The organism is Verrucomicrobiia bacterium (assembly GCA_035577545.1).
Taxonomy (GTDB): domain Bacteria; phylum Verrucomicrobiota; class Verrucomicrobiia; order Palsa-1439; family Palsa-1439; genus Palsa-1439.
This window is the reverse complement of record DATLVI010000004.1, coordinates 115,344-230,686: the sequence shown is the minus strand read 5'-3', so window position 1 is coordinate 230,686 and position 115,343 is coordinate 115,344. Positions and strand designations below refer to the sequence as shown.

The following is a 115,343-nucleotide window of genomic DNA, read 5'->3' as shown; positions in this document are numbered from 1 at the left end:
CGCGGTGCGGCGCAATGCGGATTGCCGGTGACCAACTGATAACGGCCAGTTTGTTGCGCCAGGAATACCGCGAACACCGGTCGCCGTGTCGCCCGCACCGTGGAGATCTGCAACGGCTGGCTGTCGGCATTATCGATCAGTACCAACAACTCGCGCCCTTCGACCGGCAAATCGAGCGGTAAGTCCAGTCGCTCCGCGCGTTTGAAACCTTCGATGTCCACCCGGTAAACCGTGTCATGCCCCGACACGCGCTCGGTGATGGCGTTCTCCGCCACTTGCCGCGCCGCCAGGGTGACGGAACGCGTGAACAACGGCTCAGTCGTCTCAAAGTGCAACGATGCCAGGGTGAGATGTGCCGCGCCAAGATCCAGCGTCAACCGCGTCTGGCCATCGCTTTCGGTCCGATCCATGATCGTGACGGGCAGGGATTCACTGGGCGCGGCCCCCGCGGTCACGGCGTGCAGCTTTGCTCCCGTGAACGGAATGGCTTCCGCCCGGCGATCGTCCACCGTCACGCGCAGGAAGGGCCACGTACCTTCCGGAAACTCCACCCGCAACTGGTTGGCGCCATTCGGTTGCCGAAAAATCGGCTGTCCGCTGGCCAGCGGCCGCCACGTGTGCTGATCGTTCGAGCCTTCCACCGTCACCGCTTTGATGAACCCAAAGGCGGGAGATTCGAGAACCAGGGCATCGAGCGTCTGCGCCGAACCGGTCTCCAGCGTGATGACCGTAGCCTGTCCGCTGAGGCTGACACTGAATTTCTTGGGGCTGAATACCGGTGCCGTGCTCCGAACCGGGCGTTCGATGAGGTATGGCACCTCCCGGCCCGCGCTGTCGAAAATGCGCAAGTCCTCCAGCCCTGGCCGCGCTGCGTCAACGGTTTCGGCCGGTAGACTTAATTTGATCAATCCGGTGCGCGCTACGTCGAATTGTTGCGCGTTCTTCCAATCGGCCGGCAACTCGCCGAGAACCGTGAGTGTGGTCAGGAAATAGATGAGGAGCGGTCTCATTCAGCCTTCGCTTCTGCCGTCACGAATCGTTGATACAAGAACGACGAGACCAGCAGGACCACCGCCACGCCGACAAACGCGCCGATGCGTTGCAATTGGCCCAACTGACCGAGGTCATGAAAGAAGAGTTTTAGCAAGGTGACACCGATCAACGCCAGGCTGGCGTACCGCACCACCGGCAGTTTCTTCGCGATGCCGAAGACAAGCAGGACCAATCCATACAGTGCCCAGGCAATCGAGTAGGTCATGTCGCGGGTGAAGTTGCCGGAAAATTCGAATGTCAGCGCATGAGAGCCGGGAGCCGTGAAGTAGTCGGCGATTTCGATGTTCAACAGCAGAAACGCCAACACGGTACCCAACGTCGCCAGAACCACCTGGGCATTGCCACCCAGCACCTCCTGCCGTGGCGGCGCGAGCAACCGCGAGCCTACGAACAGGCAGATTGCCGTGAGCCCATAGGCGTAGAGGAACCAGTTCAGGATTGGTGTCGCGCTACGCGCGTGGTACTCCAGCACCGCGGGGTTCAATGCCAATCGCCCAAACGCCGCGCACAACAATCCCACGCCCACCAACCGCAGCCCGGGATGCGGCACCCGATGGAAGAGCCAAAGCAACGCCGTCCCTTCCAGCGCCCAGCCGATGGTGATCCATTGGCGCTCGAACTGGATTGGAAAAATCAGCGTGATGAAAAACAGCGTGGCCCCGCCGAACCACGCCAGCAGCGCCAGGCGTTGCGGCCCCTGAATGCGCAAGAGCACCAGCAACCCGATCAACGGCGGCAGGGCGAATGCCGCCGGCAACAATCCCATCATCGGGTTCGGCCAGACCGCTTTCACGAGCCGGTATACCAACGTGAAATGCGCCGGCCCGGCCAGCGCCGACACCGCCCACGGCACGACAGAGTTCTCCAATTCTTTCCGAAAAATGAACGGGAAAATGGTGAACACGGCCGTGAACGCCAGATACCAAATCAGCGGCACCACGGCGGCATCCACCTTAAACCGTTGTTCATACCACGCATGTTCCAGCGCGACGCTGCACACGAGGCTGATCGCCGTCAGCCATTCCGCCGCCGTCCACCGCGCCACGCCGAGGAGCAACACTACCAACAGCATCGCCAATCCGAACACCGGAGACGGATTCGTCATCGGCATCCGCAATACCACCATAATCAGCAGCAGAAACGGCAGAATCGCAGAGAGCGCCGGGACCTGCGCCTGCACATTATCCGATAGGAATGGGAGCGACGGGAACTCTGGCAGGCTCACCCCGCCTCCCGCCGGTTTGAGCGCCATCCGTCGAGCCGCAAAGACCCCGACCACGAAGAACACCAACGCAAATCCGCCGATCACGACCAGCAGGTCCGGCACTCCGCTCATTTCGGCCGGTATCTTGAACAGCCATACCATTGTCGCCCCGAGCGTCAGCACCAACGCTCCGATGATCGCCAACACCGACGACGTCACGAGCGCCAGCGCGAACACGACGACATCCAGCGCCAGGACGCACAACCAAACCAGCCAACCCAGTTCGGGCAGTTTCATTACGGGGATCATGACGAGCACCAACGCCAGCAACGGGAACAAATGGCCCCACCACACCGGCATGGCACCGGGCCGCAGACGTTGCAGAACGATTGGGAAAGCGGTGTGCAGGATGGCAAAGAGCAGGTAGAACCCGAGCGCCCAGTTCAGCAACGCGCCCGACACGTAGCTGACCGTCCAGATCGACAGCAGAAAGAACGCGGCGAGGCCTGCCGCCAGATGCGCGGGCGCCAGCGCGCTACGCAGAATGGTCAGCGTCAGCAACCCGAGATCCGCCACGAGCACGAAGGTAAAGATAATCCACGGCTTGGCGCCAAGCTCGCCAAACGACAGCAGATACAGCGTGAACGCCAGCGGTGCGAATGCCATGCCGACGGTCGAGGCGCTGACCCATGGATCCTCACGGTCGGTCACCACGAACGCCAGCAGGAAGAGCGCCTCAAATCCCAGGAAGACACCCATGGCAATGAACACTTTTGTCAGCGCAAAGAACGTGGCCGTCCACGCAATCTGCATCAAGAGCGTGCCCGCCGCGGCGAGCAGGACAAGATAGTTCCAGCGTTTGCGCGCGACCACGGCGATGAGGCCGGCGTCGAGCAGCGCGAGATAACTGAAAAGGCCGAGCGGGTTGTCCTTGCCGGTCGAGAGCAGGACCGGGGTCAGGAACCCACCCAGCAAGCCAAGAATCGCCACCACCTGCGCATCGAGCCGGACCGCCAACAGAAAGGCCACCGCTGTTACCAATACCATCAGGCCGAATGCAGGGAGGACACCAATAAGATGGTAATAGGCGTGCGAGGCGAAGATGTTTGCGTACAACGCCAGTACGCCCGTCGCACACAAGGTCTGCCCCAGGACGGAATACTCGCGCTTCGTCAAAACCAAGCCGCCGACCAGAAGGCCCGCCCCAATCAAATACCCCAGAGCTACGCGAAGTTCCGGGCTCACCCAATTGTTATCGAAGGAATATTTCACGAAGAACGCGAGACCGAGGAACAGCGCCAACCCGCCGATCCACGCGAACAACTTCACCCCCATGAATTGTTCCCAGTTGATTGACGGCAAGCTCACCTTTGGTGGAGATGCCGCTGGTGGAGATGCCGCGGGCCGCTCGCTGGCCGGAGCAAAATCCTCCCAGGGTGATGACGCAGGTTGGGATACCGGCGGTTCAATTGGTGGAGGGACGGTCGTCGCCTCTTCCGTTTCCGGCACGTTTACCGGCACGATTTGTGGCGGACGCTGCCCAATGGGCGGCGGCAACGGTGTTACCCGAACCAGCGGGGCGAATGGCGTTGTAACCGGTTTCGGTGGTGGAGCGGCGGCCGCAGGCGAGCCGGTACTGACGCCCTCATAGCTGCGGAGCACATCCCGCAAGGTGCGCACCTCAACTTGGAGGGAGTCAACACGCGTTTCGAGAGTGCGCACGCCGCGGTCCGCCCGCGACGCTTTGGTCCCGAGCCAGACAAACAGGGCGATGGGTCCTCCAACGACCACCAGTAGCAGCAGCAACAGCAAGAGAAAGATACTCGGATCCATGCTGACCTCCTATGCTGACCAATAGATGAAAATGGAGCGAGCGAAGGGATTTGAACCCTCGACATTCACGTTGGCAACGTGACGCTCTACCAGACTGAGCTACGCTCGCTTCCGTTGGAGACAGGTACGAAAATAGCAAATCCCCGACCGACTGCAAGACCCAAAATCGGGCGGGTAATCGCCTTCGCGAAACGTCGTGTCGAAATTTGAAAGATGTCGCTGAGAAAGCAATGGATCCGCTTCGCTGTTGCCCCAAAGGCGAAGAAGAGTGCGGACGGAGGGACTCGAACCCACACGGATTTCTCCACAGGCTCCTAAGACCTGCGCGTCTGCCAATTCCGCCACGTCCGCGTCGTTGAGAATTATTAGCAGTGGCTGGGGTCGCAAACAAGTCCCGTCTGCGAATCGCCTGATCGGTCCCGCGCACGCGACCGGGGCAATTTGCACTACTACGGCGACTTAACCTGGTTGGCTCACTGGCCCGCCTGCGCTTTCCTTCTCCTGGCCCATTCTTTCATGGACTTGGACAGGTTTTGCCGGTGTTTCGTAGACATCGGTCGGCGAGTGGACGAATTGAAGGATGTGCTCGAGGAGCCGATAATATTCGGCACATCGGCAGTGGTCTGCTTCCCTCTCTCCGCCTGGGGATGAATGTTACGCTTTCCTGCCATCGGGGTATTGTTGTTGGCGTACGCCTTGTTGACCATAATCACTTATGTTCCGCGTCTCTCAAAACGGTTCGATGTCCGTCGTGGGAACAACGATTAAGTCGCGGCTACAATGCCCTCCTGGGCGAGCCGCCCAGTTCTTACAGCGTCCCCCCAGCCTGGTATAACAAAGTGCTCTCTTGCGATACGCGCAAACTTACTGGCAGTTCGGCGTCTGACGGACGCGGTAGTAGACGTTCGTCTTGGAAGTCACACTGTTATCGATTTGTGTGAAAATCCCACCCGTGCCGGGGGTAAAGCCCGAGAGCGGTGTCCAAGCCGCGTTGTTGGTCGAATAGTTACCCGTCGCGCGCTCCACCCGGTACAACAGGTTCGCATTGGCTTCCGTTTGATAGGTGACGGTCGCGTTGTTATTGAGAACCGTCACGCTCTTAACGGCCATCTCCGGACCGACCAGGAAGAAATGCTGCCCGGGGAAGTTGGTAAGGTTGATGGTGCTGGTGGCGCCAACAGTACCCAGGTTGCTCTGCCCCTGACACGCATTCGTGGTAGGGCCGACGGGCCCGAGGATCTGGTTCGACAGGAAGGTGTGACCCGGATTGTTGATGAACGCGCAAACAGCGATCGGCCCCGTCGGATTTCCGAGAGCCGCAAGAGGTATGGCCAGTTCAACACCAGACCTGACCAATGCCGCGGCCACCGACTGCAACGCGCCTGCTCCATTCGTAACGCAGGAAGTGCCGTCAACACCGTTCGTATTGGTATCGTTGATGGTTGCCTGGATAAGAAATGGATTCGTGCCCCCGGACAGCGTGCCATTGGTCGTGGTGGTCGAGCCCAGGAAGTACCCATTCGTCGCCACGCCGACGTTGTTTGTGCCGCCCGGCCACATCTGGGCATAGTTACCATACAAATGGTAAGGAACCTGCCCACCGTTCACGTTGATGTAGTAACTGGCCGCAAAGCCGGCGTCGAACGTCAGACCGGGCGTAGAGCCATTCGTTGCCCCGCCCATGGCATTCAGGCCGTTAAAATCAACGTTGGGGTTAACATTGGTAAGCGTGTTTTGTCCGGGTGCACCGGTCGAGAAGAAAATATCCAGCTTGTTATTGTTGTTCTCCAGATTCCCCGCGAATACCAGGAACAACACGCCGTCCTTAACGAGTCCATACGCCGCATCGAGTTCGGAACCGCCGCTATTCGACATGAGGTTCGTGCCGACACTATTGCCAAATCCCGTGCCCTGGATTTGCACGGCAATCGGGCATCCATAGGCCGATTCCGCGATACCATCGACGATGATGCTGCTCAATGGAGGCAGGAATTTGCCGTCTTCAGTAATCGTCGCGCTCGCCGTCACAAACTGCCCGGAAACGATAATGCTCGCCGTGCGCGCGTCGATCGTCGTGTTGGTTGCCACGGAATAAGTAATGGTGCCATTGCCCACACCGCTCGCACCGCCTGTAATCGTGAGCCACGGTTGGCTGCTGGACGCTGTCCAAGAGCAGGCGCCTTGATCGACGACACCCACGGTACCCACGCCGCCATTGACAGCAAAGTTAGTCGTGGCAGGACTCAGCAAGAAGGCGTTACACGGCGGAACCGCAAACGTAAATGTATGCGTCCCCGGAAGCGCGCTGAAATTGACCGCACTTGCACTGCCGAAGCTACCCTGGCAGAACGTCGGCGTGCCATCCCAGATCGGGCCGAGAACCTGATTGTACATACTGGCAAACCCATCGTCTGTCATAAATATGCAGATGGAAACCTGTCCGGTCGGATTGCCGATGGCACTGAGCGGGATGGCCAGTTCAAGGCCCTTGGTGACGTTTTGTGGATTAAATGGCGCGCCATTGACTTCGCAACCCGAAAGGTCCCCTTGGACGCCATTGGTATTGCTGTTATTGATGGCGGCCCGAATGCCGAACGTGCCGTCCACGAAAATGTTGGCAGGAGGCGCGTTGCTTGGAAGAACCGAGCCGAGGAATTCGCCATCGCATCCGGCGCAAACCACTTCACGATTCAGGTACATTGTCGGCCCGACACCAGCGCCCCCAACGGTCACGCCGATCCAGTAATTTGCCGCGAAACCGGTATCGAAGGTCAACCCGGGATCACCGTTTTGCTGGGGGCCACCGTTAACGCCCAGGTTGTTAAGGCGACCAAAATCAGCGGCGCCATTGTAATTGGTCCCCAGTGTGTGATCACCGCCAGGCCCGGTCATGAAAAAGATCTGGAGCTTGTCGAAAGGATTGCCACTTGAATCAGCCCCGCCCGAGTCTATGTTTCCCGCGATAAACATGTACAGCACGCCGTTGGAAATCGTTCCGTACGCTGCATCGAGTTCGGAGCCGCTGGAGGCGTCGACGTTCGTCTCGTTGTTCTTGAAAGTCGATGTGCCGAGCTTCTGGGTGACAATGGCTGATCCGTACTGCGCGTCCAATGAGCCATCGATGACGATCTGTGCTTTCGTGATGGTGGGGATTGCCAACAAGGCCGCAACGAACACTGCAAAGGTAGATTTCATAACACTAAGGCTCCTATTCTCTATCTCTCGCCGGTTTTGCACTCAACGCTGCCAAATCAGTCGAAACGCTTTACCACTTACCCCTACCATGTCCGCCGATCCGTTGTCAACTACTAAATGCCTTAAAAAGGCTTGCTGCCATGGTCATTGATTGATCCGCCTCGGTTTGACGCGAATTTGCCCATTTGGCAACAAATTCGACGAACCAAAGAATGTATCGGGCTAAAAACAACGAGCCCCGCAACTCTGCGGGGCTCGTCGGCATGCTCGATGATTGAGCGAATTGTATGGTTAGGCTTTGCGACGGCGAATCGTCAACGCACCGAGCAGTCCGACCACTACGAGACCGATCGATGAGGGTTCGGGAACCGCCACGGTGAAAAACTGACCGGCAGTTCCACTGAAATCAAACCGCCCGCTATTTCCCAAGTTGCCCGTTCCGGAAGGCAAACCTGGAAGGAACTGGTTCGAGAGGAAGCTGTCGCCGCCGCCGTTAACATCGGCCAGCACGGAGATTGAGCCACCCGTCCATCCGATTGAGGCGAGAGGGATCTGCAATTCCAAACCGGTCCCAACCGAAAGCGCCTGGGCCGAGGTGGCCGAACTGCCGGTGATGCCACCAGCGTTTTTGTTGTTGTCCCCAATCGTGCTTACGCCGGGGGTGCCGGTTCCAATCCCGCCCGAGAGAGGGATCGAGCCCACAAAACCGCCCGCAGGGACGCCCGTCAAAGTATACTCTTCGACGTAGTTGGTGCCCGTAAAGTCGTTCACGTCCAACGCGAACGTGGCTTGGAAGCCGGGGCTAAACTTCGACCCGTTCATCTGTTGCATCGTGGCAGTGGTGGGTACAGCAAGGGTGCTTTGACCCGCGGCGCCGCCAGAAATAAACACATTTACGTGGTTGCCGTTGCTCTCATGGTTGCCCGCAAGAAACAAATAGAGGTTCCCGCCGCTAATCGTGCCGTAACCGGCATCCAATTCCGAACCGCCGCCTGACGTGCCGTCTCCAACGGTGCTGTCCCCGAAACCAGTGGGATTCCCCTGGATCGCCAGCGCGCTGCCGTAGCCCGCATCCAGCGTCCCATCGACAGTAATCGCTCGCGCTTGTATAGTGGACAAAAGAAATGCAGCAGCCGCCATGGTGCTGTAAAGACAGATTGACCGATAAGACATTTTCATACTCACCATCTCCCTCGCTTAGATGTTAACCTCGCCTCGTCGCTTGACGTCTCGTTTCACCGTACTGGTAAAACGCTCCAAACGTCAGTATCCCGTATAACGGTTTCGCATCCGGGTGTCAACACTTTTTAGCAACTTTCTTGCAAGAAGGATGGTTGGAGGGCAGATTAACACTGGCCCTCAACGTGATACCTCTTATTCCATGCCATATGCGGGGGGATCGACTACAGCCGTGCGAGCCCGCCTTGCGCCGATGCGGCGCGTTCGTTGTTGACAGGCCAGTGACAAAAACCTTCAGACTTCCAGCCTGTGGCGTTTGCCCGAACCCTCGCCAGTCTCAGTACGGAGCAGGCATCTTCCAGTTGAAGCCGTTATGGCCGGACTGGAGTTGAATTAGGATACTGGAACCCACTGCAATCATAGTCCCGCCCGCATCGGTATTGCCAGTACCGCTTTGCTTCCAGCCAGCCGTAAGCGACTTCGTGGCCGTTGTATAGAAATACGTGTTGTAAACTCCAGCCGTATCGTCATGGATCAGCACATAATCCGAACCAAAGACAAAGCTATCGGTCGAAACACCGTCCGTGTACAACCCGCTATTCGATAGGGTGATGGCCGCCGCATAGACGTTAGCGGGTATTTGATTCCCAGGTCCGAACAACGGTACAATTGTCGGTCCGAGCTTCACTGCGCCAACCGACTTGAATGTGAGGTTCGTACCCGGTTGGCGGTTAATGAGAATGCCTTGATTGTTGTAGAGCGGCGTTTGCGCAGCATCCGCGTTTCCGGAGCCCGCAGACTTCCAGCCAGCAGTTAATGCCTTCGTGGCGGTCGTGTAGTAGTACGTCGAGAAGGTCTGTGTTACCGGATTTTGAACCAGAATTTGGTCGCCCGAAGCTCCTTGATCGAGGCCGACCTGGTCGGTTGTCCCGAAAACGCTGGCGATGGTCCAGTGCGGATACAATTTGTAGGTTGACCCGTTGGCGATTACGGACGAATCGTCGTTGGCGGTGAACACATTCACCGCGTCATTGCTCACGACATCATCGGTAAACCCCGCCGACGTTCCGCTTGTGACCTCGATATAATACAAAGGGCCATTGGAAACGCTGTTGTACTGGCCGGGTGATAGTGGGCTGTCCAGCGGAACTTGCGTGCCGGAAACCGTGCCGACGACCCCGCGGAGCGCCGGAATCTGCGTCAAGCCCAGGCCCAAAAATGAGTACGCCGGGCTACCGGGGGCGTTTGTCCCTTCGGCCGTCAGTGTGACGAATCCCACCGGATCCGAGTACGCGTCGGCGGAGCAGGCGAACACATCAACACGGTAGAATCGTTGCGTGTTGACCGCGCCGCCGTAGTCGATCAACGTGAGGGGGCCGCCGATGCTGTTGCTGACCGAGGCGCCGACAACATCGGACCATGACCCGTCCGTCATTGAGTTGCGGTACTGCAGTTGGTAGTGCTCGCCGAAGATGGACGGAACCGTGATGACTACATTGGAACCCACAATCTGGATGGCGCTGACCTGATTCGGTGGTGGATTGAGAGAATTAAAGGGAACGATGAGCTTGAAGATAACACCGTGACCGGGCCCGCCGCCTTCTATTGTCGTCCCGTAGAAATTGCCGTCGCAACCCTGCGTAAGCCTGGCATTTGGATATCGTCCATCACCATCACCCCCTCCGAATTCGTAAAGATTCGTGTAGTCCCCGCTTGGGCTGATCCGGAATATCTCCCCGTAGGCACCGCCGTAGACGTCCAAGTTTGATCCTCCAACCATAGTGACCCCGTAGAAATTGCCGTCGCTGCCTTGCGTCAGCCAAGCGTCAGCAGACGCATTGTCACTTCCGCTAAAGTCGTAAAGATCCGTAAAGCTTCCGCTTGGAGTGATTCTGAAAATGTTGCCCTGACTCTCGACGTCAGGATCGGGACTATTCCAATTTGGGCCCCCGGATTCTGTGATGCCGTAAAAATTACCGTCGACGCCCCGCACGAGCCCGAGTGGACCGGCTCCGTCAGTGCCATCGAATTGGTGTAGGGTGGCAAAGGTGCCGCTCGGAGTAATTCTGAACAGCGTGCCAACGTAGTTTTCCCCGCTGGAATGGGCCACACCGTAGAAGTTGCTATCACTGCCCTGCACTAGCGCGCCAATTGGTCCGGCACCCTCCGAACCGTCTGAGGAGAAACAGTGGAGAGTCGTCAGACTACCGCTCGTACTGATACTAAATACTGACCCTGCCCCGCACATGGACGAATCACTATCCCAAGCCGTCGTGCCGTAGAAATTGCCATCGCTGCCTTGCACTAACCAAGCCTCTGGATAGCCGTCCACCGAGCAAAGAGTCGTAAAGCTACCGTTCGGACTGACTTTGAACACGGTACCATCGGAACACGCCCAGCCGGAGGTTGTGCCGTAGAAATTACCGTCACTGCCCTGGACAAGTGCACCACCGGCATAGGGACCGCGACTATCGCTGCTGGGAAACGAGCAAAGAGTCGTAAAGGTGCCACCACTCGGACTGATTTTGAACACTGTTCCAACAGTACCGGTCCCGCAATCCGCGTTGGTGCCACCGTAGGCTGTCGTGCCGTAAAGATTGCCGTCGCTGCCCTGAACAACTCCATTGGGATCGTACCCATCATTACCGGCCGTAAACACGTAAATATTCGTTAGCGTCGCAGCTGAAGCGCTGTCGCAATAGCTGCTGAACAGAAAAAGAAAAGCAAGGCTTCCGACGATGGTGGTTCGTTTCATGGCATGGCTCCTCCTTGTGGGTTAACTGGAATTATTGTGGCGCGACCGGCGAAAAGGGCCACGCGGATTTCAAACTTGATTTCAGGAGTGGGCTCCGTAGTCGCCCCGAAAGTCTTCGAGGCGCACTCTACAATGTCATACGAAGGTAGACACGACAGTAGTGTGTGCAGAAACACTCAACCCCCTCCAACGCGGGAAGCGAACGGAACATAACGCAAAAGGGACACCCTGCCTCTTTGCCTGTACAGCGGTGGCACTACTACGAGGTCTGACAGACAAAGTCAACGCGTTTATTGACGTATCTCCTGGGGAGTGACGGAAATTCTCGGAGAGCGAGAATCGTGAAGATCTACCGGCTACCTTCACGGCCGATGGTCTCGCGCGATTCTAAGTGCCATCGTGCTGGCCGATAGTCTGAGGCGATTGCAAAGGTGGATCGGGATTGTTGTAGTAGCCCCAATCATCTTGGATTAATTTGTAAAGGTCATCGACTGAAGGGCCGTTAATCCAATCCACATGATTGTCCGTGAAAAGGACATTGCGCCCGTCGGTGCCGTGCGCAGAGTCTGGCGTCATGGGGGGGGTAGTCTGTGCCGATGTGGTTGATCGGTCCGCGCATAGCATGTAAATACCGCCTGTGCTGGAACCCTTCAAAGGCAGCTTAACGCCCATCTTTGCGATGTAGAAGTAGCTGAGATTCCACCATCTTACTAATTTCCAGTCTGATGGTATACCACCCTTCCCCGGGCTGCGGCTGCCCGTGAACCTGTCGCTGGGGCAGACAAACACTCCCGTGCTGCCAATGTAGTGTTTCTTCACGAGGAACCGGGCGAAGCAGGTGAAGCCTCCCACATTTTGGCCGGCACCCCCACCTATGCCGACTTCGCTGTTCAGCATGTTCGCAGTCGATATGTCCCCAGCATTACCGACGTTATTCGGGAACCAACCATCGTAGTCATCCGAGTACATGATCATTCCCTGCCCAATCTGCCGGAGGTTGCTCAAACAAAGGGCGCGTCTTCCCTTTTCACGGGCCTTGTTGAGCGCGGGCAGGAGCATCGCAGCGAGAATGCCGATGATGGCGATGACGACAAGGAGTTCGATCAAAGTGAAAGCGGCATGTCTTGCCGTTTTTCCGTGAGTAACGACGTCAGGGGTTTTTTGCATACCGTCTGTTAGACCTCCGTCCAAATGCCACTGTTCGTATTGAACCACAAACCAATCAGGAAGTAAAGAAAAAACGCTTTACCTTGAATTCGTAACTGGCATACCGCGCCATTGTCTCCTGGAAATCTTACGATCCAAACCCGTTGCTGAATTCAGCCGGACACGGACACTTCGCCGTGTCACCAGCTTCCCTGATACAAAACTTGGGGGGACGTGTCAATCACGAATCGCTCGTTTTTCGGCCTACTGGTTTCCATTTTCGGCCTTTTGATTTTCAGGCAGATACCGTGACCTGGTGAATTCGGGCAGCCGAAGCCGCGCCTTTCTATCGGTATTCGATATTTTTTGCTGGACGCCTTACAGTAGGGTGAGTATAGTCCTGGAAACAAATGAACATTCAGTGTTCAACAGGCGGGTCGTCCAGCTTCCATGGGGACGCAGACCCGCCGTCGCCAAAACCATGGCGAGGCTGCATGCCGCGCGCGGCCTAGGACCCCCCTATATACGTTTCTGCGAAACGAACCCAATTTATTTTCGCGCATTTTTCTATACATCATGTTTATTTATAGAATCTTACACAGTTTGCAGCAGCGTTTGCAAATGGGTTCGTTTCCCGAAAACGAACCCATTTGCCGCACACGACAGCGGCGTCTCGTCCGACTCGGCTTCGAGGGGCTTTTTGTGGGGTTAATTGCCGCATTTGGCTTCGTTTCCCGCAGACGACAGCGGCGCCGTGTAGCACTCGGCTTCGGAAAACGGAGCCGTGGGAGAGTCGCGGCGGTAACGTCCCTCCCACGTTCAAGCCCCGAAAGGAATTCGGGGCGGGCGGGAGCGGAGGTGGCGACGGATTCGACGTCGACCAATGGCGCGGGCGCGCAGCCGGTACCGCGCTTCGGCTCCGGCAGACCCGCTTTTCATCTTGCATTCTGGCAGAATCTGTTGCATTGTCAGCTGTGTACGGGGATTTCAGCAGACCCCACCGTGTTGTGGGGGAAGCAATTGCGGGGGACGTGATCCCATACGATAATTATTTGGTAGTTGGCTGAATGGGTACACTTATGAATTATCGCTGCGGGAAAATCTCCCGATTGTTTGTTGTCTGTCTGTTTTTTTTCACCGCAATTGGTAAACCGCTTTCCTCTCTCGCCGCGGGAGTATCCTCACAATCGGGCATGGGCTCGATTCCTTACGTCGGCATCTGGACCAATACCAGCACCGCCGGTACCGGCTTTGGTCAGTGGCAATTCAGTCCCACCACCAACAACGGTAACGTGTTCTACTACATCCAGACTTCCACCCTGAACGACAACGGCGGATCCGCTGGAAATGGCGGCAACGACATCAATAACGGCGGAGTCGCCTGGGGCATGACGGCGCTCAACAGCACGCTGGCCAATGCCACCCGAACGTTCAACAGCGCACTGACCACGAACCAGACTTTCCAGATCGACATGGACAACGGAAACATAACCGCGGGCGGCAGCGTTGGGTTTGCCCTGCAAAACAGTTCCACCCAGAATGTCTGGCAGTACTTTTTCACGGGCGGCTCCAACACGTACGCGATCGACGCGGCAAGCGTTAGCGGCCCGGCGTTACCCAGCTTCACCCGCGACGGCATGCGGTTGACGTTTTCGCTGACCTCCCCCAGTACGTATTCGGTCACGGTCCTCACGTATGCCGCCGGCGGATTGGCGGGCGCGGGAACCACGACCACCTACACCGGCAGTCTCAATAACCCGGGTGGCGGCCAGGTGATCACCAGTGTGCGGCTTTTCAATTTCAACGCCGGCAGCGGCACCAACAACAACGCCTATTTCAACAACATGATCATTTCCCCCGGCGTTGCCACCGACAACGCCGCCAATTCCGGCTACAGTACGGCGGGCACCACGTTCCGCGTCTGGGCGCCGAGCGCGACGGCGATGCATGTTTCGGGCACGTGGAACGGCTTCAACACATCCGCGACGCCGCTGTTCTCCGAGGGCAACGGTAATTGGTCCGCCGACGTGGCCGGGGCCCTCAACGGCCACCAATACCAGTACTACATTTCCAATTCCACGGTCGGCACGAACGTCACCAAACAGGATCCCCGGGCCCGTCGTGTGGTCAACTCCGCCAGCAACAGCTATATTTACAACCCGACCAACTTCAACTGGGCGGGCGACAACTTCACCGCTCCCGGCCTGAGCAACGCGGTGATCTACGAAATGTGCATCGGATCGTTTAACGATCCGAACGCGCCGAATAATGCCGGCACCTTTTATGACGCGACGAACCGGTTGGCCTTCCTGAAACAGCTCGGAATCACCGCCGTCGAAGTTATGCCGATCAACGAGTTTCCCGGCGATTTCAGTTGGGGCTACAATCCCGCCGGCATTTTCGCCGCGGAAAGCGCCTATGGCGGTCCGGATGGTTTCAAGACCTTCGTAAAGGTCGCCCATCAACTCGGCATCGCGGTGCTCCTCGACGTGGTCCACAACCACTGGGGCGGCAACAGCGCCGGCAACGGCTATGGGGATCTGTACCATAGCGTGTGGCAGTTTGACGGCACGTCCTCAGGCGGGTTCGGCGGGATTTATTTCTACCAGGATTCCTGCAGGGGCTTCGCCCAGACATGGGGACCGCGACCCAATTTTGATACGTCCCAAGTCTATCAGTTCATTAAGGACAATATCACGATGTGGATGAGTGAATGCCATGTCGACGGATTCCGCTGGGACTCGGTCGGGGAAATCGAGGGAGATTATCCGTGCGGGGATACGCTCACTTCCGGCATCAACCTGATTGCGGACGTTAGCGGGATGATCCACTCCCAAGCGGGGGGTAAGATCAATATCGGCGAGGATAATCCGAATAACCAGACCGGGGCCAACGGGTTCGACGGGACCTGGGACAACAACGCCTTCTTCGGCAACGTCCAGCCTCAATTGTCCGCTTCGAGTGACTCCGCGCGCAACATGGGATCGATCAGTTTTGCCGTCAATATCAATCACAACGGTGGCGGCATGGGGAACTGGGGAAACGTTGTCTTCACGGAGGACCACGATCAGTGCGGGGACGGGAACGGCTCGGGGGCCCAGCGTATACCGGTGAGGATTGACAACAACAACCCGACGAGCTATTTCGCACGCAAGCGTTCTTCGCTTGGAGCGGCCCTCACATTGACCACCGCCGGGATGCCCATGCTCCTGCAGGGCCAGGAAATGCTGACCACCAGTCAGTTCGGCGCGGTCATCCCCATCAATTGGGGATTGACGAACACCTGGAGCACCATCGTTTCCCTCTACACGGATCTCATCCGTCTTCGGCGGAACCTCGACGGGCGGTCCGCAGGTCTTACGGGCGTGAACACCAGCACCATCTGGCAGGACAACCTCAGCAAGATGATCGCCTACCGTCGGTGGAATACGGGCAATGTGGGAGACGACGTCATCGTCATTTGCAACTTCGCGAACACCAATTGGCCGGCGTACAACATCACCGGTTTCCCCCATACAGGCATTTGGTACACGCAACTCAACAGCGACTTCACCAAGTACGGTTCCGACTATGGCAACTTCGGGAGCCTTTCCACCACGGTGTCTGTCAATACCGCCACAATTTCCATCGCTCCGTATAGCGTCCTGATTATGTCGCAGAATGTGCCCGGCGCACCCCCCACCCCGCAGGGCGTCACGGCCACCACGATTGGCACCAACCAAATCAACGTCTCCTGGGGCGCTTCCGGCGGCGCCACCGGGTATATCGTCAAACGGGGCGGCTCTCCCATTGCCACCACCGCCGCGACCACCTATTCCGATACCGGTTTGTCCGTGGGCGCGACCTACTGTTACTCGGTCGCCGCGACCAACAATCTCGGGGGAACTTCTGCGGATTCCGTATCCGCTTGCGCAGCGACGCTGCCCGCGACCAGCGCGACCAACCTCCTGGCTTATTGGACGCTCGACGAAGGAACCGGGTCCACGGCGTTCGATTCCTCCGGGAACACCAACACCGGTGCCGTGACCCTGGGTGGCGGCGGATGGACCGGCGGCATGGTCAATGGCGCCCTGTCTTTCGACGGCGAATCGACCCAGGTGCTGGTTTCCAACGCCGCGTCGCTGAATCCGGTGCAGACAATCACAATCTCCGCGTGGGTCAACGCGCAGTATTGGTTCAACACTCCCCGGATCGTGGAGAAGGGCAAGACGGACAATCAATACGCACTCTTCGTGAACGGGTCGGGTTCACTCGAATTTCTCCTGACCGGCGTGACCGGCGGGAATTTGTCAATCACTCCGCCGTCCGCGGGGGTCTGGCATCACGTGGCCGGCACGTACGACGGATCGTCAATCAGCCTGTATGTCGACGGGCAACTGGCCGCGCAACACCCGGCCAGCGGCCCGCTCGCGATCACCACGGACCCGCTCGCCATTGGCGACAAACCGTCCGGCAGCGTGCTCACGTCCTTCGCCGGCATCATCGATGATGTTCGGATTTATGGCAGCGGCCTGCCCGCGAACCAGGTCGCCCAGCTCTACGGCACGGACAGCGTTGGCGATGGGATCGCGAACTGGTGGCGTCTGCAGTATTTTGGAAGTAGCTCCACAACCAATTCCAGTACCTGCGGCGCCTGTGATTATGATGGCACCGGCCAAAATAACCTCTTCAAGTACGTGGCCGGATTGGATCCAACCGATATCACATCGGTCTTCTATCTCCAGATCGCCACGGTGACCAACCAGGATGCGCAGCAAAACCTGCTCTTCAACCCACTGGCCTCTGGCCGCACGTACGTGCCCCAGTACAGCACCGATCTCGCCAGCGGGGTCTGGTTCCCGCTCCTGGATTATTTGGGACCGTCGACAAACGGCAATCAGGTGACGATCACGGACACGATCGCGGCGCCGCCCCAGAAGTTCTACCGCATCGACATCTCGGTGCCGTAAGGAAAGCTTGGCGTACCTCGGACCCGGTGAACGGAGCCGTTAGGTGTTCTCAGCGGAGTGGAAGATCATCTGGCGAGGTGCGCCACGGTGGTTGTGAGGACCGGGGCCGGTGCCGGGTCGATTTCATACCCGAGCTCCGTCAGTCGCTTCCCGGCCAGTTTGTAAAACAGTGCCAGCTCTTCCCGGTTCAACTCGTCACGCCAGCGTTCGATCGCCTGGGTGGTGAGGGGCGCCGTGGCGGCTTCGTTTGAAATAAAATTGGCTGCGTCCCGTGATGGCCCCGTTTGCTTGTGGTATTCGAGCATAACCGGGTCCCACGGTTCGTCGATGAACTCGCAGAGCTGCCGCAGTTGCGGTCCGGGCGCATTCACCAGGTTCTCGTAATGGATTTCGAAATAGTTTGGGTGTCGTTGCCACCTCAAGGCCGTCGCCGTTTCACGCAGCCACGCCTGGATACAGGGTTCCAGTGGTTTTCGAATTCCCGTGGCCACTTTTTTTCCATCAACGATCCGATGCTTGGGATGCGTACGAATCGAACACACCACGTCCCGCCCATCGCGAATCACATGGATGAACTTCGCCTTGGGAAAATGGCGGAAAATGTAATCGAGGAACCGCGCATGATGCGGCGTTTTCTCCGCCCATCGTTTCCGGCCGCGGTCGGCTGCGTACCGGGTCAAAAACATTTCGACGAAATGCGCATGATCGCTTGCCATCCGGCGCAGCCGCCAAATCTCGTCGATGGGAATACCGAACCGCTTCGTCAGTTTGTGGGGAAGAAAACTTCCCGCCAGCAGACTGCTCTCGGGACCGCAGGCGATGTGTGGATGCGAGTCCAGCATGACTCGCAGCAAGGTCGTACCACTGCGCTGACAACCGCCAATAATGATCGGGGAGTCTTCCGACACGTATCGGGATATGGTTCGGCGTAACCATCGGGCGAAGGACGAATTGTTGGTCGAAAGCTTCTCGAACATGTTACCTGCCTGTGTTCATGATCACAATTCTATGCCCACATTACACGAATGCAATGATTCTGTCACCAAAAAGACATCGTGGAAGAACACATCAAGCCCCTAGGAGGGAGCAGTCGGAAAACCTACGTCTGGTAAGGCGGGGCTACTCTGCCCGCTAACGGGGATTGGATGGAGGCCCGTCGTTCACACCGGCGATATGTTCCTGGAGAATGGCTTGCTGCAGTTGGGCCAGGGCGTCCTGACATAGCAGCATGACCTTGCGTTTCTGGTTCAGGGAAATCGCCAGGGAGCGAACATTGGTGTTCTCACGGGAAAACGCGAGGATTTGCGTCCGTATCTTGCTGAACTTGGTGTACTCTGACGTGGCCATTTCGAGGTCGGTGTCCCCGCGAAACATCGGTAGGACGGCCAGTCCATCCAGGTCTTTGCGGACCTCCTGGTCCTGCTTGGTCATCCTCAATTCAAGCTCGTCCATCTTTGAATCGCTTTCTTCCGCGATGTGCGGCGCGAGCAGGGCCTGCAAGCGGAGCGCCGCGGTCTGCGCGCCGAAAGCCAACACCGCGACGTTCCTTGCTTCTGGAGCGGCGGCACTCTTCGTCACGACACGGGAAAGCGCGATGTCCATTTCCTGAAGCGCATCCGTGGCCGGGCCAAAGGCCAAACTGTAAGCCTTGAGGTTGGTATTCTTGACCGCCAGAGACAGCAGGTCGCTATCGATATGCTGGAACTCGGCAAAGACCTTGGAGAATTGGGCCAGCAGGTCCTTCTCGTTCGCAGCGCCGCCTGTCTGCAGAAGTTCCCCCAGTTCCCTGGCCCCTTGATCCACCTCCGCTGTGGCCGCGCGGGCCTGGTCGGCGTATTTCTGCGAATCCACGTCGGTCACGGCCAGGACCGCGCTCTTTTCAGCCTCGGAGGCCGAAGCCAGGGACAGGCGCATCCGTTCCACCAGATCGACCCTCCGGGCTTTGAATGCAACTTGTTCGGCCGGGCTCTGGCCCCTTTGGACATGCAACACGACCAGCATCAACACGAGCAGCGCTGCCGCGCCAACGGCCATCCAAAAAAACTCCTTGCTGCCGGGCTTCATCGTCATAAGACTATCCTCTCTATAACGGAATCATACCTCCCCCGCAACGCTTCTTACCGCGCGGCGATCCGATCTCGTTGCCGATACAAAACCAGAGCGATGAGAATGCCGGCCACGAAGCCGCCGACGTGGGCCAGGTTATCCACTTGCGGTTCGAGTCCGCCAATGGTGAAGTCCGTGGCGACCATCAACGCCAACACCACCAGCAACCGCCTTCGCAAACCGTGATACATGGGCGAACGCAATCGCCACACCGCGACAGCAAAGGCGCCGATCACACCAAAAATCCCGCCGCTCGCGCCGATAGCCACGTCGTAATGCGCCACGAACGCGCTGGCCAGGTTCCCCAACGCGCCAGCCACCAGGAACACGACGAGAAAGCGCCAGCGCCCCATCGTCTTCTCGACTGCCGTCCCAAAAATCCACAACCCGGCGCCGTTCATTATTAAGTGCAGCCAATTCGCGTGCAGGAAAAGCGCCGTGAAAATGCGCCACCATTCACCTTGCTGAATCGTGGCGGAGCTATTGCCGGCCCACAACAGGAACTTCTCCTGCATCTCGCCGCTTAAAAACACATCCCCGATCAAATACGCCACCGCCAGGATCACCAGCAGAGCCAGCGTCACGGGCTCGGGTCGCCCCATGTACATCAACGCGCGCCACGCGGCCGTGTCCTTCTCCGCGCGTTGCAGCAGGTCCTGCCCGTGTGCGTACGCCGGGTCCTGCGCGGCCCACTGCGCCGGTAACTCCTCCGTTTGCGCCCGCTGCAAATGTTGCGAGATGGCATCGGGCCATAAGTGGTTCTGCGGCCGTGTCAGCGCCAACGCGCGCGTGAGCCCTTGCGCCGCCGTCTCGCGTTCGCCGCGTGCCAGCGCGCATCGGCCCCGCCAGTAGGCCGCGAATCGTGCGAACTTGCGGGATCGGCGGGCGTACTCACGTTGCCGTAGCAGAGATTCGACGGATGCCGTGTCACCCGCCAGTGCCGCTACGCAGACACGCGCTCCCCACAGTTGCGTTTGTTTCGCGCCCAGTGTGCGCGGTGACAGCGCGACGAACTGCAGGTTGCGCAGGGCGCGTCCGATCTGGCCGATCTCCGCCAGTGCGCGCGCGGCGAGCAACCGCGCCTGTGTCGCCTGTCCCAGCGTGCCCCAGTCGTAAGTGCTCTCGTAAAACGCCACAGCCCGCTCCCACTGCCGCAGCGTCACCAGCAGCGACAGTTTCCACGTTCGGACAACGCCACTGATCATCAGTGGCATCGGCTGCATGGCGAGTTGATCGAGCGCCAACAACGCCTCCTCCGTTTGCCCGCGCGCGACCCGCCCCAGTGCCGCGGCATAACGCCGATACAATCGGCCGGTTTGCCCCCAGGCAACCCGTCCCGCCAACTGACGGAACATGGCGGCGCCACGCCAATCGCCGCTTACTTCCTTCCCCGCCGCCACGGAAGTCAGCACGGACGGCGCGACGACGAACGCGGCGAAGAGTGCCCACGAGATCGGAACCCATACGGGATCCCTGCTGAAATAGATCGCCCCACAACAGGCCAGGAGCGTGACGGACAACTGGGAGATTTGTGCCGCGTACCAACGCCGCTCGCCCCCCAGCAGCAGCGGGATCAGTTGCGTAATCGCAAGAAACAGGATCGGGTAAACAAGGAAACGTTGACTCATGGGGCGTGAAGGAACACTTACGGCAGGATCGTCACCTCATCCCCGATATCCAGGAGATCGTAGAGCCGTCCGATTTGCTCGACGTCCATCGCCACGCAACCATGCGTCCAGGTAATGTTCGGACAAGGCCCGTGCAAGCCGACCTCACCGCCGAGGGCAGTTTTCCACGGCGGACATTTTTTCCCGGCGATCGCGTCGCGGATTTGCTGATATTCGGCCCGGGAAATGAGCTTGTCACGCAGGCCGCGCTCGGCGTCTTCGACATTGGGGTAACTCAAACCCAGGAATCGGTAATAGTTACTCTTGGGATTCTTGTAACAAATATAAAACTCGCCTTCAGGCGTTGCCAGGTCGCCCTCGCGCTGTTTGTCGGCGGAATTCTTGCCCGTGACGACCGGAATGCGCAACACTTCCTCCTCGCCATCGAAAACGATCAGCGTCTTGGAGTGCTTGGTGATGACGAGTCGCCGCGCGCTCACGCCTGCCCGGCTCCAGCCGGGGCCAGCGCGTCGATCTTGGACGCAAGGTCAAAATCCTTCTGCGTAATGCCACCGGCATCGTGGGTCGTGAGCATGATTTTGACACGCTTGTACCGGTAAAGCTGAAGATCGGGATGATGATCCATGGCGTCAGCAATTGGCGCGATTCGGCCGATGAACTGCGCCGCCTCAGTGAACCCGCCCAGCACGAATTCCTTCGCAATCACATCGCCGTCGCGCCGCCAACCGCTCAGCGTCGTGAGCCGTTGCGCGATCTCCCCTTCGGAAAGTTTTGCCGATGTCGCCATTGGTTCCTACGCTGCACTGTAGCAGACTTTTCGTCCCTTTCCGCAAGAATTTCGCGGCTGTGGACGTTGACTTTTTTGGAGGCGCTCCCTATATTGACTTCGGAAACAGGACAAACTTACTCCGATTTAATCATGCAAGTCACTCGAGCAGGCGAATACGCGGTGATTGGGCTACTGTACCTGGCCAAACAGCCTGCCCAGCGCATGGTCATGATCGATGAAATCAGCGAGGCGGAGGATATCCCGAAAAGTTTCCTCGCGAAGATTTTCCAGTCGCTGGCGAAGACCGGCTTTGTCAGTTCGCACCGCGGTGCCGGCGGCGGATTCAGCCTGGCCAAACCGGCGGCGGAAATCACGCTGTTGCAGGTGTTGCAATGCGTCGAGGGCGTTTTTGCGCTGCAGAAATGCGTGTCGGACGAACCCGAGTGTGTGGTCTCGAATACCCGGATGAGCACCTGCACGCTGTGCGCCGTGTTCAGTGAAGCCCAGAACCGCGTCAATGAGGTGTTTGCCCGCACGACAATGGCCGACCTTCTCCAACCCAAATCCCACCCCGCTCTGCCCGTCAAATCGACGGCAGCGCTGAATTGAGGCGTCATGTTCGGCAAAGTCCAACATCCCCTCACCGAGGAGCAGGTTCGCGAAGTCCTTAAGCAGGTAAAATTCCCCGGCTTCAGCCGCGATATCCTCAGTTTCGGCATCGTCAAATCGATCAGCATCACCGAAACGAACGACGTGGCTCTCGCGCTTCACGTGATGACGCGCGACCCCGCTGTTCCCCAACAGATCCAGCGCGATGTGGAAGCCGCACTGAAGCAATGCGATGGCATCGGTCGCGTGTCGATCGAGATGACCGCGCAGCAGCCGCCGCAACAAGGCCAGATTCCCATGGCTGGCGCGGGTGCCACACCCGCCCGACCCCAAATCGTAGGTGTGAAACATATCGTCGCCGTCGGCAGCGGTAAGGGCGGTGTCGGCAAATCCACAGTGGCGGTGAACCTCGCGTGCGCACTCACCCAGCTCGGGCATAAGATCGGCGTCATGGACGCGGATATTTACGGGCCTAGCGTCCCGAAGATGATGGGGGCGATGCAGCGCCCAACGATGTCCGGTGACAAACTCGATCCTGTCGAGAATTTCGGTCTCAAGATGATGAGCATGGCGTTCCTGCTGGACGGCAATTCCCCCGTGATCTGGCGCGGCCCGATGATCATGAAGGCGATCCAACAGTTCAGCCACGCCGTCAACTGGGGCGAACTGGACGTCTTGGTGGTGGATCTGCCGCCGGGCACAGGGGACGCGCAGCTTTCGCTCGCACAAACCATCGCGCTGGACGGTGGCGTGATTGTCACCACGCCGCAGGACGTGGCGCTCGAGGTCGCGCGGCGCGGCATCGCGATGTTCGAGAAAGTTAATGTGAAGATTCTCGGCATCATTGAGAACATGAGCTATTACGTCTGCCCGCATTGCGGCGAGCACGACGACATCTTTGGACACGGCGGCGGCAAGAGGGAGGCCGAACAAATGGGAGTGCCATTTCTGGGCGAAGTTCCTCTGTTCTCCGACATCCGTATTTGCGGTGACAAGGGGGTCCCTATCGTGGTTGCCGAACCGAAAAGCAAACCGGCTCAGGCATTTGTGAGTTGCGCTGAGTCGGTAATGGACCAACTCGCGAAAGCGTCATGAGCCTCACCGAACAGCAGGTTTTTACGAAGCTCAGGGAATGCTACGACCCCGAACTCCCCTGCAACATCGTTGACCTCGGCCTCGTGTACGACGTTCGCCTCGAACCCATTCCGGAGACCAGCGATGCGCGCATCGACGTGAAAATGACGCTGACATCGCAGAGTTGTCCCCTCTCCGCCCAAATCTCCGCCCAGGTCCAGCGCAAGCTCCTCGAATTACCCGGCGTTGGCGAAGCCAATGTCGAGGTCGTCTTCGATCCCCCGTGGAGCTTCGCGAAGATTTCATCTGACGGCAAAAAACTTCTCAGCCTGCCGTAAGCGGCGCGACCAAAGCGCAACTGAAATTAGTTGGACAGTGATGCAATCGGCGAGATACTTTGGCCGCGACGATGAAACGCCCGGCCGAAGAAATCTCTCCGTTCAAACGCCTCCGGTTTCGTGCCGAAGCAGGCGCACTGCGCGCGCTTGCCTGGCTCGTCCCAAAGTTCTCGTGCCACACAGTGCTCCGTTTCAGCCATGGGCTTGGCTGGCTGGCCTATCATATTCTGCAGCAGGAGCGCCGTATCGCCCGAGCCAATCTCGACACCGCGTTTGGCGATGGCAAGACTGCTGCGGAAAAAAAACGCATCGCGAGGGTTTCGTTACAAAATTTCGTGGCCACATTGCTTGGCTTGTTCTGGTCACCAAGGCTGACGCGTACCATCGTCGATGAGGTTGTGGAGTTCGATCCGGAAAGTCTGCGTTGGTTGCGCGATATCCAGGCGCGTGGCAAAGGCATCATCGGCATCACCATGCACTACGGCGACTGGGAGTTGCTCGGGTTGGCCATGGGATTCTACGGAATCCCGATGACCGTGGTGCAGGATGCGACGAACAACGCGGCACTCGGGGAAATCCTGGGTGGACTGCGCGCGGTGTCGGGCAACAGGATCATTCCCAATCATCGGGCTGCCGCGAAACTGATAAAGGCCCTGAAGCGTGGCGAATTCATCGCGTTGTTAATCGATCAATACGTCGCCCGCCATCACGGAGGTGAGTGGCTCACCTTCTTTGGGCTCTCGGTTTCCAATACCCCGGCCATCGGGTGGTTGGCCCTGCGAACGGGTGCGCCTATCGTGCCCTTCGTGGCCCATCCCCTGCCCGGTGGACGCATGCGAATCGCCTGCGGACCCGAGGTCGTCTATGCCGCTGCCGCCGACCCGGAAACTGGCGCGCACGCGATCAACCAGAAATGCCTCGAGGGTTGCGAGAAAGTCATCCGCGAGCAGCCAGAGTATTGGTTGTGGAGCTATAAACGCTGGAAAGCGCGACCTACCCGGGAACAGGGTCGTTATCCGGACTACTCTCGGTACGTCCCCCATTAGAGCCGGATCCGCGTAATCATCTCGGTTTCCAAGACTGCAAATCACGTCCCAGTATTCGCTCCAGCTTCTCGACCTCACCGACAAAATACCGACGCAATTCGTCTTCGAACTGTGGCGAAATAGTGCTTTCGGGCCGAGGCTTGCGGAATCCGAAAGCGGACAGGATTCCCCCTTGAGAGTTTCTTCGCTTATTATGAACCTCGAAATCTTGCCGCCCGTCATCGGAGAGCCCAAGAAACTCCAGCGTCCGCAGATAGACACTCCGGGGATCATGGCGCAGGTCGTCCATAAAAATGGTGTGAACTTGTTCCCCCGGACAAATCTCCAACAGACGCTCGACCTGCGTGCCCAGCCTCGCCACCTGCGAATACTGCAAGGCATCCGTGGCCTTCAGTCGCGGGGGTAAATTCTCCCCGCGTCGTCGTGATTCTTCCAGCCGCCACGCCTTTTCCAAATCACCTTCGACTTCCTGCCTTTCATGCAGCTTTTGCGCATGCCAGGACGGAACCATTTCGGCGGGGTCGCGCAGCATGACAATCAGCCGCGCGTCGGGCACGAGTGCCCTGATCTCCAACAACGCCGCCTCGCACCGCAGGTTTCGGGTCGTGGCATCACCCCGCAGTCGATGCTGTTCTTTCGCCCGATCGAACAGATGCAAGTATCCATCCAGGTCCCGATCCCACGCCTTCGAGCGTCGCTGTAGACGGTCCACCGTAAGTGACCGGGAGAAGTAGCAGGGCTCTTTCGGGGTGGTAATGAACACCTGTGGATGACCACCCAGATACCGCGCCAACGAAGTCGTGCCGCACTTTGGCGCGCCAATAATGAAAAAATTCGGTCGATTCACTTCACGTATACCTTGATTGAGGTGCCTCGTCGGATCTTCACTTCTCCAAGAGTAGCGATCCGCATGCGAAGTTGCCATCAAGATATTCCATTCTCTATCAACCACCCGTATCCCTGCTCACACGCCGGGTTTGTCGATTGCTTTTTGATTTGCGCATCGTTATTGTGTTTAGCATTCGTCATGTCCGCTGGAACAAATATTTGGCGTGTTCTGTTGGTTGCGGGCTGTTTGATGTTCCCCCTTTCGGTCATCCGGGCCGACACCAATACACCTGCGCCGGCCGCTGTCCCTGTGCCACCGGCGGGCGACGCTGACCACTTTTTTGCGCAGTACGCCAAGGCGGTCCAACTTGTGCGCCAGAATGGGCCGCGGGAAGCTTCCGTGATCATGGATTTGCTGTGGCGCAGCCTGGGCAGTTCGCCGTGGTTTGAGATCGCGCTGCTCAAGCATGCGGAACTGAACGAAATCTCGAATGCAAGAGTCGCATTGGAGGACTACGACGTGCTGCGCAAGCGCATCGAGAATGCGCCGTACTTCCAGGGGACCGCCGACCGCGCGGCAGTATTTCGTGCAGCGCTGCTCGGGTCCGCAATGCGCGGCACCGACCGCGTTCGCATCCAACGCATCCGCGATGCGCTGGGCGTCTACAACACTCGCTACCATCAGTTCCCCGAGTCGCTTGCGAAGTTGGCCATCTTCAACTATATCGACATGGAAGACATCCATAACTCCGAGGGACGGCTGTTCCACTACACGCCCACGGGACAGCAATTTACCCCGGCGATTTCCTATCACACCTACGTGATCGAGCCGCTGGCGCCCGAACCGTTCTTTGTGACCTCACCGAAGCTCGAGGGCACGACGCAGCTGGATGACAAGACGAAGAAATATGCCGCGCTGATCCGCGTGCCGGGCCACATGGACCCGCACCGCGTGTTCGAGGACCAGACACTGGAAGGATACTTCGTCGCTGCCGTGGCTGCGGGTGGCGCGATTGTTTGTACACCGGAACGTGTGCTGGTATTGGTCGCCCCCGATTAAATTGTCCGGGCCGTTACGCTACGCTGAAACCATTATGAAACTGACATTCTTTGGTGCGACACGCACTGTCACGGGCTCGAAATACGTCCTGCAGGCCAACGGCAGGAGCATCCTGATTGAATGCGGCATGTACCAGGGCCATCGCGCGGAGTGGCTCGAACGCAATACGCATCTGCCATTCGACAGTTCGAAGATTGACGTGATGCTTCTAAGCCACGCGCATATCGACCACACCGGGGTCATTCCCGTGCTGGGTCGGAGCGGTTTTCGCGGCAGGATTTTCTGCACCGAGGCGACGGCCGACCTCTGCCGCGTGATGTTGATGGACAGCGCCCACATCCAGGAACAAGACGCGGCGTTTCTCACGAAGAAGAACGCGAAGAAAGGTCTCCCGCCGGTGGAGCCTCTGTACACACAGACCGACACACAGGCGGTCCTTGGACAGTTCCAATCGGTTGCTTCCTATAGTCAGCCGACCACCGTCTCGGATGGCGTGACGGCCACCTGGCTGGATGCCGGGCACATGCTGGGTTCGGCGATGATCATCATCGATATCGAGGAAGGCGGACGCAAAGTCCGACTCGCATTCAGTGGCGACCTGGGGCGTGGCAACAACGACATCCTGAACGACCCCGATCATCCGCAAAACGCCGATTATCTGCTGACCGAAAGCACATACGGCAATCGCGTCCATGAGCCGGTTGCCGACGTTAATGACCGCGTCTGCGCCATCATCAATCGGGCACTCGAAAAGAGTGGCAAGATCATCATCCCGGCGTTTGCTGTCGGGCGCACGCAGCAGTTGCTCTATACCGTCTACCAGCTCACGAAGAGCCGCTGTATTCCCTCGTTGCCGATTTATGTGGACAGCCCGCTGTCTCTGCAGGCGACGGAAGTGTTCAAGCGCCATCCGGAAGGCTTCAACAAAAGCTTCCACGACCTCATGATGAATAGCCAGAATCCGTTCAATGCCTCGAACATCACCTATGTCCAGAGTGTCGAGGAATCAAAGGGGATCAACGATTTCAAAAAGCCCTGTATCATCATCAGCGCCTCCGGCATGGCCGAGGCCGGACGCGTCCGCCATCACATCCAGAACAACATTGAGGACGAGCGTAACACGATCCTGATCGTTGGCTGGTGCGCCCCACACACCCTCGGCGCACAACTCGCCTCGGGCCACAAGGAAGTGAATATTTTCGGTGACCCGTACAAGGTGCGCGCGACCGTGGAGACCATCGACGCATTTTCCGGGCACGCCGACAAGAATGAACTGCGCGCCTGGGCTGAGAAAATCACCGGGCCCTTGCGCGGCATCTTCGTGATTCACGGCGAAGAAGAACCCGCTCTGGCATTTGCCGAAACACTTCGGGGTCTGCATCCGCAGGCCAATGTGCGCGCGCCGGAGTTCGCCGAGTCCGTGGAACTTTGACCTTTCCCGTAAAAAAAAGAGCCCCGCATGGAGCGGGGCTCTCTGAATCTTGAACTGCTAGGGTTGGCTTACAGGCTCTCTTTGAGACCCTGACCTGCGCTGAAACGCACGGTCTTGGAAGCCTTGATCTGAATCGCCTCGCCGGTCTTCGGGTTGCGGCCCATGCGCGCAGCGCGCTTGCTCACGCGGAACGTGCCGAAACCGACGATCTGCACCTGTCCGCCAGTCTGCACACCTCGGCGGATCGAACGCAACACTGCGTCCAACGACCGTTCGGCCGCGGCCTTGCTAAATTCTTTCCCCAACTCTTTTTGCACAACATCAACCAACTGCGCTTTGTTCATGTGTTCTCCTTGCACGAAATATTCTTGGTTGCCGTTCAAATCCCTGGACCCAACCCTGCCCAACTGGCCTTTTTGTGCCATAAACAGCCCGCACCGTCAATCAAATTCACGCTTGCGGTCAGACCCCCGCTGGTGACTCAATGCGCCAAAGTGCCAGCGGGTCATCCCGCTCGGGAAATCAATCTTCCTCTTGCATCGCGGCCGTGACGGCCCAGGCCAAAGAAGTTGCGATGCAGAGCACGAGGAACCAGGGCAACAGCGCCTGGGAATTGAGCGACAGCAGAACGGACAAGTCCAGCGGAGACAGGTTCTCCCACGGCAGCCAGCGGAGCGCCAGCGCTGCACCGATGGCCGTGATTCCGAGCAAAACAGTGGGGCGGAGCCATACGCGACGACGTCGCGGCAACGCCGCAAGGACGCGCCCCGTAAAACCATTATCGTCTAGGTGCGGGCTTTGCTCGCGCAACAACACATCAATCGGATCGTTCTCTTCAGGCTGACTCATAATTCTGATACCCGAGCAATCGTCGTTTCAACTTTTCCTTCCCGCGCAGCACATTCGTCTTCACCGTGCCGAGCGGACAATCCAAAACCTGTGCCGTCTCCTCATGCGTCAATCCATTCTGGCAGCACAACACCACCGCCGCCCGCTCGTGTGAAGATAAGCCTTTGAATGCCTCCGTCAAGTCGAGGCGTAAATCGCTGCGCGAATCCCCGGCCCACGTCGCCGTCTCCACCACCGGCTCCTCGACGTCTTCCAATGCCAGCTCTTTCCTTTGGCGCGCCACGGTGCGGAATTCGTTGTACGCAATCCCAAAGAGCCACGTCGAGAATCGCGCGCTGCCGCGATACGTTCCCAGTTTCCGCCACGCCTTCACAAACGTCTCCTGTGCCAGGTCGTCCGCCAGATGCGCGTCGCCCCGCGATAACCGCCCCAAAAAAGCGCGCACTGGCGACTGATAGCGACGAACCAGCTCGCCGAAGGCGTGCTGGTCGTCGCACGACAGGGCACGCGCGATAAGATCGGTGTCGGTTAAGGACACGCTCTATCGAGGTGGTTGGCTCTTGTTCTGGGATTTATGTTCCACAAACCATGTAATCAAGAATGCCGCGCCGATGAATAGCACAATCCATCCTCCCTTCTTGTCCCCTCCCGAGCCCGAGATCAGCAAAGCCGTTCCAATGCCCGCCAAAACCAAACCGGGCAGAAGACGGCCGCGTGTCGAGCCGCCGGTCGTGTCACTGGGGCGCTTATTTCTAATCTCGGCGACCAATTCCGGAGTAATGGGTACGCCCTTTTCAATCATGGCCCGCATGGTTTCATGCGCCATCCTGTTGCGTCGATGAGCGAAATAACCGGCAAGGGCAATAATCGCCACAGGCATCCCAAAAGTGCAAACGATGGCGAGCATGCCCGTCATATGAGCAGCAAGGATTCCCCACTCTCCATGTCGACGCACAAAATCCGGCGCATTGATATCCACCGGGTTCGGCCCGCCAACATGAACGCCCGTCTCGTCAATCCGCACCGGCGGATGATCCGCATCGGCTGACGTTCCGCGGGTTGTCGTGGACGGCGCATTTGTCCCGGCAGACGCCTCCGCCGTCGCTGTCCCTTCCGCATAGACGGACACCGCGCCCCTCGCGCTCAACAGTGATGAAGCGCCCACCAGCGCAATTACCACAACCATCTTTTTCCATATGTTTTTCATAGTTATATCGCCTCGTTTGCTAGTGGGACGCACTGACTCGAGCGTTTGGATTCAGAATTCTTCGCATCTCTTTCCCATCGAAAACGGCGAACTCTCGGAAAACGAACCCGAATTGAAATTTCGGCAAGATTTACACAATTCACTGCCACTCCGCCGCTTCCATTCGTCATTTCGTGGATCCAATTCGGGTTCGTTTCGCAGAAACACATGTGTCGAGCCGCGCCTGGCCCCGAGTCGTACCGCAGCGGCCCCGCAAAGGCGGATACCCCGCATTCGTTCCGGGGTTGGAAGTTAAAAAGTTCAATGTTCATCTGTTCTTTCAAGCCGATTATACCCATCTTGTGCCCCGTGTCGAGAAAAATATCGATTAACGATAGATGGCTGGAAATTGTTCAATTTGAGGCGGAACAAACGCGTCGCTTGCGGCTCGTACTTTTTAGGACTGAGACATAAACCAGCAAACTGAAGGGAGACACTCGGATGAAAGCCAATCTGATGGATGGAACAGTTTTGCGCGCGGGCATGATGGGGCGCCGCCGGTTTCTCAGGGCGCTCGGCGTGACTGGCGCGGCCGTTGCCACCGGCATGCGCTTCGACCAAACCGCACTGGCAGACGCGGGAACCTCACACAAGAAAATCGACCGCGGCGACGCTGACATTTTGCGGTTTCTGGCCGCGGCGGAATTGATCGAAACGGACTTCTGGCAGCAGTACAACGAACTCGTCGCCGGCAACGCACCCTATGGCGCCGCGTTGGCGAACCTCGACGAAGACATGGCGGTATACGTCGCCGACAATACCGACGACGAAAATACCCACGCCGAGTTTCTCAACGCGTACCTCGTGTCCCAAGGCGCCGAGCCGGTCAACCTCGACGTGTTTCGTACGTTGCCCAGCAGCCCGGCAACGGGCGCAGCGCAGATCGGACGGTTGACGAATCTGACGATGCTAACGGTGGATACGAGCTTCTGGATTCGTTACCGCAGCACGGGCAATCCGGATTTTGGCGACACATTTCCCCAATTCATCGACATTGTGGACCGCACCGCGATCCCGTTGCGCGATGATTACACCGCCGACGAGATCCAGGCCATCGCCAACACCGCGGCGTTTCACTTCCCGTCCATCGAGCAAGGCGGCTCCAGCCTCTACACCACGATGCTGACAAAGGCGACCGCGCTCGACACGGTCCGCATCATTGCCGGCATCGGCGGCGTCGAGGTCGCGCACTTCACCGTCTGGCACGACAAAGCCGGTAATGCCCCTCCCGTGAGCGTGGACGGTCTTGTCTTCCCGGACATGGAGACGTTCAACGGTGACGAACTGCGGCAGAACAACCTGATCATGCCGGAGCCGTGCAAGTTCATCAGCGCGGACTTGCCGGAGTGTTCGGTCATTCGTCCCGGCACGGCGGCGCATTCCGGTGCGGTGGCGGCAGCCACGGCGCTGACCAACTCCGGCTTGTTCACCGGCCAGAGCCCCGCGTTCTTTGCCGCGCTACGCCAACTGGCTCAAGCGGCCGACGCCGCCGCGCGGCATGGGCCGTGATCGGATCGGTCCGTTGTCTGATCAACCGTCGTAGCTGCCGAGGATCGCTTGCTTCAGGGAATTGAGATCGCGTCGTGAGAAGGCTGGCTCGCCACCACCTTTGCCATTCGGTCCTTTCGGTCCGTGAGCGGACTTCAGCGGCCCGCTAATCACGAAGCTGAGCGCCTTGGTGGCCAGCTCGATGTAAAGGAACGGTTTGGTGATATAGTCGTTGCCTCCGCACAACGCGGATTCCGTGCGGTCCTTGAGGTCCTTGCGCATGCTCAGGAAGATGATCGGCGTATCACGGTACGCCGGCATCGCGCGAAAGCGGGAACACAGGTCGAATCCGCTCGCGTCAGGCATCTCGATATCCAGAATGATCAGGTCGAACCGCTTCCCCGTCCGCCGCTTCAGGGCGCTAACCGGGCTATCCGCGCAAATGGCCTTCAGATTGACCAGCGCCAGGGCGTGGCTGATGGCCAGGCGCGCGAACTCATCATCGTCCACAACCAGAATGCGGGCTGCGGAAGGATTCTTCGCCCAGCCGCCGTCGGGATAGGCAAACAGGAACTTCAAGGTGTCGATGGCCTGCGCAATCGTCAGCACAACCGACGGGCTCAGTCGCTCCGGCGCATCACAGAGTTCCTTGAGCAACGCTTCCAAGGCCGCGGACATCTGCGCGATCCCGTCCAACCCGGCAACGGCCGCCAAAGCCGTAAGCGGCCGGACAACTCTGAACAACTCGTGAAAGCAGGCTTGGTTGTCCGGGTGATAACCCTGACAAGCGAGTCGTTTCAGCGGTCGCCATAGCGCCGCGAACGTCTTTGGGGACGAATCGAGGAACCTCTTTCGCACCTCGGCGTCGAACGCAACCTTGGTCCTGGCCTTCGCCAGGGGCACCGCCGGTGGCGGGGAGTCTTCCAGCGCGTTCCTCACCAATTGGACGACCAGGTTGGGTGTGACGCCCACCTTGGGGATGACCTGGTTGGCGCCCGCCTCCCATGCCTGCTGCACCGCGCCCCCAAGATAAGCATTGGTGAACACGAGCACGGGAAGCGTGCGCGGGCTGCATTTCGTGCGTATCCGTTTTAGCACCTCCACACCGTCAATCTCTGGAAGCAGAAGATCGAGTAATACCAAATCGACCTTCTGGTCATCGAACACCTCCAACCCGGCTTTGCCGTCGATGGCAACATCGACCCGAAAACCTTCGTCGCGAAGTTTCCGGGAATATACATCCGCCACGAGCGGATCGTCTTCAACGATCAGAATACTCTTCATAACATGCACCTCTCCCTTATGCCTTGAGGTTTACTTCAGTTTCGCTGTGTTCGCGGAGGAAGTGTTCGATCCGCGAAAATTCCTCTGTAACCTGGCCATATACGCGCGGGGTATCGGCCAGTTGGCCTGCTTGGCCCATTCGTTCCAACTCGCGCAGCAGCCCCACCAGTGGCTTCATGCCGCACATCGCGCTGGAACCGGCTGCGCTGTGGGCAATGCGTTTGATATCAGGCGCGGTGCCGGTGGCAATGGCTTCGCGCAATCTGGCGAGTTGCTCGGTTGTCTGCCGGAGATAACGGTCCGCCAGCTCCCGCAGACGTTGCTCGTCGTTTCCCGCGATCTCCATGAATGTTTCCAAATCGACGGACGGCGGGTCGACCTGGCTGCGGTGCGGGCCATCTCCTTCCCGCGGATCTTCGCGGGAACGGGAGGCAACGTTCGGCATCTCGCTCGCGGTCGCTGTGGTTGACCCGGTGAGCCACTGTGTCAGGACGCATTCCAAATGAACCACACGCACGGGTTTGCTCAGAAAATCGTCCATGCCAGCCGCCAGGCACTTGTCCCGGTCCTCCTTCATCACGTGGGCCGTCATGGCGATGATGGGGATATGTCCCGCATTGTCTTCTTGTCGCCGGATTTCAGCCGCGCACGCGTAACCATCCATCTCCGGCATCTGGCAATCCATCAGGACCAGGTCATAGTGAATCCGGTTGAGGGCCTCCAACGCTTCGATGCCGTTGGCCACCGCGTCGGCGCCGAAACCCATTTCCCGCACCTGGCGCAGCACGACCTTCTGGTTGAACGCGTTGTCCTCGGCGACGAGGATGCGCAGGCGCTTGCGTGCTTTTTCGGGAAGCTGTTGCGCCGGCAGTTCGGCTGTCGTGGAAGTGATTTCCGGCAGGTTCTCGAGTAGCAACGCCGTTGAATTCAGCTTTTCAAACTGCGCCGTGAACCAAAACGTTGAGCCCCGGTTGGGAACGCTCTCGCACCCGATCTGACCCGCCATGAGATTGACCAGTTGCTTGCAGATGGCCAAACCCAAACCGGTGCCGCCGTATTTTCGCGTGGTGGAGGGGTCCACCTGCGAAAAAGGTTGAAACAGGCACGCGCGGGCCTCTTCGGGAACGCCAATGCCGGTATCGGCAACCTCAAATCGCAGAATCACGTGCGCGTCGCTCTCCGATTCCTTGGTAACGGAAATCTTGATTTCGCCCTGCGGTGTGAATTTGATGGCGTTGCTGGTCAGGTTGGTTAACACCTGCCGCAAGCGGCCCGGGTCGCCGCGCACCGCGCCGGGCACCTCCGGGGCGATGACCGAACGCAACTCCAGCTTCTTGGCGTGTGTCTGCTCAACCAGCATCGCGATCACTTCTTCGACGGCCGTGCGCGGTTCGAAGTCCAGCATTTCAAACGTGAGCTTGCCGGCCTCGATCTTGGAAAAATCCAGGATGTCGTTGATGATCGTCAACAGCGATTCGCCGCTCATGCGCACGATCTCGACAAATTCCCGCTGCTCGGACGTCAACTCAAGATGGAGCAGGATGTCGGTCATGCCAATGATGCTGTTCATCGGCGTGCGTATTTCGTGGCTCATATTGGCAAGGAACTGCGACTTCAACCGGGCCGATTCCAGCGCCGCGTCGCGCGCCCGTGCCAGTTCCATTTCGCGCTTCCTCTTCGTCATGTCCAACATCGAGCCGATCATCCGGATGGCCCGCCCGTCGTGATCGCGCAGGATGTAGCCGCGGTCAAAAATATCGGCGTACGAACCATCGGCGCGGCGAAACCGGTATTCGCCGGACCAGAAATCCTCTTTTTCGCCCCGCACCCGCGCTCGTAAACCGTCCTCCACCCGCTTACGATCGTCGGGGTGGACGTTTTGCATGCGCCAGGCGCTCGTAGGGACGATCTCCTCCTCACCATATCCCAGCAGTGTCTGGACGTTGCGATTCCACCACACGGAATCGCTCGTGATGTCCCAGTCCCACACGGCTTCATTGGTGGCGCGCGTGAGGATGCGGAATCGCAGTTCGCTTTCCTCCAGCAACTGCTCGGTGTGCTTTTCTTCGGCCACGGCAGCCGCCGTCATGCGCAACTGCTTGTGGAAGACCCCCACCACTCCGGCCCCCACGGCGACCAGGAGCCACGGCAACAAGATTGATGACAGTGTATTTATCTCCATTGTGACGGGATCAGTGCAGGGGTGCGTATTCGGTTGTTTGTGAAGGACGAGCGATGCGCGCCAGGTTCCGTTCGATGCAGGCGATCAGAATGTCGGGGCGCGCCGGTTTGGCAATGTATTCATGACGACCAATGACCCGGGTGCCGTTTTTGCCGACCTCGCGCGGCGTCACGATGCAAGTCAGGAAGACGATTGGCGTATCGGCGAAGCCGGGGTCGCCATTGATTGTCTCGGCGACGGCGCTCCCCTCGACGTTGGGCATGCAAACATCGAGGAGGACCAGATCGGGTCCGAACTCCCGCGCAATCTCGAGCGCCTGACCGGGATCGTTGAGCTCTCGAACTTCATAACGGCCCGTTCGCTCGAGAATCAGCCGGGCCACGCGGGTGGCGTTGATATTGTCGTCAATAACCAGTATGCGGTTTATCTTCATGGATGTTTCCCTTCGATGGAATATTCGTCGGCGCGCCACGTCGTGTTGAGGCTCTTCTCGATGCAGCTAATCATGCGCGGCAGCCGCGCCGGCTTGGCAACGAAATGAAACCCTCCCTTGGATGTGCCATCCCCCACGGCTTCCCACTCCGACACGAGCGAAGTGATGAATACCACCGGGGTTTGCTGCAATTCCGCGTCGGCGCGAATTTGAAAGGCCACGTCGAGGCCCTGGGAACCCGGCATACAGACATCCAGCAGGATGAGGTCGGGCTTGAATTCCCGCGCCACGGTTAGCGTTGGCGCGGAGTCGTTCAACTCTCGAACCTCGTAATGGCCGGTTCGTTCCAGGCTCAATTTGACCATTCGCGTTGACTGAACGTCGTCGTCGACGACCAGGATTCGTCTTGTCTTCATGGAGACGCCCTCCCGTTGGATAACTGGCGGTTCAAGTCGACCGTATCGGTGTGCTTCTCGATACAGGCGATCACCCGTTCCAGACGCGCGGGCTTGGCCAGGAACGGGAACGTGCCGCGCCGCGCACTGCAATCCCGGGCTTCGTTCTCGGAAATAATCGAGGTGAGAAACACAATGGGGATATTCTGGAGTTGCTTGTCATTTCGCAGCGCAAAGGCGACGTCACCGCCGTCGCCATCGATCATGCAGACATCCAGCAGGATCATATCGGGCTCGAACTTGCGAGCGGCCGGCAGGGCATTCGTGGCGCGCTGCTCGGTCTGGACTTCATACGCGCCGGTTCTTTCCAGACCGGCTTGCAGGATCCGCGCGCAAGCCTGATCGTCGTCAACTATAAGGACTCGTTTTTTGTTCATATCTTGGATCTTTCCTGAAATATCGCGGCGCAGGCGTTCGTCAACCGCGTCCGCCGCGCCCGGTGTATTCTCGCTTGTACTGGTCCTGAGTTTGTTCATACCGCCGACATTACTTTCCCAACCGCGTTATAAAGGCCGGCGTGGCTGAATGGCTTGGACAGGATCAGGTCCGCCCGCCGTTGGGTCTGGCCGTTCGTCAATGCTTCGGTGAAGCCCGTCACCAGGATCACGGGCATATCCGGATCCAATTCCTTGATGGCTTCGGTCAACTGGTCCCCATTGACCTCGGGCATTGCACGGTCAATGAGCACCAGATCGAACTTCCCCGCCCGGAATTTGCTCAGTCCCTCGCAGCCATCAGCGGCCGTCTCCACCGCGTGCCCGTCCGAAACCAGGTATTCGACCTCAATCCCGCGCACCATCGGCTCGTCCTCAACCACCAGGACACGAAGCGGATTCTGTTTTGAGGCAACGGGCGTCTCGGTCGCAGGAGGTTGTTTGTGTTCGCCCGGACCGGCGGGGAGCCGAATTGTGAAGGTTGTGCCTTTGCCGACCTGGCTTCTTATTTGGATTTCGCCGCGGTGTCGTTGGATAATACCGTAGGCGCTCGCCAGCCCCAAACCGGTGCCGGCGAAGCCCTTCGTCGTGAAGAACGGTTCAAAACAACGCCGGCGAACTTCTTCCGTCATGCCGTTACCGGTGTCGCTGATCTCCAGAATTGCGTGTTCCGCGTCGGCGCTCGTGCGAAGGGTAATTGTGCCGCCTTCCGGCATGGCGTCGACCGCATTAAAAATGAGGTTGGTGAATACCTCGCGCAGTTCGGATTCGTCCACGAAGGCCAACACTTTAGGTTGAAGTTCCGTTCGGATCTCGATCGAGACTCCCCCGGCTTGGGCTTCCAGCCGCCACTTCGGCTCGGTAAGTGAAATGGTTTGTTCGAGAATGGCGTTAAGGTCGACGACCTTGAATAACTCGGTGTCGCGGCGTGGCCGATAGAACTCGTGCAAGCGTCGTACAACCTGGGCCGCGTCCCGCGCGGTGGTGTTGATCATTCGCAGGTGATCGCGCACCGTCTCCGTGCTTTGGAGTTTTTCAGGGGACGTCAGCAGCAATTCGGTGAAGCCCAGTATCTTGGAAAGCGCATTATTAAAGTCGTGGGCCACCCCGCTGGCCATTCGGCCCAGCGCCTGCAGACGTTCCTGCCCGACAATGTGCTGTTGCGTGCGGCGCAACTCCGTCAGGCTGCATTCCAGGCGGTGGTTGGCTTCCCGCAGGGCCCCTTCCGCGTCCTTGCGTTCGGTAATGTCCTGGAAGGTCAGCACCGCACCGACAACCCGGTCATCCTCATGCATCGGCATGCAGGTGTACTCAATCGGAACCGCCGAGCCATCCTTCCGCCAAAAAACTTCGTCGTCCATCCAATGCGCCAGGCCGTCCCGCAACGTGGCGCAGAGCGAACAATCCTGTTTCGCGAAGGGTGTCCGGTCCGGCCGGCTGTGATGGACGGTTTCATGCAAGGGTTTGCCGATCAGTTCGCCGGCCTCCCAGCCAATCAGCTTCGCGCCGCGGGGATTGATGAAATTGATCACGCCGTTGGCGTCCAGCCCGCAGATCCCCTCACCCGCCGCCTCCAGGATCGATTCGGTGCGGCGCCGCCATTGTTCGAGCGCCTGCTCCGCGTTCTGGCGTTGGCGACGAGACTCCGCTTCGCGCAATTCGCGCTCGACCGCCGGTACCAACCGCGCAAGGTTGTCCTTCATGATGTAGTCATGAGCGCCCGCTTTCATGGCGCCCACCGCCAACTCCTCGCCGATGCTGCCCGACACAACGATGAAGGGCACGTTGGACGCCCGCTCCTTGAACAACTTCAGCGCAGCCAGCGAGCTGAACCGCGGCATGCGGTGGTCCGAGACGACAATGTCCCAAGGTCCCTCCGCGAGGGCGGCAGTCATTTCTTCCGGGGTTTCGACGCGGCTGTAGGTGACCGCATAACCCCCGCGGGCCAGCTCGTTCTTCAGCAGCAGGCAATCGTCCTCGGAGTCCTCGACAATCAATACTCGCAAGGGTGTGTGCATATCAGCTCCGTGGTGGGGGCGGCGATTCGTTTAACACCAGCCAGTACAGCCCGAGTTGCCGCACCGCCTCGGTAAACTGCGCGAAGTCCACCGGTTTGCGGATGTAGCTGTTCGCGCCGAGATTGTACCCGTTGGTGAGATCCAGTTCTTCCTTGGAAGTCGTCAGGATGACCACCGGCAACAAACGCGTACGCTGGTCGGCACGCACGCGACGCAAAACTTCCATGCCGTTCACCTTGGGCAATTTCAGGTCAAGCAGGACAATCGCGGGCAGATCGTTGCCGTTGCCGTGCAGGAACTCAAGCGCCTCGCTGCCGTCATGGGCGACGACGACTTCATTGGAGATATTGTTCTTCTTGAGGGCGCGTAATGTCAGCGCCTCGTCATCGGGATTATCTTCCACAAGCAGAATCGCCTTGTTGTTCATGGGGCTCCCTTCAGTCGACGCAGGACCCGACCAGTAGCGTTTCGGTCGGTTGGTTGGTGTTTTCGGGGACGTGTGGTCCATTCTCAATCGAGTAGAGCGCCTCACCGAGTTGGTTCATCGTCCGGTGCAGAGCCTCGATCGACTCGGAGTGGGTTGCGGCGTGCTCGCGCGTCAGGGTTCGCAGTCTCAACTCGAGAGACCGGCTGAGGGACGGTACCGGATGCGCCAGGGCGGCTCGGGCAGCGCACCCAAGGGCATGGATCCGACGCAACGCCTGATTCTGCGTTGCCGAGAAGGATCGCTCGTCTGTCGCCTCTTCCAATTCTACCAGGTCCGCCCAGAGCGAGCGGAACCGCGGCGGGGCCTGCTGTTTGAATTCCCTGGTTAACGACGACAGGAACTGTTCGTATGTGTTCATGTTTTCACCTCTTTATGACAGCGTAAAATGGATTGTTGCCCCTTTGTTGACCGCGGCCTCCACCCACACGCGGCCACCGTGACGGCTGATGATGCGCTGCACGGTAGCCAGCCCGACCCCGGTGCCGGGGAACTCGTTCATGGCGTGCAACCGTTGAAACGGCGTGAAAAGCTTGTCAGCGTACTGCATGTCAAACCCCACCCCGTTGTCGCGCACAAAGAACGAGGAATTGCCGTTGTCCTGGTCGACGCCGAACTCGATCGTCGCCCTGGGTTTTTTGGCCGTGTATTTCCAGGCGTTGCCGAGAAGATTTTCGAGTACCACGCGTAAAAGCTGCGGGTCACCCTTTGCCTTCAGGTCTTCGCCAATTCGCAATGCGACGTGTCGGCGCGGATCGAGTCCGCGCAGCTCGGCGGCAACATCGCCGGCGATTCTGCCCAGATCGACGGGCTCGCGGTGCAGTTCGCTCCGTGACACGCGCGACAGGTTCAACAGATCGTCAATCAGTTGCCCCATGCGCTGGCTACCGGCGCGAATGCGCTGCAATAGTTTTTTGCCATCACCACCCAGCTTGTCGCCATAATCTTCCAGCAATGCCTGGCTGAAACCATCCAGGCCGCGCAGCGGAGCGCGCAAATCGTGTGAGACGGAATAGCAGAACGCCTCCAGTTCGCGGTTGGCCGCTTGTAACTGTTCATTGGCGACCTTCACTTGCTGCGAACTCTGGAAAACCTCGGCTTCCATCTGCTCCATCCGCGCGCGCAGGGCGCTTTCGTCACCGCCGCCCCCTCGCGACGTTTGTTTGACAAACTCGGTCACGTCTTCCACGCGGTGGATGATGTATTCAATCCGCCGATCCGCGCCGAAGACGGGCGAATTGACGGGGCTCCAGAACCGCTCCTCGAAGACGCCGTCGGGACGGCGGACGTCGTATTTTTGAATGGCCATCGTATCGGCGACGCCGTTTTGAAGCACGCGCTGGAGTGATGCCCGTAAATTCGCAACGCCGTCGGCCGCCGGATCGTCAGGATTATCCGGAAAAATCTCGAAAATACCGTGATCGAGAATCGCCTCGCGTTTGGTCATGGTGGCCATCAGGTAGGCATCGCTCACCGCCACGATCGTGAGGTCCGGTGTGAGCACGACGTAGAGACCGGGCAAGGACTCAAAGAGAGCGCGGAAGTGCAGGTGCATTTGCTCGATGCGCTTGCGCTCGGTGATATCGCGCGTCACCTTGGAAAAGCCCACTGCCTTGCCGGCGGCGTCCCGCAGCACCGTAATTACCCCATTTGCCCAAAACTGGGACCCATCCTTCCGCACCCGCCAGCCCTCATCCTCGCATCGCCCCTGAATCATCGCGGTCTTCAAGGCTTGCGTAGGTTTTTCCAACTGGATGTCTTCGGCGCTGTAGAAGCGAGAGAAAGGCTGGCCGATGATCTCGTCGGCTGTGTAGCCCTTGATTCGTTGCGCGCCGGCGTTCCAACTCGCCACACGTCCATCGCAATCCAGGCGAAAAATCGCATAGTCCGGGATGCCGTCCAGCAGTGACCGAAATCGGTCTTCGCTTTCGCGGAGGGCTTCCCCGGTGCGCAAGCGTTCCTTGATCTCAACCTGCAACGCGGAGTTGGCAGTGGTCAATTCGGCCGTGCGCTCGCGAACGCGTTGCTCCAACCCCTTCTGCGCCAGGTGCAATGCGTTGTCCTGCGTCTGGATTTGGGTAAGCATCTGGTTGAAGGAATCGGTCAGCAGGCCGATTTCGTTGCGGCCCTGCTTTTCCGCGCGGACCGAATAGTCCTTGTTCTCGCGGATGACTTGCGCCGTGTTCGCCAGGCGCAGGATCGGTTGCGAAACGAGTTGTTGCATCCAGAACGAGATGCCCGCAGTTATCCCCATCGCCCCCAATACGACCAGGGCGGCAATTCTGGCGAACGACCTGAGACGATCGTCGATCGCTTCCAAATCGGACTGTAAATAGATCGTGCCGATGGCTTTCCCGTCGAGGCGGATCGGACGGAACAACGCGAGGCGATCGCGGGTGAACTGATAGCCTTCTTTTCCCGGTTGAGATGGCAGCTCCGGCCGCGTTCCCCGAATGCCGTACGCGGCGAAGCGCCGGCCCTCCTTCGCGAACAGGCAAGCCGCAACCAGATGCGGTTTTGCCTGCAGCGCCAGAAGGATATTCTCGGCCGCACTCTGGTCATCAAACTTCAGGGCGACCGTGCTGTTCTGGCCGATGACATCAGCAAGGACCTCCAGGTCTCTCACCATTGCCTGGCGGGAGGCGACCAACTCGTAATGGATGAACGCCCCGCACGCCAGCAATAATGCGGCCGTGCTGGTCAACATGATGACCGTGGTGACCTTCCATCGTATGGGCATGTCTTGAAGCCAGTTCATCTTAATTAATCTCTTTGGCCGTCTGGGGACCAACCACTGTTCCCAGGGCCAGCAATTGCGCGTTGACCTTGAGCCCCTTGCGTTTCGCTGCTTCCACGTTGATTTCAAACCGCACTTTGTTCCCTTGCAGAAAGAGGTTGGTAATGCCACCACGGCGCGCAAACCCTTCGACTTCGCCGATCGTAAATACGCTGGTGCCGTCCAGACTGGTTAGTATCTGGCCGATACGGCCTTTTTCCGATTTGCTGATAAAGAGCACATGGCAGGCTTTTAAGTCCTGGATCCGCCGGGAGCGTTTAATGACCAATTTGCGGTTCCGGATGGTTTCACCCTCGATGATTCTGTCCAGAACCGGACCAAACGGGTCATCACCCAATATCCCGATGACGATTGGCGCGTCGTTGTCGGTGAATGCCTCTGGTGGCCATTCCACAAAATGCGTAAAATTGAAGAGGAAAGCGGCCTTCAGATCGTATTCCCGAACAATCTTGCCTGTCGCCTCTGCGGCATCCAACCTCAGCGCCGTGGCCGCCAGCAAGGCGCAACAAAACGCCCGACACGCGGGGATCGCTTTTGGAAGCCTGTTTTTTTCTAGAAGCGGCATGTGATCTTCCCATACACACTGCGTTGAACTTCCGTTCTCGTCGCCGGCATCCCAAATTCCGGGTGTTGCGGGTCGAGAAGATTCTGACCTACGATCGAAAGCTCCAGGTTTTTCGTGGCCCGCCAGCCGAGATGCACGTCAAGCGCCACATACTGGGGCACCTGCTGGTGAGGGAGCTCATCCACGTAGCGGAGGACACAGTCAAACTCCACACGATGGGGTAGATCCATGCTGGACTTGATGAAAGCTTGCTGACGGGGCGAATCACCTTCCTGACCTTCCTGTGTAGTGTCTGTGCTTCCGGGTTTGGTGTGCAGTTGCAGATCAAAAAACGTGTACCCCGCATTCAGCCGCCACCCACTCAGTATTTGGCGCGTCACCTCCAACTCCACGCCATAACTCTCGCCTTCGAGCCCGTTCGCGATCACGAATGGCGGGCCGCTCTCCAGACTGCGCAAGTCATCATAAATGTTGTAGAACGTCGCCACGGAAGCGGTGAGATTGGTGATCGGTTCGGTTTTGTACCCCAACTCAAAGGCATAGAGCCTTTCCGACTCAAAGCCTGGGCCGCCGGCAAGCAGGAACGGTGGAGTCCCGGGGACGAAGAAATCGCGGTCGATTCTCGACGGCGTGCGCACAGCTCTCGAGGCAGCCGCCCAGATAGTGTGTTCCTCGGACGGCGTCCATGCGATCCGTCCGCTCGGCTCATATTCGAACCCTGTGTAGTCGTTGTGCTCCACCTTTGACCCCAAGGTGAAGTGAAGCCGATCTTCCACAATCTTAATCTCATCCTGAACGAAACCCGTAAACAGATGGTGAGTCAGGTCCGGCGGTAGGAACGCGAGCGAAGGGCTGTTGTCTACGTGATCGTCCGTGAGACGGTAACCCACGCCCCAGACGATGTCCTGCCGTTGGCCGAGGGGAAACCGATGGCGCGCATCGACGTCAAATGTGTGGAGTGTCTCGGCAAAGATCGGCGGAATGTCCCGATCTGTGCGGTCGTAGTAGGTTTGAATTTGCAGGTCCGAATCGTCCGAAAATGTATGTGTCCAGCGTCCGATAACATTGCCGCCGGTCAACGCAACTTCGTCGGCGTTGGTTTGGCCGACCGAGCCATCGTAGGCATCCCCCTGCAGCGTGAAGAGGTTGTCGGTCGAAGGCTTCCAATCGACGCGAAATCCGCCTTGTCCCATCTGGAACCGGTCCCCCGCATCCTCCCCGTTGGGGAGCACGGAATCATCGCGATTGAAATACTTCCCGTATACGCGGAAAAATACGTTGGAGCCCAGTTGACCACCATAGCGTACCCCGCCAAATTCTTGCTCCTCGTTGCCCCCACCGCCTGTGACCAAAGTCCCCTGAGTTTCCTCCGCGCTTTTGCTGATGATGTTGATGACGCCGTTGACGGCGTTCGCGCCCCAAACCGTCGCTCCCGGGCCGCGAATCACTTCGATTCGCGCGATGTCCTCCATGAACGTGTCTTGCACATCCCAAAAAACACCAGAGAACAGCGGGGTGTACAAACTTCGCCCATCCATTAGTACGAGAAGCTTGTTAGCGGTCGTGCCATTGAAACCACGCGCGGTGATGGCGTACTGACTCGAATCGACACGGGCTACTTCGACGCCTGGAATGTCGCGTAGCGCCTCGGGAATACTGAGCGCGCCCGATAGGCGAATATCTTCGTCGGTGACCACATGGATTGCCGCCGCGGTTTCGGAGAGCTTTTCGGGTTTTTTTGAAACGGAAGTGACCTCTATATCGAACAGCTCTTGCAGGCTCATCCTCTTGAGTTCGCTCGCGGACTGCACCGGCTCGTTCGTCTGCGCCGGGCTGCGTTGCGCCTGCAATGTGATGGCCAGCGTTGCGATGGGTAGAAGAGAAGCCCGAAGGCGGTAATGACCTGTAAGTTGCCGAGAAAGGCAAGGGAGTCGTTTCAACATCGACTCGTGCCCACAGCTCACCTGCTTGTTGAGAGTCCACTTCATAATGCGACCACGAGTGGATTCGAGCAGTCAGTAAGCCGTCTGGTAAGGAACGCGGCAAATTCAGTAAAACTGAGGAGAAGCCCACCGCAATACCTAAGGGTATTCCCTTAGTACACAACCGGCCCGACAGGGACAATTCCGGCCACTGAGAACCGATTACGGGGCCAGTCTCCGGCTTGTGCTACGGCTGAATGAGGCCGTCGCGCACCGCGTAGCGCACCAGTTCGGCGGTGGATTTGAGTCCGAGCTTGTGCATGACGTTCCGGCGGTGGCTTTCAACGGTCTTGGCACTGATGCTGAGTGCGGCGCCGATTTCCTTGTTACTGTGGCCTTCGGCCACCAGTATGACCACGTCGCGCTCGCGTTTGCTCAACCCGGCACGATCGACCGAAGCGCCAAGGGGATGTGCCATGCTTTGGACGATGATCTTCGAAGCTTTCGTGGCGTAGAAGGGTTCGTGTCGCGCGAGGGTGGCAACGGCGGTGACCAACTCGTGCGCCGCATCGGATTTCATCACGATTCCCCGTGCGCCCGCAGCCGTGGCGCCCCTCACTATTTCCTCCGTTTCATCAAGCGTGAGAATGAGAACCTCGATTTGAGGATTGATCGCCAGGATTTCGCGGGTTGCTTGCAGACCATCCATGCCAGGCATGTGGATGTCTACCACGGCGACATCGGGTCGGAGTTGTTGCGATAGTTCAATGGCCTCAAGGCCGGTAGCTGCTTCCCCACAAATTGTCCAACCCGGCTGCGTATCCAACATGGATCGCAGCCCTTGGCGCACAAGATCGTGATCGTCGACCAGAAGAATGCGCAGTAGTTGTGCGCTGACTTCTTGCGTGTTTTCCGCGGAAACTTTCATAGCCTGTCTCCTTGTCGGCCGTAACGATCCGCGCAACCAATTCTCATTTGCTAATATAGGAACGGCGCGCTCGATTCCGCAATACCCTGAATGGGGTATGCCTCTAGGACGAAGTCCTAGCCAATGAAATCACGGTGTGATCATCTTGTGACGGACAGCGTAGTGCACCAACTCGGCGACCGAATGTGCGCCCAGCTTGTGCATGATGTTGGCCCGGTGCGTCTCCGCAGTCATGACACTGATCCCCAAAGTGGACGCCACTTCCTTGTTGCTCTTGCCTTCGGCGAGCAATTGTAGCACTTCGCGTTCGCGGGGAGTCAGCGTGCCGTCAGGCGATGATGGGGTGTGAACACCGTTCTGTTTGTTCAGGTAGGCGCGCAACGCAATTTGGGCGACCTTGGAAGTGAAGTACGACTCGCGCTGCCCCAGCGCGCGTATGGCCGCTGCCAACTCGCGGCCGGCATCGGATTTCAAAATGTACCCGTGGGCGCCGATTTCGACAATCTCTCGAATGAGTTCTTCGGATTCGTGCACACTGAGGATCAACACCTGCACGTTTGGAACAGACTTCAGGATTTGGCGGGCCGCCTCCAGACCGTTGAGCTCGGGCATCGTAATGTCCAGGACGACAATGTCCGGCCGGAGTTGCTGCGCGAGGGTCACCGCCTCGCGGCCGGTGACCGCTTCACCACAGACATCGCAGTCCGGTTGGTCCTCCAGCAGCGACCTCACCCCCGCACGAACCACTTCATGATCGTCGGCAACCAGCACGCGCAGCTTGGTCATGGCGCCGTTCCCTCGAACGGCAGGGTCACGTGAACTGCCGTGCCGCCGGAGCTGCTTTCGATGTTCATCTGTCCGTTCAATTCTTTTACTCGTTCCCGCATGCCGGTAATGCCGACGCCCAGTGCAATCACACGGCCGCCGACCTGTGGCCTGGGCAGCCCCTTTCCGTTGTCGCGCACCTCCAGCCGCACCTGGTTCCGATCCACGCCGAGCCGGATCGTGGCCGTGGAACTTCCGGAATGACGATGTGTGTTGGTCAGGCTCTCCTGCACGATCCGAAACATCGCCATCTCGATCTCCTGGGGGAGCCGTGGCAAATCGGAGGACAGCTCCAGGTGGACCTGGACGCCGCTACGTTTCGTGAAGCCCTCCGCAAACCAGCGCAGAGCCGAGGGCAGACCCCGTTCATCCATCAAAGGTGGGTGCAACAAATACGACAGAGTACGGACATCATGCGAACACACCTCCGCCAGGTTCCGACATTCACCGAGCAACCGACGGACTCCGGGATCAAGGGCGGAATCTCCTTCGAGGGGTTTTGCCAGCATCATCGACAAGGCGGCGAGATTCTGTCCGGTCGAATCGTGTAACTCGCGGGCAATGCGCCGCCGCTCTTCGTCCTGCGCCTTGAGAACGCGCGCGGAGAATTGCCGCAGCGCTTCCTCGGTTCGCAGTCGCTCAATCACGCGGCCGAGCTGGGCTCCGACCAACACCATCGTCTCCAACAACAGATCCTTCGGCCGGGCGTCATCCAGGGAAAAGAATTCCAGCACCACGGCGACCTCATCGCCTGCCAGCACGGGGAAACCCACCGCTGCCCGCAGGCCGAGTTCTTTGGCTGCCGCCCCGCGCCGAAAAGTCGGATCGGCGGTTATATCGCCGCTCCAAAAGGGCTCGCCGCTGGCCAGAATCTGGCCCGGCAGGCCGACGCCCGGGCCGTAGCTCATCGCCTCGGTCGCCTTGCGGAAGGTCTCAAAGCGACCGGGCGTGTGAAGGTGCCAGGTCTTGGTGGAGATCAACTCCCGATTTGGACCATGATCCACGATGTACGCGTGGCCCACTGGCCAGCCGGTATATGCGCAAACCTGGTCCAGGCACGCCTGCAACGCCCCTTCCAGGTTGGATGCTTCATTCGCTGCCGTGGCAACCTCTCGCAACAGCTGCACGACTGCCGTTTCATCCTGTAGTTTGGCTTCCGCCGCCTTGCGCTCGCTGATGTCCTCGTTCACCGAAACCCATATCTTCCCGTGGTCGGGGTGATCAAAGGTGGAGATGTGGGCGCGAGACCAAAAAGCGGTGCCATCCGCCCGGATATTCCGGATCTCATACGTGCCGGTGTGCTGCCGGTTCAGTTCCTCAATGATCTCTTGCGTGACCTGTTCGGGCGATTTGTCAGTCCGGGAATGATTGACGACCGATACAGGTTTGCCGTTCAACCCGCCTGGATCGTAGCCGAATAGTTTCTCAAAGGTCGGGTTGGCGTAAATAATGGTCGCGTCGCTGGCTCGCGTGAGGCAGACGCCTTCCGCCATGTTCCGGACCACCGCGTCCTGCAGGCGCAAGGCGTCCTCAGTTCGCCGGCGCTCGGTGATGTCATTGTTGATCTCCAGGATTTCGACGGGTTCTCCGCGATCGTCCCGTTGCAAGGCCCAGCGGCTCTCCACGATCAACTCATTGCCGTCACGCCGCGTATGGATGAGTTCACCGTTCCAGTAGCCGAGGCGGAGCAGGTCCGCTTCGATTTCAGACAGCGGCTTGGGAAACTTCGTGCGCAACAACTCATAGGAATGGTGCCCAACGACCTCCTGTTTCGTCCAGCCGTACATCTGCTCGGCCCCCCGGTTCCAGAAGGTAATGCCCCCGGCCATGTCACGGACGAACATGCCCTCCCGCGCGAGGTCAAGCAGTTGAGCGCGTCGCTGCAGTTCGATGTCGCGATCCTGGTTGTTTTCCATCATGCGATCTAATCTCTCCGTCGTCCGATCTTCGGCGAGTGGAATGGTCGCGTCGGCCAGCTTTTGTATCGGCAAACTTCTCGAGCTCCTTTCGGTTTTTTCAGCCTGCGACTCCTCTTTAAGATTATACCTCTACTCAACTACACCCACAACTGCCGATCCAACGTCCGATACTGGATGGCTTCGGAAATGTGCGCCGACTGGATTTGCGGGCTGCTTTCGAGATCGGCGATGGTGCGGGATACTTTCAAGATGCGGTCGTAAGCGCGGGCGCTCAAATTCAACTCCGTCATCGCCATCTTCAGTAATTGCTGGCTCTCATCGTCGAGCTTACAGAATTCCTTGATCTCTTTCGGTGACATTCGTGAGTTTGTTTTCTTAAAACGTCCGCGCTGTAGATCTCGCGCCGACTCGACGCGCGGACGGATTTTCTCCGACGATTCGCCCGTCCCCTCGCCCGCCATCTCCTTGTATTTCACCGACGGAACCTCGACGTGGATATCAATGCGGTCGAGCAACGGCCCGGAAATCTTGTTGCGATATTTCGTGATCATGTTCGGCGAACAACGACACTCACGCTTCGGGTCGCCATAGAACCCGCACGGACACGGATTCATCGCCGCGACCAGCATGACGTTCGCGGGAAAGGTCATCGTGCCGCTGGCGCGCGAAATCACGACACGGCCTTCTTCGAGCGGTTCGCGCAACGCTTCCAGCACGTCGCGGTGGAACTCCGGCAATTCGTCGAGAAACAGCACGCCGTTGTGCGCAAGGCTGATCTCGCCGGGCGTGAGGTTCGCCGTTCCGCCAAGCAGACCCGCGTTGCTCGTCGTGTGATGCGGCGAGCGAAACGGACGCGTGGCGACCAGCGCCTGTCCCTTGGGCAACAAACCGAGAATGCTGTGGATCTTCGTCGTCTCCAGCGCCTCCTCGAGATTCGAATTCGGCAACACCGTCGGGACGCGTTTCGCCAGCAACGTCTTCCCGCTGCCCGGCGGACCGATCATCAAAATGTTATGGCCGCCCGCCGCCGCGACTTCCAGCGCGCGTTTCACGTGTTCCTGGCCTTTGACATCGACGAAATCGACGTCGTAACTGCGCTGTTCCTGGAAAATCTTCGCGGGATCTTCACGAAGCGGTTGCACTTCCCGTTTGCCGGCTAAAAACTCCGCGACCTCGCGCAGGTTTTTGGCGGGATACACGTCGAGTCCCTGGACCACCGCCGCTTCGGCCGCGTTATCGGCAGGAACAATCAGCCCGCGCTTCTTCTGATCGCGAGCGCAAATCGCAATCGGCAGCACGCCATTGATACTGCGAACTTCACCGCTGAGCGCAAGTTCACCCACGATGGCATAGTCGTCGAGGTTCTCCGCCACAATCTGCTCGCTCACCGCGAGAATCCCCACCGCAATCGGCAAATCAAAACTTGGACCCTCTTTTTTTACGTCGGCTGGAGCCAGATTAATGGTCGTCCGACCCATGACGTACTTGAACCCGCTGTTCTCGATGGCGGTCTTCACGCGGTCGCGCGACTCCTTCACCGCCGCATCCGGCAAACCCACGATGATGACCGCCGGCTGTCCCCAACCAGAGTTGACTTCGATTTCAATCGGATAAGCGTCGATCCCCAGAACGGCTGCAGAATGAACTTTGGCCAGCATCGCCGTTTCTTCTATCCGAAACGCCGCCACAAGTCGAATGGGATTGTTGGGCGGCGTTGTGCGCGCAGGTGAATCCCCCAATCAAGGGCTTCCCCTAACCGCGCGCGGTTGCTAACCTGTGAAACATGTTTTCCGCTCGGAAGGTGGGACTCGCGGTGGCGTTGTTGGCTCTCACCTTTGTTATGTACTGGCCCGTTCGTCACGCGGGGTTCGTTTGGGACGACAACAAACACTTCCTCGAAAATCCTGCGGTCACCGCGCCGGATGGGCTGAAACCAATCTGGACGTCGTTCGTCCTGGCCATTTACTACCCGCTGACGTTCACGGCGTTTTGGCTCATCTACCAATCGGGAGGAGCGAATCCGTTGCCGTACCACCTGGTCACCCTGGCGCTGCATGCAGTGAACGCCATATTGTTGCTGTTCCTCCTGCGGCGGCTGAACGTTCGCGGGGCATGGCTTGTCGCCGCCCTTTGGGCCATTCATCCTGTCAACGTTGAGTCGGTGGCGTGGGCCACTGAATTGAAGAACACGCTCTCCGGAGCCTGGTTCTTCGCCTCCTTGCTGTGTTTCCTTCACTATGAGCGCGAACTCAAGCCGAATTGGTATGTCAGTGCATTGCTTTGCTTTACCGCAGCACTGCTGAGCAAATCCTCAACGGTCATGCTCCCTGCCGTACTCTTGCTATGCGCGTGGTGGCAGCGCGGACGCGTCGGGCGGGTTGATGTCGTGCGAACCCTGCCGTTCTTTGCGCTGTCGCTGTCAGCCTCGTTCGTCGCGGTTTGGGCGCAGGTGAGGGAAAAGGCCTCGGAAGGTGCGGCGCGCGATTGGTCGCTGCAGTTGCCGGAGCGATTGATCGTAGCGGGCAAGGATCTCTGGTTTTATGCGACCAAAACCTTGTGTCCGGCGAACCTTATGTTCATCTATCCGCGATGGTCGCATGGCCCGCGCGCGTTAACCGAGTGGTTGCCGCTGGCTGGCGTCGTAGCGGCGGGCATTATCCTCTGGCGGTTCCAGCGCACCACGGCGGGTCGCGCCGCTATTTTCGCCCTCGGCTATTTTGTTATCGCGCTGTCGCCCGTGCTGGGGGTCTTCGACCAGTATTTCTATCGATACAGTTTTGTGGCGGACCATTTTCAATACCTGGCCAGCATTGGCATTATCGCCCTCGCGGTAGCGGCAATCGCCGGCGTCTTGCAGTCGCGGCCTCTGCAACTCGCCATCGCCAGTGCAGCGTTGATTTCTTGTGGCTTTGTTAGCCGGCAACATCTGTCGATCTTTGCGTACGAAGAAGCACTGTGGCGGGATTCTGTTACCAGAAATCCCCGGGCCGTTATCGCGCAAAACAATCTGGGGCTGGTTCTGTACGGCCAGCTTCAGTATCGCCGCGCCATTGAGTGTTTCGACCGGGCATTGCAAGTGGACCCGCGCTCGTCCGAGGCGCACTATAATCTCGGCCTGGTACTGACAGAACTGGGCCAGTACACAAACGCCGTGTCACAGATGTGGTTCGCCCTGCAGGTTACGCCCTCCTTCGCCAAAGCAGAGAATGGACTCGGATTCGCTCTGCAGCAACTGGGACAGGCCGGCAAGGCCGTGGCGCATTTTCGTCACGCCTTGGAACTCGATCCGGATTACGTCGACGCTCACAACAATCTGGGCAGGATATTCCTGGATATTGGGCAACCCACCGAAGCCGAAGCCCAATTCCGCGAGGCTCTGCGGGTTCACCCGACTGATTTTGCCGCGCACGAAAATCTTGGCGTTGTCTTGTTCCAGCAACACCGACTCGACGAAGCAGCCACTGAGTTCCGGGAAGCCGCGCGATTCAACCCGGACGACCCGGAGCCCCACAAGAACCTGGCCGAGGTCCTTGCGATGCAGGACAGGTTGGCGGAGGCTCAGGAAGAACGTGCCCTTGCCGCATCGTCCGCCGAACGTCTCGGCGAGACCCATTACCGCATCGCAACCGCGTTGCAGGAGGACGGTGATCCGGACGGCGCCATCAAACATTTCCGAAAGTCCATCAGTTATCGACCAAACGTCGCCGAGGTGTACCTTGCGCTTGGCAGGGTGCTGGTCGAGCAGGATCGATTTGCCGAAGCCATCGCCGTGCTCCGTCAGGGCACCGCCGCAGTCCCCGATGATCTGCGCGTGCACGACGAATTAACGCGCCTGCTCGCCCGGACTCCCGATACCGGCAACGACCGGAAGCCATGAGAATCATCAAAGCTCGATCACGACCGGCCTGAAAAAGCAAATTGTGCTCCCGGCTTGGTTTTTCAGAATTTCCGTGCGCGAAGCCAGGCCATGGCCTGGCCGGACCAGTCGTCGGTGATACCGAAACCGTGTTTGCCTATGGGTTCTCGGATATAAACAAATGGAACGTTGTTTCGGACGAGAGCGGCAACGTATTGATCAGAATTGGCAACCGGGACAACGGTGTCGGTGGTGGAATGAACGATAAACGCTGGCGGCGTATCCTTGGTCACCTGCTTTTCGTTACTAAGTAACTCCAGAAGTTCTGGACTGGGATTGTCTCCGAGCAACCAGATGCGGGAGTTTGTATGGACGTTCGATGTGCCTTCAAATGTCACCACGGGATAGAGGAGGATGTGGAGATCAGGACGGGAACTTACCCTCTCAATGAGGTCGTCCGACGTGGGATCGCCGGCGTCAAAGTGCGTGGCCGCAGTGCTGGCCAGATGCCCACCAGCAGAAAAACCAATGATGCCAACACGGTGGGAATCAAGCCCCCACGCGGGGGCATTCGCACGGACATAACGGATGGCGCGCTGCGCATCGTCCATTTCGGCCGGGTGATGATACTTCTTCCCAAGCCGGGACTTTAGGATGAACGTGGTGATGCCGTTGGACGCGAGCCATTGCGCCGCCGGGAGGCCCTCGCGCGGGGAAAGACGCGCGTACGCGCCACCGGGCATGACAATCATTGCCGCGCCGCTGGCTCTGCCCGTGGGGGGAAGAAAAACCGTCAACGTGGGAATATCGATGGCAGGATCATCGCCTTGCTGAAGGGGCGCCTGAGCCGGCCAAAGTCGGAGGATTTGCAAATCTTCCAGCCTCGCCGGAGGATTGGTGAGGATTACGGGATCTCTTCCGTCCACCGTAAAAAACGGAGACGCAGCATTAATCTGCTTGGGTGTCAGCGGGGCCAGCGCGAATGGAGCATTCGTGGTCGCCGGTGCGTCCCCTGCGGCCTGAGCTTGAATAGTAACCGAGGCAATCGAAACAGAGAGCAACGTGCGCGCAAAGCGTTTATTCATGGGGCTTCACGAGTCGGTGCATTGCCACTGGTTCTCCCAACGATGTTTGACCCCGTCGCCGGTACGACTGGCGGACCCGCGGTGGTGGGTGGAATACCAACCGCGCCTTCCAGTCCCCTGCCGCTGACGTTGTTGGTTCCAAGCAACGGACCGTGGAAACCCGTAACCTGAACGCCATGTAGTTCGGCGCCCGTGATATTGGCGAGCGTAATGCCCTTTGTGCAGGTGCCGGTGATATTGACGAGCGAAAGCCCATTGAGCGGCTTCACCGGGGAAATCGCCGTCGCGTTCACCAGTGTTCCGCAATTCACCCGGACGTTGGCGAACCGGTAATTCTTCGCAGTGGGAATACCCTCGTCGCCGAGAACTGGCTCGGAATCCTGTAGTCCGCTGTTGAGGAGGTTGATGCGGAGGAAGCCGTTTGTCCCGGTCTGCACGTCCAGATTGTTCCCGGAAATATCCTCGATGAAAGCGCCGCGGCCAGGGCGGCTCTTGATATAGACCGCATAGGTCTTGGCCTGCTTGAAAGTGCAGTGCTCCACCCGCACTCCGCGTATCCCACCGGAGGTTTCACTCCCAATGCCGATGCACGCAAAGATATTGTCGGAGAACACGCAATCCCGAATGAGTACATCCTCCGTCGGACGCCCTTCGCGGACCCCTTCCATGCCGCGACCAGATTTGATCGCGATGCAGTCGTCGCCGGACTCGATGTCGCAGCCTTCGATGGCGACGTGTTTGCAGGAATCAACATCCACCCCATCGCTGTTGCCGCCGATGCTGCGAATAGTGACGTTTTTCACCACGACATTTTCGCAATAGGTCGGATGAATCGTCCACATGCGCTTCTGCTTCGCGGTAAAGCCCTCGAGGCGGACATCCTGACATTCGATTAACTCGATGACACACGGGCGCCGTGGCATTTGGCGATTGCCGATCGTCAGGTCACCGGCGATTGTGCCCGGGCCAACGACGGCGATGTGGTTCGCCTTGTGCGCGGAAACCAGCGCGCGGTGCACGTCAATCCAACGCCCTTCCCAGCGCCCTTTCACAATCGGGTAATCATCGAGATCGGGGCTGCCAATCAGCGTCGCGCCCTTTTCAAGGCGGAGCGTCGTGTGGGATTTAAGGTCAAGGCTGCCGGTCAGGTAGTCGCCAGCTGGCACAACGACGGTGCCTCCGCCCGCGGCAGCGCAGCGATCCAGTGCCGACTGAATCGCGGCCGTGTCCTTGGCCTTCCCATCGCCCACCGCTCCCGACTCGCGAACATTGAACGTCGTTTTGGGCGAAGTGGATCCGGACACACAGCCGGACAGGACGGCAAATGAAAACAGGGCAACCACACAAAACGATTTGCGGACCATGGGATTCTTCATTGGCTCATTTTGCCTCGGGTTGTTCTGTTGTCTTGGGAGCCGTATCTGACGGGAATTGATCGAAGCGTCTCTCAACTTTCATGCCTCGTAGCTGTTTGTCGGCAAAGTCCAGCAGCGCCTTCATATCCTCCGGGGTGAACGCGTGCCCGTGGTCCGCGTAGTTCACGCCAAGATGGTCCGTGGCGCCAAACAGCGCGTAAGCGGGCTGACCGCCCAGCCATGATTGTTTAACTGCGTTCTCGAGGGACACCTGGTCGGTCAAGCCTTCCAGGGCGATGAAAGGCCGCGGCGCAACGAGTGCGAGAAACCAATGCTCGTCAAACGGCAATTGATCCGTGTGGCCCCAGAACTCGTGCAGGTGTGGCGAAAACCAATTCGGATATTTCTTCATCATGTCGGCCAGGCCCTCTTTGCCTCCGCGCCCGGCGCCGCTGAAACGGTACGCGCCAATGCCGCCACCGCCGGTCACGCACGGCGCCGCCATCACCAGGCGATCATCAAAAGCCGCGGCAACCATGGCCGACTTCCCGGTTCGCGATACTCCCGAGACGATGAGCCTGGTCTTATCCACCAACGGGTCAGTTTCCAGATAATCCACGATACGCGACACACCCCACGCCCATCCCGCGAGCACTCCCCAATCATAACCGGGATAGGCGGGATAGAATCGCGTCGTGCGGAAGGCCCAACCGCCATCCGCGTTGCGCAACGTGGTGTCCTCAGCGCAATCATTATTGTTAAACAGGACGTAGGCATATCCGCGACGGAACAATTCGCGGTTGCGACCGGCCACGGCCTCGGGGTCGGTGTTGTCCAACCGCGGAACTCGGCGACCGGCGGGTTGATTGGTGGAATTGGAAGAAGTCGTTGTCTCGTTCGTGGATTCCGTCGCGGGAACGACCGGCAACAAAGCATCAACACCGCGCCCTTGCCCCGGCGGGTGCGCCAGGGTCGACAGTGGCGTGGCGCCGGGTGGCGTTCCGCCTGGCATGATCACCGCCGGGAAAGGCCCTTTGCTGTCAGTGGGTGTGAAGATGCCAATATCGAGACCCAGCTTCTCTTTCGGACCGAAGGTCAGATGCACCAGCCGATACTTCACCCTCCCATCCAGTACCAACTGCGATTTGATCTCGTGCCCCTTCACGTTTCCCGGCGGAGGCGGTATCTGGCCGATGGCGTAATACTCGAGGATGCGCTTGATCTCCTCGCGACGCTTTTTCCACTGTTTGACCGTCGTGACCTTGTGCCCGTCGTTCATCGTCAGGGCATCAGGTAAACCGATGCGAACCGGTAAATCGTTCACGCCGGGCATCGGGCTCAGCCTGGTCTTGATCGGAGGCAGGGGAATTTCGCGCGCGTCTGGTCCGCCGCTCGAGTTGGTGGACTGGGCTTTGGTCTCGTCTGGCCAAAGGCCAACTGTCGCGAGGAAAACCAATCCAAGAAGCGCGGCGGAACGAACCTTCGCAAGCATGGTCATTCCTTCTAACCGAAATGTGCGCGCAAGTCGAACGGGTTTTACGTGCTCGCAGAAACTGCGATTGACCGCCGGTGCTCCGCTACCGGGTCACCCCTTGGCCAGCCATCCCGCTCTATCTCAAGGGGGGGCCTCCTAAAAACTGTCAGTAGATAAACGGTTCGCTCAGGTCGAATGCGTTTTGGATGAGGCGGATGTCGTCGGGCCTCTTCGAGCCATCGGCGATGATAACTTCCACGATGTCGAAGCGAAAGTGAATCCGAGGGTTGCCGAGCATGCGCAGGTAATCGAGCGCGCCCTTGCTGAGGTTGCGTTGTTTGTCGCGGTCAACCGCCTCACTCGGCGCGCCGAATTGTTCGGTCTCGCGGGTTTTGACTTCGACGAACACCAGCCAGTCCTTGTGGCGGGCGACAATATCGACCTCGGCTTTACCACTGCGAAAATTTTTTAAAAGGATCTTGTACCCGTGCCGGCGGAGGTATTTCGCCGCGGCCTTTTCGCCGCGCGCGCCGAGAATCTGGCGTGGCGTGAGATTACTCGGTCTTTTTAGCCAGCCGAGGAACATGGTCAGAGTGCAGCGAACTCTACTTGCACTGGCTCCAGGGCATTGCGCACAGGGGCGAAAGAGCGCCGGTGCACGGGCGACGGGCCGTATTGACCGAGCGCGGCAAGATGTTCGGGCGTTCCGTAACCTTTGTGTTGGGCGAAGTTATATTGGGGATACTGTTCGTGAATCTTCAGCATCAAGCGGTCACGCGTGACCTTGGCGATAACGCTGGCGGCGGCGATGGAAAAACTCTTGGCATCACCTTTGACAATCGCTGTTTGTTCCACACCCATGAGCGGTACGCGCAGGCCGTCAACCAGAACGTGGTCTGGATGAACGTACAAGTTATCCAGGGCGAGCTGCATGGCGCGCCAGGTTGCGCGAAGGATGTTGTAATGGTCGATGACATCGACATCCGACGTGCCAACCGCCCAGAGAAATTCGGGATTGGCTGTCAGCTCAGCGTAGATTTCCTCGCGCTGTTTCTCCGAAAGCTGCTTCGAATCGGTGAGCGTCTTGTGCTTGAACTTCGGGGGCAGGATTGCCGCGGCCGCCACGACGGGTCCCGCCAACGGTCCGCGGCCGGCCTCGTCGATCCCCGCGATGATTTGCGCTCCGGCTTTGAAAACTTTCTTTTCGTACCGGAGCATGGCACGCGTCGCGGGTTACGCGTCGGCGACCTTCGTGGCCGTCTTGCCGATGCGGTCGCGCAGATAGTAGAGCTTGGCGCGACGCACCTTGCCGGCGCGCTCGACTTCGATCTTTTGGATAAAGGGCGAATGCAACGGGAACACGCGCTCCACGCCTTCGCCGTAGCTGATGCGGCGCACGGTGAATGTCTCGGCGATACCGCGGCCCTGCATGTTGATCACGATGCCTGAAAACGCCTGCACCCGCTCGCGGTCCGCTTCCTTGATGCGCGAGTACACCTTGATGGTGTCGCCCACCTTGAAGGGGACTAGGTCCTTGCGCAACTGCTCCGATTGAATCTTCTCAATGACATTCATGTTCCGACTCCTTTATCGCGTAACGCGTCTCAAATTGAAATCTTAATCTTCTTTCAGTAAATCCGGTCGCCGCTCTTTGGTCCGCTGCCGCGCTGACTCCGCAAGCCACTTGGCGACGGCCTCATGGTTGCCGCTCAGCAACACTTCCGGCACCTGCATCCCGCGGAACTCCGGTGGCCGCGTGTACTGCGGCCCTTCGAGCAGCCCGCTGGAGAACGAATCGTCACCCGCGCTCTGTTTGTCGCCGAGTACCCCCGGCAAGAGTCGCACCACCGCGTCCACAAACACCGCCGCTGCCAGCGCGCCATTGGTCAGCACGTAATCGCCGATACTGACCTCTTCATCAACGAGCGCCTCGCGCACCCGTTCATCCACACCTTCGTAGTGGCCACAAATGATGACCAAGTGCGGCTTGCGCGAAAACTCCTGCGCCCGCGCCTGCGTCAGTGGTGCGCCCTGCGGTGTCATCAGGACCACACAGGATTCATCCCGGCGAATCGTCTCCACAGCTTCAAAGATCGGCTCGGGCTTCATCAGCATGCCCGGCCCACCGCCATACGGCTTGTCATCCACGACGCGGTGCTTGTCATGGGTGAAATCCCGCAAATTATGCACGCGCACGCCAACCAATCCGCTCTTCTGGGCGCGCTTGAGAATGCTTTCGTCGAGCGGCCCCTCGAAGATACGTGGGAACAACGTCAGTACGTCAATTTCCATACGCCTCCGCAACCCAAAGCGCGCGGTTACTGCGCCGCGTCTGGCGGTGGCGGCGCGCCTTCGGTCCGACGGCCTTCGGGTTCGATGATTTCGAGCATGGCCCGCTTGCCCTGCTTGGCGGCGGCGCTGGTCAGCAAGGTGCGGATCGCGGTAATCGTGCGTCCGCTTTTGCCGATGACCTTGCCGATATCGGTCTGGTTCAACCGCAGTTCAAAGATCACAGCGCGTTCGCTGTCGATTTCGCGCACGTCGACTTCGTCGGGATGATCGACCAAGGCCTTCGCTACGTATTCGATAAACGCTTTCATGTCGCGCTCCCGTCGTGCGCCACCCGCCCGCTAACACCGCGTTGCCGCGACGTTACCGTCATCCATCTCGTCAGGCCGCTTTCGGCGCTGCTGCAGCTTTCTCCGCTTTCTTCAAGAAGCTCCGCACCGTATTGCTGGGTTGTGCGCCTCTCTGCATCCAATGCTTCACCCGCTCCAGGTCCACCTTGAAATTTTCGCCTGCCTTGCGGGGATCGTACGTCCCCACGTTCTCAATGAACCGCCCATCACGCGGGCTGCGCCCATCGGCCACCACTATACGGTAGCACGGCACGTTCTTCGTTCCCACTCGTCGTAGTCTGATTCTTACCGGCACTTGTTGTCACCTCCCCAATCGCATTTTCGGCAATCCGCCCTTGCGGGTCATCGCCTTTTGCATTTTACCCATTTCCTGCATCATTTTCTTCATGGCATTGAATTGCTTCAATACGTCATTCACCTCAGCGACACTGGTACCGCTTCCCGTCGCGATGCGCGTGCGTCGGCCCGCATTCAAAATCTCGGGACGGCGTCGCTCTGTGGGTGTCATCGACTGAATCACCGCCTCGACGCGCTTGAGTTGCGACTCACCACCGCTGAGGTCAGGCATTTTACCCATTCCCGGCAGCATGCCAAGTAGATTCTCCAATGGTCCAAGCTTCTTAAGCTGTTGCAGTTGCGACAGAAAGTCCTCCAAATTCAGGCTCCGATCGGCGATTTTTTCCTGCAATTCCTCTGCTTTCCTGGCATCGAAGGCATCCTGCGCCTTCTCGACAAGACTGACCACATCACCCATTCCGAGGATTCGCCCAGCCATCCGCTCAGCATGGAATGGCTCCAGATCCTCGAGTTTTTCGCCAACACCCGCAAACCGTATCGGCTTGCCCGTGACCGCCTGCATCGAAAGCGCCGCGCCACCGCGCGCATCGCCGTCGAGTTTCGTTAGCACAATCCCCGTAATGTTGAGGGCCTTGTCGAAATGTTCGACGATGTTCACGGCTTCCTGCCCCGTCGCGGCGTCGGCCACCAGCAGAATCTCCTGCGGACTCAGCGCCTCACGCATCCGCACTAGTTCCTGCACAAGCTGCTCGTCGATATGCAAACGACCTGCCGTGTCAAAAATCACAAGGTCGCGGCTTTGCAGCTGCGCGAAAGCGGTTGCCTGTTTGGCGATTTTCACCACGTCGGTCTCGCCGCGCAGGGAGAATACCGGGATGTTCACTTGCTTGCCGAGAGTTTCCAGTTGGTCAATCGCTGCGGGACGATGCACATCGCACGCAACCAGCAGCGGCTTGCGTCCTTGCTTCGCCAACAACCTCGCCAGTTTCCCGCATGTGGTCGTCTTGCCGCACCCGTGCAACCCCACCATCATCCAGTTCCCGCTCGGTGTAGCAGCCGCCGTCCCTTGCGGCTCGCCGCCCATCAACGCAACCAGCTCATCATGCACGATCTTGATGATCTGCTGTCCCGGCGTGATGCTGGTGAGAACCTCCTGCCCTAGCGCGCGTTGTTTCGTGCGCTCAATGAAATCCTTCACCACCTTGTAATTGACGTCGGCTTCGAGCAAGGCCAGCCGCACCTCACGCAGCGCGTCCGCAACGTTTTTTTCGGTCAGCTTGCCGAAGCCGCGCAGGTTCTTGAAAATGCCCTGCAGTTTATCTGAAAGTGAATCGAACATGGCAATTCTCGCCCGCTGGCAATATCAGCCTTCCCCGCGATTGCGCAAGGAAATTTGCCGCAAAGCGAAAGGGCGGGCCGAAGCCCGCCCTCTCATTCCCAACCAACAACCAATCGCGCTATTTTTCTTTGTCCATCTCTTTCAGTGCCTTCTCGCTGGGGGACTTAAGGGTATCCTGATGTTTCGCGGCGGTATCCTGCACCTTCTCCAGGTATTTCCACGCCCCATACGCGAGAGCGGCCAGTGCCGCCAACAGGAACAATTTTTTCATTCCGCCACGCGCTCGATCTTCGCCCCGAGAAGGCGAAGCTTTTGGTCGATGCGTTCGTAGCCGCGGTCAACGTGATAAATGCGATTCACTTCCGTTTCACCATCGGCCGCCAATCCCGCCAGCACGAGGCCCGCGCTGGCGCGCAGATCGCTGGCCATCACCGGCGCGCCGCTGAGCTTCTTAACGCCTTTGACGATGGCGCTGCTGCCTTCCAGCGAAACATCGGCGCCCAGTCGCGCCATCTCGCTGATGTGCATAAACCGGTTCGGGAACACTTTCTCCGTGATCACGCTGATGCCCGGCGTGACCGTCATCATGGCGCTCATTTGCGCCTGCATGTCCGTCGGAAAGCCGGGGTACGGCATCGTGATGACGTCCACCGCCTTGAGATCCCCGTTGCTGCGGACCCGAATCGTGCCGTTGTTACGCTCAACGGTGACACCGCACTCTTCAAGTTTATCGCGCACGGCGCTGAGATGTTCGGCGCGTGCGCCCTTAATTTCGATGTCACCGCCCGTAATCGCCGCCGCGGCCATGAACGTACCGGCCTCGATGCGGTCGGGAATGACCGTGTGCTCCGCGCCGTGGAGTTCCGTGACGCCTTCAACCTCGAGCATGTGACCACCAACGCCCTTGATCTTGGCGCCCATCTTGGTGAGAAAATTGATCAGGTCTTCAATTTCGGGTTCACAGGCTGCGCCTTCAATCCACGTCGTGCCCGTGGCCAGCGTGGCCGCCATCAGGACATTGGCCGTCCCCAGAACAGTTGACCCGAAGCGCCCGCCCATGAACACGTCGTTACCGGTCAATTCGTTGCAGCGCGCGTGGACGTAGCCGTTCTCGACCACCACGTCCGCGCCAAGGCGCTTGAGTCCCTTGATGTGTTGGTCAATGGGGCGATCGCCAATGACGCAGCCGCCGGGGAGTGAAACTTTGCAGTTATGCAGTCGGGCGAGCAACGGCCCGAGTAGACAGACCGACGCGCGCATCTTGCGGACAAGCTCGTACGGCGCTACTCCCAGTGGATGACCTGCGCGCACTTCGACAACCCCTTCGGTTTTGTCGTGCGTAACCTTCACGCTCAGCCAGCGCAGGATGTCGCACATGAACTGGATGTCGCTGAGATTCGGCACTCCACGAATGATGCACGGTTCGCTCGTGAGCAGTGTGGCGGCGATAATTGGCAAGGCGGCGTTTTTGGAGCCGCTGATTTGAACGGTTCCGCGAAGCGGATTTCCCCCACTAATAATAATCTTTTCCATAGCCACCTCCTTGGTGTGAGCTATTTGTTCTACTACCGCCGGGCTTCCCAGGGCTCGACGTTACTTCTTGGGCTGAGCCACGACCACGCGCTCATGTCCCTCTAAATCTTTCACCACTTCAACTACTTCATGGCCTTGCTGGCCGAAAATTTCTTCGACAGCCGCTCGCTGTCCGGCGCCGATTTCCAGCGCCACGAACCCGGAGGAAGAGAGAATACGCCTGGCATTCATGACCAAGCGTCGGATAACTTTGAGTCCATCCTCACCCGCCGCAAGTGCGCGTACGGGCTCAAAGTCTCTAACCTCCTTGGGCAGCTTCGCCAATTCCCCATCTGCGATGTACGGTGGATTTGAGACGATCGCCTCCACCACGAAGCTGTCGGGGATTGCTTGTAGCAAATCGCTTTCCAAAAAGCGAATCTTTTTTTCAATTTGATGCAACGAAGCGTTCCCCCGCGCAACTTCCAACGCTTCCGGGCTGACATCCAACGCAGTGATTTCAGCACCTGGCAACTTCTTCGCTAGCGCAATCGCAATACACCCGCTCCCGGTCCCCACATCGACCATTCTCCGCGGGTTTCGCCGAGCCACCGCTTCCACCAACAGCTCCGTCTCCGGTCTCGGAATCAACACTCGCTTATCCACCAACAATTTCAACCCGCAAAACTCCACCTCGCCCGTGATGTATTGCAACGGCTCGCCCGCGACCCGCCGCTTTACCATCTCCCGCAGCTTGACCAGCGTCCCCTCATCCAACTCCCGCTCAAATTCCAGATACAACTCCATCCGCTTCTTCTTCAACAAATGTGCCAGCAACAACTCAATGGTCAGCCGCGGACTCTCAATCCCCTGCTTCTCAAGGAAAGGCGTCGTTTTGCTGATCACGTCCAGAATGCGCACGGCGGGAGACTAGCAAAGACCACTGGAAACCGCACTACTCGAAGATTTCCACCGGCGTCCCGATGCTTACCATCTGCGCCAGCCGGATGGCGTTCCAATTAGCAAGGCGAAAGCAGCCGTGGGAGAATGTCTTGCCAATCTGGTCCGGGTGCGGTGTGCCATGGATCCCATAACCGGCGCGACTGAGGCCAATCCACGCGTCACCAACCGGATTGTTCGGGCCGGCGGCGACGATCAACTTCCCATACCCCTTCTGCTTGTCATCCAACTCCGGGAAGTTCACAGGGTCGAAGGTGTAGTTGGGGTTGATCGCCACCGTTTGCACCGTGAGCTGTCCCGGCGTCCGCTTCTCCTTGTCAGCCGCGATGGAACATGGAAAAAGCGCAGTGATTCTGCCGCTGTCGTCATACGCGGCAATCGTCTTCGCGGAGAGATTGACGCGGAGCTTGGCCGCTGCGAGATGCTTCACAGGAACGACATTGAGGAGAGTGACTGTTTGATTGGATTGAACTGATTTCCAGTCGCTGATGCCGGGATTAAGCGTCCGTATCAACCCTTCAGACGCGTGGCACTTCTCAGCAACCATTTCCAGCACCGTTTCGAACCACATGTTCGTCAGTTGCGAACGTTCAAGCCAGTCCTCAGAAATGTGAGTCAGCTTCGCGAGATCTGCCGCCGAGACCACGTAATTCGTATAATTCGGGCCACCAGCGGGGAAGTTGACTGCCGTATCCGTATCGAACTTGCCGGTCGGCTTCAGGTCATGGGCTTGCTGCCAGGCCGTCAGTGCTTGCTCCGTCGCTGCACCCCACTTCCCGTCAATCTGCCCCGGTGAGAACCCAACATCATCCAGCCCGATCTGCACTGAAATGATCTCCTCGCGCGACATCTGTTGGCCGTGCACGGAGCCAATGAATAGCAAGAGCACCGCCCACATCGCGATCGTCGTTATACGTGCCGTCAACATCAGAGAACACGCTTAGCACAACGAAGGCGGGTTGTAGAGGTGCTTCTGTGAAGCGCCGTGTGCCAGTTACGCCGTCGTTTCAGCCAGCCGCCGGGTGAGATCGTCGTTCATCAGCGCGCCAATCAAATCCTCCAGATCACCCTCCATGATGGCGGGCAGATTTTGGATCGTGACATTGATGCGATGATCCGTGACGCGGTTCTGCGGATAATTATACGTGCGAATCTTCTCGCTGCGGTCGCCGGAACCGATCTGGTTACGACGCGCGGCTGACATTCTCGCCTCTTCTTCCTCCTGCTTGTGGGCGAGAAGACGTGACCGCAGAACCCGCAGCGCCTTGGCTTTGTTCTTGATCTGCGAACGCTCATCGGCGCAGCGCACGATCAATCCACTGGGCTTGTGATTGATCTGCACCGCACTGTCGGTCGTGTTCACACCCTGGCCGCCAGGCCCACTGGCGCGGCAGACGGTGATTTCCATGTCCTCGGGCCGCAAGACCACGTCGACTTCCTCCGCCTCCGGCAACACCGCCACGCTGGCGGTCGAAGTGTGGATCCGCCCTTGCGCCTCAGTCGCCGGGACGCGTTGCACACGGTGAACCCCCATCTCGTACCGCATCTTCTTGAAGACATCCTGCCCCTGGATGGAAAACACGATTTCCTTGAAACCGCCCCGCTCGCTCGGGCTCGTATCCATCACCTCGATCTTCCACCCTTGCGCGTCCGCGTAATGGCTGTACATGCGGAAAAGGTCCCCCGCGAACAAGGCCGCCTCGTCGCCACCCGTACCCGCGCGAATCTCCATAATCGAATTGCGCGAGTCATTCGGATCGGGTGGAACGAGCCCCAATTGCACGTCGCGGTACAACTTCTCCAGCTTGCGCTGCAAATCCTCGAGTTCGCCCCGGGCCAGTTCGGCCATCTCCGCGTCGCCGGCATCGGCCAGTTCCTTGTTCTCCGTAATCTGTTTCTGGACCGCCTCGGCGGTGCTGTAATCACCCAACAGCTTCTTGAGGCGCAAAAGCTCGCGCGCCAGTTCGCCGGCGCGGCGTTGATCGGAGTACACCGCCGGATTGGCGAGTTCGGCCTCCAATTCACCCGCTCGCTTGCGAAATTTGTCGATGTTGGGAAGTGCGTTCATTTCTGGTCTGTCATTCAGGAAAGCAAAAAACTTCGGCGGAAACAATGCGTCTCCGGCCGAAGTTCTTGGGAAAAGCAGCTACTTCGTCTTCTTGGCGTACCGCTTCTGGAAGCGCTCAACGCGGCCCGCGGTATCGACAAACTTCTGTGTGCCCGTAAAGAAGGGATGGCACTTCGAGCAGATGCCGATACGCATGTCTTTACGCGTGGAACGTGTCTTGAGAATGTTCCCGCACGCGCAGTGGATCACCGCGTCAACGTATTCTGGATGTATCTTGGCTTTCATGTCAGGGCCGCGAAACCTACACGAGCATCGGCCGCGTTGCAAGTCGAATCTGCGAACCATTTTTCAACCGTTCGGCGCAGGTCTCCCGACCGCGCCGCACCCACTGCCTCATTGCAATCCCGGCCCGCGTCTGCTACGTTGCAGCGCCATGAGCAAGCTGGGCAAAACCGCGAAGACGAAGAAGAAAAAGTGGCTGCTGGGCGTGGGCCTCGACAACAAGGACGGCCATACGCGCATCACCACCGGCGAGAATTTCAAGCTCGTCGGCGGCAGCGAGGACACGCACGGCGCGATGCAGGAGAAAGCCGTCAAGGTGAACGAGCACCTCAAGCGCCGCGGCAAAACCCTCGACACTGTTGACCACGAAGAATTCTACGAGATCGCCGACAAAGTCGGCATGCCCCTGCTCGACGCCCAACGCGCCCGCGAACGAAATTAAGCAGCACTGCGCTCGCCTCTTTTCCCACTCAATAAACGTGGCGCACGTAGTGCGCTTTCGTAGTCCTCTCGCCGGTGAAATGGCCAGACGGACATATCGCCGGTTGTCTGCGATCGCAAAGAATGAAATTGGCGAAACGTCATCTCATCTAAGAGACGACGAAGACAGTTGATAACTGCCGACTTGTGCGGCCACTCGAACTCGTAATCCGAATGAAGGAAAATAACACACCTCTTGAAGTCCAATTTCTGCCCGTCCGTCAAGTGCATCGGATGCGATTTGAAATCGTCGTAAGTCGGCCACACGGAATAAAAGATCTCAAAGAGAGCGAGATCATCTGAATTTGTAATATTGCCCGGACAAGCAAGATCATCGAAGGTTAGATTGTCGATTTGGCCCGACAACAATTGGCGAAGGGCTTGCGCAAGTCGGTCTCGTTTTGTCCGATCAATCATCTTCCTAACACACCTCAATACGTCTTGCGCAGATTGCTCGGTAGGATGTTCAACTCGTTGCGATACTTTGCCACCGTGCGTCGTGCGATCGGAATGCCCTGCTCTTTGAGGATGGCGACGATTTCCTGATCCGACAACGGCTTCAGCGGATCTTCGCGTTCGATGAGCTTCGAGATCTGCTCTTTCACGCTGGTGTTGCTCATCGCCCCGCCCCCCGCCGTCTCGAAACCGGGCGTGAAGAAATACTTCATCTCGAACAACCCCTGCGGCGTCTGCATATATTTGTTGGCCACCGCGCGGCTCACCGTCGTCTCATGCACGCCCACCACTTCCGCCACTTGCGCCATCGTCAGCGGCTTCAGGCACGAAATGCCATTTTCGAGAAATTCCCGCTGCCGTTCCACGATCACCTTCGCGATATTATAAATCGTCTGCTGCCGCTGGTGGATGCTCTTGATGAGAAACTTCCCCGCGCGAATCTTGTCGCGAATGTAGTCCTTCGCGTCATTCGATTTCTCATCGCTCGCCATCAATTCTTTGTACGTATTGCTGATGCGCAAGTGCGGGATTTGCTCGTCGTTGAGCAGCACCACATAATCATCGCCGATCTTCTGCACCACCACGTCCGCCGCGACGTACTGCTGCTGCTCGGTGGTGAACATCCGTCCCGGCTTCGGCTCAAGCGTGGAAATAAAATTCGCCAACTGCTGGATCTGCTCGACGCTCAGGTTCATTGCCCGCGCAATCTCGGGAAATCGCTTCCGGCCGAGGTCGTCCAAATGTTGGTTGACCAACACAGCCTCAATCGACTCCGATTTCCCGAGCCGGTCCAACTGGATCAACAAACACTCCTTCAAGTTGCGCGCGCCCACCCCGACGGGATGGAAGGTCTGCACCAGTTCCAGCGCTTCCTGCAAATGGTCCAACGGGATGCCGGAACTGACCGCCAACTCCTCGATCGGCGTAAGCAAGTACCCGTCATCATTGATGCTGCCGACGATCAACTCGGCGACCTTGCGACGGTCCTCGGTCAGGGCTGCGAAATTGAGCTGCTGCAAGAGATGCTGCTGCAGCGATTCCTGCTGGACAATCGAATCAAAAAAGTGCTGGCGTTGCTCCTCCTGCTCGGGCGAACGCGAGCGGACGGTGTTCGTCTGCGAAAAATAATCGCGCCACTCCTCATCGAGCTTCGCGAGGACCTCGAACTCCTCCTTGAACTCTGCCCGTTCCTCGGCGGTGACGGCCTCCTTATCAGCATCCACCTCGCGGACCGTCTCACCGTCCGGCGACTCGATCTCCACCTGCGGCTCGTCCTTGGGGATCTCTTCGAGCAGCGGGTTCTGCTGCAGCTCTTCCTGCACGAGCGACCGCAATTCCAGTGTCGGCACCTGCAGTAAATGCAGGCTCTGCTGCAACTGCGGCGCCAAAATCTGCTGCAGCGACATCCGCTGCACTTGATGTAATCCAGGACCTGCCATCTTTTATTTCTCTCGACCGAACGATTTCACTATAGGCGCGGCATCAAACAAGTAAAGGGCAAAGATTCTTCACCTTCCGTCACGCCTCAACTCCGGATCGCTTTCGTAGCTGCAAAACTCTTTCGCGGCCAGATAATACCTCGCCCACCCACCTTCGTCAGCGCGCCTCGTCAGTATCCCTGCCGCGGTAGGTCGCGCCGCACGTCGTGCTTCCGCCATAAAGGTTCGTAGCATTTTAACGTCCATGCAATTTTAGAAACGCCCAAAAACCCTCCAACTCAACCCTGAAACCCTTATAAACACCTCCAAATTGGGTTCGTTTTCCGAAAACGAACCCAAATTTTTCGACCTCTCCTCAACTGCATAACTAATTCTCATTCAATCACATCAGCGCGCACTTTAGGCCAAAACAAATTGGGTTCGTTTCGCAGAAACATATACTGGCCCCTCAACACCCCTCTTTCGTAGCATCTTCGAACAATAGATCCGCCTCCAGCAAGTGGCGCCGCGTGTCCGTCGTAGACTCGGCGGAGACGGATCTTGTCCGCCGCAGCGGTCTCACGGAGGAGGAAGCACCTTCGCTGGATGACGGCGACCAGTGACAGATTCCTGATAAGGACATGCCCCACTCTAGCATTATCGGAATCCGATGTCAAATCGCCTCGTTCTGAAATCTCCAATTCCACCTTCCCGACCCACGCAGCGTGGGTTGGCCCATCATCACATGCTCACTTCCCGTACAAATTGTTTCGAGACGCACGACGTCAGAATGCTAAAATATATCCATGGTCATATTCCTCAATGGGTCCATAAACGCCGGCAAAACAACCGTGGCTAAAATCCTGGCCAAGAAGCTTCCGAATGTTGCTCTGGTGGAAATCGATGCGCTGCGGAAAATGATTGCGTGGATGCCAATTGATCAGTCGGTGCCAATCAATCTGGAAAATGCCGTCTCCGTGATCAGGTGTTTCTCAAAAAGAGGACTGGATGTGATCGTTCCCTACCCCCTGTCCGCGGACAATTACTCCTACCTAATGAACGAACTGAAAGATATTGGTACGAAAATCCACGTTTTCACCCTCGCCCCAAAACTTGAAATCGCCCTGACCAACCGGGGAACCCGTGAGTTGGAAGACAGGGAACGTGAAAGAATCCGGCATCATTACCGCATCGGAATCCACGCTCCATCTTTCGGGGAGATCATCGATAATTCAGAACAGGCCCCAGAGGACACCGCCAATTACATATTCTCAAAAATAGATTATCCTCAGAAAGCTTGAGTCAATTCCCGCTCTCCATCGAATCTCCTTCGTCTCCACTCCCCGCCCTCTTTTAAGATCTCAAATCCTGAAATCTCCAATTCACCCTTCCTCACCGACGAGCCGATTGTAGGGCAGGTCGCAATGGGGAATTTGCGCTTGCTCTCGGCGCATCCTTCCCGTCTGATGGAATCCATGTCGGATACGACCCCACAACTCGATCCCGGTCCAATTCTGCAGACGGCCTTTGCCTTCTGGTCTTCGAAGGTTCTTCTCACCGCCGTTGAATTCGGCGTGTTCACCCAGCTCGGCCAGCGCCGTGTCACCGGCGCGGAACTCGGTCACGAACTGGGTCTACATCCACGCGGCATCAGCGATTTCTTCGACGCCCTGGTCGCCATGAAATTCCTCAACCGCGAGGGCGACGGCCCGTCCGCGAAGTATTGCAACACGCCGGAAGGCGCGCTCTACCTCGACCGCAACAGCCCGCGCTACGTCGGCGGCATCCTGGTCATGCTCAATGCGCGCCTCTTCAAATTCTGGCACGACCTGCCCGAAGCCTTGCGCACCGGCAAACCGCAGAACGAGATCAAGCACAGCCAGAAGGGAATGTTCGAGGAACTTTACGAGGAACTGCCGAAGCTCGAACAGTTCATGGGCGCGATGACGGGTCTCTCCCGCATCAACTTCGAGGCGTTCGCCGCCAAATTCGATTTTTCCAAATTCAGGACCCTCTGCGACATCGGCGGCGCGACCGGCCTGCTCTGCATCGAAGTCGCGAAGAAACATCCCCACCTCCAGTGCGTGTCGTTCGATCTCCCGCCCGTCGAGCCGATCGCGAAAAAGCATATCGCCGCTTCCGGACTAAGCGGCCGCATCAACACGGCCAGCGGCGACTTCTTCAAAGACCCGCTGCCTAAAGCCGACCTCATCACCATGGGCATGATTCTCCACGACTGGAATCTGGAGAAAAAGAAGCATCTCATCCGCGCCGCCTACGACGCCCTGCCGCCCGGCGGCGCCCTGGTCGCCATCGAAGCGTTGATCGACGACGCGCGCCGCGAAAACGTCTTCGGCCTGCTGATGTCCCTGAACATGCTCATCGAATTCGGCGACGCCTTCGACTATTCCGGCGCCGATTTCCGCGGCTGGTGCCAGGAAGCCGGCTTCAAACGCTTTGAGGTCATCCACCTCGCCGGCGCCTCCAGCGCCGCCATTGCCTATAAATAGGCTGCAAGCTCGTTTGGCTTGCTTCGCAGACGGGTCGGGAGCAAAATTTGGCTGCCTGTTAAATGGTACCCTGACACGGCATAATGAGACTATCGCTTCCGTTTCTGCTCTCGATTGCCATGCTGAGCGTGGGATGTTCGGCAACGACACAAACACCGGTTGAGTCTGGGCAGGAGTCGCCCACCTTGGAATCAACATGCCTATCGTATCATCTGGATCACCACCTACAGGACGAGCAGATGGCGTTCAATACTACGGGAAAGGTTTCAGAGGTGGAGTTTACCGGCTACAGAATTTCGGTTTGTCATGTGGAGAATGGTGAGGCGTTGGTCGGAATCAAAGTCGAGAGTCATAAGTATCTCGGTAATGGCCCTCGGCTTAAGTGGGCATCTCAGAAACCGGACGTGGACTGGGATTGGCAGGAGCGGTGGCGAAAAACGAAAGACGGTTGGGTCTTTATCGAGCGAGCGAACAAGGCAAATTGGCTTCTTTGGTATTGATAAGCAGGGCGCCAACCGCCATCTCCGTCCTCTGAGATTGATTTGTACGGATAAGCTACGTCGTACTCAGAAATCTTGCGTCCATCCCCACTCCGTGTAAAATCACCTGCGTGGGGATGCGTATCACGATTTTGGGGAGCGGTAGTGCGGGCAATTGCACCTTGATTGAAACCGACACGACGAAACTGCTCGTCGATGCCGGGCTCAGCGGACGCCAGATTGCCACGCGGCTCGCGCTCATCAGCCGCAATCTCGAAGAAATCACCGGCGTCGTCCTGACCCACGAACACAGCGACCATACCCGCGGCCTTGGCGTGCTCTGCAAATCGCGCCCACTTCCCGTCTACGCCAATCGCCTCACCGCCGAGGCCATTTCTACCGATCCCGAATGGCAGGACCGCGTCCGCATTTCGTGGCGGCTGTTTTCCACGGGCGGTTCGTTCGAGGTGGGCGATCTTCTCGTCGAATCCTTCAGCGTCCCGCACGATGCCTACGACCCGGTCGGTTTCGTCGTTCGTCATCCCAATTCGGGCATCGCCGTGGGCGTGCTCACCGATCTCGGCCACGCGACCAAGCTCGTCACCGAACGCATGCGCGCCATGGACGTTCTCGTAGTGGAATCGAACCACGATTTGAAGTTGCTGCAAGAGGACGCCATCCGTCCCTGGGCCCTGAAGCAGCGCATCATGAGCCGTCACGGCCATCTCAGCAACGATGCCGCCGCCACGCTCGCCGGCGATGTCGCCTCCGACAGGTTGCGCCACGTCTTCCTCGCGCACCTCAGCCAGGACTGCAACCGCCCCGAGTTGGCACACGAAACCGTTAGCCACCAGCTTGAGAAAATCGGCGCCCGTCACATCCAGGTCGCCGTCGCCAGCCAGGACAAACCCACCGCGACCCTGCAGCTATGATCATCGGCGTTCCCAGGGAGATCAAGAACAACGAATATCGCGTCGGCCTGCTGCCGGTTCACTGCGAAGCGCTGACGGAAGCCGGTCATACGGTGCTCGTCGAACACCGTGCCGGCGAAGGCAGTGGCGCGCTCGACCAGGATTATCGGGCCGCCGGCGCGCGCATCGTCAATTCCCCTGGCGTCCTGTTCCGCCGCGCTGACCTGATCGTAAAGGTCAAGGAACCGCAGCCCCCCGAGATTGCATCACTGCGCGCCGGACAAATCGTCTTCACCTATTTCCACTTCGCCGCCGACAAAAAACTTTTCGCCGCAACCCTTCGCAGCGGCATCATCGCCATCGCCTACGAGACCATACAGTCGCCGGATGGTTCCCTGCCCTTGCTGACGCCCATGAGCGAGATCGCGGGGCGAATGGCGGTCCACGAAGGCGCGAAGTACCTCGAAGAGCCGACGAAGGGCCGCGGTTTGTTGCTCGCCGGCGTGCCGGGCGTCGCGCCCGCGAAAGTCGCGATTCTCGGCGGCGGCATCGTCGGCGCCAACGCCGCCAAGATGGCCGCTGGCCTGGGCGCCGATGTGTCGATCCTCGACATCAACCTGAACCGCCTGCGCTACCTCGATGACGTGATGCCGAAAAACGTCAAGACCCTGATGAGTAACGCCCACAACATCCGCGAGCAGGTCCGCGAAGCCGACTTGCTCATTGGTGCAGTATTACGACCCGGCGCCCGTGCGCCAATGCTCGTCTCGCGCAAGCTGGTCAAGCAAATGAAACGCGGCGCGGTCATCGTCGATGTGGCCATCGACCAGGGCGGCTGCATCGAAACCTCGCGGCCAACGACACACGAAAAACCGACCTACCTCGTCAGCGGCGTCGTGCATTACTGCGTCACGAACATGCCCGGCGCGGTCGCGCGCACGTCAACAACCGCCCTGACGAATGCCACCTTTCCCTACGCAATGGAAATCGCCAGCAAGGGATTTGGCCGGGCCGTCCGTGGAAACTCAGCGCTCGCGATGGGGGTAAACATAGCGCGAGGCCGGGTGGTTTATCCCGACCTCGCGAAGCAATACCAACTGCCGGTAACCAGTCTCAGGGAAGTGCTCTGACGGTTCCTCTTAGCGGCAATAGCGGTATCCGCCGTAGTAGCAACTCGGGTAGTACTGATAGACCGGCCGATAGCATACGGGTGCGCGATAGCAGTATCCGGGGTAATACGCCGGCGCACAGTACCGGTTATAACCCCCGTAACCGTAACCGCCATAGCCGTAGCCGCCAAACCCAACATTGACCGAGACGAACGTTCGCGCCTGGGCTGGTGCCGCCAGCAGGCAGGCCAACGTCACTACCGCCACAAATCCACTGACAATCTTAAGAATTCTTTTCATCTGAATCCTCCAATCTGCTCTATTAGACTTACCCCGCTACAAATCTATTCAACCCGCTGAGAATTGCAACCGGATCCTCCTCAAAGGGCTGTCGTTCAATATCTTGTAACAGCTCCAAATCACCCCTTCAGCGCCCCCATCTGAATCCCACTAATGAACCATTTCTGCCCGATCACAAATACAATAATCATCGGCAGAATCATCATCACCGAGCCCGCCATGAGCAATGTCCATTGCGTGCTGTACAATCCCATGAACGACAGCAGCCCGAGTGGCAAGGTCTTCATCGAATCCTGCGTCAGCATGATCAGCGGCCAGTAAAAACTCTGCCAGTTGCCGAGAAACGTGAAAATCCCCAGCGTCGCCAGCGCGGGTTTGCTGAGCGGCAAAATGATCGTCGTGAAAATGCGAAACAGCCCGCACCCATCGATTGTCGCCGCCTCCTCCAAATCGCGCGGGATGCTCATGAAAAACTGCCGCAGCATAAACGTCCCGTACGCCGAGAACATCACCGGCACAATCAACGCGAAGTAGGAATCCAGCCCCACCAATCGCCCGACGTCATACGTGCGCCCAAATAGATAAATCACCCGCGGCGCGTCCCAATTCACAAACGGCGCCGCCACCGTCAGCCAGTCGGTGATCTTCCGCATCAAAATAAAATTCGGGATCATCGTCACCGCCCCCGGAATCATCATCGTGCCGAGATACCCGAGAAAAATTTTGTCGCGTCCGGGAAATTGCAACCGCGAAAACGCATACGCCGCGCAAGCGCTCGTCGTCACCTGCCCCAACGTGACCACCACCGCCACGAGCACACTGTTCAGGTACCAGCGCGCAAACCCGCCCCCCATCCCCTGCGTCGCATCGTAAACTTTTCCATAGTTCTGCCACTGCACCTCGCCGGGCACGAGCGCCTTGATCGGGTTGTCGACCGACTTGAATACATCGCCCGCAGGTTTCACGGACGTGGAGAACATCCACAGAAAGGGGAAGAGCATGAACAACCCGACGCACCCGAGCACCACGTAGCTGATGATTTTCCGAAACACGTTGCGCATCTCAGTAATGGACAACCCGTCCCCCAAATCGCCAGTTCAGCATCGTCGCCGCGAACACCGCCGTGAATAGCACCCATGCCATCGCCGCCGCGTACCCCATGTGGTTCCACGCAAACGCGTGATTATAGATGTAGTAGCTGATCGTCGTGGTCGCCCCCGCCGGCCCGCCGCGGGTCATCACAAACGCCTGGTCAAACCCACCCTGCAATCCGCCAATCAAGCTCATCGTGAAAACAAAGAACGTCGTCGGGCTGACCAGCGGCCATGTGATCGCCCAAAACTTCTGCCACCAATTCGCGCCGTCGATGTCCGCTGCCTCATACAACTCGGGCGACACACCCTGCAGCGCCGCCAGAAACAGAATCATGTTGTACCCACCCACGACCGTCCAAAACGTCATGAACATCAACGCCGGCTTGGCCCACGTCACCGAAGCCAACCATTGCGGCGGCCATTCCGCGCCGAGCCCGCGAATCCCATCGTTCAGCCATCGCGGAAACCAATATGCGATGATCGTGTTGATCGGTCCGTAGTCGGGATTGTAAATCCACCTCCAAAGCAAATACGTCCCGACGCCCATCACGATCGTCGGTAAAAAGTAAATCGTGCGAAACACCACAATACCGCGCAGCTTCTGGTTCATCACCATCGCCAAAAACAACGATCCCACAATATTCACCGGAATCGTCAGCATCAGGAACACGGTATTGAAAGCGTACCGCCAGAAATCGTGGTCGTGCAGCAGGGTGGAAAAATTATGGATTCCCACGAACTTCGGCGGCGAGAAAAGATCCCATGCAAAAAAGCTCAACCCCAAAGAGACCACCACAGGAATGAGGGTAAAAGCCAGAAACCCGAGCAGGTTCGGCAAAAGGAATAAACAACCCGCGAGCGCAGTTCGTCCCCTTTTCGTTCGTGCCATCCGAGATCTCCTTGGAATCTCGCCGCCTTCTTACACCGCCCCACCCGCCACCGCAAGCCAATTGCCTTGTGCCGGGGCCGTTCATGCGCTAAAGGAAATAGCCAAGGAGGTAGTCAGTATGAAAATCAGGAAACTGATCGCGGTCGCCGGAATTATTTTTAGCTTTTCACTGTGCTCACGAGCCGCCACCACAAACAAGGTCGCCGCCGTAAAGAACTACACCCAGCAACAGGCCCAGGCGTTCAATAGGAAAGCCGACCGGGAGTTTCAAAAGCTCAACAAGAAACTGGAAGACCTAAAGGCGAAAGCCCAAAAGCAAACCGGCGACGCCAAAAGCGCCCTGGACAAGAAAGTCGCGCAAGCTCAACAGAAAATCGACGACCTAAAACCGAAACTCACGGAACTCAAAACCGCCACGACCAACGCCTGGTCCGATATCAAATCCGGCTTCGAGAGCGGCCTCGATGACGTGAGAAACGCTCTGAAGTAACAGCCCGGCTAGATCGTCTTCCCAATCGCCGCCGCCACCGCGCGCATCTGCGCCACCAGCGCTTCAAACTTATCCGGGAGCATCGCCTGTTCGCCATCCGACAACGCCGCCTCAGGATCGTTATGAACTTCAATCATAATCCCGTCAGCGCCGGCAGCCACCGCCGCCAGCGCCATCGTCGGGATCAGATCACGATGCCCCGCGCCGTGCGTGGGATCGACAATCACCGGCAGATGCGATTCCTTCTTGAGCGCGGGCACGGCCGAAAGATCGAGCGTGTTGCGGGTATAAGTCTCGAACGTCCGTATGCCGCGCTCGCAGAGCATGACATTCATGTTCCCTTCGCTGAGAATGTATTCGGCGCTGAGCAACACGTCCTTCACCGTCGCCGCCATGCCACGCTTCAGCATCACCGGCTTCTGACACCGGCCCACTTCCTTCAATAACGAAAAATTCTGCATGTTGCGCGCGCCAATCTGGATGATGTCCGCGTATTGCTCGACCATCTCCACATCCTTCGTGTCCATCAACTCGGTAATGACAGGCAGCCCCGTCGCCGCGCGCGCTTCCGCCAGCAGCTTCAACCCTTCCTTGCCCAGTCCCTGGAACGTGTACGGCGACGTGCGCGGCTTGAAAGCGCCGCCACGCAACACCGTCGCCCCCGCCTTCTTCACGATCTTCGCAATCTCCAAAATCTGTTCGCGACTCTCGACCGAGCACGGCCCGCTCATCAGCACCATCTTCTTCTGGTCGCCGATCTTCACCCCGCCGACATCGATCACCGTTCGTTTGTGCGTGAAATCGTAGCTGGTGAGCTTGTACGGCTTCATCACCGGCGTGACCGACGCCACACCCGGAAATGCCGCCAGCGGCTTTTCGCGAATCAGGTCTTCAGGCCCGATGACGCCAATGATCGTGCGCTCGACCCCGCGGCTCGTGTGCGGTTTCAACCCCCACTTGCGAATCGCCTCCTCGATGTGGCCGATTTGCTCGTCCGTTGCTTCCGGTTTGCAGATGATAATCATATTTTATGGCTTCTCTTAGAGCGATGCTTTGAGTGCCCCAATAAATCTCCGATTCTTGGGCATAGTGCCGACCGTCACGCGCACCCACGCGGGCATTTTGTAGCCGCGCATGGGCCGCACTATCACCCCGCGCCGCTGCAGAGCGCGGAATACTTCATCCCCATCGCCCACGTTGACAAGCACAAAGTTGGCGCTGCTCGGCACGTATTCGAGTTTCAGCTTCTTGAATTCCTTCTCAAAATACGCCAGCCCGCGCCGCGTGAGAGCTTTCGTCTTCCGAATGTGCGCGCTATCTCCCAACGCCGCCAACGCCCCCGCCTGCGCAATCGCATTCGTATTGAATGGCTGCCGCACTCGCGCCAGCAAGTCGATGCACTCCTTCTGCGCCACGCCGTACCCGATACGCACTCCCGCCAACCCGACAATCTTCGAGAACGTCCGCAGTACAATCACGTTCCGCTTCATCGCGTATTCGATCGAAGGCGGCGGATCATCCAGGAACTCAATGTACGCCTCGTCGAGCACCGCAATCACATGCGACGGTAGACGTCGGATAAAATCATCCAGTTCCGCATTGGTCACCCGCGTGCCCGTTGGATTATTCGGGTTCGCCACAAACACCAGCTTCGTTCGCGGCGTGATTGCCGCCAGCATAGCCTTCAAATCATGTGTGTGACTCCGAAACGGCACCTCCACGCACCGCGCCTGGAACATCTTCGCCATGATGCTGTAGATGACGAACGCCCTGTCCCCTGCAACCACCTCATCCCCGGGAGAAACAAACGCATGATACAAAAACTCAATGATCTCGTTCGACCCCGTCCCGAGGACGATGTTGTCGATCTTCACGCCCAACTTGTTGGCGATCCCTTGCCGCAAATAAAACCCGCCCCCATCCGGATAAAGATGCGCCGTCGCCAACGCCTTGCGCATCGCTACCAACCCTTTCGGCGAAGGCCCCAACGGATTCTCATTCGAGGCCAGCTTGATGACCGTGCGCGCATCGAGCCCCATCTCCCGCGCCACATCCTCAATCGGCCTCCCCGGCTCATAAACCGGCACGTCACAAACAAATTGATTGGCAAGGGATTTGAAATTCACAGATGCAGTGTGGCAAAGCTGAGTCTCTGGGGCAAGCCAAGTGTATGATGGAGGGGCAACGCAGGGATACTCGGGTGATCGCTATTTCTTCGTTAGCTTCAAGGCGTCCCGAATCGAGGCTATTGCCTGCCGTATCCGGTGGGGATTCGGTGTGTAGTTCTTTGGTGCGTGATGAGCGTCGTCAGCGGTGACAAACATTGCGGAGATGCGATCCACAAGATCAGAAGTGGCACCGGCCTCGACGAGAATCGCTCGGACATCCTTGCTGTTCATGTTGTGAGCACTTGTGGTGCGCCCAAGCTTTTCTTTTGCCACTTGTGAAGCCGCTTGGCAGGCTGCGAGGCGCACCTCTTCCTCCGCCTGCTGCAGCTTTACGGACGTAGCCGCGATATCGTTCGTGATCGCTTCGGCTTCGCGGAGCCGCTGATCAATGGGCGACCAGTCCATTGCGGTAATATGCGGTCCATCCTTCGCGTAACCTGTTATCTCATAGTGAATGCCATTAAGCGTTCGGCAACCTTGGCACACCTGCTTGGCCCAGGTTCCCTTGTGAGACAGAACCACGATCTGTTTATTCTCAATCTCGACAAGATTGCGTATTACATCGATGAATCGGGTTTCGTGCTCATCATCCCAAGATTGAATTGGGTCGTCGATAATGAGAAAGCCCCATGGGCCGGGGGACCGGATCGCGGTCGCAATGCTCACGCAAAGTCCCAGCGCGTTCAATTTTGATTCACTCAGCGAAGAAACAGCGCTCGCGAGCTCCACCCCGTATGATCTTGCCCTTACCGATAGGCGACGGCTCTTGAAGTCGCCACCCTTGGTTCGTTCCATAGCGAAACCCGAAAAATGCACGTCCGGGTCGCCATCCGTTCGGATCTTCTCGTACCATTTCATTACTGCAGCGGTAAGATCACTACTCATGGCCGCTTCCATGGTCTCAGCCAAAGTTTGCTCGACATGCTTCTTCAACTCCTTCAACCCCTCCACCACGTCTCGCACTCGCAATGACCGGTTGACCGTGATGCGCTTTTCGAGTAATTCGTTGAGTAAGGTCATCTCTGACGTGCCAGCGAGTGCATCAACGGCTTGCCGGAACAACTTGGTCGGACCCACTAGGCTCGGTTCGAGGTCCCCTATCTCCTCTACGAATTCATCGGCCGCCACCAGATAGTCTTGGAGCGCTTTGACAAGGACTTCGACGTCCACGAGACTCTCGTGGCTTTCCTTCATTTGGGATTCGCAAGAGTCGATTGCCAGCTGTACCCTCGTCGCGTTAGCTCTCAGATGTTGCAGTACTACGTCGGCGGCCTTGGCTGCGGAGCGAACGGTTTCGGCAGTTGCAGTGTCCGTCCCACCCAGTAATTCGCAAACTTTCGACGCATTCTCAGGTAGCATTGATGTGATAATGTTGCCAACCAGACGTTCGGAGAGTTGTGCGTGTTCTTCAAGCGCCCTTCTCACATTCACTAGCGAACGATTCACACGTGGGCGGCTCTCTTCGCGCGCATCGCCCTTCTCGATTTCGGCTTTGCTCAAGTCATGCCGTTCGTGAATGCTGCGTCTAAGATCATTGTTCAGTGGTTGAGTGCATAAGGGGCAGGAATCCGGGGCATCCTTGATCAACTCGACTCCAATTTTCAAGAGGCTCGCCTCCTTTTGGAGCCGCGTAGTTACCCCGTGAACACACAGTTTTCCATAATCCGCGATGAAGGCGTCATCTGTTTCTGTGGAAAGAGTGTTGCGAGCTTTAGCCAACACGCGCGTTTCTATCTCTGAGTAAGCATGAATGGCAACATCGCCAGAATACACCTTCGCAGCCGCCGCCGTGCGCGCCGCAATCAGCTTAGAGCGTCGCTCTTTTGGGTCAATCTTACCTCCCAGAATGGCATCGACACGATCTTCGATGAGTGAATACGTATCAACTACACTCTCAACTCCGCGCTTCAAGCTAGTCGCGACCTTTTTCAACTCCGGTACCGTTTTCACCCGCGCTTCGAGGGTTTCCAGCCCGTTCAGGATTTGCTGCCCCTCGGGGGGCAGGCTCACGGTCGGTTTGGTACAAAGACTGATGAGAGCTTGGAACGTGTCATCGATTGCGTTAAGGCCGATGAGTCTGGCAAACCCTTGAAACCGTTCAGAAGGCGGGACGAGCAATAGATACTTGAGCGCGTGCTGAAGGACAAAGGGTCTGGCGGTTGACAGCAACACTCCATGGAAGGGCCAGTTCTCTACGAACTTACCGTCAACGAACCGTCTTATCGTTGCATCGGTATCGATTTCGACACGCAGCCTCAGTTCAGCGTTTTCCGCCATGCCAAACGTGGCGTCAATGTGCGCTGGCTTATCTACCGGAAAGTGACGGTTTCGGTACGAATCCTTGTACTCCTCTTTCGAATCAGCCTTCTCTACCTTTGATGTGGCCCCGTAGAGCAGGAACTCCATTGCTTCCGAAATGCTCGTCTTGCCGTGGCTGTTAGGCGCCGCGATGATGGTGAGTTTTTCGTGAAAATCGATGCTGCGTTCGGTGTTGAAGCCTCTGAAGCCCGCGATCGTTAGCCGCTTAAGCTTCATTGACGATTTCCGAGATTATCGCACGTAGCTCGGCTTCCAGTGCAGCTCGCTGGTCTGGTTGGCGACAAGCTTTAAGCAATCGCAGGTGAACTGAATCGGCAGTCTTCTCCTCAACCGATTGGAGGAATTTCTCCAAAGTGCTTTCACCTGGAGTACTTGCCTCTTTGGCTAAGGTTAGGTCGGATGCGTCCATTTTATCACGGATTTCTGTTCACCGGGCTGCGCCAAAGGCACCGCTTAGATCGCAGAGTCAGGATACAGCCATCGTCTCATTCTCGACAAGGTATTTGCGAACAGGCTGACGGAACTCGCCATTCAATTCACGGATGTCCACCAAACGCTCCACCTCTCCAAACAACCCACCCACTGCCGCCTCGTGGTTCTCCTGCTCTTCTCTCCAAGCCCAGTTTCCCGTCCCGATTTATAGATAGCGCTATCCATAAAATATCCCCCTCTTCGCCTCAACCAGTCAGCCAGCAAGCAAGATTACTCTCGATGCGTCCCCGTCGACCTTGAATCCACGAATGCCGACCACGCGCTCCGCCCCTCCAAACAACCAACTCACTGCCGCCGCACTGTTCCCTTGCTCTTCTCTTCCAGCCCAATTTTCAGTCCCGATTTATAGATAGTGCTATCCATAATTTCATGGGTCGACCACACCGGCTGAGGCTGGCCGACACCCGCGATTGCGCACCTCCCAAATGATTCTCTCCACAGATCCCGTTGTTTCTTCACCCTTGCAATTATGGATAGTGCTATCCATAATTCCCGCGAGATGAGAACAGCCCAGGCGTGCATTCTCTCCCTGAGAAATGTCGATGAGCCGAAAGAAATTACTTCCGCCGCGTGATCCGCTTTGCCGGGAATTGTACGGCAAGAGGAAGGGCCGAACCCTGCCCCAGATGCGCCGCGCCCTGGCAGCCCTCGGGTGTTCCGTGTCGGAGATTACGGTGAAGCAGTGGTTGCGCGGTCGACATCGTCCCGGCCGGTTTACCCGCCCACTCCTTACCAAAGCGCTCAAAAAACTGTAGCAGCAAGCGCAGGACTTCCGTCGCGATGCCCGATTCCAACCATTCACATGTGAATAGCTGTCAAGGATCTTTAGTGGAAACTGCGTGTTTGGCCAACCCGGCCCACACCTTTCTCACCAGCGCGGCTTCAATGTCGATGTCGAGCCGGCCCTCCATGCAGGCTGCGCAAATCGCGCACCGGGAATGGTGCGGCACAGAACCCAAAATACCCGGGAACATTTCTACGTTTGTTTCCTCTTATTCTCTGGCGAGGCAATTCAACCGGGAGAAGATATGGCAAATAGACTTTTGGCGAGTTCATTCAAGCTGGCCGGCATCTTGGTGTTGACGGTCTTTATAACAAGCGCGCGCGCCCAAAGCGTGACGCAGTGGGATGAATCTATCAACGGTGACTTGTCCGGCAACCAGGCGGCGCCCAACAACTTCACATTGGTAGCCGGCACGAATGCCATCATCGGCAGCCTGCGCAACACATCCACGCTGGACAGCCAGGATTGGATTATGTTGGCCGTGCCGAACGGGTTGCAGCTGAGCGCGGTGGTCTTGAAGGCTTACAGTTCGACCGACCAGCAGGGTTTCACGGGAGTTCAGGCCGGCACGAATTTCGTGGGCAGCACACTCTCTGCTGCTTCCTATCTCGGGTACGCGCACTTCGGCACCGGGGCGCAGAATGGAGCTCTTCCCCCTACGAACCTTGTCGGAGTCGATATCCTGCCGCTCATGGGCAACACCAACCTCGCGGCAGGCTCGCAAGGATTTATCCCCCCATTGGCCAGTGGTAATTACACGTTCCTGATCCAGCAGACAGGCAGCTCCCCGACGAGCTATGAATTCGATTACGTGGCCACGGTCGTTCCCGAACCGTCCACGCTGCTGCTGCTGGGGTTTGGCTCAACGGCGCTTTTCGCAGGTCGTCGTCGCAAACGTTCCGGGAAGTAGGTTCGCCGCGTCCTAACCGTTCACATTCGGATAGCTGCCGAGGATTTTAACGAACATGGTGTGCTTGGCCAACTCGGCCAGCGCTTTCTTCACCAGCGCGTCTTCGCAATGGCCGAGGATGTCCACGAAAAAGTAATACTCCCACGCCTTCTTTTTGCTGGGGCGCGACTCAATCTTGGTCATGTTGATCTTGAACTTCTTGAAGGACGAGATCGAATCGTGCAGCGCTCCGACGTGGTCCTGTACCGAGAACATGATGGATGTTTTGTCGCTGCCTGTTCGACCGGGATATTTGCGCCCAATCACGAGGAAGCGCGTCACGTTCTCGCTCGAATCCTGGACGTTGGCCTCAAGAATCGTCAGCCCATACATCTCCGCCGCCAGCGAACTCGCCAGCGCGCCGGCGTTCGGTTCTGTCTTCGCAATCTGCGCCGCGCGGGTGCTGCTTGACGTTTCGATCAACTCCACATGCGACATGTTGAGCTGCAGCCACTGGCGACACTGCGCCAGCACCTGTGGAATCGAGTAAATCTTCTTGATCTGGTCGCGCGCGATGGCGGCCATCAGGTTGTGGCGAATTGGCAACACAATCTGCGCGCAAATCTTCAGCTCGCTGTCGAGGAACATGTCGTACGTATGAGTGACCGCGCCTTCCGTCGAGTTTTCAATCGGCACAACACCGTAGTCCGCGCGGCCCTTCGACACTTCCACGAATACATCGGTAATGCTCGGCAAAGGCTCATACTTTAAGCTAGACCCGAATTTCTTGATCACCGCCAGGTGCGAATACGAAGCTTCCGGGCCGAGATAAGCGATCACCAGCGCCTTCTCCAGTGCGAGCGACGCCGACATGACTTCGCGGTAGATGGCGCGCAACGAATCGGCAGGCAGTGGCCCTTGCCCTTTTTCCACAATCCGGCGCAGCACCGCGTCCTCGCGGTCGGGCGCATAGATTTCCCCGCCCGACGTGTGCTTGATCTTGCCGATTTCGAGCACGAGCTTCGTCCGCTCGTTCAACAAGCGGACCAGCTTCGAGTCGAGCTCGTCAATCTTACTGCGTAGAGGCTGGAGTTTGTCCTTCATTGGATTCTGTAGTGGCCGCCGTCTCGGCGGCGGGTTCCTGCGCCTGGGTTGCTTCCACCTTCTGCTCGGCCGTCTTCAACGCGGCGGCTTGCAGGCGCAACTCGGCGGCCTTGGGCATGTCATCCAGGTCGCGCAGCCCGAAGTGTTCGAGGAACTTCTGGGTCGTGCCGTAGAGCATCGGGCGCCCGGGCGCTTCACTCTTGCCGACGATGGTGATGAGATCGCGTTCCAGCAGCGTCTTGATGACGCCGTCAACTTCCACACCGCGGATCGCCGCAATGTCCGCCCGGCAAATCGGCTGGCGCAACGCGATGATGGAAAGTGTTTCAAGCGAAGGCGGGGACAGACGGTGTGGACGGGCTTCATCGAGGAGTTTCTTCAACCACGGCGCGTATTCCGATCGGCTCACGAGTCGCCAGCCACCGGCGATTTCCACCAACTGGAAACTGCGCTGCTGTAGGTCGTATTCCGCCTTGAGTTCGTCGAGCGCCGCCACGATCTGCGCCTCGCGGCAGTTGCGGAACGGCTCCGTCACGCCCGCGTGTTCCTCATCTGTCGCCTCGGCGAAAATCACGCGAATTTCCTTCGGCGCGAGCGGTCGCTCCGCCGAGAACATTAACGCTTCCACGATCTTTTTTAATTCCAGTGTCATGCCACCTTGATTACCCGTATCTCTCCGAACGCTTCTGTTTGCTGCACCTTCAGTCGTTTCATGCGAATCAATTCCAACAACGCCAAAAATGTCACCACCACCTCCGCCCGCGAACCGGCATTGGCGAACAGTTCGCTGAAAATCATCTCCGACCGGTCACGCAGAGTATAAAGGATCTCCTCGATTTTGTCGCTAACCGTGAATCGTTCCTCAAGGATCTCATGAAAGTCCTCGCGCGCGCTGGCTTTCTTCAACACTTCGTTAAACGCGTTGATCAGGTCGAAAATACTGACCTCCGCCAGCGGCACATCTTTGTTCGCCTCGATTCCTGCATCCGTAGCCTGGCGCGGGAAAATGTTGGCCTGCTCGTCTTCGCGCTTGCTGAGCTGCACCGCCGCGTCCTTGAACTTTTTGTACTCGACCAACTGGCGGATCAATTCCCAGCGCGGGTCTTCGCCTTCCTCGGCCTCCGCGTCCGTCACCTGCTGGTCGACGGGCAACAACATGCGGCTCTTGATGTACATCAGCGTGGCCGCCATCACCAGGAACTCGCCCGCCACTTCCAGGTTGAGCATCTGCATCAACGTCAGGTATTCCATGTACTGGTTGGTGATGCGCTCGATGGGAATATCGTAGATGTCGACTTCCTCTTTCTTGATGAGGTACAGCAACAAATCCAGCGGCCCCTCGAAGACCTCCAACTTTACTTTGTAATCCGCTTCCATTCAGGAAATCTTCTCGTTCGACTCCGTGGCCAACAGGTCGTCCACCGTCTCCCGCCGCGAAAACATCGTGACCGACCCGTCCTCTTCCAGCATCAACTGTGGCGCGCGGCCCAGTGAATTGTAATTCGAACTCATCGCGTACCCGTACGCGCCTGCGTCGTGCAGGAGGAGCAGATCGCCGACGTGCGGCGTCGGCAAACGACGCGGGACCAACAGTTCTTGTCCGTCGCGCGTGAAAACGTCGCCCGACTCGCACAGCGGCCCGGCCACCACCACATCCGCCATTCCATCGCGCTCGTGCCGACCGGCAATCGTGATGCGATGGAACGACCCGTACATTGCTGGTCGCACTAAGTCCGTGAAGCCCGCGTCCACCATCACAAACGTTTCCCCTTTGCCCCGCTCGTTCGTCTCCGTCCGCTTCACGTCCGTCACGCGCGCGACCAACGTCACTGCGGGCGCCACGAGATAACGACCGGGCTCGATTTCCAACCGTATATCGCGTTCCGCGGCGCTGCAAAAACTGGCGCGCGCCTCCTCCAGCACCGCGCGGAGCGGTTCCAAGGACGGCTGATCAGCCGCATCACGGTAATTATGCGGAATCCCGCCACCGAGGCTGACCGCTGTCAGCTTCGGGAACTTCGGTATGAACCCGGCAAACTCCTTCGCCAGTCGCCGCATATTATCCAGCAATTCCGGGAACTTCGGCCCGCTGCCGATGTGCGCGTGCAACATGGTCACCGTCATGCCGAATCTTTCCGCTCGCATGGCCACATCGTGAATGTCGCTGAACCAGATTCCGTGCTTGGAACTCGGTCCGCCCGTGTCACAGGCGTTGACGTGACCGTGCCCGAAACCCGGATTGACCCGCAATGAAATCGGCCCGGCATATCCCGTTTCCTGCAGTTCACGCAACATGCCCGGCGAACCAAGGTTCGGCATTACGCCGTGCTCGCGCAATATCGCAATGGCGCCGTCGCGAAACACGTCGCTGGTGTACAAGATCGACGAACCCGGGAAACCCGCGCGTCGCGCTCGCAACACCTCGTTGCCCGATACTGCGTCAATCCAGATGCCGGCTTCCAGCATCTCCTTCAAGATTCGCGTCGCGGGACAGGCCTTCATGGCGTACCGCGCCTGCAATCCCTTCCCCTCAGTGAGACGTTTGATGGCGGCGATCCGCTGGTTCAAGAGAGCTGCGTCGCAAACCCAGAACGGCGTGCCGACCTTCTCCGCCAACTGCTGGAGCACCTCGGCATTCATCGAAGCCCCACGGCTTGGCGCACCCGCTCCATGGTTTCGTTTGCCACCACGTTGGCGCGCTCCGCGCCCTTGCGCAGCGTCTCATGGACATAATCCATGTTCTTCACGAGTTCTTCGCGCTTCTTGCGAAACGGGGCAAAATAATCCGTCAACGTCGCCAATAGTTCTTTCTTCGCGTCGCCATAGCCAAATCCGCCGGCGGCCAGCTTTGCCTGCAACTCACTCGCTTTGCCCGGGGCGGCGACAAGCTTGTAAAGCTGCAAGGGAACATTCTTGTCGAGATCTGTCTTGGGCGCCTCGACCGGCTGAGAGTCGGTGACAACGCTCATTATTTTTTTCCGCGTCGCCCTCTCGTCACCAAAAATCTCAATGGTGTTATTGTAGCTCTTGGACATTTTGCGACCGTCAATCCCGGGCAACGTCGCCACGTCAGGCTGAATGTCTGCCTCGGGTATGACAAAGACTTCGCCGTACTGGCGATTGAATGCGCCCGCGATGTCGCGTGCGATTTCGAGATGCTGCTTCTGGTCTTTGCCGACGGGCACGCGTTCGCCTTGCACAATCAGAATGTCCGAGGCCATGAGCACGGGGTACGTGAAGAGGCCCCCATTCGGCTTGTGTCCGTGCGCGATCGCATCCTTGTATGCGTGCGCATTCTCCAGCATGGGCACCGGCGTGAGATTGAGCAGGACGGACGTCAACTCCGTCACCTGGGGCACATCACTTTGGCGATAGAATACCGTTTTGGATGGATCCAACCCGCACGCCAAAAAATCGAGTGCGATATCCAGCGAGTTCTCACGCAATTCCGCAGCCTTGCCGACCGTCGTCAACGCGTGATAATCGGCGATGAAATAGAATGCCTCGCCCTTCTGCGCCAGTTCGAGCGCCGGGCGCATCATGCCGAAGTAATTGCCAATGTGTAACTTACCACTTGGCTTAATGCCGGATAGAATTCGCATTGCCCGTGCAACATACGAAATGCACAGCAGGCGTTGCGAGGAAAAAATCAGCGGGGCGCCGCGCGCTCAGAACTTGTACACGAGCGCGCTGATCAACGTGATGTCGTTTTCCTTCCGGCCCGCGGCCGGCCGGCTGTTGAATTTGTCCGCCGCGACAACGCGCAGACTAAGCCGCGTATTGAAAGCCGCTTCCGCACCGACTTCTGAATTCAACAGGTAATTGCCGAAATCATCCACCTGGGGCAGATAATCGACCTGTTCCCAAATCTTCGATCCCTTGTTAAAGGCATGCTCGGCCCGTTCCGTCACGCGCATCGTCACATAAGCCAGGGTGTTGCTGCCCAGTTTTTCATCGATAAACGAAGGGCCAATCTCCAAGCTTACCTTTGTCGAATCGCTCTTGATAAAATAATAACCAACCGCCGGGCCAACGATCAAGCGGTAGCGAACCGCAGCCAGATCGTCGTGACTCCCATCGACATTTAAATCTCCGTAAAACCGTTCTGTGATAAGCCGCTTATAGTCAGCAAACCCGTGAATGCTGTTGGCCGATTGTGTTTGGTTGGACTGTCCCCAGTTGTTGAGTCCGTACTGCCCGTCGGCGCCGAATTTCAATTCGTTCTGATCCCACGCGCGTTGCGCCAAGGCGCTTGCATTCATGAGGAATGTATTGGCGTTGCCCCGTGCCAGTGACAAACCAAACGCCACGTTACCGTTCCAGTTTGTCGTCGGGGCGTCACCGGCCCTGGCGACCTGCGCCCAACCGATGATCGAAGCCACCATCAGGAACGCAGCAATGCCAACTGTCAAAGTTTTGGTCTTCATGCGCATCATCTCCATTGAGTTTACCGGGGAAGCGGTACGTAGAATGGCGCAGCGCTGCATAGCGGTCAAGCGCTTTTAGCGCGGGTGCAACAGGTCGTTCCCGAGAGATTCAATCGTGCGCGCGGCAGCATCTGGCGTGAGTCGCCCCAGGGCCACGGCATCAGTCGTTTCAAAGAATGCCTTCTGGTTGAACTCGTCCCAAAAGGCGTAGCCCCACGGATTGTCCAGGTGGGAATACTTCAACGCTTCCATCATTGCCGGCGGGAATTGTGCCGAAGCCGCGGCGACTTTCAACGCGGGAATCGCATTTCGACTCTTCGCGGCGATCCTCGCGCCTTCTGTGGAATAGAACCGCGCGAAATCCCACGCTTCCTGTGGATGCTTCGTGCCATTCCATACACAATTGCCGCCGACCGACAACCGCGACCAGCGTACCTTGCCCTTGGGCACAGGGGCCGCATCCCAACGGAAATCAGCGATGTGGTCAAACTCCGTCAGCATATACGTGCGTCCAACGAGAACCGGTATCTTCCCATTGCGGAACAGATTCACGCCGTCAAACGCCTCCACCTCACCCATGGCCGCGGTCGTCGGGGCAATTCCACGCGTCACCAGATCACGATAGAATTGGAGCGCAGCAACCGACTCAGGTGACTTGACTGTGCACTTCCCGTCCGTGAAGAGCACCCCGCCGAAGGATTGCACGAGGAGCAGTGGTCGCGGCAAAACGGTCGGTATCCGCGCTTGTCGCTGGGCTGCCAATCGGGCCGCGACCTCCGCGAATTTCTGCCAATCCCAGGATTCATTCGGCACTGGTTCGCCGGCCTTTTCAAACCAGTCGCGGTTGTAAAACAGGACGTCGGCGCTGAAGTGGAACGGCACCATGCAGAGCCTGCCGTTGATTTGACACGACTCGACAACTTCCGTAAAGAATTGATCGGCAAGGGACGAAAAGTTTTCTGTCAGGTCGGCAACCTGGCCTCGTTGCGCCAACGCTGGGAGCCGATCCACCACGTAGTAGAACAAGTCGGGAGCCGCGCCGCCCGCCAGTTGCACATTCAGTTTCTGAAACTTGGAGGTGTCGTAGAGGACCCGCACGTGGATTTGCGGATGCGACTTCTCAAACTCGGCAACGATCTTTTGGTGAAGCGCCTGTTGTTCCGGCAATGTCTCGATGGTCTGGTACGAAATCTCGACGCGATTGTCCCCTGGTTTCACACAGCCAGCCAGGAGGAACAGGACAACCAGCCACCTTCTCATCGGAGAACTTTCTTGACGTTCCAGTGGCTTCGCGCCAGCCGCTTACGGGCTTGCTCTTCACTACACCGCTTCAGAGTCGCCACGATGCGGCACGCCCGCGCGCGCAGCTTTTCGTTGGTCGGTTTGACGTCCACCATCAGGTTGCTGACCACTTTGCCGAGGCGAATCATCGAAATTGTGGTCAACATGTTCAACACAAGCTTGGTCGCCGTACCCGCCTTGAGTCGAGTAGAGCCGGTAATCGCTTCCGGCCCGGTGTGGAAGAAGAGCGGCGTGTGAACCGTGGATTGTGGTGGAGAGAAACACAGCAGAAACGTCTTCGCGCCGAGCCGCTTCGCCTCGTCCAGCGCACCCAGTACAAACGGTGTGGAACCACTGGCGGCGATGCCGATCACAACATCCCGCCTGCCAACCCCGCGTATTCGTACCGCCTCCGCGCCCGCCATCGAATCGTCCTCGGCGCCTTCCACAGCTGTGTGCAGCGCCGTCGCGCCACCAGCGATAATCGCCTGTACCATCTCGGGGTCGGTCGAGAACGTCGGCGGGCATTCACTGGCGTCCAGTACACCCAACCGACCGCTCGTACCCGCGCCAATGTAAAACAGCCGTCCGCCACGCCGAAATGCGCGAACGATGTCATTGACGGCCCGCGCAATCATGAGCTTGTTCTTCCGCAAGGCGGGAATCACACGAGCTTCCTCGCGGAGCATCATGTCGATGAGCTGCGAGACCGGCCGCCTGTCCAAATCCATCGTGCGCGGATTGCGTTGCTCGGTCAAAGACAACGGGGAAGAAGGAAGAACGAAGTTTGAATCTACATGCGCCGGCTCCATGCCCGCAAGCAGCAACGCCCCCTCTGCCGACTCCCGCTTTGGGACGAAAATGCGGGATCGCGGGAAGATCATGCGCAAGCGGTGCGTGACCCAGGCGCGGAACCGTTTGTGTTTGGTGAGTAATCCACCGACAAGAGCAATATCGGGATTGGCAAGGCCTAGTTTCCTCGCCACAGCCTCACAATCCATCGCCAGAAACGACGCGGCTTGTAGTGTAAGCCGGCTCCCGTCCTTGTTGAGGAACTCACTCGCCAACGCGGCGACGTCCGCCTTGCTCGCGGCATGAATCCAGTCAACCAGTTCGTCAGGCGAGTTCAGGCAGAGCCCGCGCAGGACGCGACGCAATGCGGGCGTTGTCACCCCGCGACGATCGTGTTCGCGCACCGCCGCGCGTAGACCGGTCAACGCAATCCAGTAACCGCTGCCATGATCGCCCAGCAGGTGTCCCCAACCGCCAGCCTGCGCGATTTGTGTCCCCTTACGGCCCTGGACGCAAGAGCCGGTGCCGCTGATCACGAGAATCCCAGTGTAGTTCAGGCCAAATGCCGCCGCGAAGCCGGAGTCCAAATCATTGCCCACGTAAAGGGGCGCGCGCGGCCAGATGTGTTCCGCGAGTGAGCGAAGGCGCGCGCGGTCCGCAGCCGTGCGGCAGCCGGCCAGACAGAGAGCCCATGAAGAAGGGCGAAGCGCCGCGCGGCTCTTGATCTCGCGCAACCTGCGGAGAATATCCGTGTTGGAAGCCAGTTTAAGATTGAGGGGGCCAAGTTCGAAGCGTTTGCGAATCTGGCCGCGCGCATCAGCAAGCAAGGCGACGGTGCGCGTGCCACCGCCCTCAATGCCCAGAAAAAATGATCCGGCTTTCGGGTCCCCACCCATGCGGTGAGGATGTTAGCAGATTCAGGCCGGAAGCGGCAAGTAGACGCTGAACGTGGTGCCGTGAGAGACGGTGCTGCGCACGTCGATCGCGCCGCCGTAACGGGCGACAAGCTCGCAGGTGATGGCCAGGCCGAGCCCGGTCCCTTCCTTTTTGCTCGTGAAGTAGGGCTGAAAAATCTTGCCGATGTTCTCGGGCTCGATGCCGCAACCGCTGTCCGCCACGGACATCCTGACCATCGGCTTCTGCGGATCGAAGGTTTCCGAACGGAAGGCCCACACGGAGGGCAGGGACGAAGCTTGCATCGCGGACAACTGAAGCGTCCCACCCCCGCTCATCGCGTGCAGGGCATTCACGCCGAGATTGATAAGCACCTGCAGGATTTCCGCGGGATTCACCTTGAGTTGTGGATCCGGGTCACCGGTGGCGAACGTGATTTCGGTGCCGTGGTTGGCCGGATGCGCCTTGATCAACGCCGCTGCGTCTTCCAGTAACCGGCGCGCGCCGATGACCTCCTGGGACTCCTGGGGGCTTCGCGAGAAATTCAAAAAGCGGCGGGCAATGTCCTTGCAGCGGTCGATCTCGCGTTGAATCGAGGCCAGCCGCTGCCGCACATGCTGCGCGGTCTCCTGGTCGGCCATGCCAAGTGCCGCAAGGTCACGGCCGAGCAGATCGGTGTATCCCGCAATGATCGCCAACGGGTTGTTCATCTCATGCACGACGCCGGCGGAGAGCACGCCCGCTTCCACCGCCCGATTGAGCTGCGCCAACTCACGCCCGAGGTCTTCATTTGTCTGTTCCAGCGTGCGGACATTTTCTTCCGCGGCGAGCTTACCCTGGCGGCGCTTCATGCACTTGTCGAGCACTTCGCGGACGGAGAACACGTCGAAGGGCTTGTTCAGGTAATCGGCCGCACCGAAGCGCACGGCCGCGCGTGCGGTCTCGATGGTCTCGTAACCCGTGAGCATCACGCATTCGGTGTCAGGATCGATTTCTTTCAACTCACGCAGCACATCCACGCCGCTCAGGTCCGGCATCTTGATGTCAAGAATGGCGGCATCCACGACGTGCGTGCGCGCATACTCGATACCCTCACGGCCACAGGTGGCCATGACGCACTGGTAGCGATCTTTGAAGACAATCCGCAGTGATTCGCGGGGGCCTGGCTCGTCATCCACGATGAGCAACGTCGGCTTCCCCGCCACCTTGGGTGCTGACGGTTCCGCGGTGAGTGTGTCAAATGCAGCCATGGATTTCCTCTCCGATTTCCTCAGAATTTCAAGCTGGTCGTGACCATTACCGCGTGGTTGTCGCTCTTCCAGGTACCGTCCGCGACCGTACCATTGTTGACCGTGCGGTCCACCGACAGGCTATACTGGTAGACGAGGTCGATACTGTACCGCGCCGTCGAATAACCACCACCCAGGCTGAACACATGGCGGTTCGAGTCGGGTACTGTCGGCGAAAATGTGCTGTTGGGCACTGTGTTTACGGAGAAAATATAACCTCCACGCACCGTCCAGTGCTCGTTGATCTCGTACTCGGTGCCAAATTCATAGTACCAACTGTCCTTCCAATTGAACGGAATCGTTGTTCCATTGAAGGCCGCGCCCGGCGCATGTAGCGTCAGGGTATTCAACGTGTCCCAATTTATCCATTCGACGTCGGCTTCCAATTTCAGTTGCGGGACCGGTCGAAACGCATAGCCGCCTTTGACAAACTGTGGGAATTCGATCGTCGTATTGGCGGGTTTCTGTTGGTTGCCGAGCGGGGTGACCAACTTGCCATTGCCATTAAAATCGATGTTGAACGGACTGCGGTACAATAACCCGATGGAGTGCTGTGGTGTTATTTTCCACAACAAACCAGCCGAGGCGCCGACAGCATCCCCTTTCGCACCGAAATGGATGTGACCATCGGGGAATGGGGAAAATGAAACCTGACGATTCAACCGGGTATCCCCAAGATAAACATTTACACCCGCCCCGAGGGACAGATGCTCGTTAACCTGAAACGCAACCGTCGGTTGGATATCGTAGACGGCCAGGCTGGCGGTCGTGATTTCGTAACGGAACGGACCGGTCTTGGGGTAATCCGCCACATTGCCGAAAGGGACGTTGAAGCCGATACCAAATCGCCATGGCGACTCCGTCATCCCGAAGTCCGTCGACGCATAGAGATGCGGGATAAAGGCCATCGTGTTCATCTCGGTGCCCGGTCCTCCTCCATCCAGGCGAGAGTCGGGGAACGACGCCATCATCCCGGACGTGATTTCCGTGCCGTGTAGCTGTGTCAGGCCTGCCGGATTGTAATAGATCGCCGATGCGTCGTCCGCCTGGGCGACGAAAGCTTCGCCCTGCCCCGTGGCCCGCGCATCCTGGTCCGGGTTGTCGAAGCCAAGCCCGAATACCGGGGGGACGGCGAAAGCACCAATCGCTACGAGTACCGTTGCGCAGACCATCATTTGCATGAGCTTTTTCATCGTTTTGTCCTCCTGCACTGTGCTGTTTAGCCCCCGGCTGCGAGGCTTCGGGTTGATAACTAGCAATGGTTATGCCACGGCCGGGAAAGCAGGAAACCCAGGGGGAAAGACCGTGGAAGCGCTGTCTTTCGGACGGAAAGAAACGATTTGAGCACCCATGTGCAGAACGCGCGCAAAATTGGCCAGACTACACGCCTGTACGCGACAAGTTTGGCTACGTTACGTCCGTTGCCGCCGCGCTCTCGTCGGACTCCTCGGGTTCCGCCTCCCCGTCCTCTGCGCGGCCCGATGTGATCGCGAGTTTGTCCATCTTATAGCGGAGCATCCGTCGCGTGATATGGAGTGCGCGCGCCGCTTCCGTGATTACGCCGCCTGTGCGCCGCAACGCCTCCTCAATCGCGCGTCGTTCAAGGTCCTCGGTGATCTTCGGCAGATCAAGCCCGCCGGCTTCAAATTCTAGCTTCTCGCCGAGATGGCCGCTCGGCATGCTGGCCGCCAGTCGCGAAGCCACCTGCGCCGTCGCCGCGTCCGCTTGTGAAATCACAAACGGCAGGTCTTCCGCGACAATTTTATTGGAATCGCACGTGACCAGCAGCCGCTCAATCGCGTGCTCCAATTCGCGCACGTTGCCGGGCCACGGATAGGAAAGCAACAAATCCATCGCCGACGGCGTGAACTGCGGTACTTCGCGATTTAACTCCTTGGCGAAGCGCTGCGCGAAATGCAACGTCAACTGGGGAATGTCATCCTGACGCTCGCGCAACGAGGGAATCACAATGGGGACAACGTTGATGCGATAGTAAAGATCCTCGCGAAATGTTCCCTTCTTGACCTCCTGCTCCAGGTCGCGATTCGTCGCGCAGACCAGCCGCACATTAATGCTGATTGTTTCGGCCCCGCCCACGCGACGGATCTCACGCTCCTGAAGGGCGCGGAGGAGCTTGCTCTGCGTGCCCAGCGGCATTTCGCCAATTTCATCGAGGAACAGGGTCCCGCCCCCGGCCGCCTCAAACATGCCGATGCGCCGCTGCAACGCGCCGGTGAAGGAGCCTTTTTCATGGCCGAACAATTCGCTTTCCAACAATTCGCTGGGGATCGCCGCGCAGTGCACGGGAATGAACGGCCCGTCCCGGCGCACGCTGTTGTAATGCAGCGCCCGGGCGACCAACTCCTTGCCTGTGCCCGTTTCGCCGAGCACCAGGATCGACGTGTCCGTGTCCACCACGCGTTGGATCAGTCCATACACTTTTTGCATCGCGGCGCCATTGCCCACGATATTCTCGAACTTGCTGACGACCTGCAGTTCCGTGCGCAGACGGCCGACTTCGCGTTCGAGCGCCTTCTCCTTGAGGATGCGATCGACGACAAGGCGAATCTCATCCACATCAAACGGTTTATTCAGGTAATCGGCCGCGCCCATTTTCATCGCCTGCACAGCGGGCTTGGCTTCCGTGATGGCCGTGACCATCACGACCGGCATGGTTGGGGCGAACTGCAGGATCTTGGAAAGCACTTCGAGACCGTCCATCTGCGGCATCTTCATGTCGAGCAGCACCACGTCAAACGGCCCACTCTTTCCCAGCGCCTCCAAACCGCTGGAACCGCTCTCCGTCAGCGTCACATCGTAGCGGTCCTTCAGAATAAACCGCATCGACTCGCGCGGACTCTCTTCATCGTCAATAACCAGAATTCTTGCTTTCGACATCTCTCCATGCCTCCGTGGCTAAATGCTAAATCGATACAACGCCCCATCACACGACCCATCGAAGGTCGCGTCCCCTATACGGCTTTACGACTGGTCCGGCTGTCGGCCCGCATCCGCACCCCAACGCTCGGCAATGCGGTTGCGCACCCTGGCGGCGTCCCCCGCGCTTGATGGGGGAGAAGACGCTGCCGTCTTCAAACTCTCCCGTAACAAATCATCATCGGGATGCGGCTGCGCCTTGAGTGGCAGCACCATCACAATCGTCGTCCCGCGGCCCAGCAGGCTATCGATCTCCAAACGTCCACCGTGCCGTTCGACGATCTTTTTCACAATCGTCAGCCCCAATCCCACGCCGACGTTACGCGTGGTCACGAATGGTTCCGTCACGCGCCGCAAGTCTTCCAGAGCAATCCCGCCGCCCGTGTCCTGCCATTCCAGGCGTACGCCTCCTCCCGCCGGCAGATTGCCGTCAGGATAGTCCGTCACCTGTGCGTCGCTCGTGCTGATGGTCAGCCGACCGCCCTGCGGCATGCACTGCACCGCGTTCCGCAAGACGTGCTCGAATGCCTGCAACAGACGGATGCGATCGCCTTCGAGCCGCGCAAACTTGTGCGCGAAATTCTTCTTCACGGTCACCACAGGCGCCTGGGACGGTTCAGGAGCCTTCTCGCCTACACCGATAATGTGTGCCACCTGCTTGCGGCCGAATTCCTGCGTGACGTTCTTGACGCAGGTGTCGATGACGTCACTCAACACGAGGTCTTCACACACCAACAGCAACGGATGGGCAAAGAACGTCAGATTATTGACCAACACGTCCACCCGGTTCACTTCGTTGGCGACCGTTGTGCTGAACTGCTCGCGAAACTCCTTGTCGTCGTGTCGCTCTGGCAGAAGTTGCGCGAAAATCTTGATGGACACCAGCGAATTCTTCAGTTCGTGCGACAGGCGCGCCGCCAGGCGCGTAAAAAATTCTTTGTCAGCCAGCTCCCGTGAGCGCGTTTGCTGCAACTTGACCTGCGTGAGGTCCTCAATCAGCGCGACCGCAATCCACCCGCCCTCTCCGGCCACCACGCTGCCCGCCGTCATGGCAAAACGGGTGGCGCTGATGCCGAGCGGGCGATGTCCCGGCGGCAACACCACCTCCCGCTGGTGAATCTCGCGGCCCGTCTGCAGAGTCTCGAACACCACATCGGCCACACGACTCGGCAACTGCCGGCTGTCCTGGCCAACAATTACCTTGCCGCCCAACTCAAGCAATTCGCTGGCGCGACGGTTGACCGCAAGGACGCGGCTGTTTTGGCCGACCACAACCACGCCAGTCTGTACGTGCGCCAACACCTCGTTGACGAACCGTTGCTGGCCGGCAATCCGGTCGCGCAAATGCAGGTTGCGGACTGCCTGCGCAAGCTGGGCCATCAAATAGTAAACCAGCTCCAATTCCTCGGTCGCCAGGGGCTCGCCCGTGATCTTGCCGCTGAACGTCAACACGCCCAACAATTGGTCATCATCGAAGATCGGCACAGCCACCTCGGTCCCCAATGCTTCAAACTCACGGGCAATCTCCGGGTCGTAATCAAGGGCCAGTGAATCCAGCATCTGTGTCCGTCGGAGAATCCTGGCTTCGCGTACCAGATAAGAGCCAATACCTGAATCGATGCTCAACCGCAAATGCTCGGCAACATGCTGCGCGATTCCGGCGCTACGAGCAGCAGTGAATTGCCTGCTCCCGGGGGCTGATTGGCCGGCAAAGAGGTCCCCGGGTAGACGGCGTGTGAAAATCCCCACCTTGCCGACACCGAGTAACTCGCGCACCAGCCGCAAAAACTCCGCAAGGAGTTCGCCCTCATCCACATATTGGCTGAGAATTCGCGAGAGATCCTTCAACGCGTCGCGGTACCGATACGCCTCGAACGATTGGCCGATGGCCGACATGTGCGGCGGTGCCATTGAGCGCTGTTGCGGGACGCCGGCCGCCGTCGGGGCAACCGCTTGTCGTTGACGCGCCATCACGGCATCGACCCGTTTCAGTTTGGATTGGGCATCGCGCAATTCGAAGAACGTGCCCAGGGCCTGGTTCAAGCGTTCTGCGGAATCCACGTCGGAAACCATCAACCAACCGGACGGCATGGAACCCGCCAGCTCTTGCCCGGCAGCCACGCGCACGATCACGGCCTGATGCTCCTGGAGGGTGGACGCCACGAGGGAGTCCACTGCCCAACGGGTGGTTTCCCCGAGGGAAACGGCATCCAGGATGACCGCGTCTGCGAGCGGTAACCACGTCGAGAAAAGGGTATCGAATTGTCCCTGTGACGGTTCGGTCGGCGGCGGAAGCAAAACAATGTTCGTCTTCTCGCCGAGAATATCTGTCAGCAGCCTTTGTGTCTGGGCTGAGTTAGTCAGCAGCAAAGCCGTTTTCATGTGTCGCCCGTTTTCCGTCCGCACTGCTGGATTTGTTGGCTGACCCGTTCCGATAGCGCTCGATAACAAGAGAGGTGTTGCGGCCGCCGAACCCAAGGGAGTTGCTCACCGCGATGTCGACGCGACGGTGGCGAGCGACATTCGGGACGCAATCCAGGTCACACTCGGGATCCGGAAATTCGTAATTGATTGTCGGCGGAATAATGTTGTCGCGGATGGCGAGGCAGCAGGCCGCCAGCTCGACAGAGCCGCACGCCCCCTGCATATGGCCCAGCGCCGCCTTGAGAGAACTGAGTGGCAGATCATACGCGCGATCGCCGAAGACCTTCTTTGTGACGATGGTTTCCACGCGGTCACCCAGGGGCGTTGAAGTGCCGTGGGCATTGAGATAGTCCACCTGGTCCGGTCGTATGCCAGCGCGAGCCAGCGACATCTGCAGGCAACGCACTGCCTGGGTGCCGTCTGGATCCGGCTGGCACATGTGGTAGGCATCGCACGTGGATGCCCAACCGGTCAATTCCGCGTAGATGTGCGCGCCCCGGCGCAACGCGTGCTCCAGTTCCTCAACAACGAGCACCCCGGCGCCCTCGGACATGACAAACCCGTCTCGCTTCCGATCGAATGGACGGGAAGCCCGCGAGGGTTCGTCATTCCTTGAGGAGATGGCGTGGCTGGTGCCAACCGCCGCGACCACGATGGGTTGAATTGGAGCCTCGGCCCCACCGGCCAGCATGACATCCACATCATTGGCCACAATCATGTCCGCCGCCTGGGCGATGGCCGCGCTGGCGCAATCGCAGCCCGTCGCGATGGTCAGGCTGGGTGCGTGTAGTCCAAGGTGGAGGGAAACCTGTCCGCCGCACGACCCCGTGAAGACGGCGATGCTGGTGTAGGCACTCATCGCATCAAAGCCCCTCGTCTTGAAGACATCATACTCTTGGGAGGCGAATCCCCAGCCCGAGTACGCGGTACCTATCGCCAGGCCGATGCGATTGCAGTTCGCTTTTTCAAGGTCCAACGCGGAATCAGAAATGGCCATATGCGACGCGACCAGCCCGAATTGGGTGAACCGGTCCATTCGCCGAATATCTTTCCGTCCAAGCCAGTCTTCGGGTCGGAAATCGCGAACCTCACCCGCCATCTTCCAAGGGCAGTCGGACTCCACCAAAATAGATGCGCGATCCACGCCAGATTTTCCAGCGATGATATTGGCCCAAAATGCTTCCAAACCGATGCCCACCGGGGTTAAAACCCCAATGCCCGTGATAACCACCCTGCGTTTGCTCATCGACAACTTTCGCGTTGCACAGCCGGGATTACAAAAACGTCCCGCATACGGCCCGCACACGGTGCGAACCACCTCCAGATAAGTTCCCCACTGGGTCATATACTAGCAGGTTCCGGCACCGAGTAAAGAACTTCTTGGCGTTATTGGACAATTTTGTCCATTAATAGCTACTTCACTGGAAGGTTGACCTGAAAGGTGGTACCTTTACCTTCTACGCTGGAAACAGTAATAGCCCCGCCGTGGTCACGGACGATCTTCTGTGAAATGGACAAGCCAAGACCTGTGCCCTCCTTCTTTGTCGTAAAGAATGGGTCGAAAAGGCGGTTACGGACGGCTGCTGGAATGCCGGAGCCATTATCCGCAACTTCGATGACAGTGAATTTTTGGTTTCGATTACCGTCACCGTTGATGTCCCGCTGGCTCACACCCGTGGCAACGCGAATCTTGCCTTGATCATGTGAAGCATCCGCGGCGTTACTAAGCAAATTGACCAACACCTGCAGGATCTGGTGCTTATCGACATTAACGATTGGATTCCCATGAAACTCCCGGCTCAACTCGATTCGCTTGCCTTTCAGGCGGGGTTGGACCAACAGGATGGCTTCCTCTATGAGTTCGTTCGCGGGCTGTTCCTTGATGTTCACCTGCGCCGGCCGGGCGAAGGCCAGCATACTCTCGATGACTTTTGTGATTCGATCCACATCCTTCAACACCAGTTTGCTGAACTCGTTCTTGAACTCAGGGTCATCCATGTGTTCGGGCATCAACTGCGCAAACGTCTTGATGGACGCCAGTGGGTTGCGAATTTCGTGGGCCACGCCGGCCGCGATGGTCCCCAGCTCGATGAGCCGGTTTTTCCGGGACACCTCGCTTTCCATGCGGCGATATTTCACAGCGAGGGCAACTTCCGTGGCGAGCGTTCCCAGCAGGCGGAGGTCCCCGACGAAAAACATCTCGCGGCTTAGTTTTTCACCAAGACAGGTCAAGCCCACGAGACGATCATCGAGAATCATCGGCACGGCGACGGCGACCTTGAGCCGGTTCAACTCGGCGTCGAGCTGATCCCGCAACCACACCGGCGCGCGCCGCGCCATCTCGTCGCGAACCAGCGCATCTCGGTTGCCCTGTAGCCATTTCGCAATCGACGAATCTTCCTTCAACAACAGCGTTTCCACGTCGTCCTGCGGCCCCAAACCGCTCTCTGCCTGCAACCGGTAGTCTCCCGAAAGTGGATCCTGAAGCAATATGAGCACCCGTGAAACCTGCATCTGGGAATGCAGGGTGGTCACGACGGTGCTGAGCACCTCTTCAATGGTGGGCAGCGTGCTTAACTCTCTGACCAACCCCGAGAGCGCGTCCTGATAACCGTAACGGCCCGCGAACAAGCGCTCCTGCATCATGCGCTCCGCGCGGGGCAGCAGTTTGGGCAGGCTGACCATCAACCCCACTCCGATCCCCGTAGCCAGCAGGAACGCGAACATCAATTGCTTCTCGTTCATGAACCCCGGCGCCACCAGCGCCACCCCGCCGATGAATACCAGGCTCACACCCGCGATGATGACCATCGTCACGACGTAGAGGAACACCCGGGCGATGACGACGTTGTAATCCGCCATCCGCGCCTTGACCATGACGTAGGCCAGAAAGAGCAGGTCGATCGGTAATAGCAGAAATCCAAAGGGCGGGATATCGATATTGTATTCGAGCGGCACAATAATCGATGTCGTGGTCAGGAAAACGATGATGGACGCAACCATGAAATAGAGCAGTTGGGTGCGCTGGTACCCCCGGCTGCGAAGCGCATTGACCGCCAAGATGCATTCCCCGAAAACCGGCCAGATCAGTTCATGGAGCGCCAACACCGCGTACCAGCCCCGATGGCAACGCAGGTAATGGTCCATGTAGGTCGGATGGCTCAACCCCGTTACCAGGGACCCGCCCCATAACCCCAGCCAGAGGACCCCGCAAAACACATAACTCGTTATGATCCAGGCGCGATACCTCCGCACCTGCTCAACCATCGCGCACATCGAGTAGAAGAACAGGGGCAGGTTCAACACTGACATTGCCAGCGTCCATCGGCCCCACAACAGGGCATTTCTGGGTGACAGCGGCAGGAAATATTGCGCGAAACACCCGGCCCACACCCCGAGCACGATCATCGTCAATCCCAAACCCGGGCCGACGGGTTTGGAGCGGTTGCGCCACCACACGGCTGCGCCCGCTGAAACGCTCGCCATGGCGTTCACCAGCACCAAACAATAAAAGAGCGGATTCATACTGCTGTTTGGATTCCTTAGTTCCTATACCAGGCCGACCATCTCGGCCAAAGCGCACCCGCTCGCTCTTGGTATTGCCGATATTGCCCGCCGAACTTCTCCACCATCGCCTGTTCTTCGCGCCGCAACCGCCACGCCAACATGGGCATGTACACCAACAGGGCCACCGCCAGCGTCATATAAGCATTGGCCACGAGCGGCACGGAAATCAACTCCAACACCACGGCGGAATAGATCGGGTGGCGCACGTAACGGTATACTCCCTCCTGGACAAGTTCATGTTGTTGCCGGATCTCGATGTGGAGGCTGAAGTAACGGCCCAGGGTGCGAATGGCAACATTCCGCAGCACCAGGGAAAACACATACAACACCATCCCAATTGCGCTGACCGCGTAATTGACGGGGCGCTTCACCACAAAGTATTCCACCGCCGAACCGGCGAAGACCCCCGAATGGATCAACGTCATGATTGGAAACGACCACCGCATCAGCCGGTCACCTTTCACAACCGGCCGATTGGCGAACGTCTCCAGCAGTCGCTGAATACAGACGAAGCTAAAAAAAAGCGCGAAAAGCGCTGGAATCCATTTCTCCTTCATCCGCTTAAGGCACCACCTCCCTTCTCCTTGTACACGATTTTTGTGTGGTAGTGCAGTAAAAATATTATATACGAGGGACTTCCATGCACGCGATTGTTACAGGCGCGACCGGACTATTGGGTCGCCATCTGGTCAAGGAGTTGCGCCAGGGCGGCTGGTCGGTGACCGCAATCGTCCGACAGACATCCAATCGGCAACCGCTTGAACAACTGGGGGCGGTCTGTGTCGTTTGCGATCTCGGCCGGGACCACCTCGATCCGAACGTGCTCAAGAACACCGATGTGGTATTCCATGCCGCCGCAGCGGTCTCGGATTGGGCCCCCTGGTCGCACTTTGTTGCCAATACCATCCGCCCAACGGAAGCCATTTGCGAGGCGATGGTCGCTGCCGGTTGTCGCCGTCTGGTCCATTTCAGTACCGTCGGCGTCTACAGACGCCCACCGCACGGTACGCCCGTCAAGGAGGACTTCGCACTCGCGACAACGGATCGCCGAAACTTCTACCGGCGGGCCAAAATCGAGTCCGAAAAAATCGTCTGGCAGCGCCAGTCCGGGAAACAACTCGATGCGACCGTCATCCGGCCGGGCATGCTCTATGGCCCGGGCGACCGGTCCATGCTCGCTCGCATCATTCCGTTACTACGGGAGCAAAAAATCAGTTTTCTAGGTGATCCACACGTGACCCTGCCGCTCGTCCACGCTGGCGACGTCGCCCGCGCTGCTGTCCTGGCCGTAGGTTCCACAGGTGCGATTGGCCAGGCCTACAACGTTATCAACCCCGAAAAGATCACGCAGGAGGAGTTTTTCAATATCATCGCCACTCTCGCGGGCGCTTCCCCGGTTCGTCGCCATGTCCCCTACGCCCTGGCGTATACAATCGCCAGCGCTGCCGAGTGGTTCGCCTGCCTCCTTCATTCCAAACAACCACCGCTTCTCACCCGCTATCGCGTTTTTCTCTTTGGCTACCAACGCCACTACTCAATCGAGAAAATCCGCTCCACCCTTGGCTGGGAGCCACAGGTCGGTTTTCGCCCAGGAATCCAGGAGGCCGTCCGCTGGCAGCTAGCCCCTGATCATTTATGACGGCGCGCCGAAACATCCGTGCGTGGCTGCCTGCAATTCTGTGGGCGGGGACCATCTTCTTTCTGTCGGCACAGTCGTCGCTACCGCCAATCGCGCCTGCGGTTCCGAACTTCGATAAAGTCGAACATGCCGGGGCCTATGGGCTCCTTGGCATTCTGGTCATCGACGCAGTGCGTCGCTCCAGTACGTTGGCGTTGTCAAAGTCCGTACTGGTGGCTATCTTGATTGCATCGGCCTACGGGGCTTCCGATGAGTTTCACCAACGGTTCGTGCCCAACCGATCGTGTGACGTATGGGACTGGACAGCCGATACAATTGGAGGCACCCTCGGTATCGCCATCTACGCAGCTTATGAATCGCGCCGCAGCCAAAAAACGAATCGCTGAACTCCGCGATCAAATTCGCCATTACGATCATCTCTACCACGTCGAGGCGAAATCCGAGATTTCCGACTTCGAATACGACAAGCTCTACGCCGAACTGAAGGCGCTCGAGCAGCAATTCCCCGACCTTGTCACGCCCGACTCACCGACCCAGCGCGGGAGCGGCCGACCTTTGAAGGAATTCAAGAGCGTCCGGCACTCCGTGCCGATGATGTCGCTCGACAATACCTACAACATCGAGGAATTGCGTGAGTTCGATGGCCGTGTGCGCAAGCTTCTGCCCGACGAAAAGGTCGAATACGTCCTCGAACCCAAGATCGACGGCGTCTCGATCACCGTTCGTTATGAAGACGGGCAATTGGCCGTTGGCGCGACCCGCGGCGACGGCACGACGGGTGACGACATCACCGCCAATCTCAAGACCATTCGCGCGATCCCGTTGCAGCTTCGCGTAAAGAACCCGCCCAAACAACTCGAAGTTCGTGGCGAAGCCTACATCCCGGTCGAAGATTTCAAGAAACTAAACGCGGCGCGTGAAAAGGCAGGTGAACCGCTCTTCCAGAACCCGCGCAATACCGCCGCCGGTTCTCTTAAGCAGCTCGACCCGGCCACGGTCGCGCAACGTCCCTTGCAGGCAATCTTCTACGCGGTCGCTGAGGGCGGAGAATTCACGAAACAATCCGACGTGCTCGAGGCCCTCAAGGAATTCGGGTTTGTGACCCATCGGTACTGGTGGATCTGCAAAGGCATTGAGGAGGTCATCGCTCACATTGGGGAATTGCAGGAACTTGAAGAGAAATTGCCTTTTGAAATTGACGGCGCGGTGATCAAGGTCAACAACCTCGACCAATGGAAGCGGCTCGGCGCCACAGCGAAGGCCCCACGCTTCGCGATTGCTTACAAATACTCTCACGAGCAGGCCCAGACGAAGCTCAAGGACATCACGATCCAGGTTGGCCGCACAGGGACACTGACGCCCGTAGCGGAACTCGAACCCGTTTTCCTCGCTGGCTCGACAATCTCACGTGCCACGCTCCACAACGAGGAAGAGATCAACCGCAAGGAAATCCAAATCGGCGACACGGTTATCATCGAGAAAGCGGGACAAGTCATCCCTGCAGTCGTCGGCGTGGCAAAGCAAGGAACGAGTAAGCGAAGGAAGTTCAAACTCGACGAGTATCTCGACGGCAAATGTCCTGTGTGCAAAGGTCCCATCGCGCGCGATCCCGAATTCGTCGCGTGGCGTTGCGAAAACATCGCCTGCCCCGCGCAACTGAAACGCACCATCGGTCACTTCGCCTCGCGTGGTGCCATGGATATTGAAGGCATGGGCGAAGTGCTCGTGAATCAGCTCGTCGACAAGAACCTCATCCATGACGTCGCCGACATTTACGCGCTCACTGTCGAACAACTGGCTGACTTGGAGCGCATGGCAGAGAAATCCGCTACGAATGTCGTTACTGCCGTCGCGGAAAGCAAACGACGCGAATTGTGGCGGCTGATTCACGGTCTTGGCATCCTGCACGTGGGCGAAGGCGGCGCGCGTAAACTGGCCGATTATTTTCACGACCTCAATGCTCTTGCCAGTGCTGGTATTGAGGAATTGCAGGAGGCTGAAGATGTCGGCCCGGTGATGGCGCAGAGCGTTCACGATTTCTTCCACAACCCTCGCAATCAAGCGGTCATCGAGAAACTGCGCAAGGCCGGCCTTAAGATGAAAGAAAAGGCTGCGCCGAAAGCCACCGCGACCGGCCCGTTCGCCGGCAAGACCGTTGTCGTGACGGGTACACTCGCCAAATTCTCACGCGACGAGGCAAAAGACGCGTTGCGAAAGGCGGGCGCCACCGTCACCGACAGCGTGAGCAAGAAAACTGATTTCGTGGTCGTCGGTGAAGACGCAGGTTCCAAACTCGACAAGGCCACCAAACTCGGTGTGAAGACGCTGACTGAACCGGAATTTCTACGGATGCTGGAATCCTAGAATGCTTTCAACCACTCTCGACTCCGCCATTCAGTCGATCAACGCCGCGATGACGCCGGCGTTGCTGTTCACCGCGAGTTCATTGCTGTTGGCGGGTTTACAGAACAAGTATTCGACGCTGATCCAGGCCGTGCGCGCGCTCAATGATGAACGTCGAGAACTATTGCGCCGGCCCACCCTGGCGAACTGGGAGAAGGCCCGTAGCGAGAGCATCGTCGAACAGATCCCCCACCTGCTCGCCCGCGCCAAGCTCGTGCGCAACGCTGTTTTCATGCTGTACCTCGGCACCCTGCTTTTTCTGGTTTCGTCATTTGTGATCGGTCTGGCGCATCTCGGCTGGCCGCCGATGGGGCCGTTGGTGATCGCCCTGTTCGGGCTCGGGTTGGCGGGGCTGATGATCGGGGTCGCCTTCGCGCTGGCCGAGGCGTGGTTGAGCTACCGGGTCGTGCGAATGGAAGTCGGTCTGAAAGCGATAGGCCAATGATCGAAACCACGACCACCGCCCTCCCGCAATTCATCAGCCTGTTGCTGGCCCCGATGTTCATGGTCTCGGGCGCGGCGTCGATGAACTGGGGACTGCAGCGCCTGCAGTCGATGCTCACGGCCCGCATCCACAAGTTGAACGACGAACGTACCGAACTTCAGAACGAGGCGGTGGCGACGGCCTTTAGCAAGATGCGACGGCGGCAGATTGCCGAGCAACTGCAGTCAATGATGCGGCGCGCTCGTTACACCCGCAACGCCATTGCCAGCTTTTACGCCGCTTGCCTGAGTCTGCTCCTTTGTTCGGTCTCCATTGCGGCAGTCGCGTGGCTGGACCTTGAGGCCACATGGATTTGCACGGCACTGTTCGAGTTGGGGATGCTGCTTATTTCCCTGGCGCTGGTGTATACGTTGCTCGATGTGGGCCTGTCCTATCACGCAGTGCAGGTGGACAGCAAAGCCGCCCAGGACTCTGCGGAAATGGTGGGTGTGAATGTCTGATTGGCGATTGACGACGGAAAATACCGCGCTCGTGGTCATCGACGTGCAGGAGAAGCTCATGAACGTCATGCCGCGTCGTGCCGAAACGCTTGCGGCGATCCAGAAACTCATCGGTGCAGCGCGCGTGTTAAAACTCCCGACCCTCGTCACCGCACAATACATCAAGGGCCTCGGCCCGGTCTGCGCGGAGATCGGGAGGGCAGCGCCCGGTATTACTCCACTGGAGAAGATGACGTTCTCGTGCTGCGGTTCGGAGGAATTCCTGCGGACGGTGAAAGACCTGCGGCGCCAACGCATCATCCTCTGCGGCATCGAGGCGCACGTGTGTGTCCAACAGACGGCCATCGACTTGATGAAAGATTATTTCGTGTACGTTGCCGCCGACGCCATTAGTTCACGTCACGAAACCGATTATACCGTCGCCATCGAACGCATGCGCGATTGCGGTGCGGTCATCACCACGGTCGAGTCCGCCGTCTTCGAACTCCTCCGTGAATCCGGCACCCAAGAGTTCAAACAGATCTTGCCCCTGTTCAAGTAGTGGTTTGGGATACTGGCGAGGTTTCTTACGATTTGGCTTGATAAGAATCCCGTGCTTCTCCAAATGTTCAGCATGAACAGACCCATTCTCGTCCTGTGCCTGGCTGTACCTCTCGGCTTCATTGGATGCACTGAATTTCGGACGAGTTATTCGGTGAAGGTCTCCTCGACTTTCCCGGCAGACTATAAAGGTCAACCATTTTCCGACGAGGTCTACAGGAAAGGGCCTCAGACAATTCCTGGCCGTATTGAATGCGCCTACTTTGACCTGGGCGGCGAGGGCGTGGCGTATCACGATATCGATCCCGTCAATCACGGCAGCGGTGAACTCAACCTGATACCCAATCATCAGCGACCGCACGCGACGCCTTACATCTGGGGGTTCCGAAAAGAAGAAGGCATGGACATTTCCTACACGAAGGACTTCGCGGACTTCAATCATCCGAATTTCTTTACTCCGGCAACCAACCAACTTTACATCGGCTGGACGGCCGATGGCGAATGGGTCAATTACACGGTGAACGTACTGGAAAAGGGAAAGTATAAAATCACGGCTCTCTACAGCAACGAGCCGAAAACCATCTGGTTCTCCGTGGACAACAAGCCTGCCAGCGAATGCAAACTACCCATGGCCACCGGGAGTTGGCATATCTGGAACCAGGCGGAGATCGGGACCATTACCTTCCGGGAGGCCGGGATGCACTTGTTGACCTTGCACTACAACGCCGGGAATAATTTCGCGTATTTCGATTTTGCGCCGGCCAAACATCAATGATGGTGTCGGGGGCCGACGCAACCGCAGCCGCCGGGGCGGACACAGGGTTGCTGGGCGGACGATGAGCCGGTGGCAGGGCCGGTGCCCTGCGCGGCGAAGACGGAAAGCTTCTTTGTCAGCGTCTTCGAGCCGCAGTGCGGACACTCGACGGCACCCTCCCACTTGACCGAGCGCACGAGTGACTCGAAATCTTTCTCACACTTGCTACAGGAAAATTCGTAAAGCGGCATCGCGTTCTCCCTCCTAAAACTTTACTGCGGTGTGGCGTCCAAAAGTTGTTTCATTTCCGGGCTGGGCTCTTTGCGCGGGGCCTGAATCTGCCGGATATGGCTCTGCGTGATTTGCTTGTGAAAAGGAATCCCGAGGATCGGCTGGACGTATTCCACCGTGATGGTGACGAGCTTGTTGACGAACGTCACGTCGAGTCGGTTGCCGACCAAATGCTGTGCCACCGTGCCTTGTTGTGTGTCCTCGTATTTGATGTAGATGTCGGCGGGCTTCAAGTCGATGCCGAGTTTCTTCGCCTCGTTGACGAGGTCCTGCTTGACGGAATCCATCGAGTTTTCATCGACGAAATTGAGTTCATGGTCGACCCGTTCCGAGAAGTCGCCATTCGCCTTGAACTGTCTTGTCCCGGTCAGGCCCGCGTACCCGATCAACACGACCACCACAAGCGCGATCATGCCCTTCATTTTGGCGCTCCTTCCAAAACCTTCTGCGTCGTGCGAAAATGCGTTTTGGCCACCTTGCCGAGCACGCCGCCTCCATGCTTCGCGACGAGTTGAAAGCCGGCCTCCTGGACCGCTGTCGACGCGCCTTTCGGCAACTCCACGCCGTATTCCTTGCTGAGTTTGCGCAATCGCATCACGAACCCATCACGCGCGATAATCGACGCGGCTGCGACCGCCAGATCGCTCTCCGCCTTGTGCCGCTGCACAAGCTGAATTTTCCGGCCCCGTTCCATTAGTGCCTTCTCGATGATACGCTTGTTGCCGAACTGGTCGGAAATCGCCTTCGGGCTGTCCACGCGCGCCAGCATGTTCTCGATCACCCGTGCGTGGCCCCAACCCAGAATGTCATTCACGTTGCGCATCCTTGCATGCAGTTCATTATACTTCTCGGGGCCGATGGCCACAACATCCGTAACGCAGCCTGGTGTCGTGCGGATCTGCTTCGCGACCTCGGCGATCCGCGCGTCGCTCTTGATCAATTTACTGTCACGCACGCCGATTTCCATCATATTTCGCGCAGCCGCCTCGTTCAAGAACGCGCCCGCAATCACCAGCGGCCCGAAGAAATCACCCTTCCCGCTTTCGTCCACACCGATGCGCGGCTCCAACATCGTCGGATCAAGAATATGCTCGTACCCAAGCCGCGCTTCGCCGAGCAACTGCGGTTCGAGGTAGAACTGGATGAAATCGGTCGTCCCCTTCCCCTGGATGACCAGTTTGCCGCTGGTGTAGACCGCGACATTGACCTTCTCACTGTCGGACATCGCCCCGAAGTGAGCGTACGGCACCTCGCGGAAATCAAAGCCGCGCGCCTGCAAGTCGCGCTTCAGTTGCGGAATCTTGTCAGCATCCAGCAGACACGTGTAGGATGTGCGCTCGGCCATGGCGACACGATTCCACATACCAACCGCACGGGTCAATCTCGAAAGCTTTCGGGAAACGTTCCACCGCGATTTGCTGCGCTGGTATCGACGCCACCACCGGCGGCTCCCGTGGCGTGCCACGCGCGACCCGTACCGCATCTGGGTTAGCGAAATCATGTTGCAACAAACCCGCGTGGATACAGTGTTGCCATATTACGGACGCTGGTTACGAGCATTCCCAACCATACACGCGCTGGCGCGGGCGAAGGACGACCGCGTGTTGAAGTTGTGGGAAGGGCTCGGGTATTACTCGCGCGCGCGCAATCTACACCGGGCCGCACAGACTGTTGTTCGCGAATACGGTGGCAAACTACCGCGAACGGCGGAGGGATTGCGCCAACTTCCCGGCATTGGCCGCTACACCGCCGGTGCGATTGCCAGTATCGCCTTTGGGGAACGCGTGGCGCTGGTTGATGGCAACGTGGCGCGGGTGTTCGCGAGGGTCTTCGCCGTCACCGCCAACGTCAGGGCACCACAAACGATGAACAAACTCTGGCAATTCGCGGAAGATTTGGTGCCCAACAGTGACCCCGGCGAATTCAACCAGGCGTTGATGGAACTCGGCGCGCTGGTGTGCACCCCGGCAAACCCGCGTTGTGAGGTCTGCCCGATGCGGCACGTTTGCGTTGCGCGGGCGCAGGGGTTGGTCGATCAACTGCCGAATCGCGGGCGGCCGCAAATGACGGAATGCGTTGTTGCGAGTGCGGCGCTTGTACGCCGAAATGGCAGCTTGCTAATGCAACGCCGCCCCGAACGCGGGTTGCTGGCGGGAATGTGGGAATTGCCGACCTTGGGCCGCGGACGATTCCGCAAGGGAAAACAGTTGCTGGAACTTCGCCACGCGATCACCAACCGCCGCATCACGCTCCGCGTGTTCGAGTGCCAATGCGGGAGCGCGCTTCAAAGCAAACGCACCGGCGAATTGCGCTGGGTGTCCGCCACGGAGTTGAAGCGGTTGAGTTTGTCGTCGGCGCACCGTCGAGCAATTGCCAAGATTCTTTCAGCGTAGTAGCAGGACGGGGCTGTCCGTCGCCCGCAAGAGTTTGCCGAGGATGTCGTTGAGAAGTCGATTCGAGAACTTCGCGCGAGTGCGCGGAGCCATTACGATAAGATCAATCGGCGTTTTCTCGACAAAGCTGAGGAGGTTGCGCATCCGCTTCGCGGGATCGGCAAACAACAGGACATTGGTCCTGGCCGCGTGGAGCCTCGCCGCTTCGGGCAGCGGCTTGTTCGCGGACAATCGTTTGGCGCGGTTCGTTACCAAGGGAAAGATATGCAGCATGCTGTTGAGCTTGTCGGCCCACGGAAGAACTTTCACGAGCGGCTCAGCGCCGGCGGGACCGAGTTCCGTCAGTAGCAGGATGTGCTTGAAGCGTGGCCGCTTCCAATCCTTGTCCTTGACGGGCCGTCCGCGGATGCACAATACATGGCACGGCGCGCGGGCGATGATCGACTCGACGATGTTGCCGACCGACCACCACGCGAGGTTGACGCCGCCGTTGTTGGCGGCCAGGCAGATCAGATCGACCTTCTTCTCGCGGACGGCGTCCATGATCGCGGCGGCGCGATTTTTCTTATAGAGATACATTTTGGCGACGGCGATCGATTTCTTCAAGGGCGGCAAGTCAGGCGCACCCAGGTCGAGTGTGAGCATTTTCGACAACTTCGGAAAATCCAAAAGGCACTCCGGCTCGTGGAGTGAGGCGGGATCCATCACGTGGAGGAGGTACAGCTTGCTGTGAAACGCCTGCGCCAGCGTCACCGCGTAGGGAATGACGGAATTCGACGGGTCGGAAAGGTCGCTTGGTACGAGTATCTTCTCCAGCATCCTGAACGTGCTCCTCCTCTGCGATCCCCCGGCCCAAAATCTATAGAAGCAGACCGCGCTGAAAGCAATGATTTTCCCCGCTGGCCTACACCAGCGGCAACTGCTCCGCGCCATCGGGTACCGTGCAGGCGCGGAGAACGGGAAAGCCTTCCCGTAATGACACGGGAGCGCGCACAGTCGCCGCCAGGACGAGACGCGCCTTGAACTGCAGGGCATTGGCAAACGCCTTGCCGTCCTTGTGATTGTTAAAGACCACGAATGTTTTCTTCGTGCGCGCCGTGATTTTTGTAACGTGAGCGAGCAATTCGTCCAGTTCCATCGCCGAATAGAGGTAATCGTAGCGTCCGCCATACGCGTCCTGCTTCTCGCGGAACCAATTCTTTGCATTGCGGCCATGCACGCGAAAATAGCCGACCTCGGCTGTCACGTGCGCGGTCGGCGGGAGGCAATGCGCCAGCACGGGCTGGTCGATATTGCAAAACGTGAGGCGTCGTTCGCGGAAAAACTCCAAAGTCCCGTCCGCGAGCCAGGAATCGTGGCGCACTTCGACCGCCAGCGGCCAATCGGCAAACGCATCCGCAATAGCGTCCAGCCAGTCACGGTTCTTTGGGTCGTTTCGGAACGACCATGGAAACTGAAAGAGGAGGCTATCGAGCCTCCCCGCCTCGCGCAATGGCTGCAACCCGGTGGTGAGCAGATCATGTTCAGCTCGCGTCCATGGCATGGATCGTTCATGCGTGAACCGCTGCCATGCCTTCGCCAGGAAGCGGAACCCGGGTTGCTGCTCCAGCGTCCGGACCCAGCTTTCCGTCGTCCGCGCCGCCGGCGGATGGTAGAACGAACTGTCCACCTCCACGCAGTCGAGGTACCGTGCGACGGCACGAAGTCGGTCCGCCGCCTTGCCCGCCGGGTACACGACGTTCTCCCAGTCCGGATAACTCCAGCCTGCCGTGCCAATAAGGATCGAGGCGTCCACCATGGTCTGGGCGTATCTTACCGCGTGCTCTCGCTGTGCAAAACCTTTTTGACTTTGCCGCGGGCTGCTGACACACTTTGGCGCACCGCATCTGCCAGGGAATTGATTATCAGGCTTGTGCCGAGTTCATGGGCTCAAAAAAGAAAAAAAACGCCGCAGCGACAAAAGCGACGCAACAGCCAGAGGCTGAGGGACCTCCGAAGACCACATTGTGGCCGGCGGTGGGCACTCCGGCCCATCTGGCCATCGTCTTCGTGCTCGGCGTGGTCGTCCTCTTCACGTACGCCAACACCGTGCATAACACGGGCTTTGCGCTCGACAATAAATTCATCATCCTCGAAGACCCCCGGCTGCGCGACGCCAGCCCCAATAATATCCGTCTCATCTTCCACGAAGACTACTGGTGGCCGAAGGCGGTCAGTGGACTCTACCGACCATTGACCACGCTGTCCTACATGTTCAATTACCACACCCTGGGCAACACCGATCATGCGGCGGGCTATCACTGGATTAATTTCTTCCTGCATTGGGCCAACACCGTCCTCGTCTACTTTGCGGTGCTCGTGCTGATGGAGCGGCTCTGGCCGGCGTTCTTCGCCGCCGCTCTATTTGGCACACACCCGCTGGCCACCGAATCGGTCACGAACATCATTGGACGTTCCGACCTGTTTGCCACGCTGTTTTTGCTGGTTGGGTTCCTCTGTTACGTAAAGAGCACGACGACCGATCGCCAGCGCAAGTTATGGACCGGCCCCCAGGTCATCATGGCGGCGATTTCCACGGTGTTGGCGGGATTCATCCTACTCTGCTGGAAACTTCCTACCTGGGTTTCACCGACTTTGCTCAATTGGACCGCGATCACGATCGCTCTGGCGACGCTCGCCGCCACCACGTTGACGTTTGCGTGTCTCGTGGGTGGTTGGGCCAAACTCCCATCCCTGCTGCTCTTGTTGCTATCAACAGCCGTCGGCGTGTTCTGTAAGGAAACCGGGATCGTCGTACTCGGCGTATTGATGCTCTACGACTTCACCTTCCGACTCCACCGGAAACACCCGAATTGGCTCTTCAGTTTCATCTCGAATTTTTGGGAATTTGGACTAAAAGGTTACGTTGTCCTCGCTGCCCCGGTACTCGCGATGTTCTATACACGAAGTTGGGTTTTCGGGAATCTGCGACCGCCCGAGTTGCCTTGGGTGGACAATCCGCTGGTCCGCCCGGACGTTGGTTTTTGGCAGGCGCGCCTGACGGCAATCAAGGTTATCGGGAAATACTTCTGGCTGCTTGTCTGGCCACAGGTGCTCTCGTGCGATTATTCCTACAACCAGGTCCCGATCGTCAACTGGCACTTCAGCACGTTCGAAGACTGGAAAGCCATCATTGCGTTGATCTCGGTGGCGACCGTGCTACTCGTCGCGATCCGTAATTATCGCCGCAATAAACCCCTCTTCTTCTTCGTGTTTTTTTTCTTCGGGACCTTGCTACCCACGTCGAACCTGTTCCCGAAACTGGGCGAGCCGCTCTTTGAGAATTGGCACATCTTTAGTTGGCAAGTGTTCAATTGGCCCATCGTTAAAGAGACGTGGTGCATCGGCAGCATCATGGCGGAACGCTTCCTGTACATGCCGTTGATCGGGTTCGTCGGCTGCGTGGTGCTCGCCGTCTACGCGATCTGCCGTAACCTGATCCCGCAAATGGATGTCTCGGCGTGGGCGCAGCGCATCTGGCTGCAGGTCGTGGCGCGCACCGCCCTCAGCTTGATGGTCGTCGCGTACGGCGCGCGCTCGTTCTTGCGCAATCCTGACTGGGAGGATGATGAACGGCTGTGGACGAAAGCCGTCGAAGCCTGCCCGAACAGCTTCAAGACCCACAAGTCACTCGCCTTTGCGCTCTACGAGAAGGACCCCGAGGGCAAGAACATCGATCGCGTCATCGCGGAGGGTGAAAAGGCACGCGATGTCACGGACAAGACGCAGATCGTCCTCCTCCACCTCGGCGCCTACTACCGCATCAAGGGCGACACGCTCGCCCAGCGCGCTCCGGACGGCACCCTCGTGCCGACTCCCCAAAGCCTCCCGTGGTACCAGAAGTCCGTCGAAGCCCTCAGCGCAGCGGTGCCGCTGGACCACGAATTCAACGACGACAACCGCCGCAAGGAACTGAAGCGCGGCCGCAAACCCGACCAGATCCCGGATATCGGCAACCATGAGATTTACTGGAACCTCGGGCTTTCCTACATGCGCATGTCACAATACCAGCAGGCGCTCGATGCCTACACTGCCATGCGCCATCTGGCCCCCACGAATCCCGATGCCTACCTGAGCATCGCGTCGGTTTATCTCTCCACTGGACATTCCGAGGAAGCCGGCATCTCGTTGCTGGAAGCGCTGCTGCTCGACAGCAATCGCTCGGAGGCTCTGCGCTTGCTCGTGGACATTTACCGCCAAATCGACCATGAAGGATGTTCGGTGGTCATGTCCCAGGGACAACCACGACTCAATTCCGACTGCGCGATTGTCCACAATCATATCTGCTCCGCTTACTATGGGCTCATTCAGGTGTTTCTTGAAACCAGGCAGTTCGACATGGCGAAACAAACCAAACAAAATGCGCTGCAGGGCTACCACTGCCCGCCGGAATCGTTCCAGCAACTACTCCCAGAGCAACCAACCACAGTGAGTTCGAAATCATGATCAAAACCCTCTGCGGCCTCCTGGCCGCCTCCTTGCTTTTCTCCGTTGTGAAACCAACGCCGGCCGCTGGCGCAACCGGGCTCCCCCAGTCGCTAACACTCCAGGATTGCCTTGACCTGGCGATCAAACAGAATCCGTCGATCCTCAAGGCCCAACAAGAGATCCGCCGTACCCAGGGCGTCATCGTTGAGACACGCGCGCCGGCCGTGCCGCAGATCACCGCGTCCGGCTCCGGCGAGATGATCGCCAGGAGCGCGATTGATGCATTCCCATTCCCTGCGGGTTCCGGCGGTACCAATACCGTTTTTGGGAACCAAACACAGCCCTGGAGTGCGCAGGTCCAAATCTCGCAGCTGCTTTACCAAGGTGGACGCGTTAGTGCCGCTGTCCGCGCCGCAAAGCTGTCCGACCAGATCGCGGTGCTCGGTTTTCAAAAGGCTGTTGCCGATACCATTCTCGATGTACGGAAGGCGTTCTATCAAATCCTATTGAACAAGGCCATCGCTGAGGTCCGCGAGCAATCCGTCACACTGCTGGAACAACAACTCCTGGATGCCCAGTCGCGGTACGACGTGGGCGCCGTCCCGCGCTTCAACGTCCTGCGCGCCGAAGTCGAACTGGCCAACGCCAAGCCGCCGCTCATTCGTGCCCAGAACGACCTCCGCATCTCCAAGGAGTCCCTGGTGAAACTACTGGCCATCGATTCCACCACCCAAACGAACGATTTCACTCCGATTAATTTCGAGGGCACACTGGCTTACGAGCATCGCGCTTGGGATCTCCCTACCGCGCTGCAACAGGGGCTTGAGCATCGCCCGGAGTTGCTGCAAGCAGAACAACAAATCGGTGTCGCCAAGGCCAATGTCAAAGTCGCTTCTTCCGGCTACAAACCGGAAGCCTCCGTCTTCGGCAACTACGGTTGGCATGACGACACCTTCTTCAACAGTCCTGATGCTACTCGTGAAGGCTGGACAGCCGGTGCCAGCGTAACCTGGGCGCTTTTCGACGGCATGCTTACTCGCGGCAAAGTGAGCGAGGCGCGGGCACTACTTCAGGAGGCGAATCTCGACTATGCCGACACGCGCCGCCAGGTGGAACTCGATGTGCGCCAGGCCTACTCCGATTATCTTCAGACCATCGAACTGATCGAAGCCCAGAAGAAAACCGTGGAAGAAGCCGAGGAAAGTCTGCGGCTGGCCAGAGCCCGTTTCCAAGCCGGTACCGGCACGCAGTTGGACGTTCTCAGCGCCCAGACCGCGCTTACCGATGCCCGCTCCAATGAAGTCCAGGCACTCCACGACTACAATGTCGCCATCGCCACGCTGGAACGTGTCACCGGGATGACGGTGCGTGTGGCCAATTGATCCATGCAGTTCGAAACCTTCGCGCCGCTAAACCAACTCCCATTCGCTACCCACGCGTTCACGCTGCGCACGACAGAAGACACGAAGACCAACGATTTCGAGGGCCGCACGCTCGTGGCGCTGGGA

The 115,343-nt window shown here is 58.3% G+C and carries 103 protein-coding genes and 2 tRNA genes (2 of these 105 cut by a window edge); 28 read left to right on the top strand and 77 right to left on the bottom strand.

The annotated features are described in order from the left end of the window. The 9 genes from VNL17_01150 to VNL17_01110 form a co-directional block, all read right to left on the bottom strand. On the bottom strand, positions 1-1,010 hold the 5' portion of the coding sequence (locus VNL17_01150; GenBank protein HXI82676.1) for a DUF3999 family protein. The gene continues 964 nt to the left of window position 1, outside the view; only the first 1,010 of its 1,974 coding nucleotides appear in the window; its start codon is at positions 1,008-1,010; its stop codon lies beyond the left edge, outside the window. Then, a complete protein-coding gene (locus tag VNL17_01145) occupies positions 1,007-4,090 on the bottom strand; it encodes a DUF2339 domain-containing protein (protein HXI82675.1) in 3,084 nt (1,027 codons plus the stop codon). The genes VNL17_01150 and VNL17_01145 overlap by 4 nt, the downstream gene beginning before the upstream one ends. A 32-nt stretch (positions 4,091-4,122) precedes the next feature. After that, positions 4,123-4,199, bottom strand: a tRNA-Gly gene (locus VNL17_01140). 160 nt (positions 4,200-4,359) lie between these two features. Continuing rightward, a tRNA-Leu gene (locus tag VNL17_01135) sits at positions 4,360-4,441 on the bottom strand. Between the two features lie 122 nt (positions 4,442-4,563). Beyond that, positions 4,564-4,803, bottom strand: coding sequence for a hypothetical protein (locus VNL17_01130; protein HXI82674.1), 240 nt, complete (start codon positions 4,801-4,803; stop codon positions 4,564-4,566). 151 nt (positions 4,804-4,954) lie between these two features. Continuing rightward, entirely contained in the window at positions 4,955-7,285 is a 2,331-nt protein-coding gene (locus VNL17_01125; protein HXI82673.1) for a BACON domain-containing protein, read from the bottom strand. 291 nt (positions 7,286-7,576) lie between these two features. Then, positions 7,577-8,425, bottom strand: a complete 849-nt coding sequence (locus tag VNL17_01120) for a PEP-CTERM sorting domain-containing protein (GenBank protein HXI82672.1) — start codon at positions 8,423-8,425, stop codon at positions 7,577-7,579. Between the two features lie 376 nt (positions 8,426-8,801). After that, complete coding sequence (locus VNL17_01115) at positions 8,802-11,219, bottom strand: choice-of-anchor tandem repeat GloVer-containing protein (protein HXI82671.1); 2,418 nt, start codon at positions 11,217-11,219, stop codon at positions 8,802-8,804. Between the two features lie 387 nt (positions 11,220-11,606). Then, entirely contained in the window at positions 11,607-12,386 is a 780-nt protein-coding gene (locus VNL17_01110; protein ID HXI82670.1) for a DUF1559 domain-containing protein, read from the bottom strand. 1,172 nt (positions 12,387-13,558) lie between these two features. Between VNL17_01110 and VNL17_01105 the strand changes: the two genes are divergently transcribed. Continuing rightward, entirely contained in the window at positions 13,559-17,314 is a 3,756-nt protein-coding gene (locus tag VNL17_01105; protein ID HXI82669.1) for a LamG-like jellyroll fold domain-containing protein, read from the top strand. Between the two features lie 65 nt (positions 17,315-17,379). Here VNL17_01105 and VNL17_01100 read toward each other — a convergent pair whose 3' ends face one another. The 5 genes from VNL17_01100 to VNL17_01080 all read right to left on the bottom strand — a co-directional run bounded on the left by VNL17_01100 (position 17,380) and on the right by VNL17_01080 (position 21,835). Further along, entirely contained in the window at positions 17,380-18,291 is a 912-nt protein-coding gene (locus VNL17_01100) for a sulfotransferase (protein HXI82668.1), read from the bottom strand. A 154-nt stretch (positions 18,292-18,445) separates the two neighbouring features. Continuing rightward, complete coding sequence (locus tag VNL17_01095; GenBank protein ID HXI82667.1) at positions 18,446-19,384, bottom strand: hypothetical protein; 939 nt, start codon at positions 19,382-19,384, stop codon at positions 18,446-18,448. 47 nt (positions 19,385-19,431) lie between these two features. Continuing rightward, on the bottom strand, positions 19,432-21,048 hold the full coding sequence (locus VNL17_01090) for a rhomboid family intramembrane serine protease (GenBank protein HXI82666.1): 1,617 nt from the start codon (positions 21,046-21,048) through the stop codon (positions 19,432-19,434). A 17-nt stretch (positions 21,049-21,065) separates the two neighbouring features. Next, positions 21,066-21,527 (bottom strand): L,D-transpeptidase, encoded by a 462-nt coding sequence (locus VNL17_01085; protein ID HXI82665.1) that lies wholly within the window; start codon positions 21,525-21,527, stop codon positions 21,066-21,068. After that, the gene (locus tag VNL17_01080; GenBank protein HXI82664.1) at positions 21,524-21,835 is read right to left on the bottom strand and encodes a 4a-hydroxytetrahydrobiopterin dehydratase; all 312 of its coding nucleotides are present in this window, start codon (positions 21,833-21,835) and stop codon (positions 21,524-21,526) included. The genes VNL17_01085 and VNL17_01080 overlap by 4 nt, the downstream gene beginning before the upstream one ends. A 132-nt stretch (positions 21,836-21,967) precedes the next feature. Here VNL17_01080 and VNL17_01075 point away from each other — a divergent pair, with 132 nt between their 5' ends. The 4 genes from VNL17_01075 to VNL17_01060 all read left to right on the top strand — a co-directional run bounded on the left by VNL17_01075 (position 21,968) and on the right by VNL17_01060 (position 24,884). Next, positions 21,968-22,426 carry an Rrf2 family transcriptional regulator gene (locus tag VNL17_01075; GenBank protein HXI82663.1) on the top strand — a complete coding sequence of 153 codons (459 nt, stop codon included), beginning with the start codon at positions 21,968-21,970 and terminating at the stop codon, positions 22,424-22,426. A gap of 6 nt (positions 22,427-22,432) precedes the next feature. Further along, positions 22,433-23,521 (top strand): Mrp/NBP35 family ATP-binding protein, encoded by a 1,089-nt coding sequence (locus VNL17_01070; GenBank protein HXI82662.1) that lies wholly within the window; start codon positions 22,433-22,435, stop codon positions 23,519-23,521. After that, positions 23,518-23,838, top strand: coding sequence for a metal-sulfur cluster assembly factor (locus VNL17_01065; protein HXI82661.1), 321 nt, complete (start codon positions 23,518-23,520; stop codon positions 23,836-23,838). Before VNL17_01070 ends, VNL17_01065 begins: the two co-directional genes overlap by 4 nt. A 71-nt stretch (positions 23,839-23,909) precedes the next feature. Further along, positions 23,910-24,884 (top strand): hypothetical protein, encoded by a 975-nt coding sequence (locus VNL17_01060; GenBank protein HXI82660.1) that lies wholly within the window; start codon positions 23,910-23,912, stop codon positions 24,882-24,884. Positions 24,885-24,900: 16 nt separating this feature from the next. On the opposite strand, the gene VNL17_01055 is transcribed toward VNL17_01060, so the two are convergent. Continuing rightward, positions 24,901-25,731, bottom strand: coding sequence for a sulfotransferase (locus tag VNL17_01055; GenBank protein ID HXI82659.1), 831 nt, complete (start codon positions 25,729-25,731; stop codon positions 24,901-24,903). A 231-nt stretch (positions 25,732-25,962) separates the two neighbouring features. Between VNL17_01055 and VNL17_01050 the strand changes: the two genes are divergently transcribed. Both VNL17_01050 and VNL17_01045 read left to right on the top strand, forming a co-directional pair. Then, the gene (locus VNL17_01050; protein ID HXI82658.1) at positions 25,963-26,772 is read left to right on the top strand and encodes a hypothetical protein; all 810 of its coding nucleotides are present in this window, start codon (positions 25,963-25,965) and stop codon (positions 26,770-26,772) included. Positions 26,773-26,806: 34 nt separating this feature from the next. Then, complete coding sequence (locus tag VNL17_01045; protein ID HXI82657.1) at positions 26,807-28,204, top strand: MBL fold metallo-hydrolase; 1,398 nt, start codon at positions 26,807-26,809, stop codon at positions 28,202-28,204. A 68-nt stretch (positions 28,205-28,272) separates the two neighbouring features. Here VNL17_01045 and VNL17_01040 read toward each other — a convergent pair whose 3' ends face one another. The 4 genes from VNL17_01040 to VNL17_01025 all read right to left on the bottom strand — a co-directional run bounded on the left by VNL17_01040 (position 28,273) and on the right by VNL17_01025 (position 30,260). Continuing rightward, positions 28,273-28,548 carry an HU family DNA-binding protein gene (locus tag VNL17_01040; GenBank protein ID HXI82656.1) on the bottom strand — a complete coding sequence of 92 codons (276 nt, stop codon included), beginning with the start codon at positions 28,546-28,548 and terminating at the stop codon, positions 28,273-28,275. Positions 28,549-28,726: 178 nt separating this feature from the next. Continuing rightward, positions 28,727-29,053, bottom strand: a complete 327-nt coding sequence (locus tag VNL17_01035; protein HXI82655.1) for a hypothetical protein — start codon at positions 29,051-29,053, stop codon at positions 28,727-28,729. Further along, positions 29,040-29,591: a sigma-70 family RNA polymerase sigma factor gene (locus VNL17_01030; protein HXI82654.1), complete on the bottom strand. Its 552-nt coding sequence runs from the start codon at positions 29,589-29,591 to the stop codon at positions 29,040-29,042. The genes VNL17_01035 and VNL17_01030 overlap by 14 nt, the downstream gene beginning before the upstream one ends. A gap of 3 nt (positions 29,592-29,594) precedes the next feature. Further along, positions 29,595-30,260, bottom strand: a complete 666-nt coding sequence (locus VNL17_01025; GenBank protein ID HXI82653.1) for a DUF6249 domain-containing protein — start codon at positions 30,258-30,260, stop codon at positions 29,595-29,597. Between the two features lie 480 nt (positions 30,261-30,740). On the opposite strand from VNL17_01025, the gene VNL17_01020 reads away from it, so the two are divergent. Beyond that, entirely contained in the window at positions 30,741-31,808 is a 1,068-nt protein-coding gene (locus tag VNL17_01020) for a ferritin-like domain-containing protein (protein ID HXI82652.1), read from the top strand. Between the two features lie 21 nt (positions 31,809-31,829). Here the strand turns inward: VNL17_01020 and VNL17_01015 are convergent, their stop codons facing one another. From VNL17_01015 to VNL17_00945, 15 genes are all read right to left on the bottom strand, one after another. Beyond that, positions 31,830-33,071: a response regulator gene (locus VNL17_01015; protein HXI82651.1), complete on the bottom strand. Its 1,242-nt coding sequence runs from the start codon at positions 33,069-33,071 to the stop codon at positions 31,830-31,832. Positions 33,072-33,087: 16 nt separating this feature from the next. Beyond that, complete coding sequence (locus VNL17_01010; protein HXI82650.1) at positions 33,088-35,253, bottom strand: ATP-binding protein; 2,166 nt, start codon at positions 35,251-35,253, stop codon at positions 33,088-33,090. Between the two features lie 10 nt (positions 35,254-35,263). Then, positions 35,264-35,686, bottom strand: a complete 423-nt coding sequence (locus tag VNL17_01005) for a response regulator (GenBank protein HXI82649.1) — start codon at positions 35,684-35,686, stop codon at positions 35,264-35,266. Beyond that, complete coding sequence (locus tag VNL17_01000) at positions 35,683-36,102, bottom strand: response regulator (protein ID HXI82648.1); 420 nt, start codon at positions 36,100-36,102, stop codon at positions 35,683-35,685. The genes VNL17_01005 and VNL17_01000 overlap by 4 nt, the downstream gene beginning before the upstream one ends. Next, complete coding sequence (locus VNL17_00995) at positions 36,099-36,617, bottom strand: response regulator (protein ID HXI82647.1); 519 nt, start codon at positions 36,615-36,617, stop codon at positions 36,099-36,101. Before VNL17_00995 ends, VNL17_01000 begins: the two co-directional genes overlap by 4 nt. Beyond that, positions 36,614-38,593, bottom strand: coding sequence for a response regulator (locus tag VNL17_00990; protein HXI82646.1), 1,980 nt, complete (start codon positions 38,591-38,593; stop codon positions 36,614-36,616). The genes VNL17_00995 and VNL17_00990 overlap by 4 nt, the downstream gene beginning before the upstream one ends. A gap of 1 nt (position 38,594) precedes the next feature. Beyond that, on the bottom strand, positions 38,595-39,020 hold the full coding sequence (locus tag VNL17_00985; GenBank protein HXI82645.1) for a response regulator: 426 nt from the start codon (positions 39,018-39,020) through the stop codon (positions 38,595-38,597). 10 nt (positions 39,021-39,030) lie between these two features. Further along, positions 39,031-39,438 carry a hypothetical protein gene (locus VNL17_00980; GenBank protein HXI82644.1) on the bottom strand — a complete coding sequence of 136 codons (408 nt, stop codon included), beginning with the start codon at positions 39,436-39,438 and terminating at the stop codon, positions 39,031-39,033. A 12-nt stretch (positions 39,439-39,450) separates the two neighbouring features. Further along, the gene (locus VNL17_00975; GenBank protein HXI82643.1) at positions 39,451-41,835 is read right to left on the bottom strand and encodes a PAS domain S-box protein; all 2,385 of its coding nucleotides are present in this window, start codon (positions 41,833-41,835) and stop codon (positions 39,451-39,453) included. A gap of 1 nt (position 41,836) precedes the next feature. Continuing rightward, positions 41,837-42,373 (bottom strand): YfiR family protein, encoded by a 537-nt coding sequence (locus VNL17_00970; protein ID HXI82642.1) that lies wholly within the window; start codon positions 42,371-42,373, stop codon positions 41,837-41,839. Positions 42,374-42,426: 53 nt separating this feature from the next. Next, entirely contained in the window at positions 42,427-44,427 is a 2,001-nt protein-coding gene (locus tag VNL17_00965; protein ID HXI82641.1) for a TonB-dependent receptor, read from the bottom strand. A 181-nt stretch (positions 44,428-44,608) separates the two neighbouring features. Then, entirely contained in the window at positions 44,609-45,289 is a 681-nt protein-coding gene (locus VNL17_00960; protein ID HXI82640.1) for a response regulator transcription factor, read from the bottom strand. A 129-nt stretch (positions 45,290-45,418) separates the two neighbouring features. Continuing rightward, complete coding sequence (locus VNL17_00955) at positions 45,419-46,075, bottom strand: response regulator transcription factor (protein HXI82639.1); 657 nt, start codon at positions 46,073-46,075, stop codon at positions 45,419-45,421. Then, a complete protein-coding gene (locus VNL17_00950) occupies positions 46,072-48,033 on the bottom strand; it encodes a PAS domain S-box protein (protein HXI82638.1) in 1,962 nt (653 codons plus the stop codon). The genes VNL17_00955 and VNL17_00950 overlap by 4 nt, the downstream gene beginning before the upstream one ends. Before the next feature lie 137 nt (positions 48,034-48,170). Further along, complete coding sequence (locus VNL17_00945) at positions 48,171-49,691, bottom strand: YifB family Mg chelatase-like AAA ATPase (protein ID HXI82637.1); 1,521 nt, start codon at positions 49,689-49,691, stop codon at positions 48,171-48,173. Between the two features lie 125 nt (positions 49,692-49,816). Here VNL17_00945 and VNL17_00940 point away from each other — a divergent pair, with 125 nt between their 5' ends. Next, positions 49,817-51,910 (top strand): tetratricopeptide repeat protein, encoded by a 2,094-nt coding sequence (locus VNL17_00940; GenBank protein HXI82636.1) that lies wholly within the window; start codon positions 49,817-49,819, stop codon positions 51,908-51,910. A 62-nt stretch (positions 51,911-51,972) separates the two neighbouring features. Here the strand turns inward: VNL17_00940 and VNL17_00935 are convergent, their stop codons facing one another. The 16 genes from VNL17_00935 to rpmE form a co-directional block, all read right to left on the bottom strand. Then, complete coding sequence (locus VNL17_00935) at positions 51,973-52,974, bottom strand: alpha/beta hydrolase (protein HXI82635.1); 1,002 nt, start codon at positions 52,972-52,974, stop codon at positions 51,973-51,975. Next, positions 52,971-54,350, bottom strand: coding sequence for a glycoside hydrolase family 28 protein (locus VNL17_00930; GenBank protein HXI82634.1), 1,380 nt, complete (start codon positions 54,348-54,350; stop codon positions 52,971-52,973). The genes VNL17_00935 and VNL17_00930 overlap by 4 nt, the downstream gene beginning before the upstream one ends. A 4-nt stretch (positions 54,351-54,354) precedes the next feature. Continuing rightward, positions 54,355-55,821, bottom strand: coding sequence for an alpha/beta hydrolase family protein (locus VNL17_00925; protein ID HXI82633.1), 1,467 nt, complete (start codon positions 55,819-55,821; stop codon positions 54,355-54,357). A 148-nt stretch (positions 55,822-55,969) separates the two neighbouring features. Continuing rightward, the gene (locus tag VNL17_00920; protein HXI82632.1) at positions 55,970-56,389 is read right to left on the bottom strand and encodes a YraN family protein; all 420 of its coding nucleotides are present in this window, start codon (positions 56,387-56,389) and stop codon (positions 55,970-55,972) included. A gap of 2 nt (positions 56,390-56,391) precedes the next feature. Continuing rightward, positions 56,392-57,021 carry a ribonuclease HII gene (locus VNL17_00915; GenBank protein ID HXI82631.1) on the bottom strand — a complete coding sequence of 210 codons (630 nt, stop codon included), beginning with the start codon at positions 57,019-57,021 and terminating at the stop codon, positions 56,392-56,394. A 15-nt stretch (positions 57,022-57,036) separates the two neighbouring features. After that, positions 57,037-57,378 carry a 50S ribosomal protein L19 gene (gene rplS / locus VNL17_00910; GenBank protein HXI82630.1) on the bottom strand — a complete coding sequence of 114 codons (342 nt, stop codon included), beginning with the start codon at positions 57,376-57,378 and terminating at the stop codon, positions 57,037-57,039. A gap of 42 nt (positions 57,379-57,420) precedes the next feature. Further along, positions 57,421-58,095: a tRNA (guanosine(37)-N1)-methyltransferase TrmD gene (gene trmD, locus VNL17_00905; GenBank protein HXI82629.1), complete on the bottom strand. Its 675-nt coding sequence runs from the start codon at positions 58,093-58,095 to the stop codon at positions 57,421-57,423. A gap of 26 nt (positions 58,096-58,121) precedes the next feature. Further along, the gene (locus VNL17_00900; protein HXI82628.1) at positions 58,122-58,403 is read right to left on the bottom strand and encodes a KH domain-containing protein; all 282 of its coding nucleotides are present in this window, start codon (positions 58,401-58,403) and stop codon (positions 58,122-58,124) included. Positions 58,404-58,473: 70 nt separating this feature from the next. Beyond that, a complete protein-coding gene (gene rpsP, locus VNL17_00895) occupies positions 58,474-58,737 on the bottom strand; it encodes a 30S ribosomal protein S16 (protein ID HXI82627.1) in 264 nt (87 codons plus the stop codon). Positions 58,738-58,743: 6 nt separating this feature from the next. Then, entirely contained in the window at positions 58,744-60,078 is a 1,335-nt protein-coding gene (ffh, locus tag VNL17_00890) for a signal recognition particle protein (GenBank protein ID HXI82626.1), read from the bottom strand. A gap of 118 nt (positions 60,079-60,196) precedes the next feature. Further along, on the bottom strand, positions 60,197-60,349 hold the full coding sequence (locus VNL17_00885; protein HXI82625.1) for a hypothetical protein: 153 nt from the start codon (positions 60,347-60,349) through the stop codon (positions 60,197-60,199). Next, positions 60,346-61,611: a UDP-N-acetylglucosamine 1-carboxyvinyltransferase gene (gene murA, locus VNL17_00880; GenBank protein ID HXI82624.1), complete on the bottom strand. Its 1,266-nt coding sequence runs from the start codon at positions 61,609-61,611 to the stop codon at positions 60,346-60,348. Before murA ends, VNL17_00885 begins: the two co-directional genes overlap by 4 nt. Before the next feature lie 60 nt (positions 61,612-61,671). Continuing rightward, entirely contained in the window at positions 61,672-62,511 is an 840-nt protein-coding gene (gene prmC / locus VNL17_00875) for a peptide chain release factor N(5)-glutamine methyltransferase (protein ID HXI82623.1), read from the bottom strand. 34 nt (positions 62,512-62,545) lie between these two features. Continuing rightward, complete coding sequence (locus VNL17_00870) at positions 62,546-63,478, bottom strand: L,D-transpeptidase (protein ID HXI82622.1); 933 nt, start codon at positions 63,476-63,478, stop codon at positions 62,546-62,548. A gap of 66 nt (positions 63,479-63,544) precedes the next feature. Beyond that, positions 63,545-64,618, bottom strand: coding sequence for a peptide chain release factor 1 (gene prfA, locus VNL17_00865; protein HXI82621.1), 1,074 nt, complete (start codon positions 64,616-64,618; stop codon positions 63,545-63,547). Between the two features lie 78 nt (positions 64,619-64,696). Beyond that, complete coding sequence (gene rpmE / locus VNL17_00860) at positions 64,697-64,903, bottom strand: 50S ribosomal protein L31 (GenBank protein ID HXI82620.1); 207 nt, start codon at positions 64,901-64,903, stop codon at positions 64,697-64,699. 148 nt (positions 64,904-65,051) lie between these two features. Here rpmE and VNL17_00855 point away from each other — a divergent pair, with 148 nt between their 5' ends. Continuing rightward, positions 65,052-65,342: a hypothetical protein gene (locus VNL17_00855; GenBank protein ID HXI82619.1), complete on the top strand. Its 291-nt coding sequence runs from the start codon at positions 65,052-65,054 to the stop codon at positions 65,340-65,342. A 469-nt stretch (positions 65,343-65,811) separates the two neighbouring features. Here the strand turns inward: VNL17_00855 and rpoN are convergent, their stop codons facing one another. After that, positions 65,812-67,275 carry an RNA polymerase factor sigma-54 gene (gene rpoN / locus VNL17_00850; GenBank protein ID HXI82618.1) on the bottom strand — a complete coding sequence of 488 codons (1,464 nt, stop codon included), beginning with the start codon at positions 67,273-67,275 and terminating at the stop codon, positions 65,812-65,814. Between the two features lie 785 nt (positions 67,276-68,060). On the opposite strand from rpoN, the gene VNL17_00845 reads away from it, so the two are divergent. From VNL17_00845 to ald, 4 genes are all read left to right on the top strand, one after another. Further along, positions 68,061-68,555 carry a zeta toxin family protein gene (locus tag VNL17_00845; GenBank protein ID HXI82617.1) on the top strand — a complete coding sequence of 165 codons (495 nt, stop codon included), beginning with the start codon at positions 68,061-68,063 and terminating at the stop codon, positions 68,553-68,555. Positions 68,556-68,729: 174 nt separating this feature from the next. Beyond that, a complete protein-coding gene (locus tag VNL17_00840; protein HXI82616.1) occupies positions 68,730-69,764 on the top strand; it encodes a methyltransferase in 1,035 nt (344 codons plus the stop codon). Positions 69,765-70,380: 616 nt separating this feature from the next. Continuing rightward, positions 70,381-71,175 (top strand): MBL fold metallo-hydrolase, encoded by a 795-nt coding sequence (locus VNL17_00835; GenBank protein ID HXI82615.1) that lies wholly within the window; start codon positions 70,381-70,383, stop codon positions 71,173-71,175. Then, the gene (ald, locus tag VNL17_00830; protein HXI82614.1) at positions 71,172-72,284 is read left to right on the top strand and encodes an alanine dehydrogenase; all 1,113 of its coding nucleotides are present in this window, start codon (positions 71,172-71,174) and stop codon (positions 72,282-72,284) included. Before VNL17_00835 ends, ald begins: the two co-directional genes overlap by 4 nt. 9 nt (positions 72,285-72,293) lie before the next feature. Here ald and VNL17_00825 read toward each other — a convergent pair whose 3' ends face one another. From VNL17_00825 to VNL17_00815, 3 genes are all read right to left on the bottom strand, one after another. Next, positions 72,294-72,563 (bottom strand): hypothetical protein, encoded by a 270-nt coding sequence (locus VNL17_00825; protein HXI82613.1) that lies wholly within the window; start codon positions 72,561-72,563, stop codon positions 72,294-72,296. A gap of 119 nt (positions 72,564-72,682) precedes the next feature. After that, positions 72,683-73,615: a carbohydrate ABC transporter permease gene (locus VNL17_00820; GenBank protein HXI82612.1), complete on the bottom strand. Its 933-nt coding sequence runs from the start codon at positions 73,613-73,615 to the stop codon at positions 72,683-72,685. 10 nt (positions 73,616-73,625) lie between these two features. Beyond that, complete coding sequence (locus VNL17_00815) at positions 73,626-74,546, bottom strand: sugar ABC transporter permease (protein ID HXI82611.1); 921 nt, start codon at positions 74,544-74,546, stop codon at positions 73,626-73,628. A gap of 118 nt (positions 74,547-74,664) precedes the next feature. Here VNL17_00815 and VNL17_00810 point away from each other — a divergent pair, with 118 nt between their 5' ends. Continuing rightward, positions 74,665-75,036, top strand: a complete 372-nt coding sequence (locus VNL17_00810) for a hypothetical protein (GenBank protein HXI82610.1) — start codon at positions 74,665-74,667, stop codon at positions 75,034-75,036. An 8-nt stretch (positions 75,037-75,044) separates the two neighbouring features. Here VNL17_00810 and aroF read toward each other — a convergent pair whose 3' ends face one another. From aroF to VNL17_00795, 3 genes are all read right to left on the bottom strand, one after another. Beyond that, positions 75,045-76,061 (bottom strand): 3-deoxy-7-phosphoheptulonate synthase, encoded by a 1,017-nt coding sequence (aroF, locus tag VNL17_00805; GenBank protein ID HXI82609.1) that lies wholly within the window; start codon positions 76,059-76,061, stop codon positions 75,045-75,047. 15 nt (positions 76,062-76,076) lie between these two features. Next, a complete protein-coding gene (gene hisC, locus VNL17_00800) occupies positions 76,077-77,162 on the bottom strand; it encodes a histidinol-phosphate transaminase (GenBank protein ID HXI82608.1) in 1,086 nt (361 codons plus the stop codon). An 81-nt stretch (positions 77,163-77,243) separates the two neighbouring features. Continuing rightward, the gene (locus VNL17_00795; protein HXI82607.1) at positions 77,244-79,739 is read right to left on the bottom strand and encodes an ATP-binding protein; all 2,496 of its coding nucleotides are present in this window, start codon (positions 79,737-79,739) and stop codon (positions 77,244-77,246) included. 818 nt (positions 79,740-80,557) lie between these two features. On the opposite strand from VNL17_00795, the gene VNL17_00790 reads away from it, so the two are divergent. Together VNL17_00790 and VNL17_00785 are read left to right on the top strand one after the other, a co-directional pair. Beyond that, positions 80,558-80,770 carry a hypothetical protein gene (locus VNL17_00790; GenBank protein ID HXI82606.1) on the top strand — a complete coding sequence of 71 codons (213 nt, stop codon included), beginning with the start codon at positions 80,558-80,560 and terminating at the stop codon, positions 80,768-80,770. Between the two features lie 273 nt (positions 80,771-81,043). After that, complete coding sequence (locus VNL17_00785; protein HXI82605.1) at positions 81,044-81,709, top strand: PEP-CTERM sorting domain-containing protein; 666 nt, start codon at positions 81,044-81,046, stop codon at positions 81,707-81,709. Positions 81,710-81,721: 12 nt separating this feature from the next. Here VNL17_00785 and pheA read toward each other — a convergent pair whose 3' ends face one another. From pheA to VNL17_00710, 15 genes are all read right to left on the bottom strand, one after another. Continuing rightward, complete coding sequence (gene pheA, locus VNL17_00780; protein HXI82604.1) at positions 81,722-82,792, bottom strand: prephenate dehydratase; 1,071 nt, start codon at positions 82,790-82,792, stop codon at positions 81,722-81,724. Beyond that, positions 82,761-83,444 carry an SMC-Scp complex subunit ScpB gene (gene scpB / locus VNL17_00775; GenBank protein ID HXI82603.1) on the bottom strand — a complete coding sequence of 228 codons (684 nt, stop codon included), beginning with the start codon at positions 83,442-83,444 and terminating at the stop codon, positions 82,761-82,763. Before scpB ends, pheA begins: the two co-directional genes overlap by 32 nt. Next, positions 83,441-84,169, bottom strand: coding sequence for a segregation/condensation protein A (locus VNL17_00770; protein HXI82602.1), 729 nt, complete (start codon positions 84,167-84,169; stop codon positions 83,441-83,443). Before VNL17_00770 ends, scpB begins: the two co-directional genes overlap by 4 nt. Next, positions 84,170-85,432 carry a diaminopimelate decarboxylase gene (lysA, locus tag VNL17_00765; protein ID HXI82601.1) on the bottom strand — a complete coding sequence of 421 codons (1,263 nt, stop codon included), beginning with the start codon at positions 85,430-85,432 and terminating at the stop codon, positions 84,170-84,172. Beyond that, entirely contained in the window at positions 85,429-86,394 is a 966-nt protein-coding gene (trpS, locus tag VNL17_00760; protein ID HXI82600.1) for a tryptophan--tRNA ligase, read from the bottom strand. Before trpS ends, lysA begins: the two co-directional genes overlap by 4 nt. A 66-nt stretch (positions 86,395-86,460) precedes the next feature. Next, positions 86,461-87,219 (bottom strand): DUF481 domain-containing protein, encoded by a 759-nt coding sequence (locus VNL17_00755; GenBank protein HXI82599.1) that lies wholly within the window; start codon positions 87,217-87,219, stop codon positions 86,461-86,463. 75 nt (positions 87,220-87,294) lie between these two features. Continuing rightward, the gene (locus VNL17_00750; protein HXI82598.1) at positions 87,295-88,479 is read right to left on the bottom strand and encodes a sugar ABC transporter substrate-binding protein; all 1,185 of its coding nucleotides are present in this window, start codon (positions 88,477-88,479) and stop codon (positions 87,295-87,297) included. Beyond that, a complete protein-coding gene (gene murQ, locus VNL17_00745; GenBank protein ID HXI82597.1) occupies positions 88,476-90,188 on the bottom strand; it encodes an N-acetylmuramic acid 6-phosphate etherase in 1,713 nt (570 codons plus the stop codon). Before murQ ends, VNL17_00750 begins: the two co-directional genes overlap by 4 nt. A gap of 21 nt (positions 90,189-90,209) precedes the next feature. Further along, positions 90,210-91,436, bottom strand: a complete 1,227-nt coding sequence (locus VNL17_00740) for a response regulator (protein HXI82596.1) — start codon at positions 91,434-91,436, stop codon at positions 90,210-90,212. 20 nt (positions 91,437-91,456) lie between these two features. Beyond that, positions 91,457-92,668 (bottom strand): outer membrane protein transport protein, encoded by a 1,212-nt coding sequence (locus VNL17_00735; GenBank protein HXI82595.1) that lies wholly within the window; start codon positions 92,666-92,668, stop codon positions 91,457-91,459. A gap of 214 nt (positions 92,669-92,882) precedes the next feature. Then, positions 92,883-94,373, bottom strand: a complete 1,491-nt coding sequence (locus tag VNL17_00730) for a sigma-54 dependent transcriptional regulator (protein ID HXI82594.1) — start codon at positions 94,371-94,373, stop codon at positions 92,883-92,885. An 84-nt stretch (positions 94,374-94,457) separates the two neighbouring features. Beyond that, complete coding sequence (locus tag VNL17_00725; protein ID HXI82593.1) at positions 94,458-96,794, bottom strand: ATP-binding protein; 2,337 nt, start codon at positions 96,792-96,794, stop codon at positions 94,458-94,460. Next, positions 96,769-98,082 (bottom strand): beta-ketoacyl-ACP synthase II, encoded by a 1,314-nt coding sequence (fabF, locus tag VNL17_00720; protein ID HXI82592.1) that lies wholly within the window; start codon positions 98,080-98,082, stop codon positions 96,769-96,771. The genes VNL17_00725 and fabF overlap by 26 nt, the downstream gene beginning before the upstream one ends. A gap of 167 nt (positions 98,083-98,249) precedes the next feature. Continuing rightward, entirely contained in the window at positions 98,250-100,361 is a 2,112-nt protein-coding gene (locus VNL17_00715) for an ATP-binding protein (protein ID HXI82591.1), read from the bottom strand. Between the two features lie 17 nt (positions 100,362-100,378). Continuing rightward, a complete protein-coding gene (locus VNL17_00710; protein ID HXI82590.1) occupies positions 100,379-100,960 on the bottom strand; it encodes an isoprenylcysteine carboxylmethyltransferase family protein in 582 nt (193 codons plus the stop codon). 83 nt (positions 100,961-101,043) lie between these two features. On the opposite strand from VNL17_00710, the gene VNL17_00705 reads away from it, so the two are divergent. The 7 genes from VNL17_00705 to VNL17_00675 all read left to right on the top strand — a co-directional run bounded on the left by VNL17_00705 (position 101,044) and on the right by VNL17_00675 (position 106,705). Next, a complete protein-coding gene (locus VNL17_00705) occupies positions 101,044-102,042 on the top strand; it encodes an NAD-dependent epimerase/dehydratase family protein (GenBank protein ID HXI82589.1) in 999 nt (332 codons plus the stop codon). Then, positions 102,039-102,428, top strand: a complete 390-nt coding sequence (locus VNL17_00700; protein HXI82588.1) for a VanZ family protein — start codon at positions 102,039-102,041, stop codon at positions 102,426-102,428. Before VNL17_00705 ends, VNL17_00700 begins: the two co-directional genes overlap by 4 nt. Continuing rightward, positions 102,394-104,406, top strand: a complete 2,013-nt coding sequence (gene ligA, locus VNL17_00695; GenBank protein HXI82587.1) for an NAD-dependent DNA ligase LigA — start codon at positions 102,394-102,396, stop codon at positions 104,404-104,406. Before VNL17_00700 ends, ligA begins: the two co-directional genes overlap by 35 nt. Position 104,407: 1 nt before the next feature. Further along, the gene (locus tag VNL17_00690; GenBank protein HXI82586.1) at positions 104,408-104,890 is read left to right on the top strand and encodes a DUF2721 domain-containing protein; all 483 of its coding nucleotides are present in this window, start codon (positions 104,408-104,410) and stop codon (positions 104,888-104,890) included. Beyond that, positions 104,887-105,390 (top strand): DUF2721 domain-containing protein, encoded by a 504-nt coding sequence (locus VNL17_00685; GenBank protein ID HXI82585.1) that lies wholly within the window; start codon positions 104,887-104,889, stop codon positions 105,388-105,390. Before VNL17_00690 ends, VNL17_00685 begins: the two co-directional genes overlap by 4 nt. Beyond that, positions 105,383-105,931: a hydrolase gene (locus VNL17_00680; protein ID HXI82584.1), complete on the top strand. Its 549-nt coding sequence runs from the start codon at positions 105,383-105,385 to the stop codon at positions 105,929-105,931. Before VNL17_00685 ends, VNL17_00680 begins: the two co-directional genes overlap by 8 nt. Before the next feature lie 72 nt (positions 105,932-106,003). After that, positions 106,004-106,705 carry a carbohydrate-binding protein gene (locus tag VNL17_00675; protein HXI82583.1) on the top strand — a complete coding sequence of 234 codons (702 nt, stop codon included), beginning with the start codon at positions 106,004-106,006 and terminating at the stop codon, positions 106,703-106,705. On the opposite strand, the gene VNL17_00670 is transcribed toward VNL17_00675, so the two are convergent. From VNL17_00670 to rnhC, 3 genes are read right to left on the bottom strand one after another with little or no spacing between them, the layout of a single operon-like run. Beyond that, complete coding sequence (locus VNL17_00670; GenBank protein ID HXI82582.1) at positions 106,699-106,935, bottom strand: zinc ribbon domain-containing protein; 237 nt, start codon at positions 106,933-106,935, stop codon at positions 106,699-106,701. The genes VNL17_00675 and VNL17_00670 overlap by 7 nt on opposite strands. A 21-nt stretch (positions 106,936-106,956) precedes the next feature. Beyond that, positions 106,957-107,397, bottom strand: a complete 441-nt coding sequence (locus VNL17_00665) for a hypothetical protein (GenBank protein ID HXI82581.1) — start codon at positions 107,395-107,397, stop codon at positions 106,957-106,959. After that, positions 107,394-108,320 carry a ribonuclease HIII gene (gene rnhC / locus VNL17_00660; GenBank protein ID HXI82580.1) on the bottom strand — a complete coding sequence of 309 codons (927 nt, stop codon included), beginning with the start codon at positions 108,318-108,320 and terminating at the stop codon, positions 107,394-107,396. The genes VNL17_00665 and rnhC overlap by 4 nt, the downstream gene beginning before the upstream one ends. On the opposite strand from rnhC, the gene mutY reads away from it, so the two are divergent. Continuing rightward, the gene (mutY, locus tag VNL17_00655; GenBank protein HXI82579.1) at positions 108,319-109,368 is read left to right on the top strand and encodes an A/G-specific adenine glycosylase; all 1,050 of its coding nucleotides are present in this window, start codon (positions 108,319-108,321) and stop codon (positions 109,366-109,368) included. The two genes, rnhC and mutY, sit on opposite strands and share 2 nt — an antisense overlap. On the opposite strand, the gene VNL17_00650 is transcribed toward mutY, so the two are convergent. After that, positions 109,360-110,187, bottom strand: coding sequence for a universal stress protein (locus VNL17_00650; GenBank protein ID HXI82578.1), 828 nt, complete (start codon positions 110,185-110,187; stop codon positions 109,360-109,362). The two genes, mutY and VNL17_00650, sit on opposite strands and share 9 nt — an antisense overlap. A gap of 85 nt (positions 110,188-110,272) precedes the next feature. Continuing rightward, positions 110,273-111,166, bottom strand: coding sequence for a DUF72 domain-containing protein (locus VNL17_00645; GenBank protein HXI82577.1), 894 nt, complete (start codon positions 111,164-111,166; stop codon positions 110,273-110,275). A gap of 218 nt (positions 111,167-111,384) precedes the next feature. Between VNL17_00645 and VNL17_00640 the strand changes: the two genes are divergently transcribed. The 3 genes in view from VNL17_00640 to VNL17_00630 are tightly spaced (at most 3 nt apart) and all read left to right on the top strand, a layout consistent with a single transcriptional unit that may run on beyond the window. Continuing rightward, entirely contained in the window at positions 111,385-113,853 is a 2,469-nt protein-coding gene (locus VNL17_00640) for a DUF1736 domain-containing protein (GenBank protein ID HXI82576.1), read from the top strand. Beyond that, on the top strand, positions 113,850-115,217 hold the full coding sequence (locus tag VNL17_00635) for a TolC family protein (GenBank protein ID HXI82575.1): 1,368 nt from the start codon (positions 113,850-113,852) through the stop codon (positions 115,215-115,217). The genes VNL17_00640 and VNL17_00635 overlap by 4 nt, the downstream gene beginning before the upstream one ends. A gap of 3 nt (positions 115,218-115,220) precedes the next feature. Further along, on the top strand, positions 115,221-115,343 hold the 5' portion of the coding sequence (locus tag VNL17_00630; GenBank protein HXI82574.1) for a polyphenol oxidase family protein. 498 nt of this gene lie beyond the right edge of the window; 123 of the gene's 621 nt are visible here — the first part of the coding sequence; its start codon is at positions 115,221-115,223; the stop codon falls past the right edge of the window.

Excerpts from the sequence above, each read along its gene's own strand:
- VNL17_00795 (HXI82607.1), bottom strand. The coding sequence starts at position 79,739 with ATGAAGCTTAAGCGGCTAACGATCGCGGGCTTCAGAGGCTTCAACACC.
- rnhC (HXI82580.1), bottom strand. The coding sequence starts at position 108,320 with ATGGCCGAGCGCACATCCTACACGTGTCTGCTGGATGCTGACAAGATT.
- VNL17_00965 (HXI82641.1), bottom strand. The coding sequence starts at position 44,427 with ATGAAGTGGACTCTCAACAAGCAGGTGAGCTGTGGGCACGAGTCGATG.
- VNL17_00980 (HXI82644.1), bottom strand. The coding sequence starts at position 39,438 with ATGAACACATACGAACAGTTCCTGTCGTCGTTAACCAGGGAATTCAAA.
- VNL17_01100 (HXI82668.1), bottom strand. The coding sequence starts at position 18,291 with ATGTTCGAGAAGCTTTCGACCAACAATTCGTCCTTCGCCCGATGGTTA.
- trmD (HXI82629.1), bottom strand. The coding sequence starts at position 58,095 with ATGGAAATTGACGTACTGACGTTGTTCCCACGTATCTTCGAGGGGCCG.
- VNL17_00950 (HXI82638.1), bottom strand. The coding sequence starts at position 48,033 with ATGATGGAAAACAACCAGGATCGCGACATCGAACTGCAGCGACGCGCT.
- scpB (HXI82603.1), bottom strand. The coding sequence starts at position 83,444 with ATGACACTGGAATTAAAAAAGATCGTGGAAGCGTTAATGTTCTCGGCG.
- VNL17_00680 (HXI82584.1), top strand. The coding sequence starts at position 105,383 with ATGTCTGATTGGCGATTGACGACGGAAAATACCGCGCTCGTGGTCATC.
- murQ (HXI82597.1), bottom strand. The coding sequence starts at position 90,188 with ATGGGTGGGGACCCGAAAGCCGGATCATTTTTTCTGGGCATTGAGGGC.
- VNL17_00750 (HXI82598.1), bottom strand. The coding sequence starts at position 88,479 with ATGAGAAGGTGGCTGGTTGTCCTGTTCCTCCTGGCTGGCTGTGTGAAA.
- VNL17_00885 (HXI82625.1), bottom strand. The coding sequence starts at position 60,349 with ATGAAAAAATTGTTCCTGTTGGCGGCACTGGCCGCTCTCGCGTATGGG.
- VNL17_00730 (HXI82594.1), bottom strand. The coding sequence starts at position 94,373 with ATGTCGAAAGCAAGAATTCTGGTTATTGACGATGAAGAGAGTCCGCGC.
- VNL17_00825 (HXI82613.1), bottom strand. The coding sequence starts at position 72,563 with ATGAAAAGAATTCTTAAGATTGTCAGTGGATTTGTGGCGGTAGTGACG.
- VNL17_00960 (HXI82640.1), bottom strand. The coding sequence starts at position 45,289 with ATGAAAGTTTCCGCGGAAAACACGCAAGAAGTCAGCGCACAACTACTG.
- rplS (HXI82630.1), bottom strand. The coding sequence starts at position 57,378 with ATGAATGTCATTGAGAAGATTCAATCGGAGCAGTTGCGCAAGGACCTA.
- VNL17_00870 (HXI82622.1), bottom strand. The coding sequence starts at position 63,478 with ATGTTGACGGCACGTATAACGACGATCGCGATGTGGGCGGTGCTCTTG.
- VNL17_01120 (HXI82672.1), bottom strand. The coding sequence starts at position 8,425 with ATGGCGGCTGCTGCATTTCTTTTGTCCACTATACAAGCGCGAGCGATT.
- VNL17_01040 (HXI82656.1), bottom strand. The coding sequence starts at position 28,548 with ATGAACAAAGCGCAGTTGGTTGATGTTGTGCAAAAAGAGTTGGGGAAA.
- VNL17_00920 (HXI82632.1), bottom strand. The coding sequence starts at position 56,389 with ATGTTCCTCGGCTGGCTAAAAAGACCGAGTAATCTCACGCCACGCCAG.
- VNL17_01010 (HXI82650.1), bottom strand. The coding sequence starts at position 35,253 with ATGGAGATAAATACACTGTCATCAATCTTGTTGCCGTGGCTCCTGGTC.
- VNL17_00715 (HXI82591.1), bottom strand. The coding sequence starts at position 100,361 with ATGAATCCGCTCTTTTATTGTTTGGTGCTGGTGAACGCCATGGCGAGC.
- VNL17_00665 (HXI82581.1), bottom strand. The coding sequence starts at position 107,397 with ATGAAGGGCATGATCGCGCTTGTGGTGGTCGTGTTGATCGGGTACGCG.
- VNL17_00845 (HXI82617.1), top strand. The coding sequence starts at position 68,061 with ATGGTCATATTCCTCAATGGGTCCATAAACGCCGGCAAAACAACCGTG.
- VNL17_00725 (HXI82593.1), bottom strand. The coding sequence starts at position 96,794 with ATGAAAACGGCTTTGCTGCTGACTAACTCAGCCCAGACACAAAGGCTG.
- VNL17_00955 (HXI82639.1), bottom strand. The coding sequence starts at position 46,075 with ATGACCAAGCTGCGCGTGCTGGTTGCCGACGATCATGAAGTGGTTCGT.
- VNL17_00900 (HXI82628.1), bottom strand. The coding sequence starts at position 58,403 with ATGAAAGCGTTTATCGAATACGTAGCGAAGGCCTTGGTCGATCATCCC.
- VNL17_00710 (HXI82590.1), bottom strand. The coding sequence starts at position 100,960 with ATGAAGGAGAAATGGATTCCAGCGCTTTTCGCGCTTTTTTTTAGCTTC.
- VNL17_00840 (HXI82616.1), top strand. The coding sequence starts at position 68,730 with ATGTCGGATACGACCCCACAACTCGATCCCGGTCCAATTCTGCAGACG.
- VNL17_00645 (HXI82577.1), bottom strand. The coding sequence starts at position 111,166 with ATGGTGGACGCCTCGATCCTTATTGGCACGGCAGGCTGGAGTTATCCG.
- VNL17_00785 (HXI82605.1), top strand. The coding sequence starts at position 81,044 with ATGGCAAATAGACTTTTGGCGAGTTCATTCAAGCTGGCCGGCATCTTG.
- VNL17_01000 (HXI82648.1), bottom strand. The coding sequence starts at position 36,102 with ATGAAGACAAGACGAATCCTGGTCGTCGACGACGACGTTCAGTCAACG.
- fabF (HXI82592.1), bottom strand. The coding sequence starts at position 98,082 with ATGAGCAAACGCAGGGTGGTTATCACGGGCATTGGGGTTTTAACCCCG.
- VNL17_00835 (HXI82615.1), top strand. The coding sequence starts at position 70,381 with ATGCGTATCACGATTTTGGGGAGCGGTAGTGCGGGCAATTGCACCTTG.
- VNL17_01005 (HXI82649.1), bottom strand. The coding sequence starts at position 35,686 with ATGAAGATAAACCGCATACTGGTTATTGACGACAATATCAACGCCACC.
- VNL17_01110 (HXI82670.1), bottom strand. The coding sequence starts at position 12,386 with ATGCAAAAAACCCCTGACGTCGTTACTCACGGAAAAACGGCAAGACAT.
- ald (HXI82614.1), top strand. The coding sequence starts at position 71,172 with ATGATCATCGGCGTTCCCAGGGAGATCAAGAACAACGAATATCGCGTC.
- aroF (HXI82609.1), bottom strand. The coding sequence starts at position 76,061 with ATGATTATCATCTGCAAACCGGAAGCAACGGACGAGCAAATCGGCCAC.
- VNL17_00635 (HXI82575.1), top strand. The coding sequence starts at position 113,850 with ATGATCAAAACCCTCTGCGGCCTCCTGGCCGCCTCCTTGCTTTTCTCC.
- ligA (HXI82587.1), top strand. The coding sequence starts at position 102,394 with ATGAATCGCGCCGCAGCCAAAAAACGAATCGCTGAACTCCGCGATCAA.
- VNL17_00670 (HXI82582.1), bottom strand. The coding sequence starts at position 106,935 with ATGCCGCTTTACGAATTTTCCTGTAGCAAGTGTGAGAAAGATTTCGAG.
- VNL17_00975 (HXI82643.1), bottom strand. The coding sequence starts at position 41,835 with ATGAACTGGCTTCAAGACATGCCCATACGATGGAAGGTCACCACGGTC.
- VNL17_01045 (HXI82657.1), top strand. The coding sequence starts at position 26,807 with ATGAAACTGACATTCTTTGGTGCGACACGCACTGTCACGGGCTCGAAA.
- VNL17_00940 (HXI82636.1), top strand. The coding sequence starts at position 49,817 with ATGTTTTCCGCTCGGAAGGTGGGACTCGCGGTGGCGTTGTTGGCTCTC.
- VNL17_00915 (HXI82631.1), bottom strand. The coding sequence starts at position 57,021 with ATGCTCCGGTACGAAAAGAAAGTTTTCAAAGCCGGAGCGCAAATCATC.
- murA (HXI82624.1), bottom strand. The coding sequence starts at position 61,611 with ATGGAAAAGATTATTATTAGTGGGGGAAATCCGCTTCGCGGAACCGTT.
- VNL17_01065 (HXI82661.1), top strand. The coding sequence starts at position 23,518 with ATGAGCCTCACCGAACAGCAGGTTTTTACGAAGCTCAGGGAATGCTAC.
- mutY (HXI82579.1), top strand. The coding sequence starts at position 108,319 with ATGGCGACACGATTCCACATACCAACCGCACGGGTCAATCTCGAAAGC.
- VNL17_00700 (HXI82588.1), top strand. The coding sequence starts at position 102,039 with ATGACGGCGCGCCGAAACATCCGTGCGTGGCTGCCTGCAATTCTGTGG.
- VNL17_00995 (HXI82647.1), bottom strand. The coding sequence starts at position 36,617 with ATGAACAAACTCAGGACCAGTACAAGCGAGAATACACCGGGCGCGGCG.
- rpmE (HXI82620.1), bottom strand. The coding sequence starts at position 64,903 with ATGAAAGCCAAGATACATCCAGAATACGTTGACGCGGTGATCCACTGC.
- VNL17_00930 (HXI82634.1), bottom strand. The coding sequence starts at position 54,350 with ATGAAGAATCCCATGGTCCGCAAATCGTTTTGTGTGGTTGCCCTGTTT.
- VNL17_01050 (HXI82658.1), top strand. The coding sequence starts at position 25,963 with ATGTTCCCCCTTTCGGTCATCCGGGCCGACACCAATACACCTGCGCCG.
- VNL17_00855 (HXI82619.1), top strand. The coding sequence starts at position 65,052 with ATGAGCAAGCTGGGCAAAACCGCGAAGACGAAGAAGAAAAAGTGGCTG.
- VNL17_00985 (HXI82645.1), bottom strand. The coding sequence starts at position 39,020 with ATGAACAACAAGGCGATTCTGCTTGTGGAAGATAATCCCGATGACGAG.
- trpS (HXI82600.1), bottom strand. The coding sequence starts at position 86,394 with ATGCGAATTCTATCCGGCATTAAGCCAAGTGGTAAGTTACACATTGGC.
- VNL17_01115 (HXI82671.1), bottom strand. The coding sequence starts at position 11,219 with ATGAAACGAACCACCATCGTCGGAAGCCTTGCTTTTCTTTTTCTGTTC.
- rpoN (HXI82618.1), bottom strand. The coding sequence starts at position 67,275 with ATGGCAGGTCCTGGATTACATCAAGTGCAGCGGATGTCGCTGCAGCAG.
- lysA (HXI82601.1), bottom strand. The coding sequence starts at position 85,432 with ATGAATGCCGAGGTGCTCCAGCAGTTGGCGGAGAAGGTCGGCACGCCG.
- VNL17_01035 (HXI82655.1), bottom strand. The coding sequence starts at position 29,053 with ATGAGTCAGCCTGAAGAGAACGATCCGATTGATGTGTTGTTGCGCGAG.
- VNL17_00755 (HXI82599.1), bottom strand. The coding sequence starts at position 87,219 with ATGAAGACCAAAACTTTGACAGTTGGCATTGCTGCGTTCCTGATGGTG.
- VNL17_01060 (HXI82660.1), top strand. The coding sequence starts at position 23,910 with ATGAAACGCCCGGCCGAAGAAATCTCTCCGTTCAAACGCCTCCGGTTT.
- VNL17_00990 (HXI82646.1), bottom strand. The coding sequence starts at position 38,593 with ATGCACACACCCTTGCGAGTATTGATTGTCGAGGACTCCGAGGACGAT.
- VNL17_01105 (HXI82669.1), top strand. The coding sequence starts at position 13,559 with ATGGGCTCGATTCCTTACGTCGGCATCTGGACCAATACCAGCACCGCC.
- VNL17_00815 (HXI82611.1), bottom strand. The coding sequence starts at position 74,546 with ATGGCACGAACGAAAAGGGGACGAACTGCGCTCGCGGGTTGTTTATTC.
- pheA (HXI82604.1), bottom strand. The coding sequence starts at position 82,792 with ATGAAGGACAAACTCCAGCCTCTACGCAGTAAGATTGACGAGCTCGAC.
- VNL17_01070 (HXI82662.1), top strand. The coding sequence starts at position 22,433 with ATGTTCGGCAAAGTCCAACATCCCCTCACCGAGGAGCAGGTTCGCGAA.
- VNL17_00650 (HXI82578.1), bottom strand. The coding sequence starts at position 110,187 with ATGCTGGAGAAGATACTCGTACCAAGCGACCTTTCCGACCCGTCGAAT.
- VNL17_00675 (HXI82583.1), top strand. The coding sequence starts at position 106,004 with ATGAACAGACCCATTCTCGTCCTGTGCCTGGCTGTACCTCTCGGCTTC.
- VNL17_00935 (HXI82635.1), bottom strand. The coding sequence starts at position 52,974 with ATGAATAAACGCTTTGCGCGCACGTTGCTCTCTGTTTCGATTGCCTCG.
- VNL17_01095 (HXI82667.1), bottom strand. The coding sequence starts at position 19,384 with ATGACGATGAAGCCCGGCAGCAAGGAGTTTTTTTGGATGGCCGTTGGC.
- VNL17_00740 (HXI82596.1), bottom strand. The coding sequence starts at position 91,436 with ATGGCTGCATTTGACACACTCACCGCGGAACCGTCAGCACCCAAGGTG.
- VNL17_00770 (HXI82602.1), bottom strand. The coding sequence starts at position 84,169 with ATGGAAGCGGATTACAAAGTAAAGTTGGAGGTCTTCGAGGGGCCGCTG.
- VNL17_01020 (HXI82652.1), top strand. The coding sequence starts at position 30,741 with ATGAAAGCCAATCTGATGGATGGAACAGTTTTGCGCGCGGGCATGATG.
- VNL17_01080 (HXI82664.1), bottom strand. The coding sequence starts at position 21,835 with ATGGCGACATCGGCAAAACTTTCCGAAGGGGAGATCGCGCAACGGCTC.
- VNL17_00810 (HXI82610.1), top strand. The coding sequence starts at position 74,665 with ATGAAAATCAGGAAACTGATCGCGGTCGCCGGAATTATTTTTAGCTTT.
- VNL17_00705 (HXI82589.1), top strand. The coding sequence starts at position 101,044 with ATGCACGCGATTGTTACAGGCGCGACCGGACTATTGGGTCGCCATCTG.
- VNL17_01015 (HXI82651.1), bottom strand. The coding sequence starts at position 33,071 with ATGAAGAGTATTCTGATCGTTGAAGACGATCCGCTCGTGGCGGATGTA.
- VNL17_00790 (HXI82606.1), top strand. The coding sequence starts at position 80,558 with ATGAGCCGAAAGAAATTACTTCCGCCGCGTGATCCGCTTTGCCGGGAA.
- VNL17_01145 (HXI82675.1), bottom strand. The coding sequence starts at position 4,090 with ATGGATCCGAGTATCTTTCTCTTGCTGTTGCTGCTGCTACTGGTGGTC.
- VNL17_00945 (HXI82637.1), bottom strand. The coding sequence starts at position 49,691 with ATGCTGGCCAAAGTTCATTCTGCAGCCGTTCTGGGGATCGACGCTTAT.
- VNL17_00735 (HXI82595.1), bottom strand. The coding sequence starts at position 92,668 with ATGAAAAAGCTCATGCAAATGATGGTCTGCGCAACGGTACTCGTAGCG.
- VNL17_01090 (HXI82666.1), bottom strand. The coding sequence starts at position 21,048 with ATGAGTCAACGTTTCCTTGTTTACCCGATCCTGTTTCTTGCGATTACG.
- VNL17_00925 (HXI82633.1), bottom strand. The coding sequence starts at position 55,821 with ATGCTTGCGAAGGTTCGTTCCGCCGCGCTTCTTGGATTGGTTTTCCTC.
- VNL17_00685 (HXI82585.1), top strand. The coding sequence starts at position 104,887 with ATGATCGAAACCACGACCACCGCCCTCCCGCAATTCATCAGCCTGTTG.
- prfA (HXI82621.1), bottom strand. The coding sequence starts at position 64,618 with ATGAACGCACTTCCCAACATCGACAAATTTCGCAAGCGAGCGGGTGAA.
- VNL17_01025 (HXI82653.1), bottom strand. The coding sequence starts at position 30,260 with ATGAAAAACATATGGAAAAAGATGGTTGTGGTAATTGCGCTGGTGGGC.
- VNL17_01125 (HXI82673.1), bottom strand. The coding sequence starts at position 7,285 with ATGAAATCTACCTTTGCAGTGTTCGTTGCGGCCTTGTTGGCAATCCCC.
- VNL17_00690 (HXI82586.1), top strand. The coding sequence starts at position 104,408 with ATGCTTTCAACCACTCTCGACTCCGCCATTCAGTCGATCAACGCCGCG.
- ffh (HXI82626.1), bottom strand. The coding sequence starts at position 60,078 with ATGTTCGATTCACTTTCAGATAAACTGCAGGGCATTTTCAAGAACCTG.
- VNL17_01075 (HXI82663.1), top strand. The coding sequence starts at position 21,968 with ATGCAAGTCACTCGAGCAGGCGAATACGCGGTGATTGGGCTACTGTAC.